The organism is Streptomyces noursei (assembly GCF_016917755.1).
Classification (GTDB): domain Bacteria; phylum Actinomycetota; class Actinomycetes; order Streptomycetales; family Streptomycetaceae; genus Streptomyces; species Streptomyces yunnanensis.
Genome location: NZ_CP070326.1, coordinates 516,416 through 626,741, shown reverse-complemented (window position 1 = coordinate 626,741; position 110,326 = coordinate 516,416). Strand labels below are relative to the sequence as shown.

Here is a 110,326-nt window from a genome sequence, read left to right as displayed (position 1 = left end):
GTAGGCATGACGGTCTTTTACTGCGCGAAGTGCGCCACGCCTCTCACCACGGAACTCCAGCGGCTGCCTGCGGTTCCGGACGTCTCGACTGACGAGAAGGACCGTGACAAGAAGACCTTGCTGGCGCCGTCCACGGTGCCGCGGGGTCAGTACGCGATCGACCCGGAGCCCTGGGGCGCGCCTTTCGAACCTGCCGGGAACGAGTCCGGACGTTCGGCTGACGATCGATCTCTGATGACCCCGTCTGCCTGGGGCGATGTGGTCTCCGCCGGTCCCAGGCACTCTGCGATCGTCCACCCGGAAGACGTCCCGACCCTGACCCTGGCCGACTGCGACCGGCCCCATCGGGGCTGTTGCGGCCCCCGGGGCACCGGCGGCCGCAACATGGCCTGCAGCTGCGGGACCCTCGTCGCCACCCTCGTCGCGGACTGCATGGGGCCGCACGAACTCCATCTCGATCCGATACGGGTGTATGCCTGGGACGGCTGACTGATAGGCGTCGCATCTGGGGGTCCGGTACGAGGCCGGAGGCAGGACGAGCGCCACGAGGATGCGGGGCTGTACCGAGCGATGCGGGGCAGCGGCGTCGTCGCCAGGTCGCCCACTCCTGCACGGCGAAGCGGTCGCCGACTCGGCGCACTTCGGCTGCGCCCGGCCCGGGGAGATGCGCGGGGAACAACAGGGCACCCCGGTCCGCGGCCTCCCCGAGCACTCGGCGTCGGGTGTTCCGCGCGCGGGGTTCGTCCTCGTCGAAGCCGGGGGAGTCGTCCGGCTCCGCGATCTGCAGGGGGCTGTGCACCAGGTCCCCGACGAACACCGCTCGCTCCGTGCCCGACCGCAGCCACACGACCGACGGGTGTCCAGCCACGGACCTGACTGGCTCGGACGACAGCGGGTCGGGCGTCGGCAGTCATGCGCCCCCTGCGCACCCGCGCACCCTGGAGGCTCTCTGGACGCGCCCGCGCTCCGCCCTTAGCGTCACGCATCGTGACTAGCATCCCGCAGCCTCCTGACATCCTGTCACCAGAGTTCGCGATCGACCCCTACCCGGCGTACCGCGTGCTGCGCGAGCACTATCCGCTGCTGCACCACAAGGGCACCGACAGCTATCTGCTCTCCCGCTACGAGGACGTGGAACGGGCCTTTCGCGAGCCGGTGTTCACCAGTGACAACTACTCCTGGCAGCTCGAACCGGTCCACGGCGGACGCACACTGCCGCAGATGAGCGGCCGTGAACACGCCGTTCGCCGCGCCCTGGTGGCGCCGGCCTTCCGCGGCCGGGAACTGCGCGAGACGTTCCTGCCCCTCATCGAGCGGAACGCCCGGGAACTGATCGACGCCTTCCGCGGGGCGGAAGAGGTGGATCTGGTGGCGCAGTTCGCCACCCGCCTCCCGATCAACGTGATCGTCGACATGCTCGGACTGGACCGTGCCGACCACGACCGTTTCCACGGCTGGTACACCGCGGTCGTCGCCTTCATCTCCAACCTCGCCCAGGATCCCGGGATCGCGGCGGCCGGCCGGCACGCGGGCGACGAACTCGCCGCGTATCTGCACCCGGTCATCCGGGAACGGCGTGCCGCGCCCGGCGACGACCTGCTCTCCAGGCTGTGCACCGCCGAGGTCGAGGGCGTCCGGATGACCGACCAGGACATCACCTCGTTCGTCAGCCTGCTGCTGTCCGCGGGCGGCGAAACCTCGGACAAGGCCATCGCCCTGCTCGTCCGCAACCTGCTGGCGCACCCCGATCAATGGGCCGCGGTACGCGCCGACCGATCGCTGATACCCGTCGCCTTCGCCGAGACGCTGCGCCACACCCCACCGGTCCAGATGATCATGCGTCAGCCCGCCGAGGACGTCACGCTCAGCGGCGGGACCGTACCCGCGGGCGCCACCGTCGTCTGCCTGATCGGCGCCGCCAACCGCGACCCCCGCCAGTACTCCGAGCCCGACGCCTTCGACGTCTTCCGCACCGACCTCAACCCGGACAGTGCCTTCAGCGCCGCCGCACAGCACATCGCCTTCGGCCTCGGCCGGCACTTCTGTGTGGGCGCCCTGCTCGCCAGGGCCGAGGTCGAGACCGGGATCAACCAACTCCTCGACGCCTTCCCCGACCTGCGGTTCGCGGACGGCACTGCACCCGGCGACGCCGGCGTCTTCACCCGCGGGCCACAGCAGTTGCGGCTACGCCTCCGGGCCGGCGCGCCCTGACAGGTCCCACAGCCGGCAGCCGGGGATGCACAGGCATCGCACCGACCGCCCGGCCGCCCACGGGTCCACCGGGCCCACCCCGGCCACCCGGCCGTGGGCGGCAGGCAGTCGGCCCATCCGCCGATGCGTCGGTGCCCACCGGGGATGTTCGCCCCCCGCGGAACGGCCTTCACCTGCCCGGCAATGACCCTAGTGTTCGACCATGTCGACACCAGTTGTATCAGTGCAGGCGGTGCCCCAAGACGGCCCTTCCTGGGCAGCATTGGCTGCCCGCGTGGAAGCGGCCGGATACGACGCACTGCTTGCGGCAGACCATCCTGGCGCGGTCGCGTCCCCGTACGTCGCCCTGGCCGCCGCTGCGGCCGTCACCGAGCGCCTCGGCCTTGGCTCCTATGTCTCCCAGGCAGGAATCCGCGAACCGCTGTTGCTCGCCTCCGACGTCGCGACCTTGGACGTTCTCTCCGGCGGACGCGCACGGCTGGGAATGGGAGCCGGCCACACCCCCGCCGAATGGGCCATGCTCGGAAAGGAGCGGCCCGGCGTCGCCGGACGCGTACGCCGCTTCGTGGCCGTGGCCGAAACCTGCCGTGCACTCCTCGCGGGCGAGACGGTCACTCTCGACGGCCCCGAAATCCGCGCGCACCGAGCCCGGCTCACCGCCCCCCTGCCGATCCAGCAACCGGTGCCCTTCACCTTCGGCGGCGGCAACTCCACCCTTCTTCGATGGGCCGGAAAGCATGCGGAGGTGGTGGCCCTGAGCGGACTGGGCCGCACCCTGTCCGACGGCCACAGCCATGAAGCGCGGTGGAACGGCGAAGACATCGACAAACAAGTGGCCATCATCGAACAAGGAGCCAGCGGCCGGGCGACGGCCCCCGTCCGTGAAGCACTCGTCCAGATCGTCGAGGTCACCGACGACGCCGAGAGCGCCGCACACCGGCTCGCCCAGCTCTACGACACCACCGCGGCCAACGTGCTGCAGTCGCCCTATGCCTGGGTCGGCACGGTGCAGGAAATCGCCACCGCCATAGCCACCCACGAACGCCGGTGGGGCATCACCCGTTACGTCGTCAGGGAACGCCATCTGGACGGTGCCGACCGCGTCTTCGCTCATCTCTCCCGCGGCCGCTGAGCCTCGCCGCCGCGATCCGTATGAGCCCGCCCGCCTGCGCGATTGAGTAGTTGCACCGATGCGCGGACCGGCCTCGGCGCATTTGGCTCTGATCCATGAACGCAAACCCGGGCGGACCGCAGCGCGACCCGCGGTGGTGGTTGCCACCGCTGCTGGGCGCTTCCGCGCTCTTCCCCTGAGGAGCACGTATGAACCTCCGTGACGACGCCCGCGCCCTCTCCGACGACCTCGTACGACTGCGCCGCACCCTGCACCGCCGCCCCGAGGCCGGCCTCGATCTGCCCCGGACGCAGGAGGCGGTGCTGGCAGAGTTGGCCGCCCTCCGGGCGACGACGGGAAGGTGACGGCAGGGCCTAGGTGCTTGCACGGCCCCGTCATCGGGATCAGAGTGACGAGATCGTATCCGCGTCCGATTTTCCCGGCCTGTCCGTGACGGTGGAGGAGTGCCCATGCTGGAGTTCGAGCAGTGGGACATCGTCACCGGGGTGGGGCTGACCGCACTCGGCGTCGCGGCCGGGCGGGCGCTGGAGACCGAACGTGCCGACCGCCTGGTCAGCGACCCCTACGCCGACGCCTTCCTGACGGCGGCGGACGCACCGGTGCCGGTGCCGCGGCGCAGGGCGGACGCCGCGCGGCTGTCCGCCGTCGCGCGCGACATGTGGACCTCGATGGCGGACTACCTCGGCGTCCGCTCCCGGTTCTTCGACCGCTTCCTGATGACGGCGGCGGCCGGTGGCATCACCCAGGTGGTGGTGTCGGCCGCCGGGCTGGACGTGCGGGCCTTCCGGCTGGAGTGGCCGCCGGGCGTCGAGCTGTTCGAGATCGACCAGGCACGGGTGCTGGAGTTCAAGGACGGCGTCCTCGACCGCCTCGGCGCCCGGCCCCGCTGCGGCCGGCACGTGGTCCCGGTCGATCTGCGGGACGACTGGCCGGCCGCCCTCCGGGACGCCGGCTTCGACCCCGGCCGGGCGACCGCATGGCTGGCCGAAGGGCTGCTGCCCTTCCTGCCCGCCGCCGCGGAGCAGCTGTTCTTCGACCGCATCGGCCGGCTGTCCGCGCCCGGCAGCCGGCTGACCGCCGAGCACCTCGCGCCGAGCGTCCGACCGCTCGTCGAGGAGCCGGCGTTCCGCGCGGCCACCCGCGCACTGGGCGTCGACCTCGCCGATCTGTGGCACTTCGACGGCAAGGCGGATCCCGGCGGGGCGCTGACCGCCGACGGCTGGGACGTGCGGTCCGTCCCGGCGCACCAGGTCGCCGCCGCGTACCGGCGGGAGCTCCACGGTGTGATGGGGCGCACCGTGGAGCACAGCCGCCTCCTCACCGCCGAGCGGTAGCGCGCGCCGGCGGGGAGGCGCCCCGGCCGAGGCCCGGCCTCAGGGGTCAGACCCGGGCACCACTGTCCCGCCGGTCGCGTCCGCCGTCGCGCCCCGTCGTGCGGCGGGCCGTCCGCCGCGGCGACGCCCCGTCGTGCCGTTCCAGGACGACCGCCAACGGGGTCGCGGTGAACACCGACGAGTACGTGCCGACGGTGATGCCGATCAGCAGGGCGAGCGCGAAGTCGGTCAGCGAGTCGCCGCCCAGCACGGCGAGCGCGGCCAGGATGAACACCGCTCCCATCCCGGTGTTGACGGTGCGCGGCACGATCTGCAGCACCGCGGTGTTGGCGAGGTCCGCGAACTCCGGGGCGCCGCGCGCGCCGGCCCGGAGTTCGCGGATGCGGTCGAAGACCACCACCGAGTCGTTGACGGAGTAGCCGATGACGGTCAGCAGGGACGCCAGGAAGACGCCGTCGAGGGACTTGCCCAGCCAGGCGAACACCCCGACGAGGATGAGGACGTCGTGCGCCATGGCGACGACGGCCGACAGCGCGAAGGTCCACCGGAAGCGCACCGCGAGATAGACCAGCTGCGCGGCGAGGGCGAGGCCGAGGGCCACCAGCGCACCGCGGCGCAGTTCGTCGCCCAGGCTCGGGCCGATCAGCTCGTCCCGCACCTTCTCCGCTCCGCCGCCGAGCTCGTCGACCACCCGGTCCGTGGTGCGCAGTTGCGCCGCGGAGAGCCGCTCGGTGCGCACCGTCAGGGCGTCGTCGCCGGAGGTGGTGACCTGGGCCCGGTCCAGGCCCGCGGTGCCGAGCGCGGCGCGGGCCCGCTCGGCGTCCACCGGCCGGGTGGTGGTGTACTCGATCATCCGCCCGCCGGTGAACTCCACGCCGTAGTCGAGACCGCGGACGGCGATGCCGGAGACGGCGAGGAGCAGGGCGACGCCGCTCAGCGCCAGCCAGCGGCGCCGGTGGCGCAGCAGGTCCGGCCGGCGTCGGGCGAGCCAGGACCGGACCCGGCCGAGCCCGGCCAGACCGGTCAGGCGCGGGCGGCGCCGGACCGGCGGCAGCGCCACCGCGCACTCCGCCAGCACCCGGGTGATCAGCAGCGCGCTGACCATCGACGCGGCCACGCCGATGCACAGGGTGACGCCGAAGCCGCGCACCGGCCCGGAGGCGAAGAAGAACAGCAGCACCGCGGCGAGCAGGGTGGTGACGTTGGAATCGGCGATGGCGCTGAAGGCGTTGCGGAAGCCGGCCGCGAGGGCGCTGCGCAGGGTGCGCGGACGCGTGGGGGGACCCGCCGCGTACTCCTCACGGGCGCGTTCAAAGACCAGCACGTTGGCGTCCACGGCCATGCCCACCGCCAGCACGAAACCGGCGAGGCCGGGGAGGGTGAGGGTCGCGCCCAGGGCGAGCAGCGCCGCGTAGGAGATCAGCGCGTAGCAGGCGAGGGCCAGCGTGGCGAGCGCGCCGAGCAGACGGTAGACGACGGTGATGAACACGGCCGTGAGGGCGACCCCGAGGGCCGCGGCCTGGGCGCTGGAGGTGATCGCCAGGGCGCCCAGGGTCGGGCCGACGGCGCGTTGTTCGACGATGTCCACCGGTACCGGCAGCGCCCCGCCGTTGATCAGCAGCGCCAACTCCTGCGCCGCGCGCTGGTCGAAGCCGCCGGTGATCCGCGTCGTCCCGCCGGTGATGCCGACACCGCAGGCCACGGACGATTCGACCTGTGGCGACGAGATGATCTTGCGGTCCAGGACGATGGCCGCGCGGCGGGCCGGATCGTGCGGCGCGGCGCAGGCCGCCGTGCCGGTCAGCCGGGCCCAGGCGCGCTCGCCGGTGCCGCGCAGGCTGAGCCCGACGGACCAGCCGCTGCCGCTCTCGGCGTCGAACTCCGCCTCGGCGCGGTGCACTTCGGCGCCCGTCAGGGCCGGCGGCCCCAGTCGCAGCGGGGTGCCCGTGTCGTCGGGGAGGACGGGGCCGGCGTCGGGGTCGGCGGGGTCGGACCGGGGTCCGGGGCCGGTGCCCAGGACCGGGTGCACGGTGAGCTGGGCGGTGCGTCCGAGGACCGCGGCGGCCTCGTCGGGGTCGTCGAGGCCGGGCAGTTCGACGACGATGCGGTGGTCACCGGCGCGGGCGAGGTGCGGTTCGCTCACCCCGAGGGCGTCCACGCGTCGGCGGAGCACCTCCAGCGTGCGGTCGGTGGCGTCCCGGTCGGCCTGGGCGGTGGGGGAGTCGCGGGTCTCCAGAACGAGTTGGGTGCCTCCGCGCAGATCGAGACCGAGCCGCACGGGCTGGGTCAGCGCGAGGAACGTGGACAGGGCAAGGATCGCGAGCGCGAGCAGCGCCCGCACCCTTGTGGCGCGGGTCAAGGTGCCTCCAGCAGGCATGCACGGGCCGCGGGTGCGGCCCCGACGGGTGGATGTGCGGATGAGCTGGAGGCGGGGGCGGGGCACGGTCCCGGCACCGGCCGGCGTAGGTGGCCGCATCGGCGGTGACGGTGCCGGGCGGCGCGGTGTGCGGCGCGGGGCGCGACGCGCCCGCGCAGGCGAGCAGGGGCAGGGTGCCGGGCGCCGGCGCGGGGCCCGGGAGGTGACGGATCGTCGGGCAGGCGAGGTGGGGGAGGCCGTGGTCGGCGGTGTCCCGGGGTGCGGTGTGGTGTACGCAGGCCACGCCGGAGGTGGCCGGGTAGGCCGTCGCCGGCGGTGTGCCGGCAAGCCCGGGGAGGAGCAGAACGACCGCGGCCAGGAAGGCGAGCAGGGCGGATCGGCGCCGCCGCGCCAGATGAGCAGACACAGTACGCAAACCCTCCCTTAGCGACACTCTGCCATGGATGCCGCTCCCGGTGCCCGCCGGGGCCGGCCCCGGCGCACTGCAGCGCGGAGCGGCGCAGCAGTGGACGGCCGGCGCTCCGGGCGCGCTGCGGTCAACGCACTAGGGTAGAAACGGAAGTTGCGCGACCGCGCGGCGGCACGACGGAAGGTGACCAGGACATGGCGGTGCCGGAGGACTGGATGGGGGCCCCGCCCCAGCAGCCGATCGATCTGCACACGGACCGGCCGCACGCCGCCCGTGTCTACGACGTGCTGCTCGGCGGCAAGACCAACTATCCGGCGGACCGGGAGGCGGCGGAGAAGACACTGGCGGCGCTGCCCAACGCCGGCACCATCGCCCGCCAGAACCGCGCCTTCATGCACCGCGCCGCCCGCTATCTGGCGGTCGAGGCCGGCATCCGGCAGTTCCTGGACATCGGCACCGGCATCCCGACCTCCCCCAACCTCCACGAGATCGTCCAGGCGACCGTTCCGCAGGCCCGCGTCGTCTACGCCGACAACGACCCGATCGTGCTGGCGCATTCACGTGCCCTGCACACCAGTCACCCGCAGGGCCGGACCGCCTACATCCAGGCGGACCTCGGCCGCCCCCAGGAGATCCTGCGCAACCACACGCTGCGGGAGACGCTCGACCTCACCCGGCCCGTGGCCCTGACGCTGATCGCCGTCCTGCACTGGCTCCCGGCGGACTGCGATCCCTACACCGTCGTCCGGGAACTGCTGGACGAGCTCGCCCCGGGCAGCTTCCTGGCCCTGACGTATGTCACCGGTGACTTCGAGCCGGAGGCGCTGCGGGAGGTCTCGGAGAACTTCGAGGCGAAGGGGTCCCACGTGGACGCCCGGACCAGGGCCGAGGTACTGCGCTTCTTCGACGGCCTGGACGTCGTGGACCCGGGGCTGACCGTGGTCCACCGCTGGCGCCCCGACGCCGTGGAACTGGGCGCCGACGCCTGGTCCGACGCGGACATCCCGCTCTACGCAGGGGTCGGCCGCAAGGGCTGACCCGCCGCCCCGGCGCCGCGGTGCCGCCGTCGGGGCGTCACTCCGCGGCCGGCAGCGCCGCCCAGACGGCCTTGCCGGCCGCGGTCGGGATGGTCCAACCCCACGAGGAGCTGAGGCAGTCGATGATGTGCAGCCCGCGCCCGCTCTGGGCGAGGTGATCGGACTCCCGCAGCACCGGTACGTCCGTACTGTGGTCGCAGACCGTGCACAGGACGAGCTCCCGACAGCGCAGCAGCCCCATCCACAGCGGGCGCGGGGTGGCGCACCGGGACTGCCTGGGGGACTGGGCGAGTCCGTGGCGCAGGGCGTTGGAGAGCAACTCCGTGACGACCAGTACGGCGTTGTCGACGAGGGGCTTGAGGTTCCATCCGCTCAGCGTGGCCCCGGTGAACCGACGGGCCTCGGCGGCCGCCCGGCCGTCCGCCGTCAGGGCGCGGGCGACCAGGCCGAAGGGGCGGACGGCGTGCGCGTCGAGCAGGATCTCGCGTGGCGCCTGGGCGAGCAGGTGGCCGAGGGGCCGGGCGGGGAAGAAGTCGGCCGTCGTGCCTGCCGGGTGAGTTGTCATCACGAACTCCGTGGCGCCTCTCGGACCTTCGTCGCGGACGGGTGATCCAGAACCACTATCCCCGGCGGTCACTGGCGCTGCAAGTGCATCTGCAATTACATTCGAGTCGAACGTAATTGCATCAGTAAGTGCAGCAGCACGTGCGGCTGCACATGGTGCCTGGTCAGACACCTGAGCACGGAGCAAGGGAGTGGCGTGATGCAGCAGTTCGACAACGGCGTGGCCGCGGACCTGATCGAGGGTGCGGTCTGGAGGAAGAGCCGGCGCAGCGCGCCCGGGGGCGACTGCGTCGAGGTCGCCCGGCTCGCCGACGGCGGCTTCGCCGTCCGCAACTCCCGTGATCCGCAGGGGCCGGCGCTGATCTACACCCACGCGGAGCTGGCCGCGTTCGTCGGCGGCGCCAAGGACGGCGACTTCGACGGACTGCTGAGCTGATCCGAGCCGAAGCGGGCGGATGCGGGGCGGGCCCACCGCGCGGCGGGCCCGCCCCGGCCACGAGCCGATGGCGCATTTCTGTACCTGACGGCCGGTAAATGCGACACTTGAGGTATCAACACTGTCGCTCACGGGAGTTGGGATGACCGCCATGATGCGGCCGGACGGCGAGCCGTCGATAGCGCGTTACCTGAAGGAGCCGCAGGTGGGGCCCACCGCCGCGCGGATCGTGCTGGGGGCCCAGCTCCGGAGGCTGCGCACCGGTGCCGGCATCTCGCGCGAGGACGCGGGCAGGGCGATCCGTGGTTCTCACGCCAAGATCACCCGACTCGAAAGAGGACAAGTCGGCTTCAAGAGACAGGACTTGGTCGATCTGCTGACGCTGTACCGCGTGCTCGCCCCGGAGCGCCGGGACGACTACTTCGAGCTCGCGGACCAGGCCAACTCCGCCGGCTGGTGGCACGAGTACAGCGACGTCCTGGAGGACTGGTTCGAACTCCACCTCGGCCTGGAGGAGGCCGCCGCGCTGATCCGCACCTACCAGGTGCAGTTCCTGCCCGGCCTGCTCCAGACCGAGGAGTACGCCCAGGCCGTCACCCGCATCGGCTACCCCAACGCCCCGCAGGAGAAGGTGGACCGCCTGGTCGCACTGCGGATGGAGCGCCAGAAGCTGCTGACCAGGACCGATGCCCCGCGGCTGTGGGCGGTGGTGGACGAGGCCGTGCTGCGCCGGCCGTTCGGCGGCACCGAGGTGATGGTCGCCCAGCTCCAACACCTGCTCAAGGCCGTGCAGATGCCGAACGTCACGCTGCAGATCGCACCTTTCAGCGTGGGGGCCAACGCGGCGGCCGGCGCGCCGTTCAGCATCCTGCGGTTCGCCGAACCGGAACTGCCCGACAAGGTCTATCTGGAGCAGCTGACCAGCGCCCTTTACCTCGACAAGCAGGAGTCGGTCGACCAGTACACGGCCGTGATGGACCGGCTGTGCACCGAGGCCAACACACCACAGGAGACCGCGGACTTCCTGCACCAGCTGATCGACCAGCTCGGCTGAGCCGGATACCGGTCACGGCCCCGCGCAGTCGGTGAACCGCACGGCCTCGCCCCCCGTCATGCGCCCCGGCCCAGGAATCCGTACCACTCCTCCAGTCGGTCGGCCACCGCCGCCAGGGAGAACTCCGCGGCGATCGCGGTCCGTCCGGCCGCCGCCCGGTGCTCCCGCAGCGCCCCGTCGTCCAGGAGTCGCAGCACCGCCTCGGCCAGCTGTTCCGGCGACCTGTCGGTCACCTCGGCCGCCCCGTGGCGGCGCAGCGCGGCGGCGATCCCGCAGCCCTCCGTGCAGACCACCGGGGTGCCCACGGCCAGCGACTCCAACACGCTCATCGGGAACGGCTCGTCGACGCCGGGCAGCACATACACGGTGGCCCGCGCCAGGCGCCGCACCGCCGCGTCGTGATCCAGCGCGCCGCCGTACGCCACCACCCCGCCCAGCCCCTGCTCGGCCACCACCTGCCCGACCGCGGCCAACCGCCCCTCGTCCGCGCCGTAGACGGCGAACGACACCTCCGGATGCTTGGCGTGCACCAGCGCCGCCATCCGCACGAACGCCTCCGGCCGCTTGCGGGCCTGGAGACGGGCCAGGAACAGCACCTCGGTCGGGCTCCGCTCGGCACCGCCGGGCGCCGGGATCCGCACGCCGTTCGGCAGCCGCACCAGGCGCGGTCCGCCCGGTCCGAGCACCTCCCGCAGCCCGGCCTCCTCCTCGTCGGTCAGCACCAGCACCGCGGCCGCCCGCCGCAGCAGGGGGACGTAGAGCCGGTCGAAGAGCCTGGCCAGGACCGTTCGACGGGGCTGCACCATGCCGTGCGTCTGCGCCAGGAACGGCCGGTGGCGGGCCACGGCCACCGAGAGCGCCGCCAGCGACACCAGACCGCGCCGGCGTGCAGCTGGAGCACCTCGGCGCGGCCGACCCGCCGCCACAGCAGCGGCAGCAGACCGGGGTGGAACAGGCCGAGGAAGCCCTGCCCCGGTACGAGGGTGCGGGCGGGCCGGGCGCGCAGCGGCACTCCGTCCACGGCGTCCGGCGGCGGTCCCGCGCCCCGCCACAGCGCGACCAGTTCGACCTCGTGACCCCGCGCGGCCAGTTCGCCGAGCTGTCCGGTGGCCACGCTCACCGGACCGCCGTAGGCGCCGTCCCGGCTGACCAGCGTGACGACATGGGTGATCCTCATCGGCTTCCCCCGGCAGCGCGGACGGCTCCCGGCGGCACGTGCGCCTCCGGCCCGCATGGCGGATCCGCCGGTCCGGCGGGAGGCACGGTCCCCCGTGACGCGGCAGCTTCGCACAACCCCATGGCCCCCCACTCGGTCGTCCCGCATGTCCGGCGCGGTCGGTCCCCCCCCGGTACGCGACCGCCTCCGTGATGGAGCTGAACGCTAGAGCACGGTGCGCCGCACGGCTGCGGTTTACCTAATCCGAGGACTCCTGTGGCTTGTTGTCGGCAGGTGTGCTGTGTCCGGATGGCGGCGCGGACGCGTGGAGGTGGCGCATCACACCGTTGCGCGGCGGAACGCGACCGCTCAGCGCACCCGCCACATCAGCGCACCCACCAGATCAGCGCACCGCCGAGTACGAGCAGCAGGCAGACACCGAGGTTGACCACCTTGTGCGCCAGGAACACCGCGGCGAACTCGCGGATCGTCGCGCTCGGCCAGAAGTACGCGGCGGTGGGGGAGCCGACGACCTGGCCGTTGACGCCGGCCTTTCGGGCCATCAACGCGGCCCGGAACGCGTGGTAGTTGTTGGTGACCACCACGCACCGGTAGTCCGGGTTCGCCTCCTCCATGAGCGCCCGGCGGGGCATAGGCCAACATGCCCGCATCGTAGACAGCGCGCGTGGGTACATGATCCTTTCGTTACCGGACGCGGACCAGTTGCCGCCGCCTCGTGACACCCGTGCCCGGGCCCGGCCCGGCAACGGCCATCGGCGCCCATCTCGGGCATCCGGTGACCAGCAGGCGGACGCACTTATTACAGTGACCGCATCAGACCGGCGATCTATGACCAAGTGAGGTAATCGCGAAAATGCCGACCGAAACGTTTGAGTTCCAGGTAGAGGCCCGTCAGTTGCTCCAGCTGATGATCCACTCGATCTACTCGAACAAGGACGTCTTTCTCCGCGAGCTCGTCTCCAACGCCTCCGACGCGCTGGACAAGCTGCGGCTGGCCGCGCTGCGCGACGACGCACTCGACGCCGACGTCTCCGACCTGCACATCGAGCTTGAGATCGACAAGGAAGCCCGCACCCTCACGGTGCGCGACAACGGCATCGGGATGTCGTACGACGAGGTGGGCCAGCTCATCGGCACCATCGCCAACTCGGGCACGGCCGAATTCCTCCGCGAGCTGCGCGAGGCGAAGGACGCGGCCGGCGCCGAGGGGCTGATCGGCCAGTTCGGCGTCGGCTTCTACTCCGGCTTCATGGTGGCGGACGAGGTCACCCTGCTGACGCGGCGTGCGGGCGAGACGAAGGGCACCCGCTGGTCGTCCCGCGGCGAGGGCACGTACACCCTGCAGGAGGTCGACGACGCGCCGCAGGGCACCTCGGTGACGCTGCACCTCAAGCCGGCCGACTCCGACAACCAGCTGCACGACTACACCTCGGTGTGGAAGATCAAGGAGATCGTCAAGCGGTACTCGGACTTCATCACCTGGCCGGTGAAGCTGGTCGGGGAGGCCGAGGGCGAGGGGGACGGGCCGGCCGAGCCCGAGACGCTGAACTCGATGAAGGCGCTGTGGGCGCGGTCGCGCGACGAGGTGTCCGAGGACGAGTACCACGAGCTGTACAAGCACATCAGCCACGACTGGCGCGACCCGCTGGAGACCGTCCAGCTGCAGGCCGAGGGGACGTTCGAGTACCAGGCCCTGCTGTTCGTCCCGTCGCACGCCCCGCACGACCTGTTCACGCAGAACTTCCAGCGAGGGCTCCAGCTGTACGTCAAGCGCGTGTTCATCATGGACGACTGCGAGGCGCTGCTGCCGCCGTACCTCCGCTTCGTCAAGGGCGTGGTCGACGCCCAGGACCTCTCGCTCAACGTCTCCCGCGAGATCCTGCAGCAGGACCGGCACATCCTGATGATGCAGCGGCGGCTGACGAAGAAGGTGCTGGCGTCGGTCAAGAGCATGAAGGCCGACGACGCCGAGCGCTACGGCACGTTCTGGCGGGAGTTCGGCGCGGTGCTCAAGGAGGGGCTGGTCACCGACTCCGACAACCGTGACGCGCTGCTCGCGGTGTCGTCGTTCGCGACCACGCACGGCGAGGACGAGCAGGTCACGCTGGAGCAGTACGCACAGCGGATGCCGGACGAGCAGGAGACCGTCTACTACATCACCGGCGAGTCCCGGCAGAGCATCGACAACTCCCCGCACGTGGAGGCGTTCCGAGAGCGGGGCATCGAGGTGCTGCTGCTCACGGACCCCGTCGACGAGGTGTGGGTCGACGTGGTGGGCGAGTTCCAGGGCAAGCGGCTGCAGTCGATCGCCAAGGGGGAGATCGACCTCGGTGCGCAGGGGGACGAGAAGTCCGAGGGCGAGCGCGAGAAGCAGGCCGAGGAGTTCGCGGGCCTGCTCGGCTGGATGACCGAGCAGCTGGCCGAGGACGTCAAGGAGGTGCGGCTGTCGTCGCGCCTGACGGTGTCGCCGGCCTGCATCGTCGCGGACGCGGACGACCTGACGCCGGCGCTGGAGAACATGTACCGGGCCATGGGGCAGGAGGTGCCGCGCACCAAGCGGATCCTCGAACTCAACCCCGCCCACCAACTGGTGAAGGGCCTGAACCAGGCGCACGGGGAGCGCGAGGACCGCTCCGACCTCGCCGAGACCGCCGAACTGCTCTACTCCTTGGCCGTCTTGGCTGAGGGCGGCCGGCCGACCGATCCCGCACGCTTCGTGAAGGCGGTGGCGGACCGCCTGGGTCGCAGCCTGTGAGCACGCTCCGCGCATGAGGGCGTCCGCCGGTGGGCTCGATGGCCTGCCGGCGGACGCCCTCCCGCGTGCGACGACGCCTATCCCATGCTCTTGGCGCCGTCCAGGGACTCCCGGATGATGTCGGCGTGGCCGGCGTGCTGCGCGGTCTCGGCGACGATGTGCATCAGCACCCGCCGGGCCGACCACTGCGCGCCGGGCTCGAACCAAGGGGCCTTCGGGAGCGGCCAGGCACTGCTCAGGTCGGGCAGGGTGACGACCACGTCGTCGGTCCGGCGGGCCACTTCCTCGTAGTCGGCCAGCACACCGGCCAGCGTCTCGCCCGGCAGCATCCGGAACTGGTCCGCCCGGCTGGCCCAGTCGTCCTCGGTCATCGCCGTGAAGTCCGGCATCGCCGACGGGCCGCGCAGGATGAAGTCCACCCAGTGCCGCTCGACGGCGGTGACGTGCTTGATCAGGCCGCCCAGGCACAACGCGCTGGCCGTGCTGCGCCGCCCGACCTCCTCGTCGGTGAGGTCACGGGTCGGGAAGCGCAGGAAGTGCCGGTGCTTGGCCAGCGTCTCAAGCCATTCGGCGCGCTCGCCGGTGACGGCCGGGGCCTCGGACAGGTCGCGGGTGGACGCCTCGGTGTCGGTCATGGTCTCCGCCTTTCGGTGTTCTCGTTCCGCCGATGAGGACCACGTTAGGGACGAAGTAGGTCAGTTTCTGTCCTAGTCCTGGCTCGTCACTGTGCTGGCGGTCGCAGGCGCGGCGCGGTGGCAGTGCGGCCCTCGCGCGCGTCTCCCGCCGCGCGCGACACCGGCCCGCCACAAACCCGTGACACATATCCGGGAATCAGTCGCCAACCTGCGCTGTTTCCAACCGACATGACCGTTGGAGTTGCACTCAATCCGACCGACCCCGCCAACCAGATCGACGCGAGCGTGCAGCTCGCCAAGGAGGCCGCCGCCGCAGGGCTGCGGTCCGTCTGGTTCGGCCAGACCTTTGGTGCGGACTCGCCCCAGCTCGCCGCGATCGCCGGCCGCGAGGTGCCCGGACTGCACGTCGGGACCTCCGCCATCCCCGTCTTCGGCCGGCACCCGCTGGTCGTCTCCAGCCAGGCGCAGACCGCGCAGGCGGCCACACACGGCCGCTACCACCTCGGACTCGCCCTCGGTACCAAGCTCCTGACCGAGGGCGGCTTCGGCATCCCCTTCGAACGGCCCATCGCCCGCCTGCGGGAATTCCTCACCGCACTGCGGCAGTTGACCGAGACCGGCAGCGCCGACTTCCACGGCGAACTCCTCACCGCGACCACGCCGGTCCCCGCCCGGGTGCCGGGCGCGGAGTCCGGCGTCCCGCTGCTGGTCGCCGCGATGGGCCCGCAGGCGCTGCGGGTCAGCGGCGAGCTGGCGGACGGCATCCTGCCGTACATCGCCGGCCCCCGTGCCCTCGCCGAACACATCGTCCCGGCCGTCACCGCCGCCGCCGAGGCCGCCGGGCGCCCCGCGCCCCGGGTCGTCGCCCTCGTCAACGGCGTGGTCACCGACGACGTCGACGCGGTCCGCGCCAAGGTCGCCGAGAACCTGAAGTTCTACGAGCAGGTCCCCTCCTACGCGCGTGCCATCGCGCTGTCCGGCGGCCAGCGGGCCGTCGACGTCGCGGTGATCGGCGACGAGAAGGCGGTCGCCGCCGAGGTGCAGCGCTATCGGGACGCCGGGGCGACGGAGGTGGTGTTCGCGGGGACCGAGGTCGCCGGCGACGCCGACCGGCGCCGCACCTGGGAGCTCCTGGGCACCCTGGCGGGCTGACCGGAGACCCCGCCGGAGAAAAACGGATGCGCCGGCCGCGAGCCGACCGCTACGGTGACGACATGTCTACGCCCCGAATTTCCTAGCCGAGGACCCGCTTCCACGCCAGAAGTGTGTCCTCGTGCTTTTTCGGAGCGTTACCCCATGATCACCGTTCGCGATGTCGAGCTGCGTGCCGGCGCCCGCCTGCTGCTGTCCGACGTTTCCTTCACCGTCTCGCCCGGCGACCGGATCGGCCTGGGCGGCCGCAACGGCGCAGGCAAGACCACCCTGCTGACCGCGCTCGCGGGACGGGCCGAGCCCGCCGCCGGGACCATCACCCACACCGGCCCGGTCGGCCACCTCGCCCAGGACTCCCGCGCCGCCGACCCGGCCGGGACGGTCCTGGACCGGATCCTCTCCGCCCGTGGGCTGGACACCGCCCTGCGCCGCCTGCGCGCGGCCGAGTCCGCAATGGCCGACGCCGACGACCCCCGCGGGCTGGAGCGGGCGATGGCCGCCTACGCCCGCGCGGAGGCAGCCTTCCAGGCCGGCGGCGGATACGGCGCGGAGGCCGAGGCGGCCCGGGTGGCCGCGGGGCTGGGCCTGCCCGAGCGGGTGCTGCCCGGCCCCGTCGGCGCACTGTCCGGCGGCCAGCGGCGCCGCGTCGAGCTGGCCCGCATCCTGTTCGCCGGACACGACGGCACGCTGCTGCTGGACGAGCCCACCAACCACCTCGACGCCGACTCCCTCACCTGGCTCCGCGCCTTCCTCGCCGCTCACCAGGGCGGCCTGGTGGTGATCAGCCACGACACCGGCCTGCTCGCGGACGTCGTCAACCGCGTCGTCCACCTCGACGCCACCCGCGCCACGATCGACCTCCACAACACCGGCTGGGCCGCGTACCTCGCCCAGCGCGCGGCGGACGCCCGACGCCGGACGCGCGAACGGGCCAACGCGGAGCGCAAGGCCGCGGCCCTGCACACCCAGGCCGAGAAGATGAAGGCCCGTTCGGCGACCGCCGCGATGGCCAGGAGCATGGCCCGCCGGGCCGACCGCATGCTCGCCGAGCTGGAACCGGCGCACCGGACCGAGAAGGTCGCCAGGATCCGGCTGCCCGAACCGCAACCCTGCGGCCGGATGCCGCTCGGCGCGATCAGCCTCGCCAAGTCCTACGCCGACCACCAGGTCCTCGCCGGAGTGGACCTCGCCGTGGACCGGGGCGCCCGCCTGGTGATCTTGGGCCTGAACGGCGCCGGCAAGACCACCCTGCTGCGGATCCTCGCCGGCGCGGTGGCCCCGGATGCCGGCCGGGTGGTGCACGGCCGGGGACTGCGGATCGGCTACTTCGCCCAGGAGCACGACACCCTCGACGGCGCCCGCACGGTCCGGGAGAACCTCTCCGCCGCCGCTCCGCACCTCACGGACGACGACGTCCGGCGTGTGCTGGGGGCGTTCCTGTTCACCGGGGACGACGCCGACAAGCCGGCCGGGGTCCTCTCCGGCGGCGAGAAGACCCGGCTGGCGCTCGCCGGCCTGGTCCACTCCGGGGCCAATGTGCTGCTCCTGGACGAGCCGACCAACAACCTCGACCCCGCCTCGCGCGACGAGGTGCTGGCCGCGGTCGGCTGCTACCCCGGCGCGATCGTGATGGTCACCCATGACGCGGGCGCCATCGACGCCCTGCGCCCCGACCGCGTGCTGCTCCTGCCGGACGCGGACGAGGACCTGTGGAGCGAGGAATACCGGGACTTGGTGGCCCTTTCCTGACTGATCCAGGAGTATCGCGATCAGCCCGTAATGCCCCGGTATGAACGGGCCGGGCCCCGGACCGCATCGGCGGCCGGGGCCCGGGAGTCCCTGCTGTCCCTCACCTCACGGCGTGGGCGTGGCGGAGGGCGCGGGCGAGGCCGGCGCCGCGGCCGCCACCTGACGTGCCTCCTTGGTCACCAGGGCGGTGAGCTTCTTCGGCGTCAGCTGGGTCGCCGGGTCGGCGAGGGTGTGCCCGTTGAGCTGCACGATCGGGACCGGACCCAGCCCCGAGGCGGCATAGGTCTCCTGGGACTTCTTCACCCACCCCTGGCGCTGGTTGCGGTCGAGGCACAGGTCGAAGGTGTCGTGCTCGATCTTCCCGGCCTTCTTCGCGATCTGCTTGAGGAGCTTGCGGTCCTTCAGGCCATCGGTCTTGGGATCCGGCTGGTGCTGCCACAGCTGGTCCATGAACTGGGGGAAGCGGCCCTGGTCCTGGGCGCAGGCGGCGGCCTCGGCGGCCTCCTGCGCGCCGGTCCCGCCGTACTGCCGGTCGCTCCCGGTGACCAGCCGGTAGTTGATCTCGACCTGGCCGGACGCGAGGAACTGCGAGAGAGTGCTGGCGTACTGCTGGGCGAAGGCGCGCGACTCCGGGCTCCGCGGGTCCTCGTACACCGTCAGCGTGACCGGGACGGTCGGCTTGACCGGCAGGTCCAGCTTCGTGTCGTCGGACGTGCCCACGGCGCCGGAGGGTGCCTCGACCGTCGTCGCCTCGCTGGCGCGGGAGTACTGGCCGACCACGGTCGCCGCTCCGCAGATCACGGCCAGGCCGACGATCGTCACCGCGTAGTTGCGCCAGTTGCCGCGGGAGCCCTTTCTCGTCGTGTCGCTGCCGTTGTTGTTCTTCTCTGCGGAGGCCACCATGCGCACCCTTTCACCAGGCAGATCTCTGTGCTCGCCGACGGCGTCGTTCGCCGTGCCGCGCCGCCCTCAGCCGTCCCCGCGCGGAGCGGATGGCAGCTGTGGCACCGCACAGTGTGGCAGCTTCCGCTGCCTGCTCCGGGGGCGGGGCCCTGAGCACCCCCGTCCCGGCACCGATGGCGGGACAGGGGCGGCCCACCCCGGCGGGGACCGCGCGGCGCGTGCCGAAGGTCAGGATGCGGCGGCGACCGGTGCGGACTGCGTGAGCCTGCGCAGGGCGAGCAGCCCGCCGATGCCGGGGAGACAGGCGAGGACCAGCGACCGGGCGGTGCGCTGCGGGTCGCGGGCGACGGCTCCGACGGTGAAGAGGTAGGCGCAGCCGTGGAGCGGGCCGGCGAGCGAGGAGACGGCCGGCAGATGGGCCGTCGCGAGGTTGGTCAGGAGGACGCACAGCGAGATCAGTTCGACCGTGCCGGCGGTGCGCAGCGGGCGGCGGGGATGCGGCGGAACGGGCACGTCATGCTCCTGTGGACGAACCGGGGCGGACGATCATGAGGACGGTCACCGTCGCCCAGAGGAGGTTGAACAGGCCGGTGAACATGGCCAGCCGCGATGTGGCGGCCCGGTCCGTGGCAACCGGTTCCGCACCGTCGAGAGCGGTCAGCAGTGCGTCCTGCCGTGGCAGCACCAGCACGGCCAGGACGCCGGTGGCGACCGCGGTCAGGGCGATGGAGGTGAGCAGCCAGCCGTCACCGAGGACTCCCATGGCTGAGGCGGTGGCGAAGCCGAACACCGGCACGGCCGTGCCGACCCCGGCGTACACCCGGCAGATGCGGTGCAGCAGCCGCACGGTGCCCACCGCCTCCGGCCGGCCGGCGCTCCCGTGGCCGCTCGCCCCGGCGCGGCGGACGGCGGGTGGGAACATGCTGGCGGCGACGGTGACCGGACCGATCGCGACGAGGGCGGCCAGGACGTGCAGCGAGAGCAGGATCTTGGTCATCGGGCGCCGCCGTCACAGGGCGAGCGTCGGGACGGCACCGGTGGCCGACCAGACGGTGCCGCGCCGCTCGTGGGCGAAGATCCGCTCGACGGCGTGTGCCACCCGGGGGCCGATCTCCCGCTCGACGAGATGGAGGGCCAGGTCGAGACCGGAGGTGACGCCTCCGCTGGTGACGAGGTCGCCGTCGTCCACGACCCGGGCATCGATGTGCTCGGTGCCGGTCGAGGCCAACAGGTCTCGGCCCATGTGGTGGGTGTTGACCGGACGCCCCGTGGTGAGCCCCGCCATGGCCAGGATCAGCGAACCGCCGCAGACCGTCGCCACCAGCGTGTCCGGCCGGGCCAGCGCCGCGCCGAGCAGGTGCGGCAGATCGGTGTCGAGGGTGCGGCGCAGGCGGGCCGCAATGGTCCGCGCCCGCTCCTCCTCGCTCAGCCCCGCCGGGTCGCGCAGGTCGCCCACCGCGCCGGGCAGGACCACGAGGTCGGCCCGCTCCGGGTCGAGCGCGGCGGTGGCCCGCAGGGACACGCCCGCCAACCCGCTGGGGACCTCCCGCGGCCCCTCGGCACTGACCAGCTCGGTGCGGACGGCGCCCGCGGTGAGTTCACCGGCGCAGTGCAGCACCTCGTAGGGCGCGACGACGTCCAACGGGTCGAACCCGTCGAACAGGACGAACTGGGCGAGCATGCGGTGCCTCTTCTCGTGTCGTGATCACCAGTGCCCGACCCACGGTAGGAAGGCCGGCGAGGCCCGCACAGCGGCTGGAATGACAACTTTCCACGGGTTCTCGCCAACCCGACGGCACGCACCTGTGCGGCCAGAAGGTCCTGTGACCAGGGACGCTGATCGATGGCGAGAATCCCCCTATGGTGTGGCCATGCACACGGTGGCCATCCTCGCGCTCGACCACGTGGTGCCGTTCGACGTGGCGGCACCTCTGGAGATCTTCGGCCGCACCCGGCTGCCCGACGGACGCCGCCCCTACCGGACGCGGGTCTGCGCGCCCTCGCCGCAGGTGCGGACCGAGGGCTTCGCCCTGCACGTCGAGTGGGGACTGGAGGCACTGGCGGAGGCCGACACCGTCATCGTGCCCGGCTGCTCGGAGCAGGCCCCCGCGCCGCACCCGGAGGCACTACGGGCACTGCGCGCCGCGGCGGCGGCCGGGACGCGGATCGCCTCGGTGTGCGTGGGGGCCTTCGTGCTGGCCGAAGCGGGCCTGCTGGACGGTCTGCGCGCCACCACGCACTGGGCCGCGGCGGCCGAACTCGCCCGCCGCTACCCGCTCGTCGACGTCCAACCCGATGTGCTCTACGTCGACAACGGCCAGCTGCTCACCTCGGCCGGCGCCGCCGCGAGCCTGGACCTGTGCCTGCATATGATCCGGCGCGACCTCGGCTCGGCGGTCGCCGCGGACGCCGCGCGGATGTCCGTCATGCCGCTGGAACGGGAGGGCGGCCAGGCCCAGTTCATCGTCCACGAGCATCCGCCGGTGCCGCAGGGTTCCACGCTCCAGCCGGTCCTCGACTGGATCGAGGACCACCTCGCCCACGAGATCACCCTCAAGGCGATGGCGAACCGCGCCGGTATGAGCGAGCGGACCTTCAGCCGCCGCTTCCGCGAGCAGACCGGCAGCACCCCGTTGCAGTGGGTGCTCCGGGCCCGGGCGCGCCGGGCCCAGTACCTCCTGGAGAACACCGACCACCCCGTCGAACGCATCGCCCACCAGGCCGGGTTCGGCTCGCCCACCGCCTTCCGCGAACGGTTCCGCAGGGTGGTCGGGACCACCCCGCAGTCCTACCGCACCGCCTTCCAGGGCCGTCCCACCGCACCTCAGGACCGGGGCGGCGTCCAGACGTAGGGCGTGGTGGTGGTCACCGCGTGGAAGCCCAGCCGGCGCAGGATCGGTGCGCTGTCGTCGGAGGCGTCGACCTGGAGGTACCGCACGCCGCGGGCGACGGCGAGTTGGGCGCGGGCGGCGACCAGCGCACGGTAGATGCCCCGGCCGCGCCACTCCGGCAGCGTCGAACCGCCCCACAGGCCGGCGAAGTCGGTGCCCTCGCGGAACACCAACCATGCCGCGCTGACCACCGCGCCGCCGGCCTCCGCCACCAGGACGGTGATCTCGTCCGGGGCCGCCGCGACCCGGCTGATCAGGTCGTCGGCCAGCCAGCCCCAGTCCTGGTCCCAGACAGCCGTCTCCATGGCGGCGATGCGGTGCATGTCGGCGTCCGCGGTCACCCGGCGCAGGGTCACGCCGGCCGGGAGGACCGGGGCCCCGGCCATCTCCTCGGCCCGGCCGATGAGGACGGTCTCCCGCTCCTCGGGGACGAAGCCCGCCGCGCGCAGCCGGTCGGTGAGGTCGGCAGGCAGGTCGTGCCCGCGGGTCTTCCACTCCACCGCCTCGCCGCGGGCCGCGAAACAGTCGCGCTGGCGGACGATCAACCGGTCCAGTTCGGCACCGCCCACCCCCAGGTCCCGTGGCGCGCTGACGAAGCCGCGGAACTGGCCGACGACCCGCAGCAGCGGGCCGTCCTGTTCATAGGTGACTCCGATGGGAGGGTTGGGCGGCACTCCCCGCATCTGCTCGTCGTAGGCCGCGAGCAAGCCGTCGATATCCGTCACACGAGAGACAGTACGGACGGTGGCAACTGGATTTCCGGGGCCGTCCGCGCCGGACCGGGCGACGGGCGCGGCGGTCGCCGCGATGATCGTCACTCACTCAGAACCCCACAGGAGGCACGCCGATGACCTTGACCACCGGGATCACGACCCTGGAGACCACGACCGTGCGGGGCCTGCGACTGGCCTACGCGGACCCCGGCGGGCCGGGAACGCCGGTGCTGGCCCTGCACGGGCACTTCGGGCGAGCCCGGGCGTTCGCCGACCTGACCGCCGCGCTGGCACCGGAGTTCCGGGTGATCGCCCTGGAACAGCGCGGCCACGGCCACAGCGCACGCGCCGACGACGTCTCGCCCGACGCCTACGTCGCCGATGCCGCCGCGTTCGTGCGGGCACTGGGGCTGGGGCCGCTGCCGGTGCTCGGCCACTCGATGGGCGGCGTGGTGGCCTTCCGGTTGGCGGCGCGCCACCCCGAGCTGGTCCGGGCGCTGGTCGTCGAGGAGGGCGGCGCCCTCAACCGTCGGCCCGCGGTGGCCCATCCGGTCCTGGACGTCCGGGACTGGCCGCGCCGCGCGCCGACCCTGGGCGCCCTGCGCCGCCAGGTCGAGGCGCACGGCATCCCGGACGCGAGCTACTTCCTGGAGAGCGCCGTCGAACGCCCCGACGGCTGGGGGTTCCTCTTCGACCGCGCGGACATGGTGCGGTCCCAGGAGGCCCTGATCGGCGACTGGTGGCCCGACTGGCTCGCCACCACCTGCCCGGCGCTGCTGTTGCACGGACTGGACAGCTTCGTCCTGCCGACCGCGATGGCCCGGGAGATGGCGGAGCGGCGACCGGCCACCACCCTGCGGGAGTTCCCCGGGTGCGGCCACTGGCTGCACGACGACGACCCGGCCGGTTTCGCCGCGGCGGTACGGGAGTTCCTGACCGCGCTGTGAGGCGGGGGGCGGTCCGCGCGGCCGAGCGCGTCGCCCCGGGCGTGCTCCGGCCGACAGCTCCTACCGGCCGAGCAGCCCGTCCAGGATGCGGCCGTACAGCCAACGCGCCGACCGGGCCGCCAGGGGGTCCAAGGGCCGCGGGAGCCCGCGCGGGCGCACCTCTCCGCGCCAGACGACGCGGCAGCCCCCGGCCCGGACCTCCACCTCGAACTCCGCCCACCCGGCGACGACCCGCCCCCGCTTCTCGATCCGGCACCGGCCCGCCGTCGCCCCCGCGGCGTCCGCACCGGGCGGCTCCCATCGCACGACGCGCATCACGTCGTCGAACCCGAGCGGACCGAGGCCGGTGCGGGCGACGAACGTCGTTCCCACCCGGGTGGGTGGTGGCGTCGTCACGGTGATCGTGGTCAGTGGCACATGCGCGGAGTGGGCCGCCCAGTGCGTCAGACGTCGCCAGGCGGCGTCGGGGGAGAGGGGCGCGGTACGTTCGATCCGGAACACTGCCACCGCCCCATGCTACGAGCCGGCGGCCCAACACCCGGCTCCGCCAGCGCCGATGGGTCCGAGAAGAACGTCCGGGAGACCGCGTCACCGCGCCCGGCCGCCGGAAAGGAACCGCCACCACCATGCGCCACCTCACCGCCCACGGCACGACGGAGGGCTCCCGATGACCGCAGACGACGCCGTACTGCTGCGCACCGAGGGCCGGGCCGCCTACCTCACCCTCAACCGTCCCCGGGCGCTCAACGCCCTCACCCACGCCATGGTCCGCCGGATAGATCAGGCGCTCACGGCGTGGGAGTCCGATCCGGCCGTGGAGACCGTCGTGCTCACCGGGGCCGGTGAGCGGGGCCTGTGCGCCGGCGGCGACATCCGTGCCATCCACGACGACGTCCGCGCCGGGGGCGGCGCGGCCTCGGCAGCCTTCTGGCGCGACGAGTACCGCCTCAACGCCCGCATCGCGCACTACCCCAAGCCCTACGTCGCCCTGATGGACGGCATCGTGATGGGCGGCGGCGTGGGCCTGTCCGGGCACGGCCGGGTCCGCATCGTCACCGAGCGGTCCCGGATCGCCATGCCCGAGACCGGCATCGGGTTCGTCCCCGACGTCGGCGGCACCCACCTCCTCGGCCTGGCACCGGGCGAACTCGGCACCCACCTGGCACTGACCGGCGCGCAGATCGGCGCCGGCGACGCCCTCCTGTGCGGCCTCGCCGACCACTTCGTGCCCATCGCGTCCCTGCCCCGGCTGATCGCGGACCTCGCCCATGTCCCCGCGTACGAGGCGGTCGGCCGGTACGTCCAGGAGGCGCCGCCGGGCGAACTCGCCGCGCGCCGGCCGTGGATCGACGCCTGCTACGCCGCCGACACCGTCGAGGAGATCCTCCGGCGGCTGCCGACCGACGAGGACCAGGCCGCCAAGGAAGCCGCCGAGACGCTGCACAGCAGGTCGCCGACCTCCCTCAAGGTCACCCTCGCCGCACTGCGCCGGGCCCGCCGCCTGGGCTCCCTGGAACGTGTCCTGGACCAGGAGTACCGGATCTCCTGCGCGGCCCTGACCGCTCCGGACCTGGTCGAGGGCATCCGGGCCCAGGTGATCGACAAGGACCGCAACCCCCGGTGGTCCCCGGCCGCACTGTCCGAGGTGACCGACGCCGACGTCGCCCGCTTCTTCGCCCGACTCGGCGACCGTGAACTGGGGCTCGCCGCCGAGCCCGCCCCGCCCCGGGACCGCCCGGACGAGGACCGCTGACCGCACCGCCGGCCGGGCACCCCGAGGTGCCCGGCCGGCGGGCGCCGGATCACGACTCCCGCGTCATGAAAGTGCTGTTCGGGTCGGGCCGGCAGTCCGCGAACGGCTCGCAGGGCACGAACCCGAACTTCTCGTCCAGCCTCCCGGCGGGCCGGAAGAAGTCGGCCGCACCGGTCTCCAGGCTCAGTCGCCCGAATCCCGCCGCGTCACGGCGCTGCACGGGCACGGCGACGGGCGACGGCCGGGCGCCGCCGGCCGGCTCACTCGGTTCCGGCGGGCGGCTCCGCGATCGGGAACAGGATGGGGCTCAGCAGGTGCTGGGACCGGTCGGGCGCCGGGCCGTTCGCCAGTCGCGGTGCGATGACGCGGCGCAACTCGCCGATCAGTGACCGGAGTTCCTCGTCGCTGAGCCACACCGAGTGCTGCCGGTACCCCACCAGATCTTCCACGGGCGCGGCGTGGTCCTGGTCGAGGTAGGCGTTGAACTCGGTCAGCAGAACGGTCATGGCCATCGCGAAGGCGCGGCGATGGTCGTCGGTCGTCAGCCGCGCGGCGGTCTCCGGGGTGATCGCCGCCCGCTCCTGGCACAGTCGGTACCGACGTTCCACCGCGCCGCGCACCCGGCGTTCGTCGGCCACCTCCAGGACACCGCCCGTGGCGAGCAGTTCGAGGTGCCGGTAGACGGTCGCCTTGGAGACGTCGCGGATCCGTGCGCACAACTGGGTGGCGGTCAGCAACTGCCCACCGCGCATGAGGTGAACGATGCGCAGACGTACCGGGTGTCCCAGCAGCTCCAATGGATCCATGTCCCTACGTTCGCATGCCGTGCTACCTTTCTCAAAACTTGAGAAAGGTAGGGGGGAGCAGCGATGAGAAACACCGCACCCACACCGGAAGCCATCGCCAAGTCCGTTGCCGAAAAGGCGTGTCGGGGGGACTTCGCGGGGATCGAGGCGCGGTTCGCACCGCCGCTGCGGGCGCAGGTCTCCGCGGCGGCCCTGCAGACGGCCTGGGACGCCTACCTCGGAGGCACCGGCCCCGTCACCGCCCTCGGACGACCCGTCACCGAACCGATCGCGGCCGGACTGGTCCGGGTCGGCGTCCCCGTCACCTGCGCCCGCGGCGGCCTCACCCTGGTCATGTCGATCGACGACACGGGCCTGCTCAACGGCCTGCGCCTGGCCCCGCCGGAAGCGGCATCCTGGACACCCCCGCCCTACGCCGACCCGCGGGAGTTCGCCGAGCACGAGGTCACCGTCGGCGCCGGCCCGCTGGCCGTCCCCGGCACCCTCAGCCTGCCGCACGCCCGCGGCCCCCGCCCGGGCGTGGTGCTGCTCAGCGGCGGCGGCCCCTTCGACCGCGACGAGACCGTCGGACCCAACAAGCCGCTGAAGGACCTGGCGTGGGGGCTGGCCGGCCGCGGCGTCGCGGTCGTCCGGTTCGACAAGGTCACCCACACCCACGCCGCCGCAATGGCCGCCAGGCACGACGCCACCATGACCGACGAGTACGTCCCGCACACCGTCTCCGCCGTCCGGCTGCTCCGGAACCATCCCGCCGTGGACCCCACACGCGTCTTCGTCCTCGGCCACAGCATGGGCGGCAAGGTCGCCCCGCGCGTCGCCGCCGCCGAACCGTCCCTCGCCGGTCTGGTGATCCTCGCCGGCGACACCCAGCCGATGCACCGGGCCGCCGTCCGCGTCGCCCGCCATCTCGCCGACCTCGCCCTCGACTCCGGCGCCCGGTCCCTGGTCGACACCCTCACCCGACAGGCCGCCCTCGTCGACAGTCCCGACCTGTCGCCCACCACACCGGCCGCCGAACTGCCCCTCGGCCTCTCCGGCTCCTACTGGTTGGACCTGCGCGCCTACGACCCCGTCGCGACCGCCGCCGCGCTGGACATGCCCCTGCTCATCCTGCAAGGCGGCCGCGACTACCAGGTCACCGTCGAGGACGACTTCGCCCGCTGGCGGGCCGGCCTGGCGCACCGGCCGGACGTCACCCTCCGCATCCACCAGGCCGCCGACCACTTCTTCTTCCCCGGCACCGGACCCTCCACCCCCGCCGCATACGAACGCGCCCAGCACGTCGACCCGGCCGTCGTCACCGACATCGCCACATGGTTGGCGCCCGACGCGGCTCCGGGCGCCGAGCCCACCGGCCCCGCGCCTCAGGCCGGCGGGTAACGACCTCACCGGCCCGGACCAGATCACCGCCCTGTACCGCGCGGCCGGGACCCTGGGCGCCGTGGTCAGCGCCGCCGGCGGCACGTTCACTCTGATCACCGGCATCCTGGCCGGCGAGCCGATCCCCACCGGCACCGCCGCCTTTCTCGCCAACGGCGCCGTCGAGGCGTTCGTCCGGGCCGACGCGATCGAGATCGCCCCACAGCGGATCAACGCCGTCAGCCCCAACGTCTTCCCCGAATCCCCCGACGCCTACGGCGACTTCTTCCCCGGCATGGGATCCGTCCCGGTGGCCGACGTCGCCCGGGCGTACGTCCGCTCCGTCGAGGGCAACCGGACCGGCCAGGTGTATGCGGTGAAGGAGAAGCAGTGGGGGCCGTGGGGGAGCGGGCCGGGTGTGCCGCCTGTGCGGGCGGCGCTCGGGGGCCGTGCCACATCGGTTCACCCGGCCGGGGCGCGCCGGCGTGCCTGGTGGTGCGCCGCCGTTCACGCTGGTGGCGCAACGTCCCGCCCGTGCGAGCGAAGCCGGAGACCCCGATGCCCCACCCGATACCCGTGTCCGAGGGCAGCCGTCCGGAGGTGACCGGCAAGGTCCCCGACGATCTGCTCCGGGTCGGTGACCTGGACCCGGAGACCCTGACGGAACTGCTGGACCTGGCGGCGGCGATGAAGCAGGAGCCGCTGGGGTGGGAGCGGGATCTGCGCGGCGGCGCCATCGGCTGCCTCTTCGAGAAGCCGTCCACCCGGACCCGGGTGTCCCTCGCCACGGCCGCCCAACGGCTCGGCATGTCTGCCATCGTCCTGAACCGCGACGAGATGCAACTCGGTCACGGCGAGACCGTCGCCGACACCGCGTGCGTCCTGTCGTCGTTCCTCGACGCCGTCACGGTGCGCACCTTCGACCACGCCACGGTCGAGCAGATGGCCGACGCCGCGACGATCCCGGTCGTCAACGCCCTCTCCAACACCCACCACCCGTGCCAGTCCCTGGCCGACCTGCTCGCGCTGCGCGAGCGCTTCGGTGCCCTGGCAGGGCTGACCGCTACGTTCCTCGGCGACGGCACGAGCAACACCTGCAACTCCTTCCTCGCGGCGGCTGCGGCGAGCGGAATGCACCTCACCATCGCCAGCCCGCCCGAGTACGCGACCGACGCGCACGTCCTCGCCGAGGCCCGCGAAGTGATGGCACAGACCGGCGGTTCGGTCGCGCTGACCACCGAGCCGATCGACGCCGTTCGCACCGCGCAGGCCGTCTACGCCGAGGTGTGGGTGCCTATGGACAAGCCCCACGAGCGCGAGGAGCGCGCCGCGCGCCTGGCCGCCTACCGGGTGGACGACGCCCTGCTGGCCCGGGCCCCGCGGGAGGCGGTGGCCCTGCACTGCCTCCCCGCCGTCCGCGGGGAGGAGATCACCTCCGAGGTCCTCGACGGCCCCCGGTCCCTGGTCTGGAACCAGGCGGCCAACCGCCTGCCCACGGCCCAGGCGGTCCTCCACACCCTCATCACCACCAACCGCCGGCGCACGGTCTGACCGCCGGCGCGACGACCCTAGGCCGTTGCGGCCTCCTCGGGGGAGGCGACGTACTGCGCCACCCCGTGGCCGAGCGACCAGTCGATCGACTGGTTCTCCGTCAGGGTGACGAACACGTTGCGCGGCTCGGTGCCCGCGTACTCCCCTGCCAGTTCGGCGATCCGCCGGTAGAGCGCCTGCTTCTGCTCGTCCGTGCGCCCCGCACGCAGGGTGATCGCGACGTAGACGATGCCGTCGTCGCGCTGCACGCCGAGGTAAGTGCCGTGGCGCAGCGTGCTGTTGACCCCGTCGTGGCTGACCAGGACCTGGAAGTGGTCGTCCGGCGGGATGCCGATCGTCTCGATCAGGGCGTCGTGCACGGCCCGGCCGAGCGCGCCGAGCCGCTCGCCGTCGGCCCGCAGTGCGTCGATGCGTACGAAGGGCATGCCGATTCTCCTCGCGGGGTCGATGCCGGCACGCGGCCGGCGGTGTCGTCAGCGGCGAGTGTACATACTAGTAGTTACAGCGCCGGTGAGGGGCCCGCCTCCTCGAGGTCGAAGGGGGCGGGGGAGCGGCCGTCCCAGATGCGACGGGAGGGCTGTTCGGGATAGGGCATGGTCGCCGAGGGGGCGTCCAGGACGCGGGTGAGTTGCCGATCGGGATGGTAGGCGGCCCACCCGGGGTCGCCGGTGGTGGCGAAGCGGAGCCATGCCTGCTGGAGTTCCCGCGACACCTCGACCGCCTCCGCGGAGGGCGGCACGCCGAGGAGTTGGCCGCCGACGGGGCTGTCCAGCGTGCCGAAGGCCAGCGGGACGTCGAGGCTGTGGCAGGCGCCCAGGGCGCCTCCGAGGCCGGGGGCGGCCAGTCCCAGCTCGAAGAGGAACGAGGTGCCGCCGCCCGCGACGTTCGCCTCGGCCAGGTGCAGGGACGGCATCCGGAAGAGGGCGTCCGAGTAAACCGTCTCCACCAAGGTGTCCGGGGTGGCCCGCGGGTGGGCGGCGCGGTAGGCGTCCGCGCCATCCGGCCCCGGGGCGAAGAGCTCCAGGGCGGTGTCGGCGTCCCGGTCGGTGAACCGGCCCAGCCGCCCGCTCATGACGCTGAACAGCCGGAACTCGTCGCGCGTATGGCCGACGAGGAGTTCGACCCCGTCCGCGCGGCCACTCGACAGCGCGGGCCAGGGTGTTTCGGTGAGGACCTGCCCGTCGACGACGGGGTGGACGGCGACGCCGGTCCGGGCGAGCCGGCCCCAGTGCGGGTGGTGGTCCGCGAGGTCGGTGCCGAGGGACGTGACCGCCTCGGCCAGTGCGCCGGGGGTGACGTCGGCGAGGGCGGTGGCGGTGGGCGCCGTGCCCAGTCGGTCCGCGAGGGCGGCGGCGACCTGTGCGGCCAGGGCGGGGGTGCAGTGGTTGCCCGGCACCGAGTGGGCGATGGCGCGTCGGAACAGGCCGCGCGCCGACGTCGTCGTCAGCAGGGCGGCGACCGACCCCGCGCCGGCGGACTGTCCGGCGACGGTGACGCGCTCGGGGTCCCCGCCGAAGGCCGCGACGTTCCGCCGCACCCAGTGCAGCGCCGCGATCTGGTCGAGGAGTCCGCGGTTGGCCGGGGCACCTTCGAACAGGGCGAACCCCTCGGCGCCCACCCGGTAGTTGATGCTCACCACGACGAGCCCGGCGCCGGCCAGCGCCGCCGGGTCGTACATCGGGTCGCCGGAGGTCCCCGAGACGAAGGCGCCGCCGTGGATCCACACCAGCACCGGCAGGCCCGCCGCTCCCGCATCGGGTGTGCAGACGTTGAGCGTCAGCCAGTCCGTGCCGTCCGTCGCACCTGCCGGAGCCGGCCCGGACTGCGGTGCCGCCGGGCCGAACTCCGTGGCGCGACGCGTTCCCGCCCAGCGTGGCGCAGGCCCGGGCGCCGCGAAGCGGAGCGCGCCAACTGGCGGTGGGGCGTAGGGAATTCCGCGGAACACCGCGTTCCCGTGCTGCCGGAACCCCTGCACCGCGCCTTCCCTGGTGCGCACCCTCGGTCCTTCGGGCATATCGCTTCCCTCCGTCGTTCCGCTCGTGCCTCCCAGGGTTATAAGCCAGCTGTATTATGTCAACCGTATGGAAAAGAATGCGCGGCTCTCACGGTGGTGCACGCCGTGCGGACCGTGCCGCATGAGGTGGCCCACCGCGGAACACGCATCGGACCTTGCGGATGACGACCTCGCGGAGATCGTCTGGGAGAAGACGGAACGGTCCGTGGCCCGAGGAGAGGCCGGCCACCTGCGGGAACCGGGTTCGGTGCTGACGGACCGGCACGCGACAGCGGTCGAGCGGGCTCGGTCCTACGAGCGCAGCCTGGCCCACATCATGCGGGCGCTCGCGCTCGGCCCCGGCCGGGACAACGTCGCGCAGCTGCTGGAACTCCTCAACGAACAGCGCACGTCCACCACGTCCCCCGGCCTCCGGCTGCCCGCCACCGCCTCGTCCCTGGCCGAGGGGCAGCGGGTCGCGGACCTCCCCGCACTGCTCCCCACCCTGCCCCTGGGGTGTCTGGACGGACCCGGCCCCACCGACCGCTTCGAGATCGCGCTCCGCCCCCTCGACGCCGTCTGGCGCCTGCTCTTCGCCACCGCGTCGATGGGCGGCATGTACAGCGACGGCGCGCACGGTGCCTACGGGCGGTTCGCGGCCTGGCAGTCGCTGGCCGGCCTGACGGGAGCACCCATGGGGCGCCGACGCGGACGAGGTGGCACAACGCGCCCTGCACAGCACGTGGTTCCATTTCGAGGCCGACGCGGAGTGGTTCCACAACGAGATCTACGACTACGGCCTCGCCTGCCTGTCACCGGACCGGCGGAGCCTGGCGATCCTCGCCGCGACGGACACCGACTGACGCCGCCCGACGCCGGTTCCCGTCCGCGCGCCGGGGCAGGTCAGGGGATCAGCCGCTGTTCCTTCGCCGCGGCGACCGCGCCCGCCCGGGTGTCGACGCCGAGCTTGGCGTAGATCCGCACCAGGTGCGTCTTGACGGTCGCCTCGCTGATGAACAGGGCACGGGCGATCTCGCGGTTGCCGAGCCCCCGGGCGAGCTGGCCGAGGATGTCCAACTGGCGCTCGGTGAGCGCGGCATGGGGCTTGCGCACCCGCTCCATCACGCGGTTGGCAGCGGGCGCGGACAGCACCGCCCGCCCCTCCGCCGCCGCGGCGACCGCCGCGAACAGCTCCTCGGGCCGCTCGGCCTTGAGGAGGTAGCCGGTCGCACCCACCTGGACGGCACGGGTGACATCGGCGTCGGTGTCGTACGTGGTGAGCACCAGGACACGGGTGCCCGGCACCTCGGCGACGATGCGGCGGGTGGCCTCGATCCCGTCGATGCCGGTGCCGAGGCTGAGGTCCATCAGCACCACGTCCGGACGTTCCTTGGCGGCGACGGCCAGCGCCTCCTCGCCGGTGGCCGCCTCCCCGACGACCTCGATGCCCGGGGCCGCGGACAACAGGGCGCGCAGCCCGGCCCGGACCACCGCGTGGTCGTCGCAGAGCACCAGGCGCACCCGCCGGCCGGGCGCGGCGGCGTCTGCGTCGGGGGAGTGCGGGGTGCGGGTCATGCGGGTCGCTCCTCGTCCGGGCCGGCCGCCGGACCGCTCGCCCGCAGCGGTACGGCCGCGGACACGACCGTACCGTCCCCGGGGTGGGACTCGACGGTCAGTGTGCCGTCGAGCTGCCGCAACCGGACTTCCATGGCACGCAGGCCGTGGCCCCGATGGGGCGCCGGCCCCTGCGTGCCCTGCTGGCCCGGGGTGAAGCCGCAGCCGTTGTCGGCGATGTCGAGGACCACGTCCTCGTCGAGGTAGCTGAGGGTCAGGACGGCATCGCTGGCGTGCGCGTGCTCGCGCACGTTGGCGACGGCGCCCTGCGCCACCCGCAACAGGCCCGCAGCGACGGCCGGCGGCAGCGGAACGGGGTCCCCGTCGATCCGGAAGCGCACGGTCGGGCCGCCCGTCCGCGCGTCCTGCGCGGTGCCCTCGGCGGCCGCCCCGGCGGCGGTCTCGCGGCGGGCCAACGCCCGCAGGGCCTCGGGCAGCCCGCCCCCGCCGGAGAGGTCGGCGGGCGCCAGATCGTGGACGAACCGGCGCGCCTCGACGAGGTTGCGTTCCGCGATGTCCGAGGCGGTGGTCATGTGCCGGTGGGCCGCCTCCGGGTCCGTCGTCCAGAGCCGCTCGGCGGCCTGGAGCAACATCCGCTGGCTCGACAGTGCCTGGGCGAGCGTGTCGTGGATCTCCATCGACAACCGCTCGCGCTCGGCCAGCATGCCGGCCCGCCGCTGGCTGGAGGCCAGTACGCGGCGGGTCCGGACCAGGTCCTCGATGAGCGAGCGTTGCCGGGCCGCCTGCCGCTGCATGTGCGTGAACACCGTCGCGGCCAGGCCGGCGACCACGGGCGGCACCACGATCAGCAGCGGGTCCGGACCGTTGATCCGCACCTGGGCGACCACCACCAGGACCGTCAGCACGGTGATCAACGCGAGCGCGGCCCGCGCCGGAAGCAGTTGCAACGCCGTGTAGACGATCGCCACCGCGCTCCAGGCGAAGCTCGGTGCCTGAAGCACCAGGGCCACCCAGCCCAGGACGAAGACGCCGAGCCAGACCCGCCGCCACCGGGGCGCGATCGCCCCGTCCACGGCCGGCCTCCCCAGGTACGCCACCGCCAGCAGCGTGGTGAGCGCGATCACCCACCAGGTGCCGGGGGCGCCGGGATGATGGGTCAGGAAGCGGGCCATCGCGGCGATCAGCAGCAGGACGAAGGAGGCCGAGATCACCGCCTCCATCCCGCGGCCGGCCGGACCGACCGCGGGGTCCGTCCGCGGTTCGCCGTCCGCCGCTCCGGTACGGCCACCGCTCACGTGCTTCACGTCCATCCTTGATTCGTAGCCCGGTTTCCGGCCCCCACCCGTCATCCGATCGGTTGACACCGACGTCATCCATGATGCTCCGCGACGCCATCCGCTCCGCGGACCGCTGCCGGCCCTGCGCCGCCAAGGATGGAAGCACCGCAATCGCTGCGGACCGCGGGGCCGGTCGGCCCCGGGTCGAGGAAGAGGAGCAGTTCCCATGCAGATGCCGTCCAAGCGGGCCCGGATCATCGGCGGCGCGGCAGTGCTGGCCGCGATCGGTGTGACCGCCGTCGGTGCCGTCGCCGTCGCGGCCCCGGACGCCAACGCCCAGAAGCCGGGCGCGGCCCCGGCCGCCCAGACGGAGGCCCAGAACGTGGTCGCCACCGACCACCTGACCGTCCACGCCGCCGCCAAGGCGGCGCAGGCCGCGCTGGACGCCGCGGAGAAGGCCGGCCAGCACGTGTCGGTTTCCGTGGTGGACCGCAACGGCAACACCGTCGTCACGCTGCGCGGCGACGGCGCCGGCCCGCAGTCGTACAAGGCGGCCGAGGAGAAGGCGTTCACCTCGGTGTCGTGGAACGCGCCCACCTCGGCCCTGGTCAAGCGGCTGGAGCAGGCGCCCACCCTGAAGGACATCCCCGGCACGCTGTTCCTCGCCGGTGGGGCTCCCGTCCAGGCCAAGGGCGCGCCGATCGCGGGCATCGGCGTCGCGGGCGCGCCCAGCGGCGACCTGGACGAGCAGTTCGCCCAGGCCGGCGTCGCCGCGCTCGGCAAGTGACCCGAACCCGCCGGTCGGCGGGTCGATGTCGCCCGTGGCCGAGCAACCGGCCGACACCCGGACGGAGTTGAGGGGCACACCCGGGGCGCACCCTCCCGCGACAGCGCGGGGCGGAGCGCCCCGGTCTGCTCTTCCGCAGTGCCGCGTGCCGAACGGGTCGCCGACTGGATCACCGACGCCGTCGCGCAGCAGGGCCCGTTCGGTCGGGTCGCCACCCCCGGGGAGATCGCCGCCGCCGTGAAGTACCTCGTCTCGCCCGAGGCGGTCTGGTCCTCCGGCGCCGTACTGGACGTCAACGGGGCGTCATACCTGCACTGACTCCGTCGCACCTGCCGCACCGGACGGGCGGGTGGCGTAGCCGAGTGCGGTGGGGCTCAGCATCTCCTCGACCACGTCGAGGAGTTCCAGCAGCGCCTCCGCGATCGTGTCCGGCGTCTCGCCGGCCACGATGCGCCGCCCGATCTCGCCGTAGACCAGGGAGTGGAACCAGCCGATCTGCCCGGCGACCACGCGGGGCGTCTGATCGTCGGGTGCGGCACCGGTCTCCTCGGCGAGGACGGTGCCGAGCGCCTCGGTCATCTGCCGGCCGAGGTCCTCCAGGCGGGCGGTGAGGGTGGGTGCGGCCCGCATCATCTCGAAGACCCGGCCGAAGCCCGTGGACAGGCCCACCCTGCGGTCGCGTCGCCGCAGTTCGGCGCGGAGCTGTGCGAGGACGGCCCGGGCGGCGGACTCACCGGGCTCGCGGGCGCGGACGATGTCGGCGAGCCGCTGCGGGGACGCTTGGTCCGGCGGCAGGACCAGGTCCTCCTTGGACTCGTAGTAGTTGTAGAGGGTGTTGACGGAGACGTCCGCGGCCGCGGCGACCTCGGCGATGGTGACGCGGTCGAAGCCGCGCTGCACGAAGAGGCCGAGGGCCACTTCGGAGATGCGTTGCCGTGTCTGCCGTTTCTTGCGTTCCCGCAGCCCTTCACCCATGCGGCAACCCTAACCCGGTGGCCGAACCGCACTGCATCTTTGCAGTCCCTTACGGTTTCTTCCGCCCCCGCCCGCCCTCACGGCCCGTTAGCCCGTCCGGGTGACTGCGGGCCGTTCGGACCCGGCCTGATGCGACGTGCGCAAATCTCGTCCCCGTCGGGATTTCTTCTGTCTGCGGGACTCCGGGTGAAGTCGTGGAGGCGTGGGTTGTCGTGGGCCGTGGCAGCCGATCCGCGTGTGCGGGCGTCCACGGGTGGAGCGGAGTTCGCCGAGCGCGAGGTCGATGCGCTGGCCGGGCTCGTCCGGGTGCGGGCCGGCACAGAGAGCCCACCGGTACGACGACATGTGGCCCGGCCCGGCGCATCACGTGCCGGGCCGGGCCACCGCTCAGAAGTCCCAGCTCTGGCTCGCCGCTCCGTTGCAGCTCCAGCTCACCAGGAGTTGGCCGTTCTCGGGCCGGCCGCCCAGGATGTCGAGGCACTTTCCGTTCATCCGGCTACGGATCTCGTTGCCGTTCCGGAACCATCTCTGGTTGCTGCCGCCGTCGCAGTCCCACATGCTCACCGAACCCAGGTCGCCCTGGGCGAAGGCGTAGATCTCAAGGCATTTCCCGTTCAGGCCGGAACGGATCTGCTCACCGTCCCAGCGCCACTGCTGATTGGTGTTGCCGGTGCAGTCCCAGGTCACGGTGGAGGCGCCGTTCTCCTGATGGAACGCGAAGACGTCGGCGCACCTTCCGTTCAGGTTGGACCTGAGCAGCGGTGCCGCGGCGAATGCCGGCGGGCCCGTCAGGGTACCGCCGACTGCGAGCCCGATGGCCGCCAGCAGCGGCAACAGCCGTTTCGCGGTTTTCATGCTTTCCCTCCCTATGGCCGGTGCGCGGTTGCGCTGACCCCTGTCTAGCCGCTGAGGGTTGTCCGGGGCCGGGACGCGGACGCCGGACAACAACAGCCGGACAACCCCCCGCCCCGCGTCGCGGCTGCGGAGAGGCTCCAGAAAGGAAGGCCATGCCACGTGCCGAACGCCCGCTCGACTCGGACTCCGGTCCCCTGACAGGGTTCGCGGCCGATCTGCGGAAGTTGCGCGAGGCCGCGGGACGACCGCCCTACCGGGAACTGGCCAAGAGGGCGCACTACTCTTCCACGACGCTGTCGGACGCCGCGGGCGGGCGCACGTTTCCGAGCCTGAGCGTCACGCTGGCGTACGTCGCGGCGTGTCAGGGCGACTGCCGCGAGTGGGAGGCCCGATGGCATGCGGTCGCCGCCGAACTCTCGATCTCGACGCCCGACGATCAGGCCGGGGACACCGGCCCGCAGGGCGCACCGTACGCCGGACTGTCGGCGTTCCAACCCGAGGACGCCGACCGGTTCTTCGGGCGCGAGCGGCTGACCGGCGAGGTGCTGGCGAAGGTGCGTGACCGCCGGTTCCTGGTGGTCTTCGGGCCGTCCGGATCGGGGAAATCCTCGCTGTTACGGGCGGGGCTCGTCGCCCGTGTGCGGACCTGGGGGTGGCCGGCGATGCTCTTCACGCCGGGGCCTCGCCCCATGGAGGAGTGCGCGATCCACCTGGCCGCGGCGACGGGCCAGGCACCCGGCACGCTGCTGACCGAATTGCGCGACGATCCCGCGACGCTGTACCTGCGGCTGCGGCAGGCCACGATCGACCGCCCCACGGACATCGACACGCTGATCGTGGTCGACCAGTTCGAGGAGGTCTTCACCCTCTGCCGGGATCGGGACGAACGGGATGCTTTCCTCTCCATGTTGATCGCGGCCACCGCGGCGACGACCGGCCGAACCCGGGTGGTACTCGGCGTGCGCGCCGATTTCTACGGTCGCTGTGTCCAGGACCCCCTGCTGGTCGAGGCGATGCGCGACGCGCAGATCGCGGTCGGCCCGATGAGCAGCCAGGAGTTGCGCGAGGCCATCACCCGGCCGGCCGCGCTGGCCGGTTGTACGGTGACCGGCCCGCTGCTCGCGGCCGTGGTCGCCGACGCGACCGGTCAGCCGGGTGCGTTGCCACTGGTCTCACACGCGATGGTTGAGACCTGGCGGCGCCGCAGCGGCAGTCGCCTGACCCTGGACGGCTACCTGGCGGCCGGCGGAATCCAGCACGCGCTCGCACAGACCGCGGAGGTCGCGTACCGGGCGTTGTCGCCGGTGCAACAGGACCTCGCCAGAGCGCTGTTCCTCAGGCTGACCGCGCTGGGCGTCGGCACCGAGGACACCAGGCGCCGGATCACCAGGGACGAGCTGGACCCCGGCCCCGACACCGCCTCCGTGCTCGAATCCCTCTCCCGGCAACGGCTGGTGACGCTGGGCGAGGAGTGTGTCGAGATCACCCATGAGGCGATCATCAGGTGCTGGCCGAGGCTGCGCGGCTGGTTGACCGAGGACCGGGACCGACTGCTCCTGCACCGGCAGCTCACGGACGCGGCCGCCGACTGGGAGGCACAGGGCCGCGACCCGCACGCCCTGTACCGGGGCGCCCGCCTCGCCGCGGCACTGGACCTGGCCGCTGCGGACGGCAGCCGGCTGACGTCCAGGGAACGGTGCTTCCTCGACGCGAGCAGGGACGCGCAGGCCGGCGAGACGGCGGCGGTCCGGCGACGGACGGTCCGCCTGCGGCAACTGGCCACGCTGCTCACCGTGCTGGTGATCGTCGCGGCCACCGCTCTGGTGCTGGCCGTCGGTTCGCGCAGCTCGGCCATTCGGCAGCGCAACGTGGCCATTGCGCGGAAGGTCGCCGCGGACGCGGCCGAGGTGCGGCAGCAGAACCCCGCGCTCGCCGCGCAGTTGAACCTGGCCGCGTACCGACTGGCGGCCACCGACGACGTCCGTGACCAGCTGATGAGCACGTTCGCGACGCCGTACACGAGCCGGCTCACCGGCCACACCTCCGACGTGGTCTCGACCTCCTTCGCCCCGGACAGCACGGTCCTGGCCACCGCCAGTTGGGACCGCACCATCCGGCTGTGGGACGTCGCAAACCCCCATCACCCCGTCCGACTGGCAACTCTGGGCCAGCCGTGGCGGCTGCTGGCGGTCGCCTTCGGGCAGGGCGGCCGTGTCCTGGCGGCGGCGAGCGAACGATCGGTCCGGCTGTGGGACGTGACGAACCGACGAGCGCCCAACGAGTTGAGCACCCTGCCGGATCAGCCGGCCGCGCCGACCTGGGTGGCGTTCCGGCCCGGTGGCGACGTCCTCGCCACCGGCCACACCGACGGCGCGACGCGGCTGTGGAACGTGCACGACCCCCGGCATCCGTGGCTGCTGGCCGCCTTTCCCGGCCACACCGGCGCGGTCACCTCGGTGGCCTTCAGCCCGGACGGCCACAGACTGGCGACCACCGGCGACACCACCGCCAGGCTGTGGGACGTCGTCGATCCCGCGCATCCACGCCACCTCGACGTGCTGCGCGGACACACGGACACGGTCACCTCGGTGGCGTTCGGCCCGGACGGCCGGTCCGTGGCGACCGGCAGCTGGGATCACACCGCGCGGCTCTGGCACCTCGGCAGCGGCCCGCGGACGCAGCCACCGACCGTTCTGCTCGGCCATTCCACGATCGTCTGGTCGGTGGTGTTCGACCCCGACGGCCGGACGCTCGTCTCGGTCGGCGGATCCACCCTGTTCTGGGATGTCACCGAACCGGCACACCCGAAGCGGGTGAGCACGATTCCCGGTGGGGCCTACCAAGCCGCGTTCAGCCCGGACCGCCACCTCCTCGCCGACTCCGACCGGCTGCTGGACCTGCGGGACCTGTCGCTCGGGACCCACGACGACGTGGTCACGTCGGTGGCGTTCGCCCCCGGCGGCCGCCTTCTCGCCAGCGCCAGTTGGGACGGCACCGCACGCCTGTGGCAGGTCACCGGCGGGCGGGCCCTGTGGCCGCTGGCGGTCCTGCGCGGGCACACCAAGTTCGTCCGGTCCGTGGCGTTCAGCCCGGACGGGCGCACCCTCGTCACGGCGAGCGAGGACACCACCGTGCGCGTCTGGGACGTGACCGATCCGCGGAGACCCCGGCTCATGTCGATCCTCACCCCCGACGCCGGCGAAGTCGCCGGGGCCGGCTTCGGCCCGGACGGTCACCTGCTGGCCGTGTGGGCGCAACATGCGGCCGGACTGTGGGACCTGACCGATGCCGCCCGCCCCCGGCCGCTGAGCCGGCTCGTCGCGGGCGGGCCGGACGTCACGATGGCGTCGTTCCGGCCGGACGGCCGCACGCTGGTGACGAGCACCGGCGAGTCCGGCTCGCTGCGGTTCTGGGACATCAGCGATCCGCGCAGCCCCCGGGAACTCCCGTCCGCCTTCCGCTTTGACCCACTCACCGACGGCCTGTTCAGCCCCGACAACCGGACCCTGGCCGCCGTCCACCGGACGGACCGGACGATCTGGCTGATCGATATCAGCGACACCCACCGCCCGGCGAAGGCGACTCGGCTACGGGCTTCCGGCTCCTGGCTCTACGCACTGGCCTTCTCCGCGGACGGCCGCCGACTGGCAGCCGGCGCCGCGGACGGCAAGGTCCTGCTGTGGGAGGCGCACGGCGCCTCGGCTCCCGTCGCCCTCATCGGCCACTCGAATCCGGTACCGGCCGTGGCATTCGGCCCGCACGGCGACACCCTGGCCAGCGGCGGCAACGACTTCACGATCCGGCTGTGGGACACGGGCCTGGACAGGGTCGCCGCCCGCGTCTGCGACAGCGCATACCCACGGATCACGGGCACCGCATGGGCGCGGTACTTCGCGGCGGTCGACTTCACCCCGCCCTGCCCCACCACATGACCCCCGTCATCACCCACCCCGAGCACGAGCGAGAACCGCGTCACCGCCTTGACGGGTTACGGTCCCCGATGGCAAGATCGTCACCTGCTGAGCCGGTGACGTCAGTACGGATGGGAGAGCGCATGACCGAGATCCGCGACGTCGAGGTGGTCGTCTTCGACGTCCTCGGAACACTGGTCGACGAACCCAGCGGGCTGCGAGCGGCCATTCGCGAGGCGGTCCCCGCGAGCGACGACGCGTCCGTCGACGAACTGCTCGCCCTGTGGCAACAGCATGTGGAGCTCGAACAGCAACGCATCGCGCAAGGACACCGCGCATACGCCAACACCGAGATCATCGATGGAGAGGCAGCGCAACGGGTGGCCGACCATGCCGGCCTCACCGATGCGGCGGCCGTCGCTCGGTTGGCGACAGCGGGTCAGCGCCTGCCCCCCTGGAGCGACTCCGTTGCCGGAGTCGAGCGGCTCGCCCGGCGGTTCCCCGTGCTCGGCCTCTCCAACGCCAGCCGCACCGCCCTGCTGCACCTCAATGCGCATGCCGGGCTGCGCTGGCACCAAGCCTTGTCCAGCGAAGCCGTCCTGGCCTACAAACCGGCGCACGAGGTCTACCGGCTCGCCGTCGACGCCGCGGGATGCCCACCGGAAAACGTGCTCATGGTGGCCGCCCACGCCTGGGACCTTCGCGGAGCCCAGGCACTGGGCATGCGAACCGCCCACGTCCGGCGACCGGTCGGCGATCCGCCGAAGCACTCCGACACCTTCGACGGGCAGTTCAACGGACTGGACGAACTCGTCACCGCACTGACGGCGAGGTAGCCGGGCAGGTCCGCATCACCGCGTCCGCATGACGACGAGGCCGGATCCTATGCTGGTGGTCGTGCAGGTGCTGGGGATGAGCGGCGAGGACGAGATGGTCGCCTCCTTCTTGAGCGGCGAGCTGACCAGCCGTCGGTTCGGCCCGAACCTACGATCCCACCTGGCGGCAGGCGGGCAGGCCGAACGGTTGCTGACGCATCCGGATCTGTCCGACGCCGGGGCGAACTTCGCCCGTCGCGCTCTGCTCGCCGCGACGCGCGGGTACGGCGAGAACCGCGACCTGTTCGAGAACTTCCCCGGCCGCGTCACGTGGATTAGGGCACTCCTGTCCGCCGACGAGGCGTCCGGCGTCCGCTACCTCGACTATTCCTACTGGGTCGAACTGTCCGGTGGCAGCCGCCGGCCGGCCGACGCGGCCGCACGCATCAAGGCAGGGCGACGGGCGTTCGACGTCCCCAACGAACCGTTCGTCGACGCAGCCCACGTGCTCAACCGTGGCGAGCGGTTTCCTCCGCTCATCTTCGTCGGCGAGAGGCAGGACGCCCTGGTCTGCCTGGAGGGCAACCTGCGCCTGACCGCCTACGCCCTCGCCGGCTTCCCGACCGAGGTCGAGTGCCTGATCGGGACCGCACCGGCCATGGGCCGCTGGGCCTGCTGGCAGCCGATGTGGTCATCGTGGGCGCGGCCGTGGCCGGCATCTTCGTCGTCCGTGCACCCACCGCGGTGCGGCAGAGGCGGATGGGCGGAGTGGGAGAACCTGGAGGAAGCGCCGGGTCACCGCGCTGACCCGGGCGCCCGCACGATGTCCAGTCCCACGACCCGTTGGGATACGGCGAATTGCCGGCGAGGCCGATGTGCCGGGGGCTCCTGAGGGGAGTCCGGTCAGCGGCTTCCGTCGCGTTTGAACAATGTCTCGACTATGCCGTGGGAGTCCGTGGTGTGGGGACGGACGGTCAGCCTGGTCCCTGCGTCGAACACTCCGTAGGTGTAGGGAGGAGGCGTTTCGAGCCAGCGTTCGTCGTGCTCCGCCTGACCCGGCGCGCACTTTCGGTGGGTCAGGCGCATGGAAGAGATGGTGACCACGTCGCCGGTGAAGTGGGCTCGGGCGGTGAAGTCGTCGCAGACGAGCTTGCCGGTCATCGTCCCGTTCTCGTGGAAGATCCAGGAGACCGTTTTGTCATCTGGGTCGGAGCCCTGTCCTCCATCGTCGAGTTGCACGTACCAGAACTTCCACCGTGTGCCGAAGAATCCCCGTGCCGGCCGGGTCACGCTGAGGGTTATGTGGTCGCCACGGTCGTTCTTGAGATCGATGGTGCCGTTTTGACCTTCCTCCTGTGCTTTCTGTTCGGATATGGCCAGGTGTCCTGTGAAGATTTCCTTGAGCTGCCGCTCGAAGGACGTCAGGCTCTGCGGGCATCCCTCGACGGCCGCCGTCGGGGTGTCCTCTTCGAGCGTGAGCTCGGTGGCTCGCACGTTTGCCGTCATACGGAAGGGCGTGCAGCCGTAGGTTCCCGCCACGGTGCCGTCGCGGTGGAACTCGACCCAGTTTCTGAGGTACGTCGTCTCTTCGGTGGGAGGTGGCGATTCGAATTTCCGGCCGTCGATCTCGCCGCCGTCGAAGTTCAGGACGGCGCCCACCAGCAAGTCGCCGGGGCCTCCCAGGCGTTGCTTCGTGACGTCGGGGCCCTCACGCCCGACGTCGCAGGCAGTGATCGTCAGCAGCGTGGCCAGCACGGTCACGGTGAGGGCGAGAACTCGGCGGAATGAGCGCATGATCGAAAGACGTCCGATCGAACGGTTCGGTTGCACACGCGTCGAACGTCGCCGAAGAATCCCGGTCGCCGGTCGCCCACGTTTGGGGTGCGGCGTATTCACAGGTTCGGGTCTTCGTGTTCCCTCGCTCTGTGCGCCCCGTGTTGGCGACTTCGTGCCCTGCCGCTGGTCGTCTGCCCATGGCAGGCTCGCGTGTTCTGACCTGAGGAGGGCGTATGGCGTTCGCGTGTCCGCGCTGCAAGGAGTCGAGCCAGGTCCTGCATCTGCCGGAGTTCGTCCGGTCGTTGCCGGCGGAGTCGGAGTTGCGGGAGAAGTACGGGGAGCCGGCCGAGTACGGCATGCAGTGGCTATTCCCCTCGGCGGCCGGCGTGTTGGGCGTGGGGGCGCTGGTGACGGGCGGTTTGGCTGCGGGGCTCCTGTTGCTGGCTGGTGGTGTGGGTGTGGGGTTCTGGTTGTCGCACCGGGCGCGGGCGTCGGCGGATGCACGGGCGGTGTGGTCGCGTTCGTTGTACTGCAGGCGGTGCCCGGCCTTGTTCCTGCCGGAGGAGGCGTTGGCGGCCTGAGTCGCCCACTGCGAGGCGGGACAGGACGACGGCTCGCTTGGTGCCTTGGTATCGGTAGTCCCTGGGCGGGATGTCATAGGCAGTGCGAAGGGCGATGACCACGCGCTGTTCGGTCAGCCGGGCATCGGGTCACCCTTCTTGGTGAAGTCCGAGCATTCCGGGCATTCGGCAATGATGGGGTGGCTGCAGGCGGCAAGGTGCGCAAGGAACTGATCGGTGGCCTGCAGCAGGGCGATTCGATCGCGCGTCTCAGCACGGCGAGCGGCGATGAGGGCCAGGCGTTCCTCATGGGCGCTGGAGCCGAGTTGCCGTATCTGATCGAGGGACAACCCGGCGCGTTGCAGAATCTGGATCAGTCGGGCGTGGTTCAGGGCGTGCTCGTCGTAGCTGCGATGGCCCGACCGGCTGCGTGGCGGCGCGAGCAGTCCGACCGATTCCCAATGTCGGAGCACATGCGCCTCGATACCGAGGGCGGCTGCGGCGTCACCGATCTTCATCGCCTGGGCTGTGGCCATGATGCGTCCTTGACTTCACGTCGACATGAGGTTTTACCGTTCCATCATGTCTGATCCAGTACGCACCCCCAGCCTGTTCGAATGCTGCGCCACGGCAGTCGGGTCGGTGCGCGGCATGTTGCGACCACGGCGTTCCGACGAGCGGTTCCTGCGTTCCCTCGACAATGCGGGACTGCCCACCGCTCAGCGCACCGTCACGGTGACCTCGTTGGTGCAGGTGCCACGGCCGGTACCGACAGTGGCTGTCGCGGAGGGACGCTTCTCGCCGCTCCGCATCGCCAACTCGCTGACCTCATTCGTGATCCAACACCCCGAGGTGACCTTCATCGTCGATCCGGGCTTCTGCACCGACGCCGATCGGCGCGCCATCGCGCAGCTGCCGAGAGTCCTGCGGATGGCCGTTCGCCCGCCGGCCGACACCATCCCGACGATCACCGCGCTGCAGCGCGAGCCCCATCTGCCCGCCCCGCAATTCGCGCTGCCGACACACGCGCACTGGGATCACGTGTGCGGGTTGCTCGACCTGCCGGGTCTGCCGGTGTACCTGCACGGCGTCGAGCACGACTGGATCTCGCACGGCACGGTCGCTCCTGTCGGCGGCGTGCGCGATTCCCTGAAGGATCGCGCCCTCGTCGAATACGATCTCGACGGCCCGCCGATCCTCACCTTCACCCGCAGTCATGACCTGTTCGACGACGGCAGCGTTGTCCTGGTCGACCTCGCCGGCCACACCCCAGGCAGTGTCGGCATCCTCGCCCATACCCCGCGCGGCTGGATCCTGTTGGCGGGCGATGCTGCCTGGCATTCGCTGCAGATCGAGGAGATGCGCCAAAAGGCCAGCTACCCCGGCAATTTCGCTGACTTCGACCGCGATCTCACCTTCAAGACCCTGCACCGCCTGCACCTGGCGCGCCACTTCGCCACAGTCGTCCCCACCCACGACCACGACGCGGCGCTCCAGCTCGCGTCGCATGCGGAGCCGGTCGAGCCGTAGCGGTAGCGGCAGCGGTAGCCGTGAGGGACGGAGACCGCCCGCACAAAAATAAATCGCGCTGTATATTTGCAATGCATTTCACTTTTGTGTGGCGGGCACCAGTGAGCGGGGCAGAGGCAGGAACGTATGGAGAACGCCTTGGACGGTCTGCGCACGGTGACGGCCGTGCGGTATGTGACCCCGCTGCGGAGCGGCGGCTCCGTCCCCGGTGTCGTCGAGGCCGACGACTTGGGGATGTACGTGGTCAAGTTCACCGGCTCGGCGCAGGGGCGCAAGGCGCTCGTCGCCGAGATCATCGTGGGGGAACTGGCGCGTCACCTCGGGCTGCGGGTGCCGGAGTTGGTGCTGGTGAACTTCGATCCATCGGTTGCCGCCGAGGAACCGCACCAGGAGGTGCAGGACCTGCTGCACGCCAGTGCGGGACTCAACCTCGGTATGGACTATCTGCCGGGAGCCGCCGACTTCACGCCGGACGCGCCTGGTGTCGACCCGGTGGAGGCCGCCAGGATCCTCTGGCTGGACGCGTTCACCGTGAATGTGGACCGTACGGTGCACAGCTCGAATCTCATGACATGGCCGACTTCCGGCCATCAACAGCCCCGTCTGTGGCTCATCGACCACGGCGCGTCGCTGGTGTTCCACCACAGGTGGGAGAGCGCGGCGGACGCGGTCGGCAAGGCGTATGACTTCCGGTCGCACGCACTCGGTTCGCCCGGCCTCGACATGGCGGCGGCGGACGCCGAGCTGGCGCACCGGGTGACCCCGCAGCTGCTGCGCCGGGTCGTCGCCGCCGTGCCGGACGCATGGCTGACCGATGAGCCGGGGTTCGGTACCCCGGACGACGTCCGCAACGCCTACGTGACCCACCTCGCCACCCGCGCCCGGGTGTCCGCCCGGTGGCTGCCCGGGGGCATGTCGTAAGTGAAGACGAGGGCGAGACGGAGGGCGAGAGCGGAGGGGGCGGGGCGGGAGAAGCGGTCGGCGCGGCAGATGCAGCAGGCGCGGCAGCGTGTCTTCGGGCGGCAGTGAAAAATGGATCACGCTGCAAAAATGCACTCCATTACACTTTTCTGCGGGCGTGGTCGCGGCGTGACGAAGAGTCAGGCGGGCGGCGCGAAGAGGCGGACCGGCAGACAGGGAGAGGCGATATGAGCGGTGTGGGCGGGCGCGAGGCGGCGGTGCGGCGCGTGAACGAGGCCCTGCAGGCGTACACGCTGTCCGGCGAGGGCTGGCGGCGCGGTCCTGGCGAGACTTTGCAGTGCGTCCTTGCCGATCTGCTGCACTGGTGCGACGACACCCAGCGCGACTTCGACGCCGCCCTGCGGCGGGCCCGTGCCCAGCACGCCGCGGCGGGCGGCGAAGCCACCGGCGACGCCTGACCGCCGGGCCGGGCGCGGGTCCGCCGCGGCGCGAACGGCGCATGAGAACCTCAGCGTGCCGCCTGATGGCTCGGAGTGCCGCCTGATGACAAGGAGTTCGCCCGGTGAGCGGTGAGGAACGACCGGAACGTCATGGCCAGGTCGTCGGTGAGGTCGCCCGCAGGGTCTGGACGGAATCGATGTACGTCGCCGCGCGGCCGTGGCCCGGTATCCGGGTGCTGGTCGATCGAAGTCTGCCCCTGGCGCGCCTGTCCGGGATCACCCGCCCGGATGCCTGGCTGGCGGCCGTCGCCCCGTCGGCCGCGCTGTGGCGGTGGTACGGCGTACAGGAGGCCAGGTACCCGGCGTTCGCCCGCCGCTACGAGCACGAGCTGCGGGAGCCGGTGCGCGCCGCGGGGCTCCGACGCCTGCACGGGTTGGCGTGCGGCGGGCCGCTGATCCTCCAGACCGCCGTCACGCCGATGCACCTCAGCCACGCCAGGGTGCTGGCACGGCACTTACGGGTCGGCACGTCGGGTGGCCTGCGGGAGGAGGGCGGCGAGGCTGCGTGCCGGCTGGGCGAGGTGTGCCCAGACTGCGGTCGTCATGCCGAGACCTCCGGCGCCACCACGTGCGCGTACTGCCACGCCTCGATGGTGGGTTGACGGGTGGGGACGGACGATCCGGCGGTTGTGCAGGACGCGGCCGGTGTGGTCGAAACGACGCGAAAGAGGGAATTGTTGGCTGCTGCCCTAATGGCGGCGGTCTGTATGCCGAAGGGAAGGTCAGTGAGCGGCAGTGGGTCGCTTGGTTTGATCGAAAGGTTCGGAATGTCACGGATCACTCGGATTACCGCCATGGCTGCGCTCGCGGCCGGAACCGCACTGGGCGGGAGTTCGGCTGCGTTCGCCGACGCCCACGCGGGCGGCGCCGCCGTCCGTTCGCCCGGCGTCATTTCGGGCAACCTCATCCAGATCCCGGTGCACGTTCCCATCAACTTGTGCGGCAACACCATCAACTTCGTGGCGGTGTTGAACCCGGCCTTCGGCAACATCTGCGTCAACGCCGAGAAGCACCACCGTCATCACCACAAGGGCGGCAAGCGCTGAGGCGATCTCGTTTGGCCATGTGAGCCGCGGTGTCCAGACGGTGGGCCCGCCCCGTCCCTTCCGGTCGCTCCGGTCGGGGACGGGGCGGGCCCCGTCGTTGGTGGTCCGGACCGTTCCGGTGGCTCACGGTGCCGGCTCGTCCGGCGGCCGGGCGGCGGGGTCGCGCAGTTCCTCGGCCGCGTCGGAGACCCGTTGCAGCAATTCCAGGAACGTGGAGCGCTCTTGGGGGCTCAAGGGCGCCAGGAAGATCTGGTTCATCCGGGCGGTGCGTCCGGAGAGCCTGCGGTGCAGCGCGGTGCCCTCTCCGGTGAGGCGGAGCACGGCGCGCCGGCCGTCCCTGGCGTCGCGGATCTTGTCGAGCAGCCCTCGGGCGGCCAGGCGGCGGACCACCTCGGCGATGGTGGAGCGGTCCAGGCCGACCCGCTCGCCCACCGTCCGCTGGTCGAGGCCGTCCTCGCCGACCAGTGTGTTCAGCACGGCGAACTGCGGGGACGTGACGTCCTCCGACACGATCGTGGTCCACAGCAGCGTGTGCGCCTGCTGCAGCCGCCGGGCCAGATGGCCGGGGTGGGTGCTCAGGTCGAGCGCGGGCACGATGAGTTCCTGTTCCTCTCGCCGATGCTCATAGCACTGAGGGTCTTGCTCGCGGCAACTCATCATGCCACGCTGCTGAACTGCCAGAGATAGTCAGTGTACTGATTATGTGGAGCGGGGAGGGGTGGCGGATGGACAAAGTGGTGGCCTCGGCCGCCGAGGCGGTGGCCGATGTGCGCGACGGGGCATCGTTGGCCGTCGGCGGCTTCGGGCTCAGCGGCGTGCCCGAGGTGCTCCTCGGCGCCGTGCACGAGACGGGGGTCGGCGGCCTCGGCGTCGTCTCGAACAACTGCGGTGCGATGGAGCGCGGGTTGGCGGTGCTGCTCGCCGCGGGGCGGATCGCCCGCGTCACCGGCTCGTACATCGGCGCCAACCGGGAATTCGCCCGCCGCTACCTGGCCGGCGAGTTGGAGGTCGAACTGATCCCACAGGGCACGCTCGCCGAGCGGTTGCGCGCCGGCGGCGCCGGCATCCCCGCCTTCTACACCCCCGCCGGCGTCGGCACCCAGGTCGCCGACGGGGGGCTGCCCTGGCGGTACGACGGTGCGGGCGGGGTCGCGGTGGCCTCGCCGCCCAAGGAGGTGCGGGAGTTCGACGGGCGTCGCTACGTGCTGGAGCGGGGGATCCGCACCGACTTCGCACTCGTCCGGGCCGCCAAGGGCGACCGGCACGGCAACCTGGTCTTCGCCAAGTCGGCCCGGAACTTCAACCCCCTCGCGGCGATGGCCGGACGGATCACCCTCGCCGAGGTGGAGCAGCTGGTCGAGCCCGGCGAGATCGATCCGGACCAGGTCCATCTGCCGGGCATCTTCGTCCAGCGGGTGGTGGCGCTCACCCCGGAACAGGCCGCCGACAAGCAGGTCGAACGGCGCACCGTCGCCGCACCGGAAACCGCGGGGAGGGGGAGGCGCTGATGCCGTGGACCCGTGAGGAGATGGCCGCGCGGGCGGCCCGGGAGCTGACGGACGGTCAGTACGTCAACCTCGGCATCGGGCTGCCCACCCTCATCCCCAACTACCTGCCCGACGGGGTGGAGGTGGTCCTGGAGTCGGAGAACGGGGTCCTGGGGACCGGGCCGTACCCCACCGAGGAGCAGCTCGACCCCGACCTCATCAACGCCGGCAAGGAGACGGTCACGGTCCTGCCCGGCGCCGCCTACTTCGACTCCGCGCTCTCTTTCGGCATGATCCGCGGCGGCCACATCGACGTCGCGGTGCTCGGTGCCATGCAGGTGTCCCGGCACGGAGACCTCGCCAACTGGGCCGTCCCCGGCAAGATGATCACCGGTATCGGCGGTGCCATGGATCTCGTGCACGGCGCCCGCACCGTCCTCGTCGCGATGACCCACACGGCCAAGGACGGTTCGGCGAAACTCGTCGCGGAGTGCTCGCTCCCGCTAACCGGACGGGCCTGCGTCGACCGGATCATCACCGATCTCGGTGTGTTCGACATCGGCCGGGACGGCTTCGTCCTCATCGAACGGGCGCCCGGTGTCACGGTCGAGGAGATCGCGGCGAAGACGGCCGCGCCGCTCCGGACTCCGCGTCGGGCGGTGGACGGGAGCCCACCGGCCCCGCCGCCGCCCCGGGCGTGACCGTCCACCGACGACGCCCGACCGGAGTGTCGAGACGGCGGAACCCGGCCGCCGGCCAGCCCAGCATCAAGCCAACGAGCCACGGAATCAAGGGAGTTCAGTACCCATGGCAGCACCCGCGGCAGCTACGCAAGGCGAGATCGACCGCGAGATCGCGCGTGAGCAGGCGGCGTACGAGAAGGCCGTCGCCGAGGGCGTCCCGCGCACGCCGCATCCGGCCCGGAACTACCCGCCGTACCGGTCCAGCGCGCTGCGCCACCCCCGGCAGCCGCTGGTCGAGGTGGCGGTGCGACAGGATCCCGAGGCCGTCGAACTGGCCTCACCCGCCTTCGGCCGGACCGACGTCACCGAGCTCGACTGCGACCTGACCCGCCAGCACCGGGGCGCACCGCTCGGCGAACGGATCACCGTCAGCGGCCGGCTGCTGGACCGGTCCGGTCGCCCCGTACGCGGCCAGCTGATCGAGATCTGGCAGGCCAACGCGGCCGGGCGCTACGCCCACCAGCGCGATCAGCACCCGGCGCCGCTCGACCCGAACTTCACCGGCGTCGGCCGGGCGCTCACCGGCGACGACGGCGGCTACGCCTTCACCACCATCAAGCCGGGCGCGTACCCCTGGCGGAACCACACCGGAGCCTGGCGGCCCGCCCACATCCACTTCTCGCTCTTCGGGACCGCGTTCACCCAGCGGCTCATCACGCAGATGTACTTCCCCGGCGACCCCCTCTTCCGCCACGACCCCATCCTGCAGTCCGTCACCGACGACGCTGCACGGCAACGGCTCGTCGCCCGCTACGCACACGACCTGTCGGCACCGGAATGGTCCCTCGGCTACCACTGGGACATCGTCCTCGACGGCCCCACCGCCACCTGGATCGGGGAGGGCCGCTGACGTGACGACCCTCTGTGCGCCACCCGCGCCGGTCCTCCTGGAGCGCGTATGAGCGACGACCGTGACGCACGTGAGGAGCGGGCCGGCCGGCAGGACCCGGACGGTGGGGGCGGTCGCGCAGAGCAGGCCGGCGCGGACGACGTCGGCCTGCTCGACCCGGTGCGGGTGGGCTCGACGGCCGAGGCGACCACCGGCGACACCGCGTTCCTCCAGGCGATGCTGGACGCCGAGGCGGCGGTCACCCGGGCCCAGGCGACCCTCGGCCTGGCGCCCGACGCGGCGGCCCGCGCGGTCACCGAGGCCGCCAGCGCCGACCGGTTCGACGCCCGCGAGCTCGCGCTGCGCGGGCGCGCCGGCGGCAACCCGGTCATCCCCCTGGTCGCCGCACTGACCGCGGCGGTGCCCGCCACCCATGCGCCGTACGTGCACCGCGGCGCCACCAGCCAGGACATCCTCGACACCGCGTCGATGCTGGTCGCCGACCGCACGATGCGGCCGATCACGGCCGATCTGGAACGCACCGCCGGGACGCTGGCCCGCCTCGCCGCCCGGCATCGCGCCACCCCCATGCCCGGCCGCACCCTCACCCAGCACGCCGTCCCGACGACCTTCGGGCTCAAGGCCGCGGGCTGGCGCGGCCTGGTGCTGGACGCCCGGGACCGCCTCACCGCGGTGCGGCGTTCCCTGCCGGCCCAACTGGGCGGCGCCGCCGGCACCTTGGCGGCCTTCCACGCCTACGCCGAAGCCGAGGGCGCGGCACCGCCGGACGAGACGGTGCGCCTGCTCGGTGCCTACGCCCGCGAAGTCGCCCTGGCCGAGCCCGTGTTGCCCTGGCACGCCCTGCGCACCCCCGTCGCCGATCTGGCCGGCGCCCTCGCCTTCGCCGTCGGGGCACTCGGCAAGCTCGCCGCCGATGTGCTGGTCCTCTCCCGCACCGAGATCGGCGAGGTGAGCGAGGGCGTCGGCGGCGGATCGTCGGCCATGCCGCACAAGGCGAACCCGGTCCGGGCCACCCTCCTGGCCGCCGCGGCGCGGCGGGCGCCCGCGCTGGCGGCGGTGCTCCACGGCGCCGTCGCCGCGGAGGACGAGCGGCCCGCCGGCGCCTGGCACGCCGAGTGGGAGACCCTGCGGGACCTGCTGCGCCTGGCCGGAGGAGCGGCCCGGGACGCCGCGGAACTCGCCGCGGGCCTGCACGTGCACCCCGACCGGATGCGCATGAACCTGGACCTGACCGGCGGGCTGGTGGTGTCGGAGCGGCTGACCGCCGTCCTCGCCGCCCGGCTGGGCCGGGCCCGCGCCCGCCGCCTGCTGACCGAGGCCGCGGACACCGTCCGTCGTGGTGGCGGAACCCTGGCCGGGGCGCTCTCGGGCGAACCGGCCCTGGCGGGACTGGACCTGGCCTCCCTCACCGACCCCGGCCACTACACCGGCGCGGCGGCGGCCCTCACCGACCGCGCGCTCACCCGAGCGTGAGCCGCCCCGTGCACCAAGGCACTGACGGGCGCAAGGTGCCCGTGCTTACATGGGCGCCATGGTGTCTGCCGACCGGTTGCTGGCCTTCGCGGTCGGGGTGGCCAACCCCAAGACCAGCGTGTTCTTCGCCGCGGTGCTGCCGCAGTTCGTCGACCGCGGCCAGGGGCACGTCGCCGGGCAGATGCTGCTGCTCGGCCTGGTCTTCAACGTCATCGCGGTGGCCTCCGACAGCGTGTGGGCACTGGTCGCGGCCACCGCGCGGACGTGGTTCGCCCGGTCGCCCCGGAGGCTCTCGCTGGTCGGCGGGGCCGGCGGGCTCACGATGATCGGCCTGGGCGTGACGGTGGCCGTCACGGGCCGCAAGGACTGAGCGGCCCCGCCCGCCCCGCCGCGGCGGGCGTCAGGCGTAGAAGCGGGACAGGCTCTGCAGGACGCAGGCCGGCTTCGTCCCACCCTCGATCTCGACGGTGCCGTCGACGGTGACCTGGACGCCGCCGGGCACGTCGTCGACGGCGGTCAGTCGCGCGGCGAGCCGCAGCCGGGAGCCCACCGGGACGGGGGTGGGGAACCGTACCTTGTTCAGCCCGTAGTTGACCTTGGTGGCGACGCCGTGGACGTCGAGGAGCCCGGTGAACAGCGGGATGAAGAGGGCGAGCGTCAGATGGCCGTGCGCGATCGGCGTCCCGAACGGGCCGTCCTCGGCCCGCTCGGGGTCCACATGGATCCACTGGTGGTCGTCGGTGGCGTCGGCGAAGCCGTTGATCCGGTCCTGGGTGACGGTGATCCAGTCGCTGGTGCCCAGAGCGCTGCCGGCGAGCCGCTTGAGGGCGTCGAGTCCGTTGACGGTGACGGTCATGGAGGTCTCCTGAAAGCGGGTGGTGGGGTGGTCAGGCGTTGCCGTGCTCGGCGCGGAGCCGGTGTTTGAGGAGCTTTCCGGCGCTGGTGCGGGGCAGCTCGGCCACCAGCACGAGGGACCTCGGGATCTTGTACTTGGCGAGCCGTCCGCGGAGCGAGGCGAGCAGGTCGTCCGGGCGGGGCGTGGTGCCGGGGCGCGGGACGACGAGTGCCCGGGGTGCTTCGCCCCAAGTCGCGTCGGGCACGCCGATGACGGCGCACTCGGCGATGTCGGGGTGGGCGAGCAGGGCGTCCTCCACCTCGGCGGGGTACACGTTCTCGCCACCCGAGATGATCACGTCCTTGATCCGGTCGACGATGGTGAGGTAGCCGTCGGCGTCGATCCGGGCGGCGTCGCCGCTGCGGAACCAGCCGTCGGTGAAGGCGGCGGCGGTCTCCTCCGGTCGTCCCCAGTAGCCCGGCATGACGTGCGGGCCGCGGACCACGACCTCGCCGGTCTCCCCGACGTCCACCGGGCTCAGGTCGGGCCGGATGACGCGTACGTCGGTGAAGAAGTGCGGCACTCCGGCGGAGCCGGCCTTGGCCACCGCGTGTTCGGCGTCCAGGAAGAGGGTGCCGGGGGCCGCCTCGGTCATGCCGTAGCCCTGCAGGAAAGTCAGGCCGCGCGCCTGATAGGCGGCGATGAGGGGGGTGGGGACGGGCGACCCGCCGCAGTTGAGGAGGCGGAGGCTGGACAGGTCGGCCGTCGCCCAGCGCGGGTGCCGGGCGATCCGGTCGAACATCGTCGGCACCCCGAACATGGCGGTGACCTGGTGCCGTTCGACCAGGTCGAGGGTGCCGCCCGGGTCGAAGGACTCGACCAGTACGCAGCGGCCGCCCTTGAGGAGGACCGGCAGGGCGAGCATGTTCAGCGCCGCGGTGTGGAACAGCGGCGCGGTCACCAGGGCTGTCTCGTCGGCCAGCAGATCGAGGTCGACCAGGACGTTGACGGCGTTCCAGGTGAGGTTGCCGTGGGTGAGCATCGCGCCCTTGGGACGGCCGGTCGTCCCGGAGGTGTACATGATGAGGGCGAGGTCGTCGTGGGTGACGGGTTCGTCGATCGGGGTGGCGGGGGCGGCGGCGAGCAGGTCCTCGTACGAGGGGCCGGCGGCCGGCAGGACCGTCCGCAGGTCGGTCGCGGCGCGGACCGCATCCGCGAGCGGGGCGCAGCCGGGGGAGTGGAGCAGGGCGGCGGCGCCGGAATCCCGTATCTGGTGGGCGAGTTCGGGGGCGGTCAGGCGGGTGTTGAGCGGGACGAAGGCCGTGCCGAGCAGGCCGGCGGCGAAGAGGGCTTCCAGGAAGGAGGGGTGGTTGGGGCCGAGGTAGGCGACGCGGTCGCCGCGGCGGAGACCGGCGGCCCGCAGGGCGTGGGCGAGGCGGGTGGTGCGCTGGTGGAGCTCGCCGTGGGTGACGGTGGTGGAGCCGTGGAGCAGTGCGGTGCGGTGCGGGGTCTTGCGGGCCCGGCGGGCGGGCCAGGACCCCAGTCCGTCGTTGCGCATCACGTTCCCCTTCAGGAGCCGGAGCCGGTGAGCCCCAGCAGCCGGGCGGCATTGGTCTTGAGGATCTTCGGGCGGACCGCGTCCTTGATCGGGAGGTCGGCGAAGTCGGCGAGCCAACGGTCCGGCGTCAGCACCGGGAAGTCGGAGCCGAAGAGCACCTTGTCCTGGAGCAACGAGTTGGCGTACCGGACCAGTTGGGGCGGGAAGTACTTCGGCGACCATCCGGACAGGTCGATGTGGACGCCCGGTTTGTGGGTGGCCACGGCCAGCGCCTCGTCCTGCCACGGGAACGACGGATGGGCCAGGATGACCTTCAGATGCGGGAAGTCGACGGCGACGTCGTCGACGTGCAGCGGGTTGGAGTACTTCAGCCGGATGCCACCGCCACCCGGGACGCCGGCCCCGATGCCGGTCTGGCCGGTGTGGAACAGCGCGATGGTGCCGGTCTCCTCGATCACCTCGTACAGGCCGTAGGCGAGCCGGTCGTTGGGGAAGAACCCCTGGATGCTGGGGTGGAACTTGAAGCCCCGCACGCCGTACTCCTCGACCAGGCGGCGGGCCTGCCGCACTCCGGCGCGGCCCCGGAAGGGGTCGATGGACGCGAACGGGATCAGCACGTCGGGGTGGGCGGCGGCGGCCTCGGCGACCTCCTCGTTCGGCACCGGGGCGGTGCCGGTGGCGTGTTCGGCGTCCACCGTGAAGATCACCGCGGCCATGCTGCGCTCCCGGTAGTAGGCCGCCGTCTCCTGGAGCGTCGGTTTCCGGGCGCCCCGGACCTTGAAGTAGGCGCTGGAGGCGTCGTGCAGTTCGGCCGGCAGCGATGCCTGCCCGCGGGCGGAGACCTCGCAGTGGGTGTGCACGTCGATCGCGGTGAGCGAGGCCAGGTCGATGCCGGTCATCGGGCCTCCGGGAGCCCGGGGGCGGGGATGCCGACGGTCTGCGGGGTGCGGCCGACCGAGGTGGGCCAGGCGGCGGCGATCGTCTCCGGGGTCCAACCGCCGTCGGCGTACGCGGTCGCGATCTCCTGCGGGTGCGACCACAGGGCGAGCTTGTCCCCGCCGATGCCGAGGCACTGTCCGGTGATCCCGCGGGCCGCGTCGGAGGCGAGGAAGGGCACGAGGGCGGCGCAGTCCTCGGGGGTGCCGAACCCCTCGCCCTTGCGCAGCGCGTCCGGCAGCGGCTCGCCCCGCCGCGTCGCCTCGACGTACGGGGCGAACGCGGGGATGGTCTCGGTCATGGCGGTGGCGGCGACCGGCACGACGGCGTTGACGGTGATGCCCGATCTGGCCAGTTCCATCGACCAGGTGCGGGCCATGGCCGCGATACCGGCCTTGGCCGCCGCGTAGTTGGTCTGCCCGACGTTGCCGCGCTGGCCCGCGGGCGAGCCGACCAGCACCAGGCTGCCGCCCTCGCCCTGCGCGCGCATGCGGACGGCGGCGGCCCGGGCGCAGGTGAAGGTGCCCCGCAGATGCGTGGTGACGACGGAGTCGAAGTCGTCGTCGGTCATCTTCCACAGCATCCGGTCGCGCAGGATGCCGGCGTTGGTGACCAGTACGTCCAGCCGGCCGAAGGTGTCCACGGCGCGGGCGACCAGTCGGTCGGCGGCCTCGGCGGTCCCGACCGCCACGGTCTCGGCGACCGCCTTCCCGCCCGCCTCGGCGAGGGTGGCAACCGCCCGTCGGGCGACGGCGGCGTCGAGGTCGTTGACGACGACGGCGGCGCCCGCCGCGGCGAGCGCGGTGGCGTAGGCGAGGCCGAGCCCGCGGCCGGAGCCGGTGACCACGGCGACCTTGCCGGTGAGATCGACGGATGAGGGGTGCGACACGGTAAGTCCCTTCGCTGGGCGGGGAGTTGAGCAATCCGGCGGCGGCATCGGAGAGCCGGGCTCGATCCGCGCCGAACCGCCATGTGGAAGCTAAGACCAATAATTGTTGACGTCAATGGTTGTCGGCGACATCAGTTTTCGCCATGCTGGACACACGCACCGCGCACCGGTCCCCGGGGCCTCGAACAGGGAGCACGCCATCACCAGCCAGCGACCGCACGCCCGCAAGCCGGAACCCGTCGACGCCGACCAACCCTGGATGCGGGGCCTGCACTCCGACACCGGCTATCTCCTCTACCGGCTCGGCCTGCGCTCCGGGCAGCTGTTCAACGCCGCGCTCCAGGAGTCCGGAGTGCGGCTGCGCCACTACGCACTGCTGCGCTACCTCGCCACCGTCGAAGGCGCCCCGCAACGCGAGTTGAGCACCCGCCTCGGCTACGACCCCAGCGCCATCGTCGGCCTCGTCGACGACCTGGCGGCCCTCGGACTCGTCGAGCGCCGCCCCGCACCCGGCGACCGGCGCAGTCGCATCGTGGTCCTCACCGACGACGGCCGGGCGTTCCTGCGCGACACCGACCTGATGAGCCGTCGGGTCACCGACGAACTGCTCCAACCGCTGTCCGAGGACCAACGGCGCACCCTGCACGCGCTCCTGTTGCGCACGTCGGTCCCCGACCCGGATTGGCCCGACCCGGCCTGATCCGGCCTGATCTGACGCACGCGGGCCGCAACGCCGCGGCCACCGTCCCTCCCGCAGTTCCGACCGAGGAGGAAGTCCGCCCGTGAAGCACCGCACCCCCAGCCCGCGCGGCGTCGCCGTCCTGGCCGCCGCCCTGCTCGCCACCGGCACCCTCGGCGCCACCACTCCGGCGCACGCGGCCGGGCAGCCCGTCCACCTCGAAGGCACGCTGGCCTCCGGCGCCGGCTACGTGCTCGACGTACCGGCTCACTGGCGCGGCACCCTGCTGCTCTTCAGCCACGGATACCGTCCGTCGGGAACCGCCAATCCGGCCCAGGACGCTCCCGACGACTCCACCAGGAAGTTGCTCCTCGCCGAGGGCTACGCGCTCGCCGGTTCCTCCTACGCCACCACCGGCTGGGCCGTCGAACAGGCCGTGCCCGACCAGCTCGCCACCCTCGACACCTTCGCCACGAAGGTCGGCAGGGCCCGCCGCACCCTCGCCTGGGGCCAGTCCTACGGCGGCCTGGTGACCACCGCCCTCGCCGAACGCCACCCCGACCGCATCGACGGGTCACTGTCCACCTGCGGCCTGGTCCAAGGCGGCGTCGCCGACTGGAACTCCACCCTCGACCCGGTCTTCGCCCTGAAGACGCTGCTCGCCCCCGGCGCGGACATCCCGCTGACCGGCCTGCGCGACCCGGCCCGTGCCCGCGCCGCGGCACGGGCCCTGACCCGCGCCGTCACCCGGGCCCAGGGCAGCGCCACCGGTCGCGCCCGGACCGCCCTGGCCGCCGCCCTGCACAATATCCCCGGCTGGAACGACCCGGCCCAGCCGCGCCCCCGTCCCACCGACTACCCGGCCCAACAGGCCAACCAGTACCAGGCGCTGACCGGCCTGATAGCCATGCCCGCGTTCGTCTGGCGCCAGGAGGCCGAACGCCGAGCCGGCGGCAACATGTCGTGGAACACCGGCGTGAACTACACCGCCATGCTCCGCCACTCCGCCGACCAGCAGGAGGTCAAGGCCCTCTACAAGACCGCCGGACTGTCCCTCGCCCACGATCTCGCCACGCTGGAGCGGGCCCCCAGGCTCGGCGCCGACCCCGCGGCCGTCGCCTACATGGCCGAGAACATCGCCTTCACCGGCAGGCTCCGCACACCCCAACTCGACATCCACACCACCGGTGACGCCCTGATCCCCGTCCAGTCCGAAAGCGCCTACCGGCGCGCGGCGGCCACCGCCGGCACCACCGGCCTCCTGCGCCACGCCTACGTGGACAACGCCGGCCACTGCACCTTCACCCCCGCCGAGCGGGTCGCCGCGCTGCACACCGTCGACCGGCGGATCACCACCGGCCACTGGGGTGACACCGGAGCCGCCGCCCTCAACGCCGAGGCCCGCCGCATCGACCCCGGCTCCCCGGCTCGCTACCGCCCCTTCATGCCGGGTCCCTATCCCCGTCCCTATGACTTCGCCCACCCCACGAACGCCCCACGCCCGCGGCGCAACTGACGTCTCCTCACTCGACGTGCCCGCAGGCGGAGCAGACGAACTGGCTCTCCTGCGTCGGATTCCCGTCCTCGTCGGTCTCCACCGTCCGGTACATGGTGCCGCCGCACTTGCCGCAGCCTCGGGTCTGAATGAGCTGGCCCATGGTCAGATCCTCCATCGGGGAGCGCGTGCGGCACCCGCCGCGCAGCGCCATCGCGTAGTCGAGCAGGACGAACGCCTCTTGCCGGCCCCGCTCACGAATGGTGATGTCGTCCGCGGTCTCACCCGTCGCCGCGACGCGACCACATCGATAACAGCAGTGCCGGTTACTCTGCGGCCCCGGCTCCAGCATCGGCAAGCCGCAGTCAGGACAGTCCACTGTCGGCCTCCTTGACGAATCCGCACCGCGCGCAGACGGCGATCGGGCGCCCGTCCCGATCGCGCTGGCCCCACATGGTGTTCCGGCACTGCGGGCAGCCGCTGGTGTGGATGCCGCGCGGCCCGAGCGGCGGCGGCTCGGGCGTGGACTCCACATAGGCGATGATCAGCGCCCGGTCCCGTTCGCTGTTCCCTGCCATACGTAGCAGGTTCGCCAGCCGCGACCGCGCTTCGTCGGCGAAGATCCCCATGGCGCGGAGGGTATCGGGCGCGCGCCCCCGAAACGACGACCTCCCCCGGAGTGCACTCGAACAGTTGAGATGACCAAGCCGCCCCAGATGTAAGTCAGTTGCTTGACTTACGACTGGGCCCGGCGTTGACTGCTCCCCGACCCCAGAACGAAGGGAGACGGTGGTGAGCCACGACAACGGCGGCTCCGCACGGGCCTATCCGCTGACCGCACCGGGTGCGTTGGAGGCGCCCGCGGAGTGGGCGGAGCTGCGCGCCGCCTGCCCGGTGGCTCCGGTCATCCTGCCGAGCGGCGACCGGGCCGCGCTGCTCACCCGCTACGCCGACGTCAAGCAGGTGCTGTCCGATCCCCGCTGCACCCGCCGGCTGGACGCGGAGGGCGCGGCCCGCATCTCCGCCGATGAGTCCGGCGGGGTGTTCAACAGCTCGATGGCCGAGTCCCTCAACGGCGCCGGCCAGCAACGGTGGCGGCGGATGCTGACGAAGTGGTTCACCGCCAAGCGGATGGCGGCCCTGCGCCCGGCGATCGAGGCGATGGCGGAGCGACTGGTCGACGAGATGGTGGCGCACGGGCACCCGGCCGACCTCAAGGCGAGCATCGGCTTCCCGCTGCCGGTATGGGTCATCTGCGATCTGCTCGGTGTCCCCGAAACCGACCGGGACCGGTTCTCCCGCTGGTCCGACATGCTGCTCAACCTCGACCGCTACGGCCAGCACGAGATCGACGCCGCCCAGCGGGACTTCCACGCCTACATGGCCGGGCATCTGGAGGCCAGGCGCGCCGAGCCGGGCGAGGACCTGCTCAGCTCGCTGCTCACCACGACCGACGCCGACGGCGGGCGGCTGACCGACGACCAACTCGCCGCCACCGGCCAGGCACTGCTGATCGCCGGCCACGAGACCACGGCCAACACGATCGGCAAGATGCTGGCGATGCTGCTCGCCGACCGCCGCCGGTGGGAGCGCCTGGTCGCCGACCGTTCGTTGGTGCGCACCGCGGTGGAGGAGGTGCTGCGGTTCGACGCCAACTCCGGCTTCGGCATGCCCCGTTACGTCACGGAGGACATCGAGGTCGCCGGGACCGTGCTGGCCCGCGGCACGACACTGGTGTGCAGCATGGCCGCGGCCAACCGCGACGAGGAGGCGTTCGCCGGCGCCGCGGGGATGAGCCTGGACCGCAGCCCCAACGCCCACCTCGCCTTCGGCGCCGGCCCGCACTCCTGCCTGGGCCAGGCACTCGCCCGCACCGAACTCCAGGTCGTGCTCGACGTGCTGCTGCGCCGCCTGCCCGGCCTCGAACTGGCCGTGGCCCCGGACGCGTTGCGCCGTATCGAGGGGCTGGTCGTCGGCGGCCTGCGCGAGGTGCCGGTCCGGTGGTGAAGGGGTCCGCCAAGGCCGCCCGTTCCGCGGAGACCCGGGAGGCCATCCTCACCGCGGCGGAGCGCCTGTTCGCCGAGCACGGCGTGTTCGTCGTCTCCAACCGGCAGATCAGCGAGGCAGCCGGGCAGGGCAACAACGCCGCGGTCGGCTACCACTTCGGCACCAAGACCGACCTGATCCGGGCCATCGTCCGCCGGCACGCCGAGCCGATCGACGCGCTGCGGGTGCGCATGCTGGCCAGGGCCGGCGCCTCGCGCGAGGTGCGGGACTGGGTGGCCTGCCTGGTCCGGCCGGGCGCCCAGCACCTGAGCTGCCTGGGCGCCCCGACCTGGTACGCGCGGTTCGCCGCCCAGCTGATGACCGACCCCGTCCTGCGCGAGCTGATGATCGACGAGGCGTTCGGCCCGTCCCTCGTGAGCAGCCTCGACGGCCTCAACCGGTGCCTGCCCGATCTGCCGCCCGCCGTCCGACTCGAACGCGGCGACATGGCACGGCAGTTGATGGTGCACACGCTCGCCGAGCGGGAACGCGCACTCGCCGACGGCACTCCCACCGTCCACGCCGACTGGGACGCCTACGCGGACGGGCTCGTCGACGCGATCACCGGCCTCTGGCACGCTCCCGCGACGACCGCGACCTGACCGCACCCGCGCACCCGCATCCGGCCCGGCGCGCCGCAACCGTTCGCCCGGAGTCGCCGGACGAGCCGCCGCTGGGGCTCGGCTCGTACAAGGACAGCTCAGGCAAGACCATCAAACAGGCCGCCCGTTTCCGGATCTACGGCTACAACAAGGCGGGCGAGGCTGTCCGCGAACTGAAGCTCGGCCAGGACGACGTCACCGGGATCGATCCGGTGGTCGGTGCGCCTGGCCAACAAGAAGGCCGCCTGGTATCAGTGCCACTTCCCGCTCGACATCCCGGAGGCCACCGACCCGGACAAGCTGAAGCCGGACATGCGACGGCGGCGGAACGCCAACGTCACGGGTGCGGACCGCAAGGAGCTCGTCGTCGACTCCGGCCGGCAGACCATCGAGGCCCCCAGAAGCAGCCCTTCACCCTCGCAGGCGAGATCATGGGCAGACAGGTCACGCTCGGCCAGGCGTACGCCGCATCCGACGGTCGACTGCCCCTCGTCTTCTCCTCGATCGAGGACCCCAAGGGCGTGCTCCAGGAAGGCCCGCTGAAGAAGGATCAGACGTACCAGGGCGAGATCGGCGAGAGCGGTCAGACGGTGGAGGTCGTCGTCGGCCGCCAGGGCTGGTGGAACCACACCAGCCTCAACAACACCTGACGGCCTCCGGCGGCCGAGCCGCTGTCCCCGGCCCGGAGCACCACGTCGGTACGGCCCGGGCCGGGCCCCTCTGGTGAACCTCTCAGGAGAGGTTCTGCTCGATGGCGGCGATATAGCGCTTGATCGAGTGGTCCCGGATGCCGTCCGCAGCGGGCGCGAAGGCGTCCGCGGTCAGCCCCTTGGCCCGGTCCGCCAGACTGCCGAACAACCCCATGGAGTCATGCAGCTTGCCGCCCGCGTCGATGTACCTGAGCGCCTCGACATGCGTGAAGACGGGCTCGGGCGGCAGCTGTGGAACGATGTCGTTGTTGTTGACGAACCGGTACATGCGGTTCGTGAAGCCCTTGTTGTAGGCGGCCGCCAGGATGCGGTCGCAGGTGCGGGGCTGCCCGTAGGTGTAGACGCCGTCCGCCTGCAGCCGGGGCTCCTCCAGGTACATCCGCGCACCGGCGAGCATGGCGAGCGCACCGCCGAGACTGTGGCCGGTGAACCACACCGTCTGGTTGTCGGTGCGCAGCTCCGCAAGGGTGTCCTTGACCTCGGGGAAGATCGACTGGAGTGCCTCGGCGAAGCCGTAGTGCACATAGCCCGTGGTGGCCGGGCCCGGCCACGGGGGAGTGCTGGCGTCGGACAGCCAGTCACGGATCTGTGCTGGCTCCGTGCCGCGGAAGGCAGTGATGATCATGTGGTCGCTGGCCGCGGTGTATGCCTGGGTGTCTTCGAGCGGGAACGGCGGGGTGAACCGCGTCTGATGGTGGCGCACCTCGTCGAAGCCCCAGGAGCGGGCCTGGGAATCGATGGTGGCCTCGTCCTTGTAGGCGAGATCGGATGCCTGGGCCAGCCAGTAGGCCAACGGGAGGCTGTACCCGGTCTTCGCGTGGTGATCGATCGCGGACGGTGCGGACATGCGGGCTCCTTTCGTAGTGCGCTGTGCTCGCGCCGTGCGGGCGGATCGCCCCGGTGCGAGGTCGGTCCTTTCGTAGTGGCAGCGGACCGGACGACGGCCGTCGCCGCGCCCGTGATCCCTCGAACGGCGTGACGACGGAAAGGAGCTGACGGCGGCGCATCAAATCGAGCACGCCAACGGCGCCGTCCACGTACGGGTGATGCTCCCGCCGGAGCCCCGTCCGGACTGGTAGAGGTGTGCGTCACCATGACGAATCGCGAGGAGGCGGAGATGCCCGCTGGTGTGTGGACGGACGAGTTGCTCGACCGGATGCGGAAGGCCGGGGACCCGGCGGCCGACGCCGCGATCGAGGAGACCTACGCCTCGGGCGAGCAGGAACGGGTGCGCCAGGCACTCCATGGATTCGGCAGGAACAGCGACGCGGTGCCGGACGGCCTCCCACCGCAGCTCCAGCGGTACTTCGAGCAGTCGGCCGTCCTGCCGGACTGGGCCGATCCGGCGCTGATGGACCGCGGCCGCAGCCTGCTCGGCCGCTACGAGGCACTGGTCGTCTCGACGCTGCTGTGCGGCTCCCTCCCGCTCTGCTACGGGTGCGGGGACGGGGCCCAGGTCCTTGCGCGCTCGCAGCGCCTGACCTCGGGGGTGTACCGCAGGCTGATGGAGACCTCGCAGTTCGTGGTCGACGTCCTCGACGACGGCGGCCTGGGCCCGCACGGGCACGGGCTGCGCTCCGCGCAGAAGATCCGCCTGCTGCACGCCACCATGCGCTACCACGTCGGCCGCCAGGACGACTGGAACAGTGCCTGGGGACTGCCGGTCAACCAGGAGGACCTCGCCGGGACGTTGATGAGCTTCTCGGTCGCCATCCCCAACGGGCTCGTCAGCCTGGGAGTGGACCTTCCGCGTGCGGACCGCGACGCCTTCTTCCACATCTGGCGGGTGATCGGACACGTCCTGGGTGTCGACGACCGGCTCAACCCCGCCGGCTTCGAAGACGGCGCCGCGCTCTTCGACACCATCCTCCGGCGCCAGCAGAAGTCCTCGGAGGCCGGCATCGTGCTGACCAAGGCCGTCCTGGACTTCATCCGTGAAGTGCTGCCCGGCCCGGCCTTCGCCGGGGTGGGACCGACGCTCATCCGGCACCTGATCGGCGACCGGGCGGCCGACCTGGTCAAGGTCCCCGCGGCGGACTTGAACAAACTGGCCCTGCAGGCCGGTTCCGTCGTGAACTTCGGATACGGCAAGGCCGGCGACGGAGTGCCCCTCGCGGCGAAGGCCGCCAGCGAACTGGGACTGGTCGTGTTCAAGGAGGGCCTGCGGATGACCAACAAGGGCCGCCGCTACGAATGGCAGGTCCCCACCGGCCTCACGGAGGCATGACGGCGCCGTCCGTCGCGATGGATCCCCCTCCCCGCCGGGGACGCTCCGGCAGGGGACCGGGCGGTGGCACCAGGACCCGGTCCGCGGGAACGGTGGCACCCCGGGTGGACGAGCCTCCCGTGCCGTGCACCCGGCCCGCCCACACTGCGTTCGAGGAAGTTCTGAGGCGGAGGGCGCCGTAGTGTCGCATGCACGTCTGGTCGTGGGGCTCACCTACAACTTGCGCGGTGAGTCCATGGAGACCTTCGGTGCCGGACCACCCGAGGAGGGGGACGACGCCGAGTTCGACGAGTGGGCGACGGTACAGACCGTCGCGGCCGTCCTGGAGGAGCTCGGCCACCGGTGTGTGGTGATCGGCTCGCTGCCGGCGCTGATGGCGCGGCTGCTGCGCGGCGAGCGGTGGGACCTCGTCTTCAATCTCGCCGAGGGCCATCACGGATACGCGCGCGAGGCCCAGATCCCGGCCCTGCTGGAGGAGTGGCGCATCCCCGCCACCTTCTCGGACCCGCTGTGCCTGTCCGTGTGTCTGCACAAGCCCACGACTCAACGGCTGCTCCGGCAAGCGGGGGTGGCGACGGCGCCGTTCACCGTGGTGCGGCGGCCCGACGACCTCGACGCCGTCGATCTGCCGTACCCGTTGTTCGCCAAGCCGGTCGCCGAGGGCACCAGCAAGGGCATCGGGATCGACTCGCGGGTGACCGATCCGCGGCAACTCCATCTGGTCTGCGCGAAGTTGTGGGAGCGCCACGGTCAGCCGGTGATGGTCGAGCGCTATCTTCCGGGCCCGGAGTACACCGTCGGCGTCCTGGGGGCCGGCGCGGACGCCCGGCCGATCGGCGTCTCGCAACCCCTCTTCGACGAGCCGGCGGAGCCGTTCCTGACCGCGCTCAGAAAGCACGACGCGTCGCAGAAACCGGTCCCTGCGCGGCTCCTCGACGACACCACCGCGTCGCGGCGCATCGCCGCACTCGCGGTACAGGCGTGGCGCGCGCTCGGCTGCCGGGACGCCGGCCGGGTGGACCTGCGGTGCGATGCCGCCGGCGAGCCCTACGTCCTGGACGTCAACCCGCTGCCCGGGCTGAGCCCCAGCTACTCGCTGCTGCCCCTCCAGTGGGAGAGCGCCGGCGGGACGTACCCCGAGCTCATCGCGCACATCATGGCCTCCGCCGAGCAGCGTCTGCCGGCGGAGCCGGCGCCGGCGATCGCCACTGCGCCCGGTGGCACCGGCGTCCGATCCGGGCGGGCGGGATGGCGGTGACCGAGGGCTTGCCGCGCACGAGCCGGCCATGACCCATCGGACGGGCCCTAGGGTCCATCCGACCCGTCGGTGCGCTTCGGGGCCGGGTGCAGGATCAGCGGTAGGTAGACGTCGTCGACGATGTCGGTGATGACGTCGTCCGCCACGGGCGCGCCGAAGAGCAGGAACTCGTTGCGCAGCAGGTCGGTGGCGACCGTGGCGCGCCGGGACGTGAGGATCCGGGGTTCGATCTCGCCGCGTTCGGCGGCGCGCTCCAGGATGCCGCGAAGGGCCGCCGGGCCGACGGTGTGGACGCTTTCCCGGACCAGCTTGGCGAATTCGGGATCGCGGGTCATCTCGGCCAACAGGCCGCGCAGGATGCCGCCGAGCGGGCTGGCCACCTTGGCGGCGATCTGCCGCATCAGGTCGATCACGTCCGAGCGCAGGGCGCCGGTGTCGGGCGGCTCGATCGAGGCGAGGCCGGCCAACCTGCAGGCATCCATGACCAGTTCGGCGCGTCCGGGCCAGCGTCGGTAGAGGGCGGCCTTGCCGGTGCGGGCCCGGCTGGCCACCCGTTCCATCGTCAGCGCGGCGTAGCCGGTCTCGCTGAGCTCCTCCAGGGCCGCCATCAGGATGGCGTTCTCCAGCTCCGCGCCGCGGCGCCGGGGGCCTTTGCGGTGGTCGGCGGCGGGTGCGGTGGTGGGGTCGGCGTTGGGGGACAGCGTGACTCCTGGAGTTGTCTCGTAGAGGCCGTTGCGTTCTCTATGGGGTCAGTCTATTCTCCCAATTAGAGAACACGGCGTTCTTTAACGCGTGAGAAATCGATTCGGAGTGGACCGATGACCGATATCGCCACGACGCCCCAGGCCACGGATGCGCCTGCCTTCCCCAGTGACCGGACCTGCCCCTACCAGTTACCGGAGGGCTACGCCAGGTTGCGGGACACCCCCGGGCCCCTGCACCGGGTGACCCTCTACGACGGCCGACAGGTATGGGTGGTGACCAAGCACGAGGCGGCCCGCAAGCTGCTCGCCGATCCGCGCCTGTCCTCCAAGCGCACCGATGCCAACTTCCCCGCCACGTCCCCGCGCTTCGAGGTGGTCCGGGAGGGCCGGCCGGCGTTCATCGGCATGGACCCGCCCGAGCACGGTCCCAAGCGGCGGATGACGATCAGCGAGTTCACCGTCAAACGGATCAAGGGCATGCGCCCGGAGGTCGAGGAGATCGTGCACGGCTTCCTCGACGAGATGCTCGCCTCGGGCCCGCCGGCCGATCTGGTCAGCCAGTTCTCGCTGCCGGTGCCGTCCATGGTGATCTGCCGACTGCTCGGCGTGCCCTACGCCGACCATGACTTCTTCCAGGACGCGAGCAAGCGTCTGGTGCAGGCCACGGACGTGGCGAGCGCCTCCACCGCGCGCCAGGACCTCGTGCGCTACATGGACGCACTCATCACCGCCTGTCAGGCCGAGCCCCGGCCGGGGCTCGTGAGCACCCTGGTCACCGAGCAGCTCGCCAAGGGCGAGATCGACCGTGAGGAACTGGCCTCCACGGCGATGCTGCTGCTCATCGCCGGTCACGAGACGACCGCGTCGATGACCTCCCTCAGCGCGATCACCCTGCTGGAACACCCCGAGCAGTACGCGGCGCTGCGCGAGGACCGCAGCCTCATCCCCGGTGCGGTGGAGGAACTGCTCCGCTACCTGGCCATCGCGGACATCGCCGGCGGGCGCATCGCCCTCGCCGACATCGAGATCGAGGGCCAGCTCATCCGGGCCGGCGAGGGCGTCATCGTCGTCAACTCCATAGCCAACCGCGACGGTTCGGTGTACGAGGACCCCGACTCCTTCGACGTTCGCCGCTCCGCGCGCCACCATCTGTCCTTCGGCTTCGGTGTGCACCAGTGCCTGGGGCAGAACCTCGCCCGCCTGGAGCTGGAGGTCATCCTCAACGCGCTGATGGACCGCGTCCCGACGCTCAAACTGGCCGTTCCCGTCGACCAGTTGAAGCTGCGACCGGGCACCACGATCCAGGGCGTCAACGAGCTCCCGGTCACCTGGTGACGGAGCGGAAAGGGGGAGAGGGGTGACCATGCGAGTGAGCGTCGATCGGATGCTCTGCGTCGGCGCCGGACTGTGCGCACTGACCGCTCCGGGGGTGTTCGACCAGGACGACGAGGGGGTCGTCACGGTGCTGCGGTCCGACCCCGCCGGCGACGACCGGCCGGCGGTCCGCGAGGCCGGCATGCTCTGCCCGTCCCGCGCCGTCCAGGTCGTCGAGGCCGACACGTAGCGGAGGGGACCGGAGGAGGTCGACGCCGTTCGGCGGCCGGCTCCTTCGGGGCGTGCGGTGCCGGTCGCGCACCCGGCCGGCACCCCGCATCACCCCTCGACGCGCATCAGACCCATCCCTTTCGTGCGGCGTACAGGGCGAGTTGGAAGCGGGTGGTGGCGTCGGCGGCCCGGTTGAGCTGTTCCAGCTGGCGGGAGAGGGTGCGGCGGCTGATGCCGAGGAGTTCGGCGATGGTCTCGTCGGTGACGCCGCTGCCGAGCAGTTCCAGGATCCGGCGCTGGATCGGGCGCAGCGCGGGCGGCACCCGCTCGCCGAAGTGCAGCGGATAGGCGGACCGCCAGGAGGTCTCGAACAGTCCGGTGAGCGCCCGCAACAGGCTGGACGGGCGGACCAGCAGCATCGAGTCGTTCACGTCGGTGTCGCCGAACGCCAGCGAGACGATGGCCAGCCGCTGATCGAAGACGCCCAGCTTCACCGGCAGGGACTGGAGCACCCGGGCCCGCTCGCCCGCCGCGATGCACGGTCGGATGTTGCAGGCGTAGTAATCGCTGTTCTCCACCGCGGACTTGGAGTACACGATGCGATAGGAGACGCCGCGCTCCAGGTTGCGGATCTCGGTCGGATTGGGCGTGCCGCCGGTGTGCCACGGCGGGGTGTCGAAGCGCAGCACCTCGGAGGTCGCGGCGTCCTCGACCTGGAGGATGCGTTCCACGATCTGCGGCCCGGTGACCACTTCGACGAGGTCGTCGGTGGCCTGCGGGTGCACCTGGCGCCGGTAGGTGCGGTAGGCGTCCATCGCCACCAGATGGGCCTGTTGCAGCTCCTCGGTACGGGCGCTGGCCAGGCGTCCGAGGCCGATGGAGGGTTCGATCGGTGCGATGCCGGAGCGATCGGGGCCGTGGCTGGTGGCCAGGCCCAGGTGGATGAGCCGGGCGAGGGTGTGTTCCGCGTCGGCGGGCGTCCGGCCCAGCCGCCGGGCCAGTGCGGCGACGGTGGTGGGGCCGGTGTCCAACATGGCCAGGTAGGTGGTGGCCTCGGTTGCCGACAGGCCGAGACGGATGAGGTGGGCCGGCCGGTCGTCGTCGCTCATGGGGGGGCTCCGGGCGGGTGGGGGGCTGAAGGGGAAACCGTCGCGCTCGCGGACGTGGGGTTGCGAGGCGCGAGGGCCGTGTGGGGCGTCGTTGTCTACCACAGGCTGCCCCGGCGACCCCGCTTGCGACAGCCCTTCGGCATCGACCGTGCGGGCCGGTGAAACGCGGTCCCGCCGTACGGTGAACACCCGGTGGATGCCGCCCGACCGGTGCATTGCGCTCGACCGGTGCATTCCGCTGATCCGGTCCGTGCGGGACACCGGATTCCCGGCAGGAGTCATGCGTGTGGGCCCACCGATAACGATGGGCCCACACGCATCACTCATGCCGCGCCAAAGAACGGGCATCTCCGGAATTCCGGAATCAACTCAACTGTCCGTCATAGTCGGGAAGCTTGAACCCCTTCTCGTAGTGTCCGCCCTCGAAGTCGGTGCTGCGATTACCCACATTGGCGACGAGGGTGTAGCCCTGCGCCTCGTACTTCTTCCGGCAGCCGAGCTTGACCTCGGCCTTGCCGGGGCTGTCGCCGTGCGGCTTGAGGCAGAGGCCGTCGACGGTGTACCCGGCCGACCTGAGTTCCTCGGTCGTGGAGTCCTGCTCGTCGGCGCCGCGATAGGACGCGAACAGCACCGCCGCGCCGTGCTCGTGCGCGTAGCCGGTGGCCTTGAGGATCGCCTCGACCGGCTTGCCCCTGTCGTAGTGCGTCGCCAGGGACGTGTTGTCGATGTCCAGGACGACCGCGGGCTTCTCGCCGGGCGTTCCCTGGGCCAGGCGGTCCTTGAGGTAGTCCTGGAGGGACGCGGCGACCGGCGCGACGTCGCCCAGCCACTCGCTCTCGCTCGGCAGCGCGCTCGGGCGGCCGGCCGCCTGCGCCGAGAGCGGCACGGCCAGCAGCATGCCGAGCGCCGCCCCCAGCGCAAGGGTGGCCCTCTTCCCCGTGACCATCTTTCTCACCACTCCTTTTCACGTGCTTTTCAGGTGCTCTTCGTGTGTGCGTTCCGCTCGGTGGTCGACAAGGGAATTCCGGACCGGATCACGGGACATCGCGGCAGCCGTCGTCGTCCGGGGAGGAGAATTCCGGAACCGGAATCCCCGTCGTCACCCGGATCATTGCTACCTGAATCAGCGAACCCGTGGTGTCCACCTCGTGCCAGTGGCCACGATGGGCGCGCAACGCGAAACCGGCTGCGCCGGCCGCCGACTCAGGATTCCCGGGTCTCCGCGTCGTCCGCACCGGCGAAGTGGGCGACCAACTCCCGTGACAATGCCGGGACATCGACGGGAACGCCGTCGGCGCGCAGTGAGGCGGTGGCGGCGCAGCCGGCGGCCACCGCCTGCCGTGCAGCCACCGGTGAGGTGAGCGTGGCACCGCCCGCGCGCACGAAATCCACGAACTCGGCCACCAGCCGCGGATCGGCCCCACCGTGCCCGCCGTCGTCCGAGGGCACCTCGACCACCAGATCGGCGTCCGTGCGGTAGCCGCTGCGCCGGCTGTTCCACACCTTCACCACCGCACCCTCGGTGTCGCCGAAGTTCTCCAGCCGGCCGTGGGTGCCGATGACGGTGTAATTGCGCCAGTAGTCCGGCGTGTAATGGCACTGCTGATACGTGGCGAACACGCCGTTGTCCAGCCGCATGGTCATCATCGAGAGGTCCTCGACGTCGACCACGTCGTTCAGGCCGGTCAGTGAGGCGGGCGGCCAGTTCGTCTCGGGGGCGAACCACTCGGTCAACGTCCGCTCGCCCTGCCCGCCGCGTGCCGTGATGTCGCCGTAGACGGTCAACCCGCCCATCGCCTGGGTCCGCACGGTGTAACCGCCGGCCAGCCAGTGGATCACGTCGATGTCGTGCGCACCCTTCTGCAGCAGCAGACCAGTGGTGCGGCGCCGGTCCGCGTGCCAGTCCTTGAAGTAGAAGTCGCCGCCGTGGCCGACGAAGTGACGGCACCAGACGGCCTTGACCTCGCCGATGACGCCCTCGACGACCAGGTCGCGCAGGGTCCGGATGACCGGCATGTGCCGCATGTTGTGCCCGACGTAGAGCCTGGTGCCGGTGCGCCGCGCCGCGTCCAGTACGCGGTCGCACCCCGCGGTGGTGATGGCCAGGGGCTTGTCGACGAAGACCGCGACGCCGGCCTCCAGGAAGGCGACGGCCAACTCCTCGTGGGTGTCGTCCGGCGTCGTCAGGATCACCCCGTCCGGTCCGGCGGCGAGCAACTGGTGGTGGTCGGCGTACCGGGCGGCCTCCGGATACAGCTCCCGACTGCGTTCCCGACGGGCCGCGACCGGGTCGCAGACCGCCACCACCTTCGCCGGCAGGCGCCCGTCGGCGATGTGCCTGCCGAGCGTGCCCCGCATGCCGAGGCCGACGACGGCGAGCCGCAGCTCCCTCTGCGTCGGTGTCACCGACGTTTCCGGTGGCCGCGGTTCCTGCTGGTCGCTGTGCTCTTGCCGGGTGCGGGACAACGTCATCAGCCTTTCCGTCGGTGGCTGTGGGCAGTGGGCTGTGGGCAGTAGGGGAGGTGGCGAGGGGGAGGCGGTTGAAGGACCCCTGTGCCCCGTCCGTTTCGCATGCTTGTGACCGTCGCGGGGCGCCGGTCATGCTGGCGCGGGGCACACCCGAGCTCACCATCTCAAGGAGTCGCATGTCGCGCACGAGCCGGACGGGACCGCCGCTGCCGCCCGAGGACCGCACGCTGTCGCCCCTCACGGGATACGGCCGCGACCACTGGCTGGCCCTCGCCGACCATCTGCTGGCGGACGTGCATCGGTTCGCCTCCCCTTCCGGTGCGCGCATCGTGCTGCCCGGCAGGCCCTCGTCGTCGGGCGCCGACTCCGACCAACTCGAAGGCTTCGCCCGCACGTTCCTGCTGCTGGCCTTCCGTACCGCGGGCTGCGACGGGCGCGCGCCCGCCGGGCTGCTCCAGTCCTACGCCGAGGGTATCGGCGCCGGCACCGACCCGGGACACCCCGAGGCATGGCAGGTCCTCGGCCAGGAGTGCCGGCAGACGCTCGTCGAGGCGTGCTCCCTGGCGCTCGGTCTGCACCTGACGCGGCCGTGGTTGTGGGACCACATGCCGGGCGCGGTGCAGGAACAGGTCGTGGAGTGGTTGCAGGGTGCCTGGGGACTGCGGATCCCCGACAACAACTGGCACATGTTCCGGGTGATCGTCGGTGAGTTCCTGTCCGGCGTCGGCGGTGCCCACGACCGCGTCGAGATGGAAGCCGACCTGGCACGCACCGAGGACTTCTACGTGGGCGACGGCTGGTACCGCGACGGCGGCGACGCCCGTACCGCGGACAACTTCGACCACTACAACGGCTGGGCCCTGCACACCTACCCCATTCTGTGGGCCCTGATGGCCGGCGGGCGCGTGGCCGGTGAGGCGGACGGGATCGATCGAGCGGGCGGAGCGGGCCGGACGCGTCGGGACCGCCTGGCGGTGTTCAGGGCGCGGCTGCGGCGGTTTCTGACGGACTATGCGCTGTTCTTCGGGGCCGACGGCGCGCCCGTGCACCAGGGCCGTTCGCTGATCTACCGGTTCGCGGCGGTCACCGCCCCGTGGCTGGGCGCGCTGGTCGACGCGACTCCGCTCGGCCCGGGCCAGACCCGGCGGCTGGCCAGCGGGGCGCTGCGGCACTTCACCGACCGCGGATTCCGCGACCGGCACGGGATCGCCACCCTCGGCTGGTACGGGCCGTATCCGCCGCTGGTGCAGGGCTATTCCGGCCCGGCGTCCCCGTACTGGCTGTCCAAAGCCTTCCTCGGCCTGCTGCTGCCGGCCGACCACCCCTGCTGGACACGGCCGGAGGAGCCGCTCCCCGTCGAACGGGGCGACCGGGTCGTGGCCCTGCCCGTCCCCGGCTTCGTGCTCTCGGCGACCCGTGCGGACGGCATCGTCCGACTCGTCAACCACGGCAGCGACAACTACGCGACGGGCGACCACGGCAGCGGCGAACCGGGACCTGGCGGCCGCACGGGCGGGCACTACGCGGCGGTGCGTACGGCCGGGGATCCGCTCTACTCGCGGTTCGCCTACTCCACGGCGACCGGTCCGTGCCTCGTCCCGGACGACCTGCCCTGCCGCCTGCTGGCCGACAATCACGTCGCGCTGTGCCACCCCGCGTTCGGGCTGTCGCGTCGCACCCGCATCCACCGCCTGCGCCTCCACGACCGCTACGCCGCGTCCTGGCACCAACCCGCCTGGCACCAACCCGCCTGGCACCGGCCTGCCTGGCATCCGTCGGCCCGGCACCATCCTGCCCGCCACCAACCTGCCTGGCCCGACGACGCAGCGGCCGAGGAGGCCCGGATCGAGACCGCGAGCGTGGTCTGGGGAGCGTACGAACTGCGGGTCCATCTGGTCGACGCGCCCGCGCACCTGCCGCTGCACGACAGCGGTTGGCAGGTCGCGGGGGAGCGGCCGCCGCACGTCAGGACCGTCGGCCAGCGCGCCGAGGCAGCCACCGACGGCGGCCTGACCAGCACATTCGTCTCCCTCGCCGGTCACACCGACGTCGCCGTGGCGACCGCGGAGGGCACCAGTGCCTTCGGTCGCCACACGGCCGTTCCCTACGCCACCGGCCGGCGCACCACGAGCCGGACCGTGCACGTCGCCCTGGTCGGCCTCACCGGGCGGGGCGCGGACCCCGCACCGCCGGCCGTAGGATGCGCCGTCGACGGGACGACGGTCACCGCCGACTTTCCCGACGGCACCTGGGTGCTGGTGGCGCTCGGCGCGGATCCGGCGTGGTCGCCCGTGGTGGGCGGGGTGCCGCTGACCGGATCGGTGCGGTACGCCCGACTGTCCCCGGAGGAGGAACCGGTGGTCGTTCCCGGCTGAGCACGGCTGCCGCAACATGCATAGAAGAGGGGAATCCATGACCGGCCTTTTGCGAACCGGTTGAAAGTATGTGCTCAGTGGGTGAAGGTTCTGGACGAGGATGTTCTGGAATCGGATTGGATGCGCCTGGGTATCGGGTGCGTCTCGGAGTTCGGGCGGCGGATTGCGCGCCCGGCCGTCGCCCGTACGATGCCGGAACTCCGTCCCATCCGCACCTCATCCGGAAGGCCATCGCGGTATGCCCGTCTTCAGACGCCGCAAAGGCAGCCGTCCCCGCATGCTCCCCGAACTCGACGATGCCGCCCTGGGCCAAGTCCGGCGCCGCGTCGAGACCTGTTGGGACCGCGGTTCGCTCGATACGGCTGTCATGGCCCTGTTGAAGGATGTGCTCGGCGAGGTAGGTGATGACTGGGACCGCAAGGCACACCGCCTGCGCGTGCTCGCCGGATCCGCGGGACGGGCGCTGCCCAGCATCTGGCGGGAGCACAACCCCCGCAATCCGGATGCCTTGCTGCTGCACGCCTGGTCGGACCTGTTGCAGGCCGGGCAGGAGGGTTCGTCCATCGACCTCGACGCCACCCGGGCGACCTGCCGCCTGGCGGCCGAGCTGGTGCCCGCCGACCCGACGCCCTGGACCCTGCACCTGGCCACGCTCCGCCTGCAGCGGCGCCCGTCCTCCGAACTGTCGGGGATCTGGCGCGAGATCAAGGCCCGCGATCCGTGGAACCGCGAGGCCCATCTCCAGGCACTGGGCTACCTCTCGCCGGACGAGTGCGGCTCCAGCGGCCAGGTGCTGGAACTGCTCGACAGTGTCCGCTCCGCGATGCCCCCGAACGCCCCCTCGGCGGGCCTGGAACTCGCCGCCCTCGTCCGCAGCCACCAGCGGGACATCGGTCCCGGAGGGATGGTGGCCCTCGGTGCGGGCGAGTTCTGGCGTCGGCACGACGCCGTCACGGTGCTCGACCATGCCGCGCACTACTGGCCGGGCCAGGGCTTCCTCCGCCATGCGCAGGCGCTCGCCGACCTGAACCTGCTGGCTTACGCGCTGATCAAGGCCACCCGCCCCGGCGAGGCCGCGAGCGTACTGCGCGCCACCGGCGGTGTGGCGGCGCCCTGGCCGTGGAATGCGGAGGGCGAACCGCTGGAGCGGTTCTCCCACTACTACGCGCGCGCCCGCGAGACCGACTGACGAAGACCGTTTCCGCACCGGCCGGCTCGGGTCGTCCAGCCGGTGCGGCCCGTGAGTGGCCCTCACTTGAAGTGGGTCACACATACGACCCATAGCCGGAACGAGTGGAATAACCGACTCTTTCCCGTGTCTCCCGAATGTCCCGGTCGCTCCCAGGGAATTTTCTCCTGGAAGAGCGTTGGGAGACCCGCATGCGTAAGACCGTCGGCACCGGCCGCTCCGCGGCGACCGGCGGCCGACGCATGCTGTTCTGCCTGGCGTTGCTGGCCTTGTTGTTCACGGCGTTGACCACGGGCTACTCCGATGCGCAGGCACCTCGGGCCGGCCGGTGCGCCGCCCGCGCCGACGCCCCCGCCGACGCCCCTGCCGACACCAGTGGCGCCCCCGCCCGCAGCAACTCCGTGGACCGGCCCTGCGACACCACGGAACATGTGCTGACGACGTCGGGGGACGGCGTGCACCACCATCCGGGCAATGGCTTCCGGCGGCTGTGCCACGCGACCGCCTGCCATCTGCGCCCGCACGTCCCGACCGGGCCGAACGGCAAGGCCCTGCGGGAATCCCCTGCCGAGGATCCCCTGACCGCGCCCGGACGCGCCGCCTCCTGGGCCGTCCTCCCGGCCGCCGGCACCGGCCTGCCCTCGCGGGTGACCGTTCTGCGCTGCTGAGCGGGCCCGGTCGCGTACCCACACCCCGCCCTCTTCCTTATGAGGGCACCCGGGGCCGTCGCGGCCTGCCGCATCAGCGTCCACGATCATCCGCACCGCAGGAGTCCCGGCATGCCCGCCGACATCTTCGCCGCTCTCGCCGCGCTCGTACGCGCCGAGGCCAGCCGCAACGCACCCCGGTCCGAGCCGAGCCCAACGGCCCCCGCCCCACAGGACGAACCGCCCACGCCACCGAACCCGCCCACGTGGCCGAATCCGGGCACTCCCGTGCCCGCCCAGCACACACCCCCACCGGCCAGACCGGAGCGGGCGATCGCGCCTCCCGCAGCCCCTTCCCCGGCCGGCCGACCCCCGCGCGTCCGGCTGCTGCGCACGCTCCGGCCCCTGCGCGCGCTCTGGGCGCTGCTCGCCGCGGCCGTGCGCCGACGCCGTACCGGTACCACCGAGAACAGTCCGGCGCCCGATTCCTGACGGACCCGACGCCCGGGCGTCGCCGGCGGTGGGGCGGTGCGACGGGGCAGGCAACGGTCACCTCCGTCGCTCCGTCCCCCGATCCGCGGCACTTCGGCCGCGGTGGCCCAGGGCGCCCGCCAGGGCCGCACGCGGGCGAAATCCGTTTGCTGCCCGGCCCGGACCGCCTCGATAGTGACAGGCCGGAGGTGACGACTGTGGACGGCGTGGTGCTGGCGCTCGCGGCGCGCGACCTGGTGCCGGACGATCTGGCGGCGTGCACGTGGTCGGGGTCCGCACTGCATCTCGACTCCGTGGCGGCGCAGTTGGCGCGCGCCCGGCTCGGTGCGGTGGACTACCTGGCGATCTGCCCGCCGTCGGGTCTGCCGGTGGCCATCGGAGGAGTGGACTACTCGGTCCGGGAGGGCGCCGGCACGCTGTGGCAGCTGGCGGTGCACCCCGCGCTGCAGTCCTGCGGGATCGGCGGTTTCCTGATCGGAGCGGCCGAACAGCGCATCAGGTCCCGCGGGCTCGGGTGGGCCGAACTCGCCGTCGAGGAGAGCAATCCCCGGGCGCGGGCGCTGTACGAGCGACTGGGCTATGACGCGTACGACCGCCGAACCGATGGTTGGGACGAACTGGCGCCGGGCGGTTCGGTGCGCCGCTACGAGACGATGTGCACGGTGCTGCGGAAGCAGCTTGCCTGAAGGCCAACTTTCTGAGGGCGGGGAAGAGTTGCCGTCGTCCTCGCCCGCTAGCCCCCGTCCGTCCCTCGCGCCGTGCCCGTACGGCTCGCGCCGGCCAGGCATGGGAACCGAGCCGAGGTGCCGCGGTAGCTCCGACGGCTCCGTGGAGCGCACGGGGCTTGCCGTGACCGGCGACTCCTCGACGGCGCCGCATAAGTGCTCAGGCCGTGGGACGGTAGGTGGTGAGGGTGCCGCCGTGGCTGAAGGTGAGCGTCTCCACCGGGGCGAACGGGCGGGGCCGGAACTGTCCCGCGAAGGCCGGGACGCCGTCGCCGGCGACCACCGGGTAGCGCTTGAACAGCAGCTCGTCGATCTCCGGCAGGAGCTGCCCGGCCAGCACGCCGCCGCCGCACAGCCAGATGTCGCCGTCGCCGTCCTCGGCCTTGAGTCGGCGCACCAGGTCGATCGGGTCCTCGGAAACCAGTTCCACGGCCGGATCGGCGATGTCGGGGAGGGAGCGGGAGACGACGTACTGCCGCAGGTGTGCGTACGGGCTGGACACCCCGGCGTCCAGGGCGGGCTGGTAGGTGCCCCGTCCCATGAGCACGGTGTCGAAGCGCTTGTTGGGCGCGCCGTCCAGCCCGATGTGCGGGCGGATGTGGGTCGGCATGGTCTCGGGGAACTCGGCGCGCAGGTGCTCCACCATGTCCGGCGCCTCCGGGTAGAAGTCGAACTCCCCGCCGGGGCCCGCGATGAAGCCGTCGATGGAAACCGCGACGTAGTACGCGAGCTTGCGCATACAGAACCTCAAATCCTTGGGAGATGCTCGACCACTTCGAGTGTAGTACTTTGTTTGCAGTGGCTGGACCGTAGTACTACATGTGGAGTGGTGTCAATCATGGTGCGACGCAATCCGGAGAGAAGGGCGGCGCTGCTCGACGCCGCCATCGAGGTGCTGGCCCGCGAGGGCGCGCGGGGCCTCACGTTCCGCGCGCTCGACGTCCAGGCGGGCGTGCCGGTGGGCACGGCCTCCAACTACTTCGCCAACCGCGACGCGATGCTCACCCAGGCCGGTGAGCGCGTCTACGAGCGACTGGAGCCCGACGAGGCGGTCATCGCCGCCGGGTTGGCGAGGCCGCGCGACCGCGCCCGGGTCACCGAGCTCATGCACGATCTCGTGGAACGGGTGGCCGCGTTCCCCACCGGGTTCCTGGCCCTGCTGGAGCTGCGCCTGGAGGCCACCCGCCGCCCCGAGCTGCGCGAGGTCCTGACCCGTCGGATCCGCTCGGACGTGGACCAGAACATCGGCTACCACCTGAATTCCGGCCTGCCGGGCGACGCGACGATGGTGGTCCTGTTGTACCTGGCCCTCAACTGGCTGATCTTCGAGAGCCTGACCCTGCCCGACCTCTTCTCGGCGGACCAGCGGCAGGACCTGGTCACCGCCCTGGTCGAGCGCCTGCTGGCCGGCCAGCCGGACGCCGGGGAGGCGCGCACGGACGGCTGACCGGCGCGGGCCGGAACTCCGGCTGCGGGATGCGGTGTTGGGCGCGGCCGGCGTTGTCAGTGGGGCGTGTCACGATCGAAGACGTCCGAGCCGGTGCGTGCGGACCGCTGCGCCACAGGCCCGCACGCCGGCACCGCTCCGCCACCCGCAACGCCGTGAAGGGACCCGACCCGTGAGCGACAGCTCCCGCTCCGCGCTTCGCCTCGCGCTGAGCCTCGCCGACCCGGCCACCGCCGACGCACTCGCCGACCGGATGAAGCCGCAGCTGCTCGCCGTCCTGGCCGACCGGCTGGGGATGCCGGCGGTGCTGGTGGACGAGCTGCTGGGCGGGGACGCCGGGCAGCAGCGCGCCGCGCTGGAGGCGGACCCGGTGGAATGGCTCGCCGCGGCGGCGGAGACCGGGGATCCGGTGGTCGGGCAGGCGATCTGGCAGGCGGAGTACCGCGACGACGACGGGAGCAAGGTGCGCGCGGTGGCCGAAGCCCCCGGGCTGCTGAGGATCCTTCTGGAGGCCGGCGACTTCAGCGATCCCCGCTGGTACGCCGAGGACGGCCTGCTCCAGGAGCTGTACGAGACCAGGGGGCCCCTGATGGTTGCCGTCCTGACCAGCGGGTTCGTCGGGCTTTCGGTGGAGGGCCTGGCCGCATTGGGCGCCTATCTCCCGCCCCCGGTCGTCATCGACGCCTGTCTGACGCTCCTCACCCTGTGGGGCACCACCGCACCCTTCGTCGAGTGGCTCCGCATGCACGACGAAGTCCCCCTCCTGAGCGCCTGGCAGCCACAACTGCCGGACCTGCTGCGCGCGGCCGTCGACGCACCCGATCCGGAGGCGTACCTCCGGCGGCACCGGCCTGCCGGCGAGTGGACCGACCCGGAGCACCTCCACGCACTGGCGCGGGTGCGCTGCGGACACCCCGTGGCCAGGCCCGACGGCCTGGACTGGGCGCTGATCCGCAAGGAGCACGAACGCCTGCCCTTCCGCCGGGAGAACCTCCCCACGACGGACCCCCGGGCCAGCACCCCGCTGCTCCTGCTGACCCAGTGGGAGGGCTGCCCCGACGTCCTGCTGTGGGAGAGCTTCCGGGAGGATCCGACGGGGACCGCGGAGTACGCCGCCGAGCTGCCCTTCGAGGCGTTCACCGTGTTGTGGACCGACCGCGAGGAACGCGACGGGGTGCTCCTGCGCGGCCTTGGACGCGGCATCCGCGCGGGCCGCCTGCCCGTGGAACGGGTGCTGGCCGAAGTGGGCCCGGCCGAAACAGTACTGACCCACCTGCCGCTCGACCACGGACCGACCCGGAAGGCCCTCACGGACCTGCTGGACGCGCTCGGCACCGACCCCGTCAACTGGCTGACGTTCTACGCCCGCATGAACACCGCCCGCGGCAGCGTCGTCGAACTCGTCGCGGACGCCACCGCCCCGCACACCCGCGGCCGGCGGCACACCAGTTGGCCGCGGCCGGTCCCGGCGCAGTTCCCCGCCGAGTCGCCGGAGCACACCCGGTCCACCTTCCTGGAGGTGTTCGCGTGCGCCTCCGAGGAGGCCCGGACGGCGGTCGTGCCCTTCTTCGACGCGCGGGCCGTGCAGCACCTCCTCGCCTTCGGAAACCCGTCGCCCGAGGTCCGCGCTGCGGTGGTGGCCGCCCACGGCCCGTCCGCCCAGGTGGCAATGGCCGGCGGGTGCGCCCTCTCCGACGCGGAACTGCGGTACCTCCTCGATCTGGACGAGCCGGCGGTGGACGCCGCGCTGTTCCGGCACGGCCGCCTCGACCGGGCCGCGTGCGAGCGGCTGTTGGCGGGCCGGCTGCGGGCCGGCGGCAGCCGCCCGGTCCCCGGGGAACTGCTCGCGGCCCTGGACGACCCGGATGCCACCTACGACCGCACCACGTTGACCGCCGGCCTGGGGTCCGGCGATCTCGGTGTGGCCCGCAGCCTCCTCCGACGGCTGCGGTGGCTCCATCTTCCGGCCTCCCGACTGCGGTTGCTGGTCGCGGTGTGGGAGCGCAGCGGTCCCGACGCGGTCCGCGAGATCCTGGCGATGGACCACCTCCCGGACACCCTCCGCCGCCGCACGGAGCAGCTGCTGACGACGCCCGACGGCCTGGAGAGCCTGCGCCGCCAACTCGCCGAGGCGGAGTCACCGGCGGCATTGATGGCGTATCTCACCGCGCCGGCCGGCCGGCCCCATGAGCGGCTGCGGCGGCTCCGCAGCGAGGGCCTGACGCCCCCCTGGGAGGCCCTCACCGCGGCGCATGACGCCGGGACGCTCCCGCGGGACCTGCTGAGCGCGCTGTGGGAGCTCCGGGACTGTCCCCGCCCGCTGCTGCTGGCAGGACTGAAAACGCTCCCGGTGTGGGGAGCGGACTGGATACGCGCCGCTCTCAACGGCGGCCGGCTCACCCACGCCGACATCCTGACCCACGCCACCCCCGCCCGTGCCGCCCTGCACAACCTCCAGCAGTACGCCGGCGACCGGCCCGGCGACGAGCCCGATGCGATCGGGCCGCCGCTGCGCATCCGGGCCGCGGCGCTCACCCAGGAGCACCTGGGCACGAACGTCGACGCCTGGGCGCTCTGCCTCCAGCTGCTGCCGACCTTCGCCGGGAGCCTCCCCGAACTCCTGGCGAAGGCCAACACCCTGAAACGGCGGCCGATATGACCTGATGAGACTGATGTCAGTGCATGCCGTCGTCGGGACGGGTGCCCGGCTCAGGCCAGGCGCCAGGCCACGGCGTACGGCTGGGCGAACCGCGTGATCCGGTGCGCGCGGACGACGATCTGCGCGTCCCCGGCCGGGATGTCGGCCCAACGGACCTGCTCGACGTTGTTGACGCGGTCGAAGCCGGGGTCGGTGCCCATGTTCCCGTGGCGCTCCTGCCCGCCCGCGCGGACGATCAGGTCGAGGTCGTTCTGCAGGGCCGGACCGGGCGGGTCCGTCCAGACCAGGGTGACCTTCAGCTGGTGACCGTCGCCCTGCGGGACCGGGACGGTGAACGGGCGCTCCTCGTCCTGGGCCAACGCGTCCTCGTCGGTGAAGCCCGCCTGGCCGCCGTCATCCGGCAGCACGACGGCCTGTTCCAGATTGACCAGCCCGAAGCCGGAGTTGTTGTTCGGGGACGGGCCGGCCTCGGTGGGCGTGTACTGGCCGGGGAGGTCGTCCGCGCCGTTGATCAGCAGGGCCTTGACCAGCGCGGCGCTCGGATCGGGGGTGCCGTTCTTCACCAGCGCTTCGCGCAGCACCGCCGCGCACCCCGCGATCAGCGGCGTGGCCATGCTCGTCCCGCTGTCGAAGAAGAACGCCGGGTCGTCGGAGACCCCGAACACCGTGCTGAACTTCGCCGCACGCGAGTGGGTCGACAGGATCGAGGTGCCGGGAGCGACGAAGTCGGGCGCGAAGCGGCCTTCCTGTGTGGGCCCCCGGCTGCTGAACGCCGCCATGCCCTCGGGATGGTCCGCCTGCCGGTCGTCGTGGATCGGATTGACCGGGAAGGAGAGCGAGCTCAACTGGCCGTAGGTCAGCGGGATATCAGGACGCAGGCTCTCGCTGGCGCCGACGGTGAGGCAGTTCTTTGCCGCGGCCGGTCCGCTGACGGAGGCCGGGCTGATCCGCCCGGTCCGGCCCTGATCGCGGCCGGCGTTGCCCGCGGCGAAGCAGATCACGAGGTTCTTGTTGTCCCAGACCATCTGGTCGATCTCGGCCGACTGCTGGTTGTACGGCAGCCCCGGCAGGGTCGGCCCCCATGAGTTGGTGTGGACCCGAGCCTCGTCCTCGGTGTACGGCGGCTCGAAGAGGTCCTGCAGATCGGTCGGGATGCCGCCCAGGCCACCGTTGTCGTCCAGGAGGGACTGCAGGACGAGGGTCGCCGCCGGCGCGGTGCCGGCGATGCTGCCGCCCATCGTCGGGGAGGTGCCGTCGCCGAGGACCGAACCGGCGACGTGCGTGCCGTGCCCGTTGGGATCGTCGGCCTGTTCCGGCGCCGTGCGGCCGAGGGCGATCAAGCGCTTGACCCGGCCCTGGAATGCGGGGTGCACGTCTTGGGTGGAGCCCGTGTCGAGGCCGGTGTCGGCGATGGCCACGACCTGTCCCTCGCCCCGGAACGCCGTGCCGTTGTGCGAGACCCTGGCGTTCAGCAGCTTCCCCGCAACGGAGTTGTACAGCACCATGTCGGGGACTTCCTCGACCTGCTGTATCTCGTCCAGGGCGATGAGAGCGGTCAGGTTCTCCTCCGGAACGGTCATCCGCACCTTCCGCCGGCCGGGTTGGACGCCACCGGTGTCGACCCCGGCGGCCCGCGCGATCCGCTCCTGCACTCCGGCGGTGCTCGGATCGACGTCCTGGTGGAGGACGACATCGATGGTGTGGGTGCGGGCTTCCGTCGCCTCGACCGGTGCGGCGAGTTCGGCGATGCCCGGCCGCAGCCTGCCCGAACGCAGCGACGGGGCGAGCTTGAAGCCCTGGAGATAGATGTCCGCCCAGGCCACGAAAGGCAGGGTGCGAACGGCCTCCAGGTCGGACGGCCGGTATCCGCACAGATAGGTACTGTCGGGTACGTATTCGTGGATGACCACACCCAGGTCGGCGAGTTGTTCCTTCTCCGCTGCCGACGGCACATGTGTGGTCTGTACAAGCAGGTAGTTTGATGCCGAAGCATCCTCGGAGACCAGCGATTCGCCGGCCAGCTCTTCGGACTGGACCAAAGGGTCAATGGTCACGCCGTTGATGGTGATGCGAGCCACGCCTAGCTCCCAGGTTGCGCACGTATGGCGGCTACCTTCCGGTAGCTACCTTTTTCACTATATAAGCGCTATGGGTGACTGGTGTGAAGGGTTCTTTTTCCGTTGGATTCGGTGTCGGTTTCAAGCTTTTGGGCGGTGTGTTCGGCATTCCGCGGCGGTGTCTTCCGGCCGGGGAATTCGCTGGACAGCCACCAGGGGCTGCCGGATAGTGCGCCCCATGGCCTCTCTCGTGCGACACCTCACCTTCGACTGCTCCGACGCCTACCGCCTGGGACAGTTCTGGGCCGCCGTACTGGACGGCTCGCTGGCCGACGACGACGCCCCGGGGGACCCCGAGGCGGTGGTCACCGCGCCGGGCTCGGCGCTGCTGTTCATCGCGGTGCCCGAGGGCAAGACCGTGAAGAACCGGGTGCACGTGGACCTGCAACCCCAGGACCGGTCGCGGGACGAGGAGGTCGCCCGCGTGCTCGCCCTGGGGGCCACGATGGTGGAGGACCACCGCAAGCCCGACGGAACCGGCTGGGTGACCCTGGCCGACCCCGAAGGCAACGAATTCTGCATCGAACGCAGCGCCGGAGAGCGGGCGGCGCACTCCTGAGCCGAGCCGCGCGGACGGGACGTCAACTCTCCCTCTGCGTATGCCCGTCGGACAGCGCTCCGCACACATGGTGATCTGCGGGGACGACGGACTGGCCCGACCGTGAACGCCACCGACGCCTTCCGCAAGGGCTCCGTCGGGCATCCGCCGGCCCAGGACCTCGCCGACCACATCGTGCTGGTCGGCCTCGGCCAGGTCGGCACCCGGGTGCTGGCCCAACTGCGCGGCACCAGCCGTAACCGGGCGGACCGTTGACGCGCTGCGCGATACGGGCCCGACGGCGCCGGCCTCGGGGGCCGCGCCGTTCGGATTCCGTTAGGGAACCGGCTGTGTTGCCGACGAGGGGCGGTGCCGGCCGCCACGGTGGAACGGATCCCGATCGGGCGGAGCACACGAGGAGGAAGGTCCGTGATGGAAGGCCGTGGCGGGACCGCGCCGGGGGTGGCGCGGTGAGCGTGGAGCGCATCGTGGGGCTGCTGGTGGCGGTGGCGCTGGTCGGGCTGCTGGTGGCTGGCGTGAAGTTCCCGGACCGGTTCTGAGCGGATCAGTCCTCGCCCAGTCCGGCCTCTTCCAGGTCCAGGCTCCGTTGCAGTCGGCGCCGGGTGGTGTCGCTGATGTGGTGGTCCGCGTACAGCCGTTGGAGCTGTGTGGATTCGGCGGCTATCACCGTGCGGCGCAGTGCCCGGTAGGTGGTGGCCGAGGCCCAGGAGGCGGGCGTGGTGTCGTCGTCCTGGTCGGCGTCGGCCTGGTCCAGACGGGCCAGCAGACCGCGGCGCAGCTGGTCGATGAGCGCGGTGGGCGCGGCCTCGGCCGCCTCCAGTTCGTCCAGGCAGGACAGGCCGGCCTTGGCGAGACCGGCGCGGGCGCGGGCCTCCTCGCGGGCGGTGTGCTCCGGCTCCAGCGCGATCCGGGACCAGCGCACGACGGGCGCGAGGGTGAAGCCCTGCAGGACGAGGGTGAAGACGACCACGCCGGTGGTCAGGACGAGGACCAGCGCACGGTGCGGCAGCGGGCTGCCGTCGTCGGCGGCCAGCGGGATGGACAGCGCGGCGGCCAGCGGCATCACACCGCGGGTGCCGGCCCAGGAGACCACCGCGGGGATGCGCCAGGTGACCGAGCCGTTGCCGCGACGGCGCTGCATGACGGCGGAGAGCGGCAGCACCCCCAGCATCCGCACGGCGATCACGGTGCCGGCGACCGCGAGCACGCCGAGCGGCCAGGTGTTCTCGTCGACGTTCAACTGGCGGACCAGCGCCGGAAGTTCCAGGCCGATGAGGGCGAAGACCACGCTCTCCAGGAGGAAGACCACCGTGCCGTAGACGGCGTGCACCTGGAGCCGGATGGTGGCGTTGGTGAGCTTGTGCCCGGTGCTGCCGAGCACCACCCCCGCGACCACCACCGCGGTGACGCCGGAGGCGTGCACGTCCTCGGCCAGGACGTACGAGGCGTACGGGGTGACCAGGGCGATCACCGTCTCCAGTATCGGGTCCTCGGTCCGCCGCCGGATCAGCGCCACCACGGCCGCGACGGCGCCGCCGACCAGTGCCCCGCCGCCGCCCAGGATCAGGAACTGGCCGCCGGCCGCGGGCAGGGCGACGGCGTGGACCGCTATGGCGCCGCCCACCGCCACCTTGAACAGCACCAGGCTGGTGGCGTCGTTGAAGAGGCTCTCGGACTGGACCAGCACCTGTATCCGCGGCGGCAGCGCTATCTTGCGGCCGAGCGCCGTCACGGCGACCGGGTCGGTGCTGGCCAGCACCGCGCCCAGGACGAGGGCCATGGTGGGGGAGAGCGGGGTGACCGCGGCGGCCACCGCTCCCACGGCCGCCGCGGTGGCCAGCACCAGGCCGAAGGCGAGCACCGTCACCGGCCGCCACACCATCCGCAGTTCGCGCCAGGGGATCTCCTCGGCGGAGGCGTACAGCAGCGGAGGCAGCACCACCACGCTGATCACTTCGGGTGCCACCTGGACGTTCCGGAGCCAGGGCAGCAGCCCTATCAGGACGCCGCCGACGACCAGCAGCGAGGGAGCCGGAATGCGCCAGTGGCGCGCGCCGGTGGCCACCAGGGTGGCGAAGATGACGAGGAGGAGGATGGCAGTAAGGTCGGTCACGCGCTCGTCTTTCGCTGGCTCCGGCTGTGGTTGGACCGTCGCCGACCAGACTTCCCGGCACTCCGCGAGGAAACCTACCGGGTCTTGTCGGGTCACTGCCACCGTCTGTGCGCAGGACGGTCCTCGGTGGCGGCGCGTGTCGGGTCGACGCGCATCTACCGTGGCGACGACGGGGCGCGGGCGTCGGTCAAGGGATCGTGCCGGCGACCATGAGCAGTACCAGGGACAGCAGGAGGACGACCGCGCCGCCGGCGATGAACGCCCGCTCCAGCGCCAGGTGTTCCTGACCCTCGACGACGACGGTACGGGGATCGGCGGGGTCGTAGTGGAGGAGCACCCGGTCGCCGTCGCCGAGCGGACGGCGGCGCGTCGGCGTCACGGGGCAGACGATCTCCATCACCCGGTCGTCCTCGGTCGCGAACTGGAGCAGCGGGCGCGGCCGGGCCGACTCGTCCGAGAGCCGCCCAGGGGGCTGCTTGACCAGGGCCGGCACGCACACGCCGGTCCGTTGCACCCGGCGCACCTGCCGGAGCCCGTGCACTCCGGCGAGCATCCCGAGCAGGCCGCCGAACGCGGCGATCCCGGCCAGTACGGCCACCGCCCCTGTGCCCATCGACCCGCCTTCCTCCGGATGCGCCGCGCGCCCTAGCCGAGCTCCACCGCCTCGACCGGCTCCGCCACCGGCGCGGCGCGCAGGGAGAGGACCATGGTCAGCCCGCCGCCCGGGGTGTCCTCGGGATCGAGGGTGCCGCCCATCGCCTCGGCCAGGCCGCGGGAGAGCGCGAGGCCCAGTCCCAGGCCGCTGGTGTTGTCCCGGTCGCCGAGCCGCTGGAAGGGGACGAAGATCCGGTCCCGGTCCTCCGGCGGCAGTCCCGGTCCCTGGTCGACGACCCGCAACTCGACACGTGAGCCGAGGGAGCTGGCGGTGATCAGCACCCGCTGGGACGCGGCACAATGGCGCACCGCGTTGGTCACGAGGTTGGCGATCACCCGTTCCAGCAGGGGCGGGTCGGCGAGCACGTCGCGGACCTCCGCGAGCCCCTGGAACGCGATCCGCACCGGTGTCGCGGGCAGCGTGGCCAGGGCCAGCGGCAGGACGTCGGCGAAGGCGGTGGGCTGGAGGTCCAGGGAGAGCGCGCCGGCGCGGAGCCGGCTCATGTCGAGGAGGTTGTCGACCAGCCGGTTGAGCTCGATGAGCGACTCCTCGGCGGTGGCCAGCAGTTCGTTGCGTTCGGCCGGGGAGAAGACCACGTCCCGGCTGCGCAGGGAGCTGATCGCGGCCCGGCCGCTCGCCAGCGGGGTCCGCAGGTCGTGGCTGACCGCGGCCAGCAGCGCGGTACGCAGCCGGTCCGCCGCCTTGACGGGTTCCACCTGGGCGGCGGCCTCCATCAGGCGGGCGTGGTCGAGCGCGGCGGCGAGGTGGGCGGCGAACGCGGTCAGCACGCGGTGTTCGGAGGCGGGCAGGCGGCGTCCGCGGAGGACGAGGAGGCGGTCCGGTCCGGCCGGCACCTTCACCAGGTCGTCGCTCTCCTCGTCGGCGTCGGTCTCCTGCCCGGCGCGCGGGACGAGTTCGGCGGACTCCATGCCGAACGTCTCGCGGGTGCGTTCCAACAGCACCGACACCCCCTGTTCGCCGCGCAGGATGGTGCCGGCCATGGAGGAGAGGGTCTCGGCCTCCGCGGTGGCGCTGGCGGCGCGCCGGGACAGCCGCAGGGAACGGTCCACCAGGGCGGCGACCGTGACCGCGACCAGTGCGAACACCGCCAGCGCCAGGGCGTTGTTGGGCTCGGTGATGGTGAACTCGCCGCTGGGCGGAATGAAGTAGTAGTTGAGCAGCAGGGAGGCGGCGAGCGAGGCGAGCAGTGCCGAGACCACGCCGCCCAGGCAGGCCACACCGACGACGGTGACCATGAAGAGCAGGGCCTCGCTGGTGAGGTTCAGGGCGCCCCGGGTGTGGGTGAGCACGGTGGTCAGGAGGAGGGGGAGGACGAGGCCGGCCACCGGTCCGACGACGCGGCGGGCATGCGGCAGCTGCCGGCCCGGAACGGGCAGCCGGCGACCACGGCCGGCTCCTTCGTGGGTGACCAAGTGGACGTCGATGTCGCCGGACAACTCGACGGTGTCCTCCCCGATACCGCGAGGTGCCACCAGGCGGGAGAACCAGCTGCGGCGGCTGGTGCCCAGGACGAGCTGGGTGGCGTTCTCGGCGCGGGCGAAGTCCAGCAGCGCGGTGGGGACATGGTCGCCGACGACCGAGTGATAGCTGCCGCCCAGACTCTCCACCAGGGCGCGTTGTTTGGCGAGTGCGGCGGGGGAGGCGTAGGCCAGGCCGTCGCTGCGGGCGACGTGGACGGCCAGCAGATCGCCGCCGGAGATGGGGGTGCCCCCTGCTCGAACGGCGTTGAGAGCCCGAGGGCGGTCCGCGATCCGATCCGCGCGGCGGATCAGCGTCTCGCCCTCCGGCCCGCCGGTGAGCGCCACGACGACGCGTTCGCGGGTCTCCCAGACCGTGCCGATGCCGTGCTCGGACCGGTACTTCTGCAGGGTCTCGTCCACGCGTCCGGCGACCCACAGCAGCGCGAGCTCCCGAAGGGCCGTCAGGTTGCCGATGCGGAAGTAGTGCGCGAGCGCGGCATCGACCTTCTCCGGCTGGTAGATGTTGCCGTGTGCCATGCGCCGGCGCAGTGCCTCGGCGGGCATGTCCACCAGCTCGATCTGATCGGCGCGGCGCACCACGTCGTCGGGCACGGTCTCCCGCTGCGGGACTCCGGTGATCTTCTCCACCACGTCGTTGAGCGACTCCAGGTGCTGGACGTTGACGGTGGTGAGCACGTCGATCCCGGCGGCCAGCAGCTCGTCGACGTCCTGCCACCGCTTGGCGTTGCGGCCGCCGGGCACGTTGGTGTGCGGCAGTTCGTCGACGAGGGCGACCGCGGGGCGGCGGGCGAGGACCGCGTCGAGGTCCAGCTCGGTGAAGGCCGAGCCGCGATAGGAGCGGTGCAGCCGGGGCACCATCTCCAGCCCGTCGAGCATCTCCTCGGTGTACTGCCGGCCGTGGCACTCGGCGTACGCCACCACCACATCGGTGCCTCGTCTGAGGCGCCGGCGCCCCTCGTCCAGCATCCGGTACGTCTTGCCGACGCCGGGCGCCGCGCCGAGGAACACCTTGAGCTTCCCCGGCCGTGCGTCCGACGCCTCGGCCGCGACCTTGTTCGGCGCCACCGACAGCCCCTCCCTCACCATGCCTGCACGACCCCACGGCGCCTGGTTCGGCGAGGGGAACCTCGGGCGGCCGAGCGGACATGGGTTGCGGCCATGTTCACACCGGCCCGGGCGGTGTGTGGCGGAACGCGGCGATGTTGACGTTTTCCTGATCCCGGCAGCTCAGAGCGCTTGCCGACCGCCATTTCCTGACGATTCCTCAGGAGTTTCCGCGGTGGCGCACGTCGATCAGCAGCACGCCGGCGAAACCGGCCATCAGCAGCAGCGCCAGCAGCGCGGCCAGCACCCCGCCGGGCACGGCACCGGCGAGCAGCGCGACCGTGCCGACCACCAGAACCGCCACCACGGACGCGGCGATCTTCCAGTCGTCGCCGATGACGAAGGCGTACCAGAAACGGGCGAAGCCCTTGGCGAGGGTCGGGACGTTCACGGGGCTCCTCGGTCGATGCGGTCGGGTGCGGTCGGGTACGGACGGGGCCCGGCGACGGTCGGCGCGATCCGGATCAGCAGCCGGCTGACGGCGAACCAGGCCGCGATCAGCACCGGGATCGCCCAGTCGTGGCCGAGCCATGCGAGGCTCTGCCCGCCGGGTGCGAAGACGCCGAGCCCGGCCACGGCCCAGTAGGTGCCGAAGCCGGCCAGCAGCAGTCCGACGCCGTACTTGAGGGTGTTCTCGGGGACGCGGGAGAGCGGTCGGTGGGCGAAGAACCCGGCGACCGCCACACAGACCGCAGCGGCGGCCGCGGTGCCGGCGGCCACCGGCACGTCGTGGGCGCTGGTGCCGAAGGTGATCACGATGAAGACGATCTCCACCCCCTCCAGGAAGACGCCCTTGAGCGAGACCGTGAACGCGAACCAGTCCAGGCCGAAACGGGTGGTCCGGACGGCGCCCAGGGCCGCGGAGGTCTGCTCGGCGAAGGCCGACTCCTCGTCGTGGTGCGGCTTGAGCCCCGCGCCGCGCAGGACCGCCTTGCGCAGCCACTGCAGACCGAAGACCAGCAGCAGGGCGCCCACGGTCAGTTGGAGCGCCGCCTGGGGCAGCCAGGTGGCCAGCGCATAGCCCGCCGCGACGGTGAAGACCGCGAGGGCCGCGGCGGCGGCCGCGGTGCCGGCCCAGGCGGACTTCCAGCCGCGGGTCACGCCCATCGCCATGACGATGGTCAGCGCCTCCACCGCCTCGACCACCGAGGCGAGAAAGACCGCCGCCACGAGTCCGTATGTCGCGCCCATCCAGGCGCCTCCTCCCACGGGACGGTGCCGGCCCAGGATGCCGCACAGGGGCCGCGCGGGGGCGCGGGCCGCTGTGCCCAGTGTGGCGCGCCCACCGGCCCCGGGCCCACCGCCGCGCAGTTCGCGGTTCCCGTGGCGCCGGCGACCGGTCGTCTCGTCAAGGCCGCGTAAAAGCCGGCGCACGACCGGTCCGCACACGCGTGCCGGCGGCTACACCTGAGGTGGAGGTGACCTTCCATGCTGCGCTACCTCACCCGCGACCCGGTCGCCCTCGCCGCCGCGCTGGTGCTCCCGCCGGCCGTCTGCGCGCTGCTGCTGCCCTTCCGGGACCGGATGTCCAACACCAACGCGGCGCTGGTGCTCGTCGTCGTGGTGGTGGCCGTCGCCGTGCTCGGGCACCGCCCGGCCGGCGCGTTGGCCGCACTGTCCGCCGCGGTGTGGTTCGACTTCTTCCTCACCCGGCCCTACGAACGGTTCGCCATCACCAAGTCCGCCGACATCGTCACCGCCGTGCTGCTGCTCGCCGTGGGCGTCGCGGTCTCCCAGCTCGCCGCCCGCACCCGGGAGCTGAAGGTCATCGCCATCACCGACGACGACTACCTGGCACAGATCCACCACACCGCCCGGCTGGTCGAGAGCGCGGCCGGCCCGGACGCCGTGGTCGACCACGTGCGGCGGCAGCTGGTGGGACTGCTGGGGTTGAGCGGCTGCCGGTTCGAGTACGGCACGCTGATCGGACACCCGCCCCGGCTGATGGACGACGGCTCGATCGCCTGGGGCCGCCGCCACTGGGACGCCGACCGGGACGGGCTGCCGCCGGACGAGGTCGAGCTGCGGGTCAGCCGCGGTGGGCGTTTCCACGGCCGGTTCCTGCTCCAGGGTGCGCCGGGCGCCACGCCGCCGCTCGCCGCCCGGCTGGTCGCGGTGACGCTGGCCAACCAGGTGGGGGCGGCCTACGAGTCCGTCAGCCCGGTGCGCGCCTGAGGCCGGCGCGGCCCCGGACGTGCCTCCTCCGCCAGCGCCTGGTTCAGCTCGACGACGTTGACGTACGGCTGGCCGAGGAAGCCCAGGTCCCGCCCGTGCAGCTGACGGGTGACCAGGCGCCGGACCCGGGCGGGGGTCAGGCGGCGGGCCCGCGCCACGCGTCGGACCTGCTGGTACGCGTAGGCCGGGGAGATCGCCGGGTCGAGGCCGGAGCCACTGCCGGTGACGGCGTCCGCGGGGACGGCCGCCGGGGGCACGCCGTCGAACGCGGCGAGCGCGGCGCGGCGGGCCCGGACGGTCGCGGTGAGCAGCGGATTGGTGGGGCCGAGGTTGCTGGCGCCGGAGTTGCCGGGGTCGTAGCCCCCGGCGGACGGCCGGGGTTGGAACCAACCGGGGTCGGGGCGCGGAACCTCGTGCGGGTCGCCGGGGTGGCGCGCGGGGAGGGCGAAGTTCTGGCCGATCAGGCGCGAGGCCACCGCGGTGCCGTGCGTCGTCAGCAGGGAGCCGTTGGCCTGTTCGGAGAGGCCGGCCTGGGCGATGCCGGTGACGAGGAGGGGGTAGCCGACGCCGGTGATCACGGTGAGCGCGAGCAGCATCCGCAGTGCCGCCAGATGGTGGCGGAGTGCGGTGGGAAGGGTGGTGCGCGCCATGGGTCCCCTCTTGTCTCGTCGTCGGCCGGTCAGCGCAGTCCGGGGATGAACTGGATGAGCAGGTCGAGCAGTTTGATGCCGAGGAACGGCAGGACGAGCCCGCCGAGCCCGTAGAGCCAGATGTTGCGGCCGAGGAGTTCGGAGGCGGAGGACGGGCGGTAGCGCACCCCGCGCAGCGCGAGCGGGATCAGCGCGACGATGATCAGCGCGTTGAAGACGATCGCGGAGGTGATCGCCGAGGCCGGACTGTGCAGCCGCATGATGTTGAGCCGGTCCAGGCCCGGATGGACGCTGGCGAACATCGCCGGGATGATCGCGAAGTACTTGGCGACGTCGTTGGCGATCGAGAAGGTGGTCAACGCGCCCCGGGTGATGAGGAGTTGCTTGCCGATCTCGACGATCTCGATGAGCTTGGTCGGATTGGAGTCGAGGTCGACCATGTTCCCGGCCTCCTTGGCGGCCGAGGTGCCGGTGTTCATCGCCACGCCCACGTCCGCCTGGGCCAGTGCCGGGGCGTCGTTCGTCCCGTCGCCGGTCATCGCGACGAGTTTGCCGCCCTCCTGCTCCCGCCGGATCAGCGCCATCTTGTCCTCGGGGGCGGCCTCGGCGAGGAAGTCGTCCACGCCTGCCTCCTGGGCGATGGCGTGGGCGGTGAGCGGGTTGTCGCCGGTGATCATGACGGTCCTGATGCCCATCCGGCGCAGCTGGTCGAACCGGTCGCGCATGCCCTCCTTGACGACGTCCTTGAGGTGGACGACGCCCAGCACGCGGGCGTCCGACGCCCCGCCGCGCCGGGTCACCTGGCCGACGACCAGCGGCGTCCCGCCGCTCGCGGCGATGCCGTCGACGAGCTGCCCGACATCCGCGGTGGGGTGCCCGCCGTTGTCGCGGACCCAGCGCATCACCGCGGTCGCCGCGCCCTTGCGCAGCGAGCGGCGCTCCCGCGGGTCGTCGAGGTCGACGCCGCTCATCCGGCTCTGCGCGGTGAACGGGACGAAGGCGGCCCCGTCCAGTTCGCCCTCGCTCCGGCCGCGCAGCGCGTACTGCTCCTTGGCGAGGACGACGATGGACCGGCCTTCGGGTGTCTCGTCGGCGATGGAGGACAGCTGGGCGGCGTCGGCGAGTTCCTCGACGCTCACCCCGGGCACCGGCAGGAAGGCCGCGGCCTGCCGGTTGCCCAGGGTGATGGTGCCGGTCTTGTCCAGCAGCAGGGTGTTGACGTCGCCCGCGGCCTCCACCGCGCGCCCCGACATCGCCAGCACGTTGCGCTGGACGAGTCGGTCCATGCCGGCGATGCCGATGGCCGGGAGCAGCGCGCCGATCGTGGTGGGGATGAGCGCCACGACCAGGGCGACGAGGATGACGAGGGTCTGCTCGGCGCCGGCGAAGACGGCGAACGGCTGGAGGGTGACCACGGCGATCAGGAAGATGATGGTGAGGGACGCGAGCAGGATGTTGAGCGCGATCTCGTTCGGCGTCCGCTGCCGGGCCGCGCCCTCGACCAGGGCGATCATCCGGTCGATGAAGGTCTCCCCGGGCTTGGCGGTGATCTCGACCACGATCCGGTCCGAGAGCACCTTCGTGCCGCCCGTGACCGCCGACCGGTCGCCGCCCGACTCCCGGATCACCGGCGCCGACTCCCCGGTGATGGCCGATTCGTCGACGCTCGCGATGCCCTCGACGACATCACCGTCGCCCGGGATGAGCTGACCGGCCTCGACGACCACGTGGTCGCCCAACCGCAGTGCGGTGCCCGGAACTTCCTCCTCGGCCGGGTCGGTCGCGCCGGGCCGCCAGTCGGTGAGCCGGCGGGCCGTCGTCGTGGTCTTGGCGCGTCGCAGCGCCGCCGCCTGGGCCTTGCCGCGGCCCTCCGCCACCGCCTCGGCGAGATTGGCGAAGAGGGCCGTCAGCCACAGCCAGACCGTGATCACCCAGGCGAAGACGCCGGGCGTCCGGATCGCCGACAGCGCGGTCAGCGCCGCCCCGACCTCCACCACGAACATCACCGGGTTGTGGAGCATCACCCGGGGATCCAGCTTCCGCAGCGCGTCGGGGAGGGAGCGGACCAGCTGCCGGGGGTCCAGCAGCCCGCCCGCGACCCGCCGGGGTGGGCGGCCGGTGCTCGGCGGGGTGGCGGCGGGAACGGCGGGCGAGGACATCAGCGCAGACCCTCCGCGAGGGGCCCCAGTGCCAGCGCCGGGAAGTACGTCAGACCGACCACGATCAGGATCACCCCGGTCAACAGCCCGATGAACTGCGGCCGGTGGGTGGGCAGGGTGCCCGCGGTGACCGGCACCGGCTGCTGCCCGGCGAGCGAGCCGGCCAGCGCCAGCACGAACACCATCGGCAGGAACCGGCCCAGCAGCATCACCACGCCGAGGCCCGTGTTGTACCAGACCGTGTCGGCGCTCAACCCGGCGAACGCCGAGCCGTTGTTGTTGGCCGCCGACGTCAGTGCGTACAGCACCTCGGAGAAGCCGTGCGGCCCCGGGTTGAGCATGGCCGCCCGCTCTCCGGGGAAGGCCATGGCCAGTCCCGCGCCGACGAGGACCAGCGCGGGCGTGGTCAGGATGTAGAGCGAGGCGTACCGCATCTCCTGGCCGCGCAGCTTCTTGCCCAGGTACTCCGGGGTGCGGCCGACCATCAGCCCGGCGACGAAGACCGCGACCACCGCCAGGATCAGGATCCCGTAGAGCCCGGAGCCGGTGCCGCCGGGCGCGATCTCCCCCAACATCATGTTGAAGATCGTCATTCCGCCGCCGCCCGGAGTGTACGAGTCGTGGGCGGAGTTGACCGCTCCGCACGACGTGAGGGTGGTCGAGACCGCGAACAGCGCCGAGGACCAGATGCCGAACCGGGTCTCCTTGCCCTCCGCCATCGCCCCGGCCGCGTGCCCGGCCGGACTGCTGACGCGGTACAGCTCGTTGGCGGTCACCAGGACCACCGAGGCGGCCCAGAGCAGCACCATCACGGTGACGACGGCGTAGCCCTGGCGGACGTCGCCGACCATCGCCCCGAAGGTCCGCGGCAACGAGAACGGGATCACGAGCAGCAGATAGATCTCGATCAGATTGGTCAGCCCGCTGGGATTCTCGAAGGGATGCGCGGAGTTGGCGCTGAAGAAGCCGCCGCCGTTGGTGCCCAGCAGCTTGATCGTCTCCTGCGAGGCGACCGGCCCACCGGGCAGGTTCTGCCGGCCGCCGGCGAGGGTGGCGACGGCATGGGCCCCGTGGAAGTTCTGGATGACGCCGGCGGCCACCAGCACGACCGCGAAGACGAAGGAGATCGGCAGCAGCACCCGCAGTACCAGCCGGGTCAGGTCCACCCAGAAGTTCCCGACGCGATCGGTGCGTTTCCGGGTGAAGCCGCGGATCAGCGTGGCCACCACGGCGATGCCCACGGCCGCGGAGACGAAGTTCTGCACCGCCAGCCCGGCCATCTGCACGAGGTGGCCCATCGTCGCCTCGCCGGCGTACGCCTGCCAGTTGGTGTTGGTGACGAACGACGCCGCGGTGTTGAACGCCAGGTCCGCCGGAACCGGCTTGCGGCCCAGGGAGAGCAGGAGATGGTCCTGGAGCCGCAGGAACGCGTACAGGAACAGCGTCGACATGAAGGAGAAGGCCAGGAGGCTGCGCAGATAGGCCGGCCACCGCTGGTCGGCGTCCCCGTTCACCCCGCCCGCCCGGTAGACCAGGCGCTCGATCCGCCAGTGGCGGTCGGTGGTCAGGACGTGCGCCAGGGCGCCGCCCAGCGGCCGGTGCGAGAGCGCCAGCGCCGCGACCAGGACGGCTGCTTGGAGCCAGCCGGCCGCGGTGTCGCCCATCCGGGAGCTCCCTAGAACTTCTCGGGAAAGATCAGGCAGAGGATGAGGTAGATCACCAGCCCGGCGGCGACGATCAGACCGATGATGTTCTCCACGGTCACCGGCGTCCGACCCCCTTGGCAGCCAGGCCGATCAGGGCGAAGACCGCGGCCGTCAGGCCGACATAGGCAACGTCCGACATGGGTGCGGCACCCCGCAAGTCGTCAGGGGCGGGAGACTCGTCCCGTCCGGTATGTAGGTATATGCCAATTTCTGACGGTATATCAGGTCGGGCGTGCCGGCCGCTTGCCGCGCCGGGGACGTCCGGGCGCGGAGCTCGGCAGGCTGAGCGTCACCGTGAAGGCCGACCCCCTGCCGGAGGTCCGCAGCGACCCGTCCATCGCCTCGGCCAGGTCGCGCGAGAGCCGCAGCGCCAGACTGTCGGCACGGGAACCGGACCGCCCCGCGAGCGCCGCACCCTCGCCACCGGACCCGTCCGCCACCCGGATCGCCACCCGGCCGTCGTGGGTCTCCGCGGTGACCACGGGCGGCCGGCCCGGCGGGCTGTGGCGCAGCGCATCGGCCGCCAGAGCGGTCAACGCACGGGTGAGCAGCGCGGCGTCGGCGATCACATCGGGTAGGTACGCCGGCAGCCGCAGCACGATCGAGTGGCCACCGGGCCCCAGGTCGTCCAGCGCCGCGCCCCACGCCTCGTTCAGATCGACCGGGCGGAGGTAGAGGTCCAGCGCCCCGGCGTGCAGCCGGCTCAGGTCGTCCAGGTCGGTGACGAGCTGCGCCGCGCGGTGCACGGCCGCGCGTGCGGTCTCCAGCAGCCGCCGCTCGTCCGGAGCCCGCTCACCGCCGCGCCGCCGCAGCCGCCCCAGCGCGTCCTCGGCGGTGCGCAGCGGCGCGCGCAGATCGCGGCCGGCGGCCAGCAGGAGGGAGGCCCGGGTGCGTTCGGCGTCGGCGAGCGGATCGCCGACGCCGGCGGGCCCGGCGATCCTGCCCCGGGCATGCGCGAGCCCCAGCTCGGCGGCGCACGCGTCGAGCAGCCGCCGGTCCTGCGAACTCAGCCCCGGCCCCCGGGCGGCCAGCGTCAGGAGGTCGTCCACCGGGCTCTCCACCTCCGCCTCGTACGGCCGCTCCGGCGGGTGGTCGCCGGCGCTGGCGACCACGTACCAGCGCGGCACCGGCGATGCCCGGGGGTCCCGTTCGAGCAGGCTCACCGCACTCAGCCCGAAGTTCTCCCGGATCATCTCCACCAGCGCCGGCAGGTCCTGGCCGCGCAGCACGCCCGCGGCCAGGCGGCTCAGCGTCCGGGCCTCCGCGATCGCCCGCGCGGCCTGCCGGGTGTGCCGGGCCGCCGCCCCCGCCGCGGTCCCGACCAGCACGGCCGTGACGACGAACACGACCAGCGCGACGATCTCGTCGGGACGCTCGATGTCGAAGGAGTGCACCGGGGCGATGAAGGAGTAGTCCGCCAGCAGCGCCGCGGCGACCGCGGCCAGCAACGCCGGCACGACCCCGCCCACCAACGCCACCACCACGATCACCAGCAGATAGAGCACCAGGGCGCCGGCCAGGCCCATCGGGCCCCGCACCACGGTGAGCAGCAGCGTCAACAGGGGCAGCAGGACCACCGCGCTGGCCGCGGCGGCACCCAGACGCCGCGGACCCATGCCGTTGCCCGGTCGCGGCAGCCGCAGCGCGGCGGACGCCGCCGCCTCCTCGTGCGTGACGATGTGCACGTCGATGGGGCCGGACCCCTTGATCGTCCGCTCGCCCACGCCCGCCCGCAGCAGCGACGCCACCCGGCCGCGCCGACTCGCGCCCAGCACGATCTGGGTGACGTTCTCCGCCTCCGCGAACTGCAACAGCGCCTCGACCACATCCCCGCCGGTGGTCTGGTGGAAGCTGCCGCCGAGCGATTCGAGCAGGGTGCGCTGGGCGTCCAGCACCGACGGGTCGACGCGGGTCAGCCCGTCCTCCGGGACCACATGGAGCGCCAGCAACTCCGTGCCCGGCGTGCGGGCGCTGATCCGCGCGGCCCGCCGGATCAGCGTCTCGCCCTCCGGGCCGCCGTTGAGGGCGACCAGGATGCGCTCCCGGGTCTCCCACGGGGCGACGATCCCGTGCTCGGCGCGGTACCGCTGGAGCCCCTCCTCCACCCGGTCGGCGAGCCACAGCAGCGCGATCTCCCGCAGCGCGGTGAGGTTGCCGACCCGGAAGTAGTGGGTGAGGGCGGACTCGATGCGGTCCGCCGGGTAGATGTCGCCGTGCACCATCCGCCGGCGCAGCACCTCCGGCGGCAGGTCGACCAGCTCGATCTGGTCCGCCCGGCGCGCCACCTCGTCGGGCAGGGTCTCCCGCTGCCGCACTCCGGTGATCTGCCGGACCACGTCGTTCAACGACTCCAGGTGCTGCACGTTGAGCGTGGTGACGACGTCGATGCCGGCGTCCAGGAGCTCCTCCACGTCCTGCCACCGCTTGGCGTTGCGGGTCCCCGGGACGTTGGAGTGGGCGAGTTCGTCGACCAGCGCCACCTGCGGGCTGCGGGCCAGCACCGCGTCCAGATCCATCTCGGTGAACTGCGCCCCGCGATGCCGCAGCGCGCGCCGGGGGATCGTCTCCAGCCCCTCGGCCATGGCCGCCGTCGGCCGCCTGCCGTGCGGCTCGACGAAGCCCACCACGACCTCCGTGCCCAATGCCCGCAGCCGTTGCCCCTCCGCGAGCATCGCGTACGTCTTGCCGACCCCGGGGGCGGCCCCGAGGAAGATCCGCAACCGTCCACGTGCCACCGGCGGACTCCCAGCTCAACCCCCCTGCCTCGTGTGTCCTTCCATGGTGCGCCCGCGGTCCGGCCGAGGGCGGGACCGCGGCCCCGGACGCGCCCTCGACCGGCGGATGGGGGTGGGCGGCACGAGCCGCCCACCCCCGTGATGTCAGGCCGTCACCGGGCGCGCCGCCGGGCCGCCCGCGGCGATCCGGCCGGTGCGGTGCAGGCCGTACAGCGCCGCACCGCAGGCCAGGCCCAGGACCGTCAGGGCGAGCCACGGCAGCGCCGACAGGCCCGCCGCCCGAGCGGCGTCGAGCGCCGCCCCGGTCAGCAGATTGCCCACGGTGATGCCCACGCCGCACAGGGTGTTGTAGAGCCCGTAGTGCGTGGCGACGAGCCGGTTGCCGGACAGCCGGACGATGGTGTCCATCTCGAACGGATAGGTGATCATCGTGCCCAGCGCGAGCAGCAGCGCGGCCACCACCGGCGGCCCGGCGGCCAGCGCCCAGCGCCCGATCCCCTCGCCCGGCACGGGCACCGCACTCGCCGCCAACAGCGGTACGAAGGCGACGCCCATCACCGTCAGGCCCCAGGCCAGTGCCTGCCCCTGGGCCAGGCGGGCCCGGCACCGGGCGGTGACCTTGGTCTGGCCGAAGATCGTGCCCAGCCCGGACGCGGCGAAGAGCAGCGCGACCGCCACCGTGCCGAACTCCCCGTTGCCGCCCAGCCGTCGGACCTCCAGCGGCAGTGCCAGATACACCTGGAACGACAGCACATAGGAGCCGATCATGGCGCCGGAGAACAGCACGAACGGACGGTTGGCCAGCACCCCGCGCCACTGGCGCAGCACGCCCTCGCGGCCCTCGGACGCCCGCCCGCCCGCGTCGCCACGGCGGGCGGGCAGGGCACGGATCTGCACCGCGCTCAGCAGCGCGAAGACCGCGGCCGACGCCAGGCAGGTCACCTTGAAGTCCAGGCCGGTGAGGACCATGCCGACGAGCGGACCGAGCAGGATTCCGGCCTGGTAGAAGACGTTGAACAGGGCGAACGCCTCCACCCTGCGCTCACCCGCGTCGGCGGCCAGGTAGGCGCGCACCGCCGGGTTGAACAGCGCACCGGCCAATCCGGTGGCCGCGGACGCCGCGAGCAGCGCCGGCAGGGAGTCCACCAGCCCGAGCGCCGCGAACCCGACGGTGCGCAGCAGGCAGCCGGCGACGATCAGCGGCTTGTAGCCCAGCCGGTCGGCGAGCGTCCCACCCAGCAGGAACATCCCCTGCTGACTGAAGTTGCGGACGCCCAACACCAGTCCGACCGTCCACCCGGCCAGTCCGAGCGTCCCCGACAGATGCTGTGCCAGATACGGCATCAGCATGTAGAAGCCGAGGTTGATGGTGAACTGGTTGAGCAGCAGCAACTGCACGCTCCGGTCGTAGGAGCGAGCCTGGCGGAGCACCTCCTTCACCGGGCCGCACCGCCCTCGGGCGCGGACTCCGTGCCGGCCCGGAGCGACAGCGGATCCACCACGGTCGTGCAGCGGGTCCAGCGGGTGACCTCCTTCTCGTCCGGCCGGCCGATCACCTCCGGTGCGGCGGCCGGCGGAGCGTCCAACAGGCCGTGCTCCGCGCAGTATCGGTCGTCGTAGAGCGTTTCGAGATAGCGCTGGGGGCCGTCCGGGAAGACCGCGACGATGCGGGTGCCCGGGCCGCTGGTGCGGGCCAGCCAACTCGCCGTGAGCGCGACCGCGCCCACGCTCCACCCGCCGGTGGCGTAGTGCGAGGCGGCCAGGCGCCGGCAGGTCCACACGGCCTCGGCCGGCGCCACCCAGTGGACCTCGTCGAAGCGGTCGTAGGCGACGTTGCGGGGGAAGATGCTCGACCCCAGCCCGCGCATCAGCCGCGGGCGGGCCGGCTGGCCGAAGATCGTCGAACCGACGGTGTCGACACCGACCACCCGCAGCGCCGGATAGAGACTGCGCAGCACCCCGGAGAGGCCGGCGGAGTGCCCGCCGGTGCCGACACTGCACACCAGGACGTCGATGTGGCCGAGTCCGGAGGCGAGTTCCAGGGCGAGCGGGGTGTAGGCGGCGACATTGTCGGGGTTGTGGTACTGGTCGGGGCACCAGGCACCGGGGTGTTCGGCGAGCAGGGCACGGACCCGGTCGCGGCGGGCCTGCTGCCAGCCGCCGGTCGGATGGGGCTCGGTGACGATGTCCACCCGGGCCCCGTGCGCCGTCAACAGCCGTGCCATCGACGGCTCCAGACCGGGGTCGGTGACCAGGGTGACGGGATGGCCGTGCACCATGCCGGCCAGGGCGAGCCCCAGGCCGAGCGTGCCGCTGGTGGACTCGATGATCCGGCCGCCGGGGCGCAGATCGCCGCGTGCCCTGGCCCGTTCCACCATGTGCAGGGCCGGCCGGTCCTTGATGCCGCCGGGGTTGAATCCCTCCAGCTTGGCCCAGAAGCCGGTGCCGGGCGGGCAGAGCGGTTCGGAGACGTGCAGCAGGGGGGTGTTGCCGACCAGTCCGGGGAGGGACGGGCGGGCGAGGGGAGCGTTGGTGCTGAGCAGAGAGGTCATGGCGTCTTCTCGTTCGTCGGAGTGCGTCATGTGCTCATCTCGCGTGCCGGGCAGGCGGGTTGGGCGCACGGGCCCGGTCCCGCCGGTCGCGATACGCGGCAGCCGGCCGGCTCGGAGGCTGCGGGGCGGCCTCTAGATGCGCCACCGGCAGGTGACGGAGAGGGGACATCGGCCGCCCGGCTCGTCGCCGTCCGGACCGCGCGCCAACCGGCCGGCCGGTGGCACGGCCACCGCCGCCGGCACGCACCCGTCCTGGGGGCTCCGGTCCGCCGGGCGGGGCCCGGGGCGTTGGTTCTGCGGCGCGAGGGCCGCGACCGCTTCCGGCGCGTGGCAGGACGGCGCGGCGCGCGACGCGTCGACGGCGTCCGCCCGCGGACCGCCCGGAGCCGCGGGGCCGAGGACCGAACGGGCGCCGGTGGCGGAGGGGGCGGGCGCGGTGCGGTGTGCGGCGACCGCATCGAACGGACACCCCAGCGCCAGCAACAGCAGCCCGCCGATGAGGACGAGCGGTAACGGGCGCAGGACCGGACCGCGAAGTCGGGGGTGGGGCACAGTGCCTCCGTGCACGGACGGCCGTCGGCGCGACAACACGCGGCGGCGGGCGGATCGTTGAGGGCGTGACGCACCCGGCGGCCGGCCCGACGGGGGAGCGGACGGCCGGACGGGCGCGGCGAACCGGGGCGTGCCCGGCGGCGCCGCGCGGGCGCGCATCGGGGCAGGACCCATCGGCCCGGGCGGAGCGCCGGGACGGGACCGGAGCGGGGTGCCGGAGCCGGCCGTGCCCGGACAGAACAGCTAGGGCCTAGGGCGCTTCTGACGGGCGACGACCGGCAGACGGGAGTTTGACGACAGGCCCTAGATCAACAGAACCGCGGTGCGTGCCGTGGCAGCCTGCGACGGCGTCATGGAGTGCGTTGCGTGCGCCTCAACGGCGCGCTGGATCCCGGTGGTCGGCGCAGCGGCGCAACGGTCCAGCGGAGACTGGTGGGGAGCGGTCAGCCCCGCTCCCTGCGGAGGCTGTCCGGACAGGCAGGAACCCGAAGGATGGCCGTCCGGCCGTTCGTCGTGCCGCTGACCGGGCTGGGCCACCGACCCGCCCGGCACCGTCGCGACCGTGACCTTGCCGGCGGACGGCGGGTGCCCGGCCTCGGCGACCGGGGCGGAGACATGGCCCGCTCCGCTCTCGGCGCCCAGCCCGTGCATGAGCACGAGGGCGAGCAGCGCCGCGAACAGGCACAGCAGTCGCACCGGACCCGCCGAGCGGCGAGTCCGCCGCATGCCGAGGGGCGACCGCGCCGTGACCATGCCGTGAGCGTAACGCCTGGGACGACACCCCGGTACGGCACCGGACGGCCAGCAGCGACAACCGGCCACACAACGGCCGGACCGCATGGGGGCTCGTCAGACGTGCGGGTCGCCGCGCGAGCCGCCGGCGGGCCCGGCCGGCACCGAGCACCGCGCGGCGAGCCGTCTCACGGATGCATCCGGGCGCCCTTGATCACCTTGTCGACCGCGTTCCGCGGCCCGTAGACGGCCAGGCCCACCAGATCCAGCTGATCGCCCGGGACGGCGCGCACGACCTCCTCGACGACCGGCTGCGCCCGGGGGTCTCCCTCGACGAGGCCGCCAGGCTGCTGCACGCCCATCCCACCCACCTGGTGCGGGCGTTCGGCGCGGCCTTCGGCATCGCTCCGCACCAGTACCTGATGGCCCGCCGGGTCGAGCTGGTTCGCAGGCTCCGGTGCCTGCCTCACACCGTGGGCGGTGTGACTGCCGCGATCGGGGCGAGCCGGTAGGCGTCCTTGTCGGCGATCACGCGGCCCGCGGTGGGCGGGGGAAAGTGGGTCCCCAGGAGCGTCGTTTCGCTGCCGGCCAGTGAGGAGAGCAGCGAGCGGCGGGTGGCCCGGGCCTGTTCGGGGTTGATGTCGACGCAGCTGCCGAGAGCGGGGTGGGCGAACTGGACGGGGTGGTGCAGGCAGTCGCCGGTGATCAGCGCCGAGGCGCCGTGACTGCTGATCCCGACCGCGACATGGCCGGGGGTGTGCCCCGGTGTGGGGACCAGGCGCAGACCGGCGGCGATGTCGATGCCCTGGGGCGGAACGTCCACGAGGTCGAGCAGTCCGGCGTCCTCGACCGGGTGCACCGAGTCGCGGAACATCTGCCGACGCGGCTCGTCCATGGCGTATCCGGCCCAGAACTCCCGCTCGGCGCGGGAGACGACATAGCGGGCGTTGGGGAAGGTGGGGACCCAGGCGCCGTCGTGTGCTTGGGTGTTCCAGCCGACGTGGTCGGCGTGGAGATGGGTCAGGACGACCAGGTCGACGAGATCCGGGGCGAATCCCGCGGCCGTCAGGCGCTGGAGGTAGTCGGTGTGCAGGTCGTGCCAGGCGGGGTTCGCCCGGGTCTTCCCGTTGCCGATCCCGGTGTCGACCAGAACCCGCAGGCCGCCGAGGGTGAACGCGAAACTGTGGCTGGCGAGCCGCAGCACGCCGTTCTGATCCGCGAAGTCGGGCTGCAGCCAGTCATGTTGCGTGACCACCTCCGGGGTTGCTTCGGGCAGCAACCAGGTCCCGGTCTCCGGCGGCAGGCCGACCTCGTCGATGCGGTGGATGGTCAGGTCGCCCACGGTCCAGGACGGGACGGCGGGAGGGTTGGTCGACTGGGTGGGCGGGGTGGTGAGCATCGTCGTTTCCTCCTGCGCGCGGCGGGGTGGGGGTGGTGGGGTTCGGCACTGATGGGGAGAGGCGGAGCCGTAAAAGCAATCTGTTTGCGTTAACGAGACCATAGGACCTATGGTGCAGCTAACGCAAACAGTTAGCGTTTAGGAATTGGTGTGTCGGAGTTCCGGCAGCTGTGGGTCACCGGTGTCGCGGTCCGATGCACCGCACGCACTGGAACGCACCGCACGCACTGCGCCGATCCGATCACCTCCGGCCCGTTACGGCCAGCTCTGACGCGCCCCGACCAGACCAGGAGACGACGCCCATGTCCCATCCCCTCACCGACCTCGCGCCCCCGGAGGCCGCCCGTTGGGCAGCGCATGCCGGACTTCCGCTGCCCGCCGACCGCCACGCCGCGGTGGCCGCCACCGCCCAGCACATCCACGCCGTCGTCTCGGTACTGCGGGAACTGGATTTCGCCGACACACCGCCCGCCGCCTCCTACCGCGCGGGGGAGGGGAAGTCCGATGCAGCCGTATGAGCTGTCCGTGACCGAAGCGGCCGAGGCGATCCGCGCCCGACGGCTGTCGCCCGTCGAGCTGGTGGACTCGGTGCTCGACCGCATCGAACGGGTCGAACCGCACCTGCACGCCTACGTGGCAGTGACCGCCGAGCAGGCCCGCAGCTCCGCGCGCGCGGCCGAACGGGAAGCCGCCGACGGCAGCTTCCGCGGGCCGCTGCACGGGATACCGATGGGGTTGAAGGACCTGATCGACGCCGCCGGCACCGCGACCACGGCCAGTTCACGGGTCCGGTCCGGCCACCGCGCGGAGACCGACAGCACGGTCGCCGCGGGCCTGGCGGCGGCCGGCGCGGTGCTGGTCGGCAAGACCCACACCCATGAGTTCGCCTACGGCCTGATCACCCCGCAGACACACAACGCCTGGGACCGGAGCCGGGTCGCCGGTGGCTCCAGCGGTGGATCGGCCGTCGCCGTGGCCGCCGGCGCCGCCGGCTTCGCCCTGGGCACCGACACCGGGGGATCGATCCGGGTACCCGCCGCACTCAACGGGGTCGTCGGCCTGAAGCCGACGTACGGCCTCGTCCCCCGGCACGGCGTCACCGCACTGTCCTGGTCGCTGGACCACGTCGGCCCCCTCACCCGCACCGTCGAGGACGCGGCCCTGGTCCTGCCCGCGCTGGCCGGACACGATCCGCGCGACCCCGCCTCGCTGGTGACCTATCCCGCCGACCAACGGCCGCCCCGCGGCACCGATCTCACCGGGGTGCGCGTCGGAGTCCCCCGCAACTACTACTTCGACCACGTCACGGCGGACGTCGAGACCGCGGTCCGGCGCGCCATCGACCGGCTGGAAGACCTCGGCGCACGGCTCGTCGAGATCGAGATCCCGATGACGCGCTACATCCGGGCAACCCAGTGGGGGCTGATGGTTCCCGAGGCCACCGCATACCACGAGCGGACCTTGCGCACGGTCCCCGACCGCTACACGGAGGACGTCCGTCTGCTCCTCGAAGCCGGCGAACTGCTGCCCGCCGGGGACTACCTGCGCGCCCAACGTGCGCGGACGATGATGCAGCAGGCATGGAGGGGCCTGTTCGACGAGGTCGATGTGATCGCCGCGCCCACCGTGCCCACCGTCGCCGTACCGGCCGGCCAGGACACGATCACCTGGCCCGACGGCACGGTGGAGAGCGTCTCCGACGCCTATGTGCGCCTCTCCGCGCCCGCCAACCTCACCGGAGTGCCGTCGCTGTCCGTACCGGTGGGCCACGACCGGGCGGGCCTGCCGATCGGCATGCAGCTGCTCGGGCCGCCCCTCGGGGAGTTCGAGCTGCTGCGGGTGGGGCACGCCTACGAGCAGTCCGAGCCCGCCCGTGCCCTCGCACCGGTGGCCTGAGGCGGGGTGCGGGCCATCGCGCTAGAAGCAACCGCTTTGCGTTAAGGATTAAGGTGGTGACATGAGTCCCCGACCGATGGCGCGCCCCGGCGGGCGCAGCGCCCGCGTGCAGGAGGCGGTCCACACCGCCGTGCGCGAGCTGGAGTCCGAGGTGGGCCGCGATGCATTGACGGTGCCGCTGGTCGCCGCGCGGGCCGGAGTCACCCCGTCGACGATCTACCGTCGCTGGGGCGATCTGCGGGAGTTGCTCTCCGACGTGGCCGTCGAGCGCCTGCGCCCGGAGGCGCCGCCGGAGAACCACGGCGGCCTGGCCTCCGATCTGACGGTCTGGGCCGAGCACTTCCTCGACGAGATGGCGTCACCGTCCGGCCGTGCGTACATCCGCGACGCACTGCTCGGCGACCCGGACGGCAGCAACGCCGGCCAGTGCTCGGCCTACGCGGCCGACCAGGTCGAGGTCATCCTCGCCCGGGCCGCCGCGCGCGGCGAACGCGCACCCGAAGCCGAGACGGTCATCGACCACGTGGTGGCCCCCATGATGTACCGCATCCTCTTCCGCCCCGGCGGCCTGGACGCGGCATACGCCCGCCACCTGGTGGCGGGGGTCCTTGACGCGACGGGGTAGCGAGCCCACTGCGGCCGCTCCTCGTCCACGCCTGGGTGGCGGGCGAGGAGCGGCCGTGCGTGGCCGGTTCAGGCGTGGGTCTTGGCGAGCAGTTCGAGGATCTCGTCGGTGGTGCCGCGCTCGCCGACGCGGGGGAAGATCTTCTCGGTGCTGTGCCGGTGGGCGTCCGCGTCCAGGTCCGTCATGGCGTCGGTGGCCAGGGTGAGGTGGTAACCGTGCTCGTGCGCGGCACGTGCGGTGGACTCCACCCCGATGCTGGTGGCGACCCCCGTGAGCACGATCTGTGTGACGCCGCGGCGGCGCAGGTGCAGGTCGAGGTCGGTGCCGTAGAAGGCCGACCAGTTGCGCTTGGTGACGGTGATGTCCCCAGGGCGGCCGGCGAGTTCGGGGACGATCTCGTCCCAGCCGGCGGGCATGGCGTGGTTGTGGCGGGGCGTCTCGGCCCGTCCCGGGGTGGCGTCGGCGCCGTCGGGGGAGGAGGTGACCCGGACCAGGACGACGGGCAGCGCACGGGCGCGGAAGGACTCGGCGAGCCGTGCGGTCCGCTCGATGACGTCGCCGATGGCGTGCGGGGTGCCGGGCAGGGCCCGGAGTCCGTTCTGCAGGTCGATGACGACCAAGGCGGTCCTGGGGTCAAGGGTGGTGACAGGCATGGTCGGTGCTCTTTCGGTGTGTTGGGTCGCCGTCTGGGGCGTGGGGTAGGCGTGGTGGTCGGTGGGGGCGGACCGCCAAGGGCCCGCCTGCGGACGGTGGATCAGCGTCCGGCCCGGCGCGGCCGGAGCGTGTCGGAGGCGTTGCCGTCGGCGGCAGGAGGGCGGCCGATGCGGTGCAACGAGCGGTCGCCGACGCTGACGACGAGGAACACGGCGGCGACGGCGAACAACAGCCAACTGAGGTGGTGCAGCCCGTCTGTGGTGGCGCCGTGTCGGAAGAACGCGGCATTGGCGGCGGAAGCGGCCAGCGCGCCGAGGTACATGAAGGTACGCAGCAGCCCGGCCGACGAGCCCATCCGGGCCGGATCCGCCTGGGCGTACAGGGTGTTCTGGTTGGCCAGGCCGTTGAGGCCCTGCGGGATGCCGATGACGGCGCCGATGAGCGCCAGCAACCACAGCGGGCTCGATCCGTCCGCGAGCAACAGAGCCGCACAGCCGACGAGTTGGACCACCGATCCGACGACGAGCTTGCCGCGCACCGCGGCGCGCCGCCCGGTGATCGCGGTGATGGCCACGGCCGCCGCCGACATCGGCAACAGCACCAGCCCGGCCGACTGGGCGCTGAGCGACCGCCCCTCCTCCAGCCACTGGCTGTAGCCGTACAGGAAGGCGTAGGCCGTGGTGTAGGCCAGCAGTTGACGCCCGTAGGTGGCCAGCAGCGGAGCATTGCCGCGCAGCACCCGCAGGTCGATGAAGGGCTCGGACGTGCGCAGTTCCCGCAGGGCGAAGGCGAGGCCCGCCGCCAGGCCGATCAGCGGCAGGTACCAGCTGGCGGCCCGCGGATCCATCAGGAACAGCATGAAGGCGGTCAGGGTGAGCGCGAAGAGAGCCATCCCGGCGACGTCCGTGCGCTGCGCCGCCTGCACGTCGGCAGTCTCCTTCAGGTCGGCCGACCGCGGTAGGTACCGTGCGCCCAGAGCCAGACAGGCCACGGACAACGGCACGTTGATGCCGAAGATCAGGTGCCAGCCGCCCGCGGCGATCAGCAGCCCGCCCAGGGTCGGGCCGATCACGGCGATGACCTGTCCGCAGACCGACAGGGCGGCAAGGATGCCGCTGGGGCTGCGCAGGCCCGTCCGGTCGGACTCGGCGCGCAGCAGGAACATCGACGCCGGATAGGCCGCGGACGTCCCGAATCCCAGCAACACCCGGGACAGGACCAGCACCCACAGGTTCGGGGCGAACACGCCCAACAAGCCGGCCAGGCCCACCAGCGCGGTGCCCGTCAGATACAACAGGCGCGGTCCGTAGGAGTCCACCAGGCGCCCGATCACCGGTTGTCCGACGGCGGTGGCCAGGTACAACGCCGAGACCAGCCAGGCGGTTTGTGAGGGCGGGGCGCCGAATGCCTGCCCGATCGGGATCAGGGCCACGGCGAGCATGGACGAGTTGATCGGATTCAGGATCGAGCCCAGGATCATCGGCGCGATCAACTGCCGCCGGAAGCCGTCGGGGTCCGTGGCGTGCCGCGCCGCGCGTATGCGCGAGGAGAGCCGCGTCATGTCTGGGCCCCCTGGGGCCGTGCGGCCGGTTCGGCGCGGAGGCGATCGATGCTCTCGCTCATGTTCTGCACGCTAAATATATTCAACCTGGACTGTCAATATTTACTTGATCAATTGCGGTTGATGAGGGCGCGCGCGGCGACGGATGTCGACGGGGGTGGGGTGGGGGTGGGGGCGGCCTTGGGTTGATCGAGACAAAAAGTGAATCAGTTGCACTTTCTCATTCGTTGCACCTAGTGTGGAAGTGCGGGTGACCCGCACCTCGGAGCAAGGGAAAGGGCCCAACCATGACGACCAGCCCCCGCATCGCGATCATCGGTGGCGGACCGGCCGGACTGCTCTGCGCACGCGTCCTCCAGGGACACGGCATCGAGCCGACCGTCTACGACGCGGACACCGCGGTGGACTCCCGGGACCCGGGAGGCACGCTCGACCTGCACGCCGACGCCGGTCAGATAGCTCTCGAAGACGCCGGCCTGATGGATGCCTTCACCGCGCTGGCGCGCACCGAAGGGCAGGGCAAGAGCCGCCGAGACCACCGCGGCACCGTCCTCGCCGAGTTCGTCCCCGCCGAGGACGACACGGCCGCGCCCGAGATCGACCGCGGCCAACTGCGGGCGATGCTCCACGACCACCTGCGGCCGGGAACCGTCCGGTGGGGACACCGGCTCCTCCGGGTCGCGCCGCTCGGCGGCGGGGTGCACCGCCTGGAGTTCGCCAACGGCGTCAGCGCGGAGGCGGACCTCGTCATCGGCGCCGACGGTGCCTGGTCCCGGGTGCGCCCCCTGCTCACCGACGCGGCGCCGCGGTACCTGGGCGTCGCCTTCCTGGACGCCAGGTTCGACGACGTCGATACCCGACACCCCGAGATCGCGGCGATCGTCGGCGACGGGCACATGTTCGCCAACGACAACGACGGCCGCGCGGTGATCGTCCAGCGCAACAGCAACGGCGTGGTCCGCGGCTACGTGGCGTTCCGCGCCGAGCCCGACTGGCACGACAAGGCCGGCCTGGACCTCACCGACCGCGCGGCCGTCCGCCCCCACCTCCTGCAGGAGTTCGCCCACTGGTCCGCGGAGATGCGCCCGCTGCTCGTCGACAACGACGGCGACTACGTCCCCCGCTCCTTCTGGGCCCTGCCCGCTCCGCTGACCTGGGACCCCGTCCCCGGCGTCACCCTGATCGGCGACGCCGCCCACCTCATGGCCCCTTTCGGCGGCCATGGGACGAACCTCGCCCTGCTCGACGGCGCGGAACTCGCCCACGCCCTTGCCGAAGAAGCCACGATCGACGATGCGCTCGCACGCTACGAGGCGACGATGTTCCGGCGCTCCGGAGAGCTGGCCGTGGGCGCCAACGAAGGACTCAGGCGGTTCTTCGCCACCACCTCGCCGGACGCGCCGCACCTGCCGCCGGACCATGCCCGGGAACACCGCACCTACGAGGCCGGGGCGGCGGAATACCGACGCCGACGGGCCGAGGGCGAGCGCGCGGCGGGCACCGGCGGCGTCGCGTAGCGACTGGCGACGGGGCGCGGAGCCCCGGTGCGAGGTCGGAAAGCCGAACGACCCGGCTCAGCCCTCGGCGCGGTGAGCGTTCCCGGCGTTCCCGGTGTTCTCTGCGTTCGCGGTGTTCTCCGCGGACGTGCCGTCACCGGCTGCCGGCCAGCCGTGTTCGAGCAGGTCGAAGGCCCGGTTGACGGCGGCTTCGGGGTCGGGGCTGTCGTGGCCGAGGTCGCGGGCCGCCAGGGCGAAGTGGGCGAGCGCCCGGCAGATCGGGTCGTCGGCGGGCGCGCCGATCTCGTCGGCGATCGCCGCGGCCAGCTCGATCTCGTGCTGCATCCACATGCGGCGGGAGTAGGCGCGCAGCGCCGGGGTGGCGTCGACGAGTTCCAGCAGCTGGGTGAAGCGCGGGTCGGCGTGCTCGCCCTTGGGGATCCGGGAGCGCAGGACGTGGTCGCGCAGGGCGCGGGGCACGGACTGCCCGGCCGGGCGCTCCCGCACAGCAGCCAGCAGGGCCGCCTTGAGCTCGTCGCCCTCGTCGAAGACCAGCGCCTCCTTGCTCGGAAAGTGCTTGAACAGCGTGGTGGTGGAGACGTCGGCGGCATCGGCGACGTCCCGGATGCCCACCTGGTCGTAGCCATGTTCCGCGAAGAGCCGCAGGGCGGCATCGGCCAGTGCCTGGCGGGTGGCGGCCTTCTTGCGCTCGCGCCGTCCCAGTGGTGGGCGCTCGCCCGCGGTCTCGGTCATGGCGCCATCATACGAG

The 110,326-nt window shown here is 72.2% G+C and carries 108 protein-coding genes and 6 pseudogenes; 59 read left to right on the top strand and 55 right to left on the bottom strand.

Going from position 1 to position 110,326, the window contains the following annotated elements; translation table 11 throughout:
• Positions 1-234: 234 nt before the first annotated feature.
• The 5 genes from JNO44_RS43000 (at position 235) to JNO44_RS02575 (ending at position 4,677) form a co-directional block, all read left to right on the top strand.
• Complete coding sequence (locus JNO44_RS43000) at positions 235-489, top strand: hypothetical protein (protein WP_235092096.1); 255 nt, start codon at positions 235-237, stop codon at positions 487-489.
• Between the two features lie 498 nt (positions 490-987).
• Positions 988-2,211 (top strand): cytochrome P450, encoded by a 1,224-nt coding sequence (locus tag JNO44_RS02590; protein ID WP_205360961.1) that lies wholly within the window; start codon positions 988-990, stop codon positions 2,209-2,211.
• A 202-nt stretch (positions 2,212-2,413) separates the two neighbouring features.
• Entirely contained in the window at positions 2,414-3,343 is a 930-nt protein-coding gene (locus JNO44_RS02585) for an LLM class flavin-dependent oxidoreductase (RefSeq protein ID WP_205360956.1), read from the top strand.
• A gap of 188 nt (positions 3,344-3,531) precedes the next feature.
• Positions 3,532-3,687, top strand: a complete 156-nt coding sequence (locus JNO44_RS02580; RefSeq protein ID WP_420882607.1) for a hypothetical protein — start codon at positions 3,532-3,534, stop codon at positions 3,685-3,687.
• A 105-nt stretch (positions 3,688-3,792) separates the two neighbouring features.
• Positions 3,793-4,677: an SAM-dependent methyltransferase gene (locus tag JNO44_RS02575; protein WP_205360954.1), complete on the top strand. Its 885-nt coding sequence runs from the start codon at positions 3,793-3,795 to the stop codon at positions 4,675-4,677.
• A 46-nt stretch (positions 4,678-4,723) separates the two neighbouring features.
• Here JNO44_RS02575 and secD read toward each other — a convergent pair whose 3' ends face one another.
• Positions 4,724-7,054, bottom strand: a complete 2,331-nt coding sequence (gene secD / locus JNO44_RS02570) for a protein translocase subunit SecD (RefSeq protein ID WP_205360952.1) — start codon at positions 7,052-7,054, stop codon at positions 4,724-4,726.
• A 603-nt stretch (positions 7,055-7,657) separates the two neighbouring features.
• On the opposite strand from secD, the gene JNO44_RS02565 reads away from it, so the two are divergent.
• Complete coding sequence (locus JNO44_RS02565) at positions 7,658-8,500, top strand: SAM-dependent methyltransferase (protein WP_205360950.1); 843 nt, start codon at positions 7,658-7,660, stop codon at positions 8,498-8,500.
• A 37-nt stretch (positions 8,501-8,537) separates the two neighbouring features.
• On the opposite strand, the gene JNO44_RS02560 is transcribed toward JNO44_RS02565, so the two are convergent.
• Entirely contained in the window at positions 8,538-9,065 is a 528-nt protein-coding gene (locus tag JNO44_RS02560; protein ID WP_205360948.1) for an ATP-binding protein, read from the bottom strand.
• Between the two features lie 198 nt (positions 9,066-9,263).
• Here JNO44_RS02560 and JNO44_RS02555 point away from each other — a divergent pair, with 198 nt between their 5' ends.
• Together JNO44_RS02555 and JNO44_RS02550 are read left to right on the top strand one after the other, a co-directional pair.
• Positions 9,264-9,500, top strand: a complete 237-nt coding sequence (locus JNO44_RS02555) for a DUF397 domain-containing protein (protein ID WP_205360947.1) — start codon at positions 9,264-9,266, stop codon at positions 9,498-9,500.
• Positions 9,501-9,642: 142 nt separating this feature from the next.
• Positions 9,643-10,554 (top strand): helix-turn-helix domain-containing protein, encoded by a 912-nt coding sequence (locus JNO44_RS02550; protein WP_205360946.1) that lies wholly within the window; start codon positions 9,643-9,645, stop codon positions 10,552-10,554.
• A gap of 56 nt (positions 10,555-10,610) precedes the next feature.
• Here the strand turns inward: JNO44_RS02550 and JNO44_RS02545 are convergent, their stop codons facing one another.
• The 3 genes and pseudogenes from JNO44_RS02545 to JNO44_RS02540 all read right to left on the bottom strand — a co-directional run.
• A complete protein-coding gene (locus JNO44_RS02545) occupies positions 10,611-11,360 on the bottom strand; it encodes a glycosyltransferase (protein WP_240167381.1) in 750 nt (249 codons plus the stop codon).
• Complete coding sequence (locus JNO44_RS42990) at positions 11,270-11,731, bottom strand: glycosyltransferase family protein (protein WP_240167380.1); 462 nt, start codon at positions 11,729-11,731, stop codon at positions 11,270-11,272. The genes JNO44_RS02545 and JNO44_RS42990 overlap by 91 nt, the downstream gene beginning before the upstream one ends.
• 365 nt (positions 11,732-12,096) lie before the next feature.
• Positions 12,097-12,354: pseudogene (locus JNO44_RS02540) on the bottom strand (YdcF family protein); the annotation flags it as partial.
• Positions 12,355-12,584: 230 nt separating this feature from the next.
• Here JNO44_RS02540 and htpG point away from each other — a divergent pair.
• Complete coding sequence (gene htpG / locus JNO44_RS02535; protein WP_205360945.1) at positions 12,585-14,486, top strand: molecular chaperone HtpG; 1,902 nt, start codon at positions 12,585-12,587, stop codon at positions 14,484-14,486.
• A 77-nt stretch (positions 14,487-14,563) separates the two neighbouring features.
• On the opposite strand, the gene JNO44_RS02530 is transcribed toward htpG, so the two are convergent.
• Complete coding sequence (locus JNO44_RS02530; RefSeq protein WP_205360944.1) at positions 14,564-15,121, bottom strand: DinB family protein; 558 nt, start codon at positions 15,119-15,121, stop codon at positions 14,564-14,566.
• 228 nt (positions 15,122-15,349) lie between these two features.
• Here JNO44_RS02530 and JNO44_RS02525 point away from each other — a divergent pair, with 228 nt between their 5' ends.
• A complete protein-coding gene (locus JNO44_RS02525; RefSeq protein ID WP_205360943.1) occupies positions 15,350-16,273 on the top strand; it encodes an LLM class F420-dependent oxidoreductase in 924 nt (307 codons plus the stop codon).
• Between the two features lie 144 nt (positions 16,274-16,417).
• The gene (locus tag JNO44_RS02520) at positions 16,418-18,022 is read left to right on the top strand and encodes an ABC-F family ATP-binding cassette domain-containing protein (protein WP_205360942.1); all 1,605 of its coding nucleotides are present in this window, start codon (positions 16,418-16,420) and stop codon (positions 18,020-18,022) included.
• Between the two features lie 105 nt (positions 18,023-18,127).
• Here JNO44_RS02520 and JNO44_RS02515 read toward each other — a convergent pair whose 3' ends face one another.
• The 4 genes from JNO44_RS02515 to JNO44_RS02500 all read right to left on the bottom strand — a co-directional run bounded on the left by JNO44_RS02515 (position 18,128) and on the right by JNO44_RS02500 (position 20,606).
• Positions 18,128-18,925 (bottom strand): DsbA family protein, encoded by a 798-nt coding sequence (locus JNO44_RS02515; protein WP_205360941.1) that lies wholly within the window; start codon positions 18,923-18,925, stop codon positions 18,128-18,130.
• A gap of 228 nt (positions 18,926-19,153) precedes the next feature.
• Entirely contained in the window at positions 19,154-19,438 is a 285-nt protein-coding gene (locus tag JNO44_RS02510; RefSeq protein WP_205360940.1) for a DUF3817 domain-containing protein, read from the bottom strand.
• Between the two features lies 1 nt (position 19,439).
• Entirely contained in the window at positions 19,440-19,922 is a 483-nt protein-coding gene (locus tag JNO44_RS02505) for a calpain family cysteine peptidase (RefSeq protein ID WP_205360938.1), read from the bottom strand.
• A 12-nt stretch (positions 19,923-19,934) separates the two neighbouring features.
• The gene (locus JNO44_RS02500; RefSeq protein WP_205360936.1) at positions 19,935-20,606 is read right to left on the bottom strand and encodes a DJ-1/PfpI family protein; all 672 of its coding nucleotides are present in this window, start codon (positions 20,604-20,606) and stop codon (positions 19,935-19,937) included.
• A gap of 190 nt (positions 20,607-20,796) precedes the next feature.
• Between JNO44_RS02500 and JNO44_RS02495 the strand changes: the two genes are divergently transcribed.
• The gene (locus tag JNO44_RS02495; protein ID WP_205360933.1) at positions 20,797-21,777 is read left to right on the top strand and encodes a GlxA family transcriptional regulator; all 981 of its coding nucleotides are present in this window, start codon (positions 20,797-20,799) and stop codon (positions 21,775-21,777) included.
• On the opposite strand, the gene JNO44_RS02490 is transcribed toward JNO44_RS02495, so the two are convergent.
• A complete protein-coding gene (locus JNO44_RS02490; protein WP_205360932.1) occupies positions 21,750-22,541 on the bottom strand; it encodes a GNAT family N-acetyltransferase in 792 nt (263 codons plus the stop codon). The genes JNO44_RS02495 and JNO44_RS02490 overlap by 28 nt on opposite strands.
• Positions 22,542-22,663: 122 nt before the next feature.
• On the opposite strand from JNO44_RS02490, the gene JNO44_RS02485 reads away from it, so the two are divergent.
• A complete protein-coding gene (locus tag JNO44_RS02485) occupies positions 22,664-23,476 on the top strand; it encodes an alpha/beta fold hydrolase (RefSeq protein ID WP_205360930.1) in 813 nt (270 codons plus the stop codon).
• Positions 23,477-23,536: 60 nt separating this feature from the next.
• Here JNO44_RS02485 and JNO44_RS02480 read toward each other — a convergent pair whose 3' ends face one another.
• Positions 23,537-23,983, bottom strand: a complete 447-nt coding sequence (locus tag JNO44_RS02480) for an SRPBCC family protein (RefSeq protein WP_205360928.1) — start codon at positions 23,981-23,983, stop codon at positions 23,537-23,539.
• Positions 23,984-24,143: 160 nt separating this feature from the next.
• On the opposite strand from JNO44_RS02480, the gene JNO44_RS02475 reads away from it, so the two are divergent.
• The gene (locus tag JNO44_RS02475) at positions 24,144-25,229 is read left to right on the top strand and encodes an enoyl-CoA hydratase/isomerase family protein (protein ID WP_205360926.1); all 1,086 of its coding nucleotides are present in this window, start codon (positions 24,144-24,146) and stop codon (positions 25,227-25,229) included.
• Positions 25,230-25,278: 49 nt separating this feature from the next.
• Here the strand turns inward: JNO44_RS02475 and JNO44_RS02470 are convergent.
• Together JNO44_RS02470 and JNO44_RS02465 are read right to left on the bottom strand one after the other, a co-directional pair.
• Positions 25,279-25,428: pseudogene (locus tag JNO44_RS02470) on the bottom strand (GNAT family N-acetyltransferase); the annotation flags it as partial.
• Between the two features lie 61 nt (positions 25,429-25,489).
• A complete protein-coding gene (locus JNO44_RS02465) occupies positions 25,490-26,035 on the bottom strand; it encodes a helix-turn-helix domain-containing protein (RefSeq protein ID WP_205360924.1) in 546 nt (181 codons plus the stop codon).
• A gap of 63 nt (positions 26,036-26,098) precedes the next feature.
• Here JNO44_RS02465 and JNO44_RS02460 point away from each other — a divergent pair, with 63 nt between their 5' ends.
• The 3 genes from JNO44_RS02460 to argF all read left to right on the top strand — a co-directional run bounded on the left by JNO44_RS02460 (position 26,099) and on the right by argF (position 28,945).
• A complete protein-coding gene (locus JNO44_RS02460) occupies positions 26,099-27,415 on the top strand; it encodes an alpha/beta hydrolase (protein WP_205360921.1) in 1,317 nt (438 codons plus the stop codon).
• Positions 27,416-27,476: 61 nt separating this feature from the next.
• Positions 27,477-27,998, top strand: coding sequence for a Rossmann-fold NAD(P)-binding domain-containing protein (locus JNO44_RS45000; RefSeq protein WP_205360920.1), 522 nt, complete (start codon positions 27,477-27,479; stop codon positions 27,996-27,998).
• Positions 27,953-28,945, top strand: a complete 993-nt coding sequence (argF, locus tag JNO44_RS02450) for an ornithine carbamoyltransferase (protein WP_205360918.1) — start codon at positions 27,953-27,955, stop codon at positions 28,943-28,945. The genes JNO44_RS45000 and argF overlap by 46 nt, the downstream gene beginning before the upstream one ends.
• A 17-nt stretch (positions 28,946-28,962) precedes the next feature.
• Here argF and JNO44_RS02445 read toward each other — a convergent pair whose 3' ends face one another.
• Positions 28,963-29,370, bottom strand: a complete 408-nt coding sequence (locus tag JNO44_RS02445; protein WP_205360916.1) for a tautomerase family protein — start codon at positions 29,368-29,370, stop codon at positions 28,963-28,965.
• A gap of 74 nt (positions 29,371-29,444) precedes the next feature.
• A complete protein-coding gene (locus JNO44_RS02440; RefSeq protein ID WP_338058552.1) occupies positions 29,445-30,941 on the bottom strand; it encodes a carboxylesterase/lipase family protein in 1,497 nt (498 codons plus the stop codon).
• A 139-nt stretch (positions 30,942-31,080) separates the two neighbouring features.
• Between JNO44_RS02440 and JNO44_RS42980 the strand changes: the two genes are divergently transcribed.
• Complete coding sequence (locus tag JNO44_RS42980) at positions 31,081-31,914, top strand: DUF6183 family protein (RefSeq protein ID WP_205360912.1); 834 nt, start codon at positions 31,081-31,083, stop codon at positions 31,912-31,914.
• On the opposite strand, the gene JNO44_RS02430 is transcribed toward JNO44_RS42980, so the two are convergent.
• A complete protein-coding gene (locus JNO44_RS02430; RefSeq protein WP_205360910.1) occupies positions 31,842-32,513 on the bottom strand; it encodes a response regulator in 672 nt (223 codons plus the stop codon). The genes JNO44_RS42980 and JNO44_RS02430 overlap by 73 nt on opposite strands.
• Entirely contained in the window at positions 32,510-33,823 is a 1,314-nt protein-coding gene (locus JNO44_RS02425; protein WP_205360908.1) for a sensor histidine kinase, read from the bottom strand. Before JNO44_RS02425 ends, JNO44_RS02430 begins: the two co-directional genes overlap by 4 nt.
• Positions 33,824-34,016: 193 nt before the next feature.
• Here JNO44_RS02425 and JNO44_RS02420 point away from each other — a divergent pair, with 193 nt between their 5' ends.
• The gene (locus JNO44_RS02420) at positions 34,017-34,577 is read left to right on the top strand and encodes a GlcG/HbpS family heme-binding protein (RefSeq protein WP_205360906.1); all 561 of its coding nucleotides are present in this window, start codon (positions 34,017-34,019) and stop codon (positions 34,575-34,577) included.
• 186 nt (positions 34,578-34,763) lie between these two features.
• Positions 34,764-34,895 (top strand): annotated as a pseudogene (locus JNO44_RS02415) (3-oxoacyl-ACP reductase); the annotation flags it as partial.
• Here the strand turns inward: JNO44_RS02415 and JNO44_RS02410 are convergent.
• Both JNO44_RS02410 and JNO44_RS02405 read right to left on the bottom strand, forming a co-directional pair.
• Entirely contained in the window at positions 34,881-35,552 is a 672-nt protein-coding gene (locus tag JNO44_RS02410) for a TetR/AcrR family transcriptional regulator (protein ID WP_205360904.1), read from the bottom strand. The pseudogene JNO44_RS02415 and the gene JNO44_RS02410 overlap by 15 nt on opposite strands.
• 387 nt (positions 35,553-35,939) lie before the next feature.
• Positions 35,940-36,407 (bottom strand): RICIN domain-containing protein, encoded by a 468-nt coding sequence (locus JNO44_RS02405; RefSeq protein WP_039639240.1) that lies wholly within the window; start codon positions 36,405-36,407, stop codon positions 35,940-35,942.
• Between the two features lie 152 nt (positions 36,408-36,559).
• Here JNO44_RS02405 and JNO44_RS02400 point away from each other — a divergent pair, with 152 nt between their 5' ends.
• The 3 genes from JNO44_RS02400 (at position 36,560) to JNO44_RS02390 (ending at position 42,025) form a co-directional block, all read left to right on the top strand.
• Positions 36,560-40,339: an nSTAND1 domain-containing NTPase gene (locus JNO44_RS02400; RefSeq protein ID WP_205360901.1), complete on the top strand. Its 3,780-nt coding sequence runs from the start codon at positions 36,560-36,562 to the stop codon at positions 40,337-40,339.
• A gap of 122 nt (positions 40,340-40,461) precedes the next feature.
• Positions 40,462-41,154, top strand: coding sequence for a haloacid dehalogenase type II (locus tag JNO44_RS02395; protein ID WP_205360899.1), 693 nt, complete (start codon positions 40,462-40,464; stop codon positions 41,152-41,154).
• A gap of 49 nt (positions 41,155-41,203) precedes the next feature.
• Complete coding sequence (locus JNO44_RS02390) at positions 41,204-42,025, top strand: hypothetical protein (RefSeq protein ID WP_240167379.1); 822 nt, start codon at positions 41,204-41,206, stop codon at positions 42,023-42,025.
• A gap of 11 nt (positions 42,026-42,036) precedes the next feature.
• Here the strand turns inward: JNO44_RS02390 and JNO44_RS02385 are convergent, their stop codons facing one another.
• Positions 42,037-42,894, bottom strand: a complete 858-nt coding sequence (locus tag JNO44_RS02385; RefSeq protein WP_205360892.1) for an META domain-containing protein — start codon at positions 42,892-42,894, stop codon at positions 42,037-42,039.
• A gap of 248 nt (positions 42,895-43,142) precedes the next feature.
• Here JNO44_RS02385 and JNO44_RS02380 point away from each other — a divergent pair, with 248 nt between their 5' ends.
• Entirely contained in the window at positions 43,143-43,490 is a 348-nt protein-coding gene (locus JNO44_RS02380) for a hypothetical protein (protein WP_205360891.1), read from the top strand.
• 113 nt (positions 43,491-43,603) lie between these two features.
• Here JNO44_RS02380 and JNO44_RS02375 read toward each other — a convergent pair whose 3' ends face one another.
• Positions 43,604-44,005 (bottom strand): MerR family transcriptional regulator, encoded by a 402-nt coding sequence (locus JNO44_RS02375; RefSeq protein ID WP_205360890.1) that lies wholly within the window; start codon positions 44,003-44,005, stop codon positions 43,604-43,606.
• A gap of 46 nt (positions 44,006-44,051) precedes the next feature.
• On the opposite strand from JNO44_RS02375, the gene JNO44_RS02370 reads away from it, so the two are divergent.
• From JNO44_RS02370 to JNO44_RS42970, 5 genes are all read left to right on the top strand, one after another.
• Positions 44,052-44,999 carry an MBL fold metallo-hydrolase gene (locus JNO44_RS02370; protein WP_205360889.1) on the top strand — a complete coding sequence of 316 codons (948 nt, stop codon included), beginning with the start codon at positions 44,052-44,054 and terminating at the stop codon, positions 44,997-44,999.
• A 126-nt stretch (positions 45,000-45,125) separates the two neighbouring features.
• Positions 45,126-45,920 carry a HipA family kinase gene (locus tag JNO44_RS02365; RefSeq protein ID WP_205360888.1) on the top strand — a complete coding sequence of 265 codons (795 nt, stop codon included), beginning with the start codon at positions 45,126-45,128 and terminating at the stop codon, positions 45,918-45,920.
• 227 nt (positions 45,921-46,147) lie between these two features.
• Positions 46,148-46,378: a hypothetical protein gene (locus JNO44_RS02360; RefSeq protein ID WP_205360887.1), complete on the top strand. Its 231-nt coding sequence runs from the start codon at positions 46,148-46,150 to the stop codon at positions 46,376-46,378.
• 104 nt (positions 46,379-46,482) lie between these two features.
• A complete protein-coding gene (locus JNO44_RS02355) occupies positions 46,483-47,022 on the top strand; it encodes a DUF488 domain-containing protein (protein ID WP_205360886.1) in 540 nt (179 codons plus the stop codon).
• Positions 47,023-47,025: 3 nt separating this feature from the next.
• Entirely contained in the window at positions 47,026-47,466 is a 441-nt protein-coding gene (locus JNO44_RS42970) for a chaplin (RefSeq protein ID WP_240167378.1), read from the top strand.
• Positions 47,467-47,589: 123 nt separating this feature from the next.
• Here the strand turns inward: JNO44_RS42970 and JNO44_RS02345 are convergent, their stop codons facing one another.
• Positions 47,590-48,060, bottom strand: a complete 471-nt coding sequence (locus JNO44_RS02345) for a MarR family winged helix-turn-helix transcriptional regulator (protein WP_205360885.1) — start codon at positions 48,058-48,060, stop codon at positions 47,590-47,592.
• Between the two features lie 131 nt (positions 48,061-48,191).
• On the opposite strand from JNO44_RS02345, the gene JNO44_RS02340 reads away from it, so the two are divergent.
• The 5 genes and pseudogenes from JNO44_RS02340 to JNO44_RS02320 form a co-directional block, all read left to right on the top strand.
• On the top strand, positions 48,192-48,974 hold the full coding sequence (locus JNO44_RS02340) for a CoA transferase subunit A (protein ID WP_205360884.1): 783 nt from the start codon (positions 48,192-48,194) through the stop codon (positions 48,972-48,974).
• The gene (locus JNO44_RS02335) at positions 48,974-49,654 is read left to right on the top strand and encodes a CoA transferase subunit B (protein WP_205360883.1); all 681 of its coding nucleotides are present in this window, start codon (positions 48,974-48,976) and stop codon (positions 49,652-49,654) included. The genes JNO44_RS02340 and JNO44_RS02335 overlap by 1 nt, the downstream gene beginning before the upstream one ends.
• A 106-nt stretch (positions 49,655-49,760) precedes the next feature.
• A complete protein-coding gene (pcaH, locus tag JNO44_RS02330; protein ID WP_205360882.1) occupies positions 49,761-50,546 on the top strand; it encodes a protocatechuate 3,4-dioxygenase subunit beta in 786 nt (261 codons plus the stop codon).
• Between the two features lie 48 nt (positions 50,547-50,594).
• Complete coding sequence (pcaB, locus tag JNO44_RS02325; protein WP_205360881.1) at positions 50,595-52,019, top strand: 3-carboxy-cis,cis-muconate cycloisomerase; 1,425 nt, start codon at positions 50,595-50,597, stop codon at positions 52,017-52,019.
• 85 nt (positions 52,020-52,104) lie between these two features.
• Positions 52,105-52,389 (top strand): annotated as a pseudogene (locus JNO44_RS02320) (LysE family translocator); the annotation flags it as partial.
• Between the two features lie 30 nt (positions 52,390-52,419).
• On the opposite strand, the gene JNO44_RS02315 reads toward JNO44_RS02320, so the two are convergent.
• The 4 genes from JNO44_RS02315 to JNO44_RS02300 are packed head-to-tail and all read right to left on the bottom strand — an operon-like array spanning position 52,420 to position 56,237.
• Positions 52,420-52,875 (bottom strand): MaoC family dehydratase, encoded by a 456-nt coding sequence (locus JNO44_RS02315; protein ID WP_205360880.1) that lies wholly within the window; start codon positions 52,873-52,875, stop codon positions 52,420-52,422.
• 31 nt (positions 52,876-52,906) lie between these two features.
• Positions 52,907-54,412 (bottom strand): acyl-CoA synthetase, encoded by a 1,506-nt coding sequence (locus tag JNO44_RS02310; RefSeq protein ID WP_205360879.1) that lies wholly within the window; start codon positions 54,410-54,412, stop codon positions 52,907-52,909.
• 11 nt (positions 54,413-54,423) lie between these two features.
• Positions 54,424-55,311 (bottom strand): amidohydrolase family protein, encoded by an 888-nt coding sequence (locus JNO44_RS02305; RefSeq protein ID WP_205360878.1) that lies wholly within the window; start codon positions 55,309-55,311, stop codon positions 54,424-54,426.
• Positions 55,308-56,237, bottom strand: coding sequence for an SDR family NAD(P)-dependent oxidoreductase (locus JNO44_RS02300; RefSeq protein ID WP_240167377.1), 930 nt, complete (start codon positions 56,235-56,237; stop codon positions 55,308-55,310). Before JNO44_RS02300 ends, JNO44_RS02305 begins: the two co-directional genes overlap by 4 nt.
• Positions 56,238-56,496: 259 nt before the next feature.
• On the opposite strand from JNO44_RS02300, the gene JNO44_RS02295 reads away from it, so the two are divergent.
• Together JNO44_RS02295 and JNO44_RS02290 are read left to right on the top strand one after the other, a co-directional pair.
• Positions 56,497-56,937, top strand: a complete 441-nt coding sequence (locus tag JNO44_RS02295) for a MarR family winged helix-turn-helix transcriptional regulator (protein WP_205360875.1) — start codon at positions 56,497-56,499, stop codon at positions 56,935-56,937.
• An 82-nt stretch (positions 56,938-57,019) separates the two neighbouring features.
• Positions 57,020-58,432, top strand: coding sequence for an alpha/beta hydrolase family protein (locus JNO44_RS02290; protein WP_205360873.1), 1,413 nt, complete (start codon positions 57,020-57,022; stop codon positions 58,430-58,432).
• 7 nt (positions 58,433-58,439) lie between these two features.
• Here the strand turns inward: JNO44_RS02290 and JNO44_RS02285 are convergent, their stop codons facing one another.
• Positions 58,440-58,790, bottom strand: a complete 351-nt coding sequence (locus JNO44_RS02285) for a hypothetical protein (protein ID WP_143179587.1) — start codon at positions 58,788-58,790, stop codon at positions 58,440-58,442.
• Positions 58,777-59,040: a hypothetical protein gene (locus JNO44_RS02280; protein WP_039639264.1), complete on the bottom strand. Its 264-nt coding sequence runs from the start codon at positions 59,038-59,040 to the stop codon at positions 58,777-58,779. Before JNO44_RS02280 ends, JNO44_RS02285 begins: the two co-directional genes overlap by 14 nt.
• Before the next feature lie 163 nt (positions 59,041-59,203).
• Between JNO44_RS02280 and JNO44_RS02275 the strand changes: the two genes are divergently transcribed.
• From JNO44_RS02275 to JNO44_RS42955, 4 genes and pseudogenes are all read left to right on the top strand, one after another.
• Positions 59,204-60,418, top strand: coding sequence for a cytochrome P450 (locus JNO44_RS02275; protein WP_205360870.1), 1,215 nt, complete (start codon positions 59,204-59,206; stop codon positions 60,416-60,418).
• Positions 60,412-61,059, top strand: a complete 648-nt coding sequence (locus tag JNO44_RS02270; protein WP_205360868.1) for a TetR/AcrR family transcriptional regulator — start codon at positions 60,412-60,414, stop codon at positions 61,057-61,059. The genes JNO44_RS02275 and JNO44_RS02270 overlap by 7 nt, the downstream gene beginning before the upstream one ends.
• Positions 61,060-61,278: 219 nt before the next feature.
• Positions 61,279-61,410, top strand: a pseudogene (locus tag JNO44_RS42960) (hypothetical protein); the annotation flags it as partial.
• Positions 61,411-61,490: 80 nt separating this feature from the next.
• Entirely contained in the window at positions 61,491-61,709 is a 219-nt protein-coding gene (locus tag JNO44_RS42955) for a hypothetical protein (protein WP_240168046.1), read from the top strand.
• An 82-nt stretch (positions 61,710-61,791) separates the two neighbouring features.
• Here the strand turns inward: JNO44_RS42955 and JNO44_RS02260 are convergent, their stop codons facing one another.
• Positions 61,792-62,616, bottom strand: coding sequence for a lipase family protein (locus tag JNO44_RS02260; RefSeq protein WP_205360866.1), 825 nt, complete (start codon positions 62,614-62,616; stop codon positions 61,792-61,794).
• Positions 62,617-62,862: 246 nt separating this feature from the next.
• On the opposite strand from JNO44_RS02260, the gene JNO44_RS02255 reads away from it, so the two are divergent.
• Positions 62,863-63,996 (top strand): oxygenase MpaB family protein, encoded by a 1,134-nt coding sequence (locus JNO44_RS02255; protein ID WP_205360864.1) that lies wholly within the window; start codon positions 62,863-62,865, stop codon positions 63,994-63,996.
• 181 nt (positions 63,997-64,177) lie between these two features.
• Complete coding sequence (locus tag JNO44_RS02250) at positions 64,178-65,254, top strand: D-alanine--D-alanine ligase family protein (protein ID WP_205360862.1); 1,077 nt, start codon at positions 64,178-64,180, stop codon at positions 65,252-65,254.
• A 47-nt stretch (positions 65,255-65,301) separates the two neighbouring features.
• On the opposite strand, the gene JNO44_RS02245 is transcribed toward JNO44_RS02250, so the two are convergent.
• Positions 65,302-65,862: a TetR/AcrR family transcriptional regulator gene (locus JNO44_RS02245; protein WP_205360861.1), complete on the bottom strand. Its 561-nt coding sequence runs from the start codon at positions 65,860-65,862 to the stop codon at positions 65,302-65,304.
• Positions 65,863-66,072: 210 nt separating this feature from the next.
• On the opposite strand from JNO44_RS02245, the gene JNO44_RS02240 reads away from it, so the two are divergent.
• Positions 66,073-67,293: a cytochrome P450 gene (locus JNO44_RS02240; RefSeq protein ID WP_205360859.1), complete on the top strand. Its 1,221-nt coding sequence runs from the start codon at positions 66,073-66,075 to the stop codon at positions 67,291-67,293.
• A 28-nt stretch (positions 67,294-67,321) separates the two neighbouring features.
• Positions 67,322-67,522 (top strand): ferredoxin, encoded by a 201-nt coding sequence (locus JNO44_RS02235; RefSeq protein ID WP_205369342.1) that lies wholly within the window; start codon positions 67,322-67,324, stop codon positions 67,520-67,522.
• 106 nt (positions 67,523-67,628) lie between these two features.
• Here JNO44_RS02235 and JNO44_RS02230 read toward each other — a convergent pair whose 3' ends face one another.
• The 3 genes from JNO44_RS02230 to JNO44_RS02220 form a co-directional block, all read right to left on the bottom strand.
• On the bottom strand, positions 67,629-68,612 hold the full coding sequence (locus tag JNO44_RS02230) for a helix-turn-helix domain-containing protein (RefSeq protein ID WP_205360857.1): 984 nt from the start codon (positions 68,610-68,612) through the stop codon (positions 67,629-67,631).
• Between the two features lie 364 nt (positions 68,613-68,976).
• On the bottom strand, positions 68,977-69,558 hold the full coding sequence (locus JNO44_RS02225) for an HAD family acid phosphatase (protein WP_073443963.1): 582 nt from the start codon (positions 69,556-69,558) through the stop codon (positions 68,977-68,979).
• 257 nt (positions 69,559-69,815) lie between these two features.
• The gene (locus JNO44_RS02220; RefSeq protein WP_205360856.1) at positions 69,816-71,084 is read right to left on the bottom strand and encodes a Gfo/Idh/MocA family protein; all 1,269 of its coding nucleotides are present in this window, start codon (positions 71,082-71,084) and stop codon (positions 69,816-69,818) included.
• Between the two features lie 173 nt (positions 71,085-71,257).
• Here JNO44_RS02220 and JNO44_RS02215 point away from each other — a divergent pair, with 173 nt between their 5' ends.
• The 5 genes from JNO44_RS02215 (at position 71,258) to JNO44_RS02195 (ending at position 76,470) form a co-directional block, all read left to right on the top strand.
• Complete coding sequence (locus tag JNO44_RS02215; protein ID WP_205360853.1) at positions 71,258-73,456, top strand: DUF2264 domain-containing protein; 2,199 nt, start codon at positions 71,258-71,260, stop codon at positions 73,454-73,456.
• 277 nt (positions 73,457-73,733) lie between these two features.
• Positions 73,734-74,645, top strand: a complete 912-nt coding sequence (locus JNO44_RS02210) for a hypothetical protein (RefSeq protein WP_240167376.1) — start codon at positions 73,734-73,736, stop codon at positions 74,643-74,645.
• 191 nt (positions 74,646-74,836) lie between these two features.
• Positions 74,837-75,313: a hypothetical protein gene (locus tag JNO44_RS02205; RefSeq protein ID WP_205360849.1), complete on the top strand. Its 477-nt coding sequence runs from the start codon at positions 74,837-74,839 to the stop codon at positions 75,311-75,313.
• A gap of 111 nt (positions 75,314-75,424) precedes the next feature.
• A complete protein-coding gene (locus JNO44_RS02200; RefSeq protein ID WP_205360846.1) occupies positions 75,425-75,784 on the top strand; it encodes a hypothetical protein in 360 nt (119 codons plus the stop codon).
• A 197-nt stretch (positions 75,785-75,981) separates the two neighbouring features.
• Positions 75,982-76,470, top strand: coding sequence for a GNAT family N-acetyltransferase (locus JNO44_RS02195; protein WP_205369341.1), 489 nt, complete (start codon positions 75,982-75,984; stop codon positions 76,468-76,470).
• A 199-nt stretch (positions 76,471-76,669) separates the two neighbouring features.
• On the opposite strand, the gene JNO44_RS02190 is transcribed toward JNO44_RS02195, so the two are convergent.
• The gene (locus JNO44_RS02190; protein WP_205360844.1) at positions 76,670-77,248 is read right to left on the bottom strand and encodes a dihydrofolate reductase family protein; all 579 of its coding nucleotides are present in this window, start codon (positions 77,246-77,248) and stop codon (positions 76,670-76,672) included.
• 99 nt (positions 77,249-77,347) lie between these two features.
• On the opposite strand from JNO44_RS02190, the gene JNO44_RS02185 reads away from it, so the two are divergent.
• Both JNO44_RS02185 and JNO44_RS02180 read left to right on the top strand, forming a co-directional pair.
• Positions 77,348-77,956 carry a TetR/AcrR family transcriptional regulator gene (locus JNO44_RS02185; RefSeq protein WP_205360842.1) on the top strand — a complete coding sequence of 203 codons (609 nt, stop codon included), beginning with the start codon at positions 77,348-77,350 and terminating at the stop codon, positions 77,954-77,956.
• A gap of 172 nt (positions 77,957-78,128) precedes the next feature.
• Complete coding sequence (locus JNO44_RS02180; protein ID WP_205360841.1) at positions 78,129-80,615, top strand: hypothetical protein; 2,487 nt, start codon at positions 78,129-78,131, stop codon at positions 80,613-80,615.
• Between the two features lie 50 nt (positions 80,616-80,665).
• Here the strand turns inward: JNO44_RS02180 and JNO44_RS02175 are convergent, their stop codons facing one another.
• Entirely contained in the window at positions 80,666-82,669 is a 2,004-nt protein-coding gene (locus JNO44_RS02175) for a S8 family serine peptidase (protein ID WP_240167375.1), read from the bottom strand.
• Positions 82,670-82,910: 241 nt separating this feature from the next.
• Here JNO44_RS02175 and JNO44_RS02170 point away from each other — a divergent pair, with 241 nt between their 5' ends.
• The 3 genes from JNO44_RS02170 to JNO44_RS02160 all read left to right on the top strand — a co-directional run bounded on the left by JNO44_RS02170 (position 82,911) and on the right by JNO44_RS02160 (position 83,830).
• Positions 82,911-83,291 (top strand): VOC family protein, encoded by a 381-nt coding sequence (locus JNO44_RS02170; protein ID WP_039639288.1) that lies wholly within the window; start codon positions 82,911-82,913, stop codon positions 83,289-83,291.
• Positions 83,292-83,393: 102 nt separating this feature from the next.
• A complete protein-coding gene (locus tag JNO44_RS02165) occupies positions 83,394-83,546 on the top strand; it encodes a hypothetical protein (protein ID WP_205360840.1) in 153 nt (50 codons plus the stop codon).
• A 194-nt stretch (positions 83,547-83,740) separates the two neighbouring features.
• Positions 83,741-83,830: a hypothetical protein gene (locus tag JNO44_RS02160; RefSeq protein WP_039639290.1), complete on the top strand. Its 90-nt coding sequence runs from the start codon at positions 83,741-83,743 to the stop codon at positions 83,828-83,830.
• Between the two features lie 5 nt (positions 83,831-83,835).
• Here JNO44_RS02160 and JNO44_RS02155 read toward each other — a convergent pair whose 3' ends face one another.
• From JNO44_RS02155 to JNO44_RS02135, 5 genes are all read right to left on the bottom strand, one after another.
• The gene (locus tag JNO44_RS02155; protein WP_205360839.1) at positions 83,836-85,404 is read right to left on the bottom strand and encodes a Na+/H+ antiporter; all 1,569 of its coding nucleotides are present in this window, start codon (positions 85,402-85,404) and stop codon (positions 83,836-83,838) included.
• A 187-nt stretch (positions 85,405-85,591) separates the two neighbouring features.
• On the bottom strand, positions 85,592-86,017 hold the full coding sequence (locus JNO44_RS02150) for a DUF3592 domain-containing protein (protein ID WP_240167374.1): 426 nt from the start codon (positions 86,015-86,017) through the stop codon (positions 85,592-85,594).
• Between the two features lie 32 nt (positions 86,018-86,049).
• Positions 86,050-88,647, bottom strand: a complete 2,598-nt coding sequence (locus JNO44_RS02145) for a sensor histidine kinase (protein WP_205360838.1) — start codon at positions 88,645-88,647, stop codon at positions 86,050-86,052.
• Positions 88,648-88,825: 178 nt separating this feature from the next.
• Positions 88,826-89,056, bottom strand: a complete 231-nt coding sequence (locus tag JNO44_RS02140; protein ID WP_205360837.1) for a hypothetical protein — start codon at positions 89,054-89,056, stop codon at positions 88,826-88,828.
• A complete protein-coding gene (locus tag JNO44_RS02135) occupies positions 89,053-89,856 on the bottom strand; it encodes a COG4280 domain-containing protein (protein WP_205360836.1) in 804 nt (267 codons plus the stop codon). The genes JNO44_RS02140 and JNO44_RS02135 overlap by 4 nt, the downstream gene beginning before the upstream one ends.
• 237 nt (positions 89,857-90,093) lie before the next feature.
• Between JNO44_RS02135 and JNO44_RS02130 the strand changes: the two genes are divergently transcribed.
• On the top strand, positions 90,094-90,840 hold the full coding sequence (locus JNO44_RS02130; RefSeq protein WP_205360834.1) for a DUF4118 domain-containing protein: 747 nt from the start codon (positions 90,094-90,096) through the stop codon (positions 90,838-90,840).
• Here JNO44_RS02130 and kdpC read toward each other — a convergent pair.
• From kdpC to JNO44_RS02075, 11 genes and pseudogenes are all read right to left on the bottom strand, one after another.
• Positions 90,810-91,490 carry a potassium-transporting ATPase subunit KdpC gene (gene kdpC, locus JNO44_RS02125; RefSeq protein ID WP_205360832.1) on the bottom strand — a complete coding sequence of 227 codons (681 nt, stop codon included), beginning with the start codon at positions 91,488-91,490 and terminating at the stop codon, positions 90,810-90,812. The two genes, JNO44_RS02130 and kdpC, sit on opposite strands and share 31 nt — an antisense overlap.
• Before the next feature lie 29 nt (positions 91,491-91,519).
• The gene (gene kdpB / locus JNO44_RS02120; protein WP_205360830.1) at positions 91,520-93,649 is read right to left on the bottom strand and encodes a potassium-transporting ATPase subunit KdpB; all 2,130 of its coding nucleotides are present in this window, start codon (positions 93,647-93,649) and stop codon (positions 91,520-91,522) included.
• Positions 93,649-95,313 carry a potassium-transporting ATPase subunit KdpA gene (gene kdpA / locus JNO44_RS02115; RefSeq protein WP_205360828.1) on the bottom strand — a complete coding sequence of 555 codons (1,665 nt, stop codon included), beginning with the start codon at positions 95,311-95,313 and terminating at the stop codon, positions 93,649-93,651. Before kdpA ends, kdpB begins: the two co-directional genes overlap by 1 nt.
• An 11-nt stretch (positions 95,314-95,324) precedes the next feature.
• Positions 95,325-95,414: a K(+)-transporting ATPase subunit F gene (gene kdpF / locus JNO44_RS02110; protein ID WP_039639302.1), complete on the bottom strand. Its 90-nt coding sequence runs from the start codon at positions 95,412-95,414 to the stop codon at positions 95,325-95,327.
• Positions 95,415-95,576: 162 nt separating this feature from the next.
• On the bottom strand, positions 95,577-98,090 hold the full coding sequence (locus JNO44_RS02105) for a DUF4118 domain-containing protein (protein WP_205360826.1): 2,514 nt from the start codon (positions 98,088-98,090) through the stop codon (positions 95,577-95,579).
• A gap of 144 nt (positions 98,091-98,234) precedes the next feature.
• Positions 98,235-99,530 (bottom strand): MFS transporter, encoded by a 1,296-nt coding sequence (locus JNO44_RS02100; protein WP_205360824.1) that lies wholly within the window; start codon positions 99,528-99,530, stop codon positions 98,235-98,237.
• Positions 99,527-100,642 (bottom strand): PLP-dependent cysteine synthase family protein, encoded by a 1,116-nt coding sequence (locus JNO44_RS02095; RefSeq protein WP_205369338.1) that lies wholly within the window; start codon positions 100,640-100,642, stop codon positions 99,527-99,529. Before JNO44_RS02095 ends, JNO44_RS02100 begins: the two co-directional genes overlap by 4 nt.
• A 132-nt stretch (positions 100,643-100,774) precedes the next feature.
• Positions 100,775-101,194 carry a hypothetical protein gene (locus tag JNO44_RS02090; protein WP_205360822.1) on the bottom strand — a complete coding sequence of 140 codons (420 nt, stop codon included), beginning with the start codon at positions 101,192-101,194 and terminating at the stop codon, positions 100,775-100,777.
• Between the two features lie 303 nt (positions 101,195-101,497).
• Complete coding sequence (locus tag JNO44_RS02085; RefSeq protein WP_205360820.1) at positions 101,498-101,947, bottom strand: hypothetical protein; 450 nt, start codon at positions 101,945-101,947, stop codon at positions 101,498-101,500.
• A 167-nt stretch (positions 101,948-102,114) separates the two neighbouring features.
• Positions 102,115-102,219 (bottom strand): annotated as a pseudogene (locus JNO44_RS02080) (DUF2000 family protein); the annotation flags it as partial.
• Positions 102,220-102,392: 173 nt separating this feature from the next.
• Positions 102,393-103,325 (bottom strand): MBL fold metallo-hydrolase, encoded by a 933-nt coding sequence (locus JNO44_RS02075; RefSeq protein WP_205360818.1) that lies wholly within the window; start codon positions 103,323-103,325, stop codon positions 102,393-102,395.
• Positions 103,326-103,627: 302 nt separating this feature from the next.
• On the opposite strand from JNO44_RS02075, the gene JNO44_RS02070 reads away from it, so the two are divergent.
• From JNO44_RS02070 to JNO44_RS02060, 3 genes are all read left to right on the top strand, one after another.
• A complete protein-coding gene (locus tag JNO44_RS02070) occupies positions 103,628-103,843 on the top strand; it encodes a hypothetical protein (RefSeq protein WP_205360816.1) in 216 nt (71 codons plus the stop codon).
• Entirely contained in the window at positions 103,830-105,221 is a 1,392-nt protein-coding gene (locus JNO44_RS02065) for an amidase (RefSeq protein ID WP_205360814.1), read from the top strand. The genes JNO44_RS02070 and JNO44_RS02065 overlap by 14 nt, the downstream gene beginning before the upstream one ends.
• Before the next feature lie 61 nt (positions 105,222-105,282).
• Positions 105,283-105,846, top strand: coding sequence for a TetR/AcrR family transcriptional regulator (locus tag JNO44_RS02060; protein ID WP_420882606.1), 564 nt, complete (start codon positions 105,283-105,285; stop codon positions 105,844-105,846).
• 68 nt (positions 105,847-105,914) lie between these two features.
• Here JNO44_RS02060 and JNO44_RS02055 read toward each other — a convergent pair whose 3' ends face one another.
• Complete coding sequence (locus tag JNO44_RS02055; protein ID WP_205360813.1) at positions 105,915-106,499, bottom strand: hydrolase; 585 nt, start codon at positions 106,497-106,499, stop codon at positions 105,915-105,917.
• 101 nt (positions 106,500-106,600) lie between these two features.
• Positions 106,601-108,061, bottom strand: a complete 1,461-nt coding sequence (locus JNO44_RS02050) for an MFS transporter (protein ID WP_240167373.1) — start codon at positions 108,059-108,061, stop codon at positions 106,601-106,603.
• Positions 108,062-108,348: 287 nt separating this feature from the next.
• Here JNO44_RS02050 and JNO44_RS02045 point away from each other — a divergent pair, with 287 nt between their 5' ends.
• The gene (locus JNO44_RS02045) at positions 108,349-109,578 is read left to right on the top strand and encodes an FAD-dependent oxidoreductase (RefSeq protein WP_205360811.1); all 1,230 of its coding nucleotides are present in this window, start codon (positions 108,349-108,351) and stop codon (positions 109,576-109,578) included.
• Positions 109,579-109,635: 57 nt separating this feature from the next.
• Here JNO44_RS02045 and JNO44_RS02040 read toward each other — a convergent pair whose 3' ends face one another.
• Complete coding sequence (locus JNO44_RS02040; protein ID WP_205360809.1) at positions 109,636-110,310, bottom strand: TetR/AcrR family transcriptional regulator; 675 nt, start codon at positions 110,308-110,310, stop codon at positions 109,636-109,638.
• Between the last annotated feature and the right edge of the window lie 16 nt (positions 110,311-110,326).

What these genes read in the sequence shown, in the direction of transcription:
- JNO44_RS02545 (WP_240167381.1), bottom strand. Translation starts at nt 11,360, where the DNA reads ATGGTGCAGCCCCGTCGAACGGTCCTGGCCAGGCTCTTCGACCGGCTC.
- JNO44_RS02065 (WP_205360814.1), top strand. Translation starts at nt 103,830, where the DNA reads ATGCAGCCGTATGAGCTGTCCGTGACCGAAGCGGCCGAGGCGATCCGC.
- JNO44_RS02335 (WP_205360883.1), top strand. Translation starts at nt 48,974, where the DNA reads ATGCCGTGGACCCGTGAGGAGATGGCCGCGCGGGCGGCCCGGGAGCTG.
- JNO44_RS02465 (WP_205360924.1), bottom strand. Translation starts at nt 26,035, where the DNA reads ATGGATCCATTGGAGCTGCTGGGACACCCGGTACGTCTGCGCATCGTT.
- JNO44_RS02040 (WP_205360809.1), bottom strand. Translation starts at nt 110,310, where the DNA reads ATGACCGAGACCGCGGGCGAGCGCCCACCACTGGGACGGCGCGAGCGC.
- kdpA (WP_205360828.1), bottom strand. Translation starts at nt 95,313, where the DNA reads ATGGGCGACACCGCGGCCGGCTGGCTCCAAGCAGCCGTCCTGGTCGCG.
- pcaH (WP_205360882.1), top strand. Translation starts at nt 49,761, where the DNA reads ATGGCAGCACCCGCGGCAGCTACGCAAGGCGAGATCGACCGCGAGATC.
- JNO44_RS02550 (WP_205360946.1), top strand. Translation starts at nt 9,643, where the DNA reads ATGACCGCCATGATGCGGCCGGACGGCGAGCCGTCGATAGCGCGTTAC.
- JNO44_RS02310 (WP_205360879.1), bottom strand. Translation starts at nt 54,412, where the DNA reads ATGCGCAACGACGGACTGGGGTCCTGGCCCGCCCGCCGGGCCCGCAAG.
- JNO44_RS02170 (WP_039639288.1), top strand. Translation starts at nt 82,911, where the DNA reads ATGGCCTCTCTCGTGCGACACCTCACCTTCGACTGCTCCGACGCCTAC.
- JNO44_RS02515 (WP_205360941.1), bottom strand. Translation starts at nt 18,925, where the DNA reads ATGGTGGCCTCCGCAGAGAAGAACAACAACGGCAGCGACACGACGAGA.
- JNO44_RS02375 (WP_205360890.1), bottom strand. Translation starts at nt 44,005, where the DNA reads ATGGCCACAGCCCAGGCGATGAAGATCGGTGACGCCGCAGCCGCCCTC.
- JNO44_RS02150 (WP_240167374.1), bottom strand. Translation starts at nt 86,017, where the DNA reads ATGGGCACAGGGGCGGTGGCCGTACTGGCCGGGATCGCCGCGTTCGGC.
- JNO44_RS02230 (WP_205360857.1), bottom strand. Translation starts at nt 68,612, where the DNA reads ATGAGCGACGACGACCGGCCGGCCCACCTCATCCGTCTCGGCCTGTCG.
- JNO44_RS02190 (WP_205360844.1), bottom strand. Translation starts at nt 77,248, where the DNA reads ATGCGCAAGCTCGCGTACTACGTCGCGGTTTCCATCGACGGCTTCATC.
- JNO44_RS02530 (WP_205360944.1), bottom strand. Translation starts at nt 15,121, where the DNA reads ATGACCGACACCGAGGCGTCCACCCGCGACCTGTCCGAGGCCCCGGCC.
- JNO44_RS02305 (WP_205360878.1), bottom strand. Translation starts at nt 55,311, where the DNA reads ATGACCGGCATCGACCTGGCCTCGCTCACCGCGATCGACGTGCACACC.
- JNO44_RS02460 (WP_205360921.1), top strand. Translation starts at nt 26,099, where the DNA reads ATGAGAAACACCGCACCCACACCGGAAGCCATCGCCAAGTCCGTTGCC.
- JNO44_RS02085 (WP_205360820.1), bottom strand. Translation starts at nt 101,947, where the DNA reads ATGGTCACGGCGCGGTCGCCCCTCGGCATGCGGCGGACTCGCCGCTCG.
- JNO44_RS02485 (WP_205360930.1), top strand. Translation starts at nt 22,664, where the DNA reads ATGACCTTGACCACCGGGATCACGACCCTGGAGACCACGACCGTGCGG.
- JNO44_RS02055 (WP_205360813.1), bottom strand. Translation starts at nt 106,499, where the DNA reads ATGCCTGTCACCACCCTTGACCCCAGGACCGCCTTGGTCGTCATCGAC.
- JNO44_RS02555 (WP_205360947.1), top strand. Translation starts at nt 9,264, where the DNA reads ATGCAGCAGTTCGACAACGGCGTGGCCGCGGACCTGATCGAGGGTGCG.
- JNO44_RS02280 (WP_039639264.1), bottom strand. Translation starts at nt 59,040, where the DNA reads ATGGGGATCTTCGCCGACGAAGCGCGGTCGCGGCTGGCGAACCTGCTA.
- JNO44_RS02135 (WP_205360836.1), bottom strand. Translation starts at nt 89,856, where the DNA reads ATGGGCGCGACATACGGACTCGTGGCGGCGGTCTTTCTCGCCTCGGTG.
- JNO44_RS02475 (WP_205360926.1), top strand. Translation starts at nt 24,144, where the DNA reads ATGACCGCAGACGACGCCGTACTGCTGCGCACCGAGGGCCGGGCCGCC.
- JNO44_RS02260 (WP_205360866.1), bottom strand. Translation starts at nt 62,616, where the DNA reads ATGTCCGCACCGTCCGCGATCGATCACCACGCGAAGACCGGGTACAGC.
- JNO44_RS42955 (WP_240168046.1), top strand. Translation starts at nt 61,491, where the DNA reads ATGGGCAGACAGGTCACGCTCGGCCAGGCGTACGCCGCATCCGACGGT.
- JNO44_RS02370 (WP_205360889.1), top strand. Translation starts at nt 44,052, where the DNA reads ATGTCTGATCCAGTACGCACCCCCAGCCTGTTCGAATGCTGCGCCACG.
- JNO44_RS02360 (WP_205360887.1), top strand. Translation starts at nt 46,148, where the DNA reads ATGAGCGGTGTGGGCGGGCGCGAGGCGGCGGTGCGGCGCGTGAACGAG.
- JNO44_RS02255 (WP_205360864.1), top strand. Translation starts at nt 62,863, where the DNA reads ATGACGAATCGCGAGGAGGCGGAGATGCCCGCTGGTGTGTGGACGGAC.
- JNO44_RS02340 (WP_205360884.1), top strand. Translation starts at nt 48,192, where the DNA reads ATGGACAAAGTGGTGGCCTCGGCCGCCGAGGCGGTGGCCGATGTGCGC.
- JNO44_RS02525 (WP_205360943.1), top strand. Translation starts at nt 15,350, where the DNA reads ATGACCGTTGGAGTTGCACTCAATCCGACCGACCCCGCCAACCAGATC.
- JNO44_RS02145 (WP_205360838.1), bottom strand. Translation starts at nt 88,647, where the DNA reads ATGGTGAGGGAGGGGCTGTCGGTGGCGCCGAACAAGGTCGCGGCCGAG.
- JNO44_RS02215 (WP_205360853.1), top strand. Translation starts at nt 71,258, where the DNA reads ATGTCGCGCACGAGCCGGACGGGACCGCCGCTGCCGCCCGAGGACCGC.
- JNO44_RS02410 (WP_205360904.1), bottom strand. Translation starts at nt 35,552, where the DNA reads ATGGGTGAAGGGCTGCGGGAACGCAAGAAACGGCAGACACGGCAACGC.
- JNO44_RS02060 (WP_420882606.1), top strand. Translation starts at nt 105,283, where the DNA reads ATGAGTCCCCGACCGATGGCGCGCCCCGGCGGGCGCAGCGCCCGCGTG.
- JNO44_RS02205 (WP_205360849.1), top strand. Translation starts at nt 74,837, where the DNA reads ATGCGTAAGACCGTCGGCACCGGCCGCTCCGCGGCGACCGGCGGCCGA.
- JNO44_RS02050 (WP_240167373.1), bottom strand. Translation starts at nt 108,061, where the DNA reads ATGACGCGGCTCTCCTCGCGCATACGCGCGGCGCGGCACGCCACGGAC.
- argF (WP_205360918.1), top strand. Translation starts at nt 27,953, where the DNA reads ATGCCCCACCCGATACCCGTGTCCGAGGGCAGCCGTCCGGAGGTGACC.
- pcaB (WP_205360881.1), top strand. Translation starts at nt 50,595, where the DNA reads ATGAGCGACGACCGTGACGCACGTGAGGAGCGGGCCGGCCGGCAGGAC.
- JNO44_RS02225 (WP_073443963.1), bottom strand. Translation starts at nt 69,558, where the DNA reads ATGGTCACGGGGAAGAGGGCCACCCTTGCGCTGGGGGCGGCGCTCGGC.
- JNO44_RS02400 (WP_205360901.1), top strand. Translation starts at nt 36,560, where the DNA reads ATGCCACGTGCCGAACGCCCGCTCGACTCGGACTCCGGTCCCCTGACA.
- JNO44_RS02390 (WP_240167379.1), top strand. Translation starts at nt 41,204, where the DNA reads ATGCTGGTGGTCGTGCAGGTGCTGGGGATGAGCGGCGAGGACGAGATG.
- JNO44_RS02185 (WP_205360842.1), top strand. Translation starts at nt 77,348, where the DNA reads ATGGTGCGACGCAATCCGGAGAGAAGGGCGGCGCTGCTCGACGCCGCC.
- kdpB (WP_205360830.1), bottom strand. Translation starts at nt 93,649, where the DNA reads ATGTCCTCGCCCGCCGTTCCCGCCGCCACCCCGCCGAGCACCGGCCGC.
- JNO44_RS02565 (WP_205360950.1), top strand. Translation starts at nt 7,658, where the DNA reads ATGGCGGTGCCGGAGGACTGGATGGGGGCCCCGCCCCAGCAGCCGATC.
- JNO44_RS02045 (WP_205360811.1), top strand. Translation starts at nt 108,349, where the DNA reads ATGACGACCAGCCCCCGCATCGCGATCATCGGTGGCGGACCGGCCGGA.
- JNO44_RS02580 (WP_420882607.1), top strand. Translation starts at nt 3,532, where the DNA reads ATGAACCTCCGTGACGACGCCCGCGCCCTCTCCGACGACCTCGTACGA.
- JNO44_RS02560 (WP_205360948.1), bottom strand. Translation starts at nt 9,065, where the DNA reads ATGACAACTCACCCGGCAGGCACGACGGCCGACTTCTTCCCCGCCCGG.
- JNO44_RS02500 (WP_205360936.1), bottom strand. Translation starts at nt 20,606, where the DNA reads ATGCTCGCCCAGTTCGTCCTGTTCGACGGGTTCGACCCGTTGGACGTC.
- JNO44_RS02405 (WP_039639240.1), bottom strand. Translation starts at nt 36,407, where the DNA reads ATGAAAACCGCGAAACGGCTGTTGCCGCTGCTGGCGGCCATCGGGCTC.
- JNO44_RS02520 (WP_205360942.1), top strand. Translation starts at nt 16,418, where the DNA reads ATGATCACCGTTCGCGATGTCGAGCTGCGTGCCGGCGCCCGCCTGCTG.
- JNO44_RS42980 (WP_205360912.1), top strand. Translation starts at nt 31,081, where the DNA reads ATGAGGTGGCCCACCGCGGAACACGCATCGGACCTTGCGGATGACGAC.
- JNO44_RS02380 (WP_205360891.1), top strand. Translation starts at nt 43,143, where the DNA reads ATGGCGTTCGCGTGTCCGCGCTGCAAGGAGTCGAGCCAGGTCCTGCAT.
- JNO44_RS02495 (WP_205360933.1), top strand. Translation starts at nt 20,797, where the DNA reads ATGCACACGGTGGCCATCCTCGCGCTCGACCACGTGGTGCCGTTCGAC.
- JNO44_RS42990 (WP_240167380.1), bottom strand. Translation starts at nt 11,731, where the DNA reads ATGAGGATCACCCATGTCGTCACGCTGGTCAGCCGGGACGGCGCCTAC.
- JNO44_RS02585 (WP_205360956.1), top strand. Translation starts at nt 2,414, where the DNA reads ATGTCGACACCAGTTGTATCAGTGCAGGCGGTGCCCCAAGACGGCCCT.
- JNO44_RS02095 (WP_205369338.1), bottom strand. Translation starts at nt 100,642, where the DNA reads ATGACCTCTCTGCTCAGCACCAACGCTCCCCTCGCCCGCCCGTCCCTC.
- JNO44_RS02075 (WP_205360818.1), bottom strand. Translation starts at nt 103,325, where the DNA reads ATGCTCACCACCCCGCCCACCCAGTCGACCAACCCTCCCGCCGTCCCG.
- secD (WP_205360952.1), bottom strand. Translation starts at nt 7,054, where the DNA reads ATGCCTGCTGGAGGCACCTTGACCCGCGCCACAAGGGTGCGGGCGCTG.
- JNO44_RS02425 (WP_205360908.1), bottom strand. Translation starts at nt 33,823, where the DNA reads ATGGACGTGAAGCACGTGAGCGGTGGCCGTACCGGAGCGGCGGACGGC.
- JNO44_RS02210 (WP_240167376.1), top strand. Translation starts at nt 73,734, where the DNA reads ATGCTCCCCGAACTCGACGATGCCGCCCTGGGCCAAGTCCGGCGCCGC.
- htpG (WP_205360945.1), top strand. Translation starts at nt 12,585, where the DNA reads ATGCCGACCGAAACGTTTGAGTTCCAGGTAGAGGCCCGTCAGTTGCTC.
- JNO44_RS43000 (WP_235092096.1), top strand. Translation starts at nt 235, where the DNA reads ATGACCCCGTCTGCCTGGGGCGATGTGGTCTCCGCCGGTCCCAGGCAC.
- JNO44_RS02315 (WP_205360880.1), bottom strand. Translation starts at nt 52,875, where the DNA reads ATGACCGTCACCGTCAACGGACTCGACGCCCTCAAGCGGCTCGCCGGC.
- JNO44_RS02365 (WP_205360888.1), top strand. Translation starts at nt 45,126, where the DNA reads ATGGAGAACGCCTTGGACGGTCTGCGCACGGTGACGGCCGTGCGGTAT.
- JNO44_RS02070 (WP_205360816.1), top strand. Translation starts at nt 103,628, where the DNA reads ATGTCCCATCCCCTCACCGACCTCGCGCCCCCGGAGGCCGCCCGTTGG.
- JNO44_RS02220 (WP_205360856.1), bottom strand. Translation starts at nt 71,084, where the DNA reads ATGACGTTGTCCCGCACCCGGCAAGAGCACAGCGACCAGCAGGAACCG.
- JNO44_RS02235 (WP_205369342.1), top strand. Translation starts at nt 67,322, where the DNA reads ATGCGAGTGAGCGTCGATCGGATGCTCTGCGTCGGCGCCGGACTGTGC.
- JNO44_RS02430 (WP_205360910.1), bottom strand. Translation starts at nt 32,513, where the DNA reads ATGACCCGCACCCCGCACTCCCCCGACGCAGACGCCGCCGCGCCCGGC.
- JNO44_RS02395 (WP_205360899.1), top strand. Translation starts at nt 40,462, where the DNA reads ATGACCGAGATCCGCGACGTCGAGGTGGTCGTCTTCGACGTCCTCGGA.
- JNO44_RS02240 (WP_205360859.1), top strand. Translation starts at nt 66,073, where the DNA reads ATGACCGATATCGCCACGACGCCCCAGGCCACGGATGCGCCTGCCTTC.
- JNO44_RS02505 (WP_205360938.1), bottom strand. Translation starts at nt 19,922, where the DNA reads ATGACCAAGATCCTGCTCTCGCTGCACGTCCTGGCCGCCCTCGTCGCG.
- JNO44_RS02295 (WP_205360875.1), top strand. Translation starts at nt 56,497, where the DNA reads ATGCGGGGCCTGCACTCCGACACCGGCTATCTCCTCTACCGGCTCGGC.
- JNO44_RS02420 (WP_205360906.1), top strand. Translation starts at nt 34,017, where the DNA reads ATGCAGATGCCGTCCAAGCGGGCCCGGATCATCGGCGGCGCGGCAGTG.
- JNO44_RS02130 (WP_205360834.1), top strand. Translation starts at nt 90,094, where the DNA reads ATGCTGCGCTACCTCACCCGCGACCCGGTCGCCCTCGCCGCCGCGCTG.
- JNO44_RS02575 (WP_205360954.1), top strand. Translation starts at nt 3,793, where the DNA reads ATGCTGGAGTTCGAGCAGTGGGACATCGTCACCGGGGTGGGGCTGACC.
- JNO44_RS02200 (WP_205360846.1), top strand. Translation starts at nt 75,425, where the DNA reads ATGCCCGCCGACATCTTCGCCGCTCTCGCCGCGCTCGTACGCGCCGAG.
- JNO44_RS02245 (WP_205360861.1), bottom strand. Translation starts at nt 65,862, where the DNA reads ATGGCGGCCCTGGAGGAGCTCAGCGAGACCGGCTACGCCGCGCTGACG.
- JNO44_RS02445 (WP_205360916.1), bottom strand. Translation starts at nt 29,370, where the DNA reads ATGCCCTTCGTACGCATCGACGCACTGCGGGCCGACGGCGAGCGGCTC.
- kdpC (WP_205360832.1), bottom strand. Translation starts at nt 91,490, where the DNA reads ATGGCGCGCACCACCCTTCCCACCGCACTCCGCCACCATCTGGCGGCA.